The 111,937-nt window shown below is 68.1% G+C and carries 103 protein-coding genes, 1 tRNA gene, 1 other RNA gene, 2 pseudogenes and 1 riboswitch (2 of these 108 running past the window's edge); of the genes and pseudogenes, 56 read left to right on the plus strand and 51 right to left on the minus strand.

Annotation, left to right across the window (positions count from 1 at the left end):
• A protein-coding gene (locus ABIC50_RS21115) for a multicopper oxidase family protein (protein ID WP_354166667.1) crosses the window boundary here: on the plus strand, positions 1-1,452 show its 3' portion. 147 nt of this gene lie to the left of the window's left edge; 1,452 of the gene's 1,599 nt are visible here — the last part of the coding sequence; the start codon falls outside the window, past its left edge; it ends in the stop codon at positions 1,450-1,452.
• 176 nt (positions 1,453-1,628) lie between these two features.
• Here ABIC50_RS21115 and ABIC50_RS21120 read toward each other — a convergent pair whose 3' ends face one another.
• On the minus strand, positions 1,629-1,832 hold the full coding sequence (locus ABIC50_RS21120) for a cold-shock protein (protein ID WP_004196460.1): 204 nt from the start codon (positions 1,830-1,832) through the stop codon (positions 1,629-1,631).
• Positions 1,833-2,380: 548 nt separating this feature from the next.
• On the opposite strand from ABIC50_RS21120, the gene clpS reads away from it, so the two are divergent.
• From clpS to ABIC50_RS21135, 3 genes are all read left to right on the plus strand, one after another.
• The gene (gene clpS, locus ABIC50_RS21125) at positions 2,381-2,695 is read left to right on the plus strand and encodes an ATP-dependent Clp protease adapter ClpS (RefSeq protein ID WP_006398529.1); all 315 of its coding nucleotides are present in this window, start codon (positions 2,381-2,383) and stop codon (positions 2,693-2,695) included.
• Positions 2,692-4,992 (plus strand): ATP-dependent Clp protease ATP-binding subunit ClpA, encoded by a 2,301-nt coding sequence (gene clpA / locus ABIC50_RS21130; RefSeq protein WP_011657720.1) that lies wholly within the window; start codon positions 2,692-2,694, stop codon positions 4,990-4,992. Before clpS ends, clpA begins: the two co-directional genes overlap by 4 nt.
• Before the next feature lie 102 nt (positions 4,993-5,094).
• On the plus strand, positions 5,095-6,474 hold the full coding sequence (locus tag ABIC50_RS21135; RefSeq protein WP_105834857.1) for an amino acid permease: 1,380 nt from the start codon (positions 5,095-5,097) through the stop codon (positions 6,472-6,474).
• Positions 6,475-6,627: 153 nt separating this feature from the next.
• Here the strand turns inward: ABIC50_RS21135 and dut are convergent, their stop codons facing one another.
• The 5 genes from dut to ABIC50_RS21160 form a co-directional block, all read right to left on the minus strand.
• A complete protein-coding gene (gene dut, locus ABIC50_RS21140) occupies positions 6,628-7,074 on the minus strand; it encodes a dUTP diphosphatase (RefSeq protein ID WP_012364518.1) in 447 nt (148 codons plus the stop codon).
• A gap of 55 nt (positions 7,075-7,129) precedes the next feature.
• Positions 7,130-8,341 carry a bifunctional phosphopantothenoylcysteine decarboxylase/phosphopantothenate--cysteine ligase CoaBC gene (gene coaBC, locus ABIC50_RS21145; RefSeq protein ID WP_126228363.1) on the minus strand — a complete coding sequence of 404 codons (1,212 nt, stop codon included), beginning with the start codon at positions 8,339-8,341 and terminating at the stop codon, positions 7,130-7,132.
• Positions 8,342-8,408: 67 nt separating this feature from the next.
• A complete protein-coding gene (gene lspA, locus ABIC50_RS21150) occupies positions 8,409-8,909 on the minus strand; it encodes a signal peptidase II (protein ID WP_011657716.1) in 501 nt (166 codons plus the stop codon).
• Between the two features lie 2 nt (positions 8,910-8,911).
• A complete protein-coding gene (gene ileS, locus ABIC50_RS21155) occupies positions 8,912-11,749 on the minus strand; it encodes an isoleucine--tRNA ligase (RefSeq protein WP_175675141.1) in 2,838 nt (945 codons plus the stop codon).
• Positions 11,750-11,851: 102 nt separating this feature from the next.
• Positions 11,852-12,844 (minus strand): bifunctional riboflavin kinase/FAD synthetase, encoded by a 993-nt coding sequence (locus ABIC50_RS21160; protein WP_012364515.1) that lies wholly within the window; start codon positions 12,842-12,844, stop codon positions 11,852-11,854.
• A gap of 123 nt (positions 12,845-12,967) precedes the next feature.
• Here ABIC50_RS21160 and purN point away from each other — a divergent pair, with 123 nt between their 5' ends.
• The 6 genes and pseudogenes from purN (at position 12,968) to nadC (ending at position 20,169) form a co-directional block, all read left to right on the plus strand.
• Entirely contained in the window at positions 12,968-13,630 is a 663-nt protein-coding gene (purN, locus tag ABIC50_RS21165; protein ID WP_011657713.1) for a phosphoribosylglycinamide formyltransferase, read from the plus strand.
• Positions 13,627-14,889 (plus strand): RsmB/NOP family class I SAM-dependent RNA methyltransferase, encoded by a 1,263-nt coding sequence (locus ABIC50_RS21170; protein WP_006750059.1) that lies wholly within the window; start codon positions 13,627-13,629, stop codon positions 14,887-14,889. The genes purN and ABIC50_RS21170 overlap by 4 nt, the downstream gene beginning before the upstream one ends.
• Before the next feature lie 18 nt (positions 14,890-14,907).
• Positions 14,908-16,291, plus strand: a pseudogene (locus ABIC50_RS21175) (mechanosensitive ion channel family protein).
• Between the two features lie 243 nt (positions 16,292-16,534).
• Complete coding sequence (locus ABIC50_RS21180; protein ID WP_011657711.1) at positions 16,535-17,731, plus strand: DesA family fatty acid desaturase; 1,197 nt, start codon at positions 16,535-16,537, stop codon at positions 17,729-17,731.
• Positions 17,732-18,019: 288 nt separating this feature from the next.
• Positions 18,020-19,156, plus strand: coding sequence for a quinolinate synthase NadA (gene nadA, locus ABIC50_RS21185; protein ID WP_165751891.1), 1,137 nt, complete (start codon positions 18,020-18,022; stop codon positions 19,154-19,156).
• Positions 19,156-20,169 carry a carboxylating nicotinate-nucleotide diphosphorylase gene (gene nadC / locus ABIC50_RS21190; protein ID WP_354166669.1) on the plus strand — a complete coding sequence of 338 codons (1,014 nt, stop codon included), beginning with the start codon at positions 19,156-19,158 and terminating at the stop codon, positions 20,167-20,169. Before nadA ends, nadC begins: the two co-directional genes overlap by 1 nt.
• Before the next feature lie 94 nt (positions 20,170-20,263).
• Here nadC and nadB read toward each other — a convergent pair whose 3' ends face one another.
• From nadB to radC, 4 genes are all read right to left on the minus strand, one after another.
• Complete coding sequence (gene nadB, locus ABIC50_RS21195) at positions 20,264-21,850, minus strand: L-aspartate oxidase (RefSeq protein WP_011657708.1); 1,587 nt, start codon at positions 21,848-21,850, stop codon at positions 20,264-20,266.
• A gap of 160 nt (positions 21,851-22,010) precedes the next feature.
• Entirely contained in the window at positions 22,011-22,178 is a 168-nt protein-coding gene (gene rpmG, locus ABIC50_RS21200) for a 50S ribosomal protein L33 (protein ID WP_006478046.1), read from the minus strand.
• 17 nt (positions 22,179-22,195) lie between these two features.
• Positions 22,196-22,429, minus strand: coding sequence for a 50S ribosomal protein L28 (gene rpmB, locus ABIC50_RS21205; protein WP_004186391.1), 234 nt, complete (start codon positions 22,427-22,429; stop codon positions 22,196-22,198).
• A 237-nt stretch (positions 22,430-22,666) separates the two neighbouring features.
• Positions 22,667-23,443: a RadC family protein gene (gene radC / locus ABIC50_RS21210; protein ID WP_011657707.1), complete on the minus strand. Its 777-nt coding sequence runs from the start codon at positions 23,441-23,443 to the stop codon at positions 22,667-22,669.
• 135 nt (positions 23,444-23,578) lie between these two features.
• Between radC and ABIC50_RS21215 the strand changes: the two genes are divergently transcribed.
• The 8 genes from ABIC50_RS21215 to ABIC50_RS21250 all read left to right on the plus strand — a co-directional run bounded on the left by ABIC50_RS21215 (position 23,579) and on the right by ABIC50_RS21250 (position 30,914).
• The gene (locus ABIC50_RS21215; protein ID WP_011657706.1) at positions 23,579-24,034 is read left to right on the plus strand and encodes an FKBP-type peptidyl-prolyl cis-trans isomerase; all 456 of its coding nucleotides are present in this window, start codon (positions 23,579-23,581) and stop codon (positions 24,032-24,034) included.
• Between the two features lie 2 nt (positions 24,035-24,036).
• Entirely contained in the window at positions 24,037-25,017 is a 981-nt protein-coding gene (ispH, locus tag ABIC50_RS21220; RefSeq protein WP_006750051.1) for a 4-hydroxy-3-methylbut-2-enyl diphosphate reductase, read from the plus strand.
• Positions 25,018-25,288: 271 nt separating this feature from the next.
• Positions 25,289-26,125, plus strand: coding sequence for a branched-chain amino acid ABC transporter (locus tag ABIC50_RS21225; protein WP_354166876.1), 837 nt, complete (start codon positions 25,289-25,291; stop codon positions 26,123-26,125).
• A 211-nt stretch (positions 26,126-26,336) separates the two neighbouring features.
• Positions 26,337-27,287, plus strand: coding sequence for a branched-chain amino acid ABC transporter permease (locus ABIC50_RS21230; RefSeq protein WP_006757318.1), 951 nt, complete (start codon positions 26,337-26,339; stop codon positions 27,285-27,287).
• A gap of 19 nt (positions 27,288-27,306) precedes the next feature.
• Positions 27,307-28,476: an ABC transporter permease subunit gene (locus ABIC50_RS21235; RefSeq protein ID WP_175675145.1), complete on the plus strand. Its 1,170-nt coding sequence runs from the start codon at positions 27,307-27,309 to the stop codon at positions 28,474-28,476.
• 24 nt (positions 28,477-28,500) lie between these two features.
• Complete coding sequence (locus tag ABIC50_RS21240) at positions 28,501-29,277, plus strand: ABC transporter ATP-binding protein (RefSeq protein WP_006750047.1); 777 nt, start codon at positions 28,501-28,503, stop codon at positions 29,275-29,277.
• Positions 29,277-29,993, plus strand: a complete 717-nt coding sequence (locus tag ABIC50_RS21245) for an ABC transporter ATP-binding protein (protein WP_006750046.1) — start codon at positions 29,277-29,279, stop codon at positions 29,991-29,993. Before ABIC50_RS21240 ends, ABIC50_RS21245 begins: the two co-directional genes overlap by 1 nt.
• Before the next feature lie 249 nt (positions 29,994-30,242).
• A complete protein-coding gene (locus ABIC50_RS21250; RefSeq protein WP_011657702.1) occupies positions 30,243-30,914 on the plus strand; it encodes a DUF2278 family protein in 672 nt (223 codons plus the stop codon).
• Between the two features lie 21 nt (positions 30,915-30,935).
• Here ABIC50_RS21250 and ABIC50_RS21255 read toward each other — a convergent pair whose 3' ends face one another.
• From ABIC50_RS21255 to ABIC50_RS21265, 3 genes are all read right to left on the minus strand, one after another.
• A complete protein-coding gene (locus ABIC50_RS21255; RefSeq protein WP_011657701.1) occupies positions 30,936-31,403 on the minus strand; it encodes a GNAT family acetyltransferase in 468 nt (155 codons plus the stop codon).
• Between the two features lie 13 nt (positions 31,404-31,416).
• Entirely contained in the window at positions 31,417-32,601 is a 1,185-nt protein-coding gene (locus ABIC50_RS21260; protein WP_011657700.1) for an acetylornithine transaminase, read from the minus strand.
• Between the two features lie 294 nt (positions 32,602-32,895).
• The gene (locus ABIC50_RS21265) at positions 32,896-33,927 is read right to left on the minus strand and encodes a CDP-6-deoxy-delta-3,4-glucoseen reductase (protein ID WP_105787558.1); all 1,032 of its coding nucleotides are present in this window, start codon (positions 33,925-33,927) and stop codon (positions 32,896-32,898) included.
• Between the two features lie 106 nt (positions 33,928-34,033).
• Here ABIC50_RS21265 and ABIC50_RS21270 point away from each other — a divergent pair, with 106 nt between their 5' ends.
• Positions 34,034-35,071: an NAD-dependent epimerase/dehydratase family protein gene (locus tag ABIC50_RS21270; RefSeq protein WP_354166878.1), complete on the plus strand. Its 1,038-nt coding sequence runs from the start codon at positions 34,034-34,036 to the stop codon at positions 35,069-35,071.
• On the opposite strand, the gene ABIC50_RS21275 is transcribed toward ABIC50_RS21270, so the two are convergent.
• Positions 35,054-35,242: a hypothetical protein gene (locus ABIC50_RS21275; RefSeq protein ID WP_354166672.1), complete on the minus strand. Its 189-nt coding sequence runs from the start codon at positions 35,240-35,242 to the stop codon at positions 35,054-35,056. The genes ABIC50_RS21270 and ABIC50_RS21275 overlap by 18 nt on opposite strands.
• Before the next feature lie 108 nt (positions 35,243-35,350).
• Positions 35,351-36,067, minus strand: coding sequence for a pseudouridine synthase (locus tag ABIC50_RS21280; protein WP_354166674.1), 717 nt, complete (start codon positions 36,065-36,067; stop codon positions 35,351-35,353).
• Between the two features lie 315 nt (positions 36,068-36,382).
• On the opposite strand from ABIC50_RS21280, the gene ABIC50_RS21285 reads away from it, so the two are divergent.
• Positions 36,383-37,156, plus strand: coding sequence for an SDR family oxidoreductase (locus ABIC50_RS21285; RefSeq protein WP_011657695.1), 774 nt, complete (start codon positions 36,383-36,385; stop codon positions 37,154-37,156).
• Between the two features lie 175 nt (positions 37,157-37,331).
• Positions 37,332-38,261 carry a LysR family transcriptional regulator gene (locus ABIC50_RS21290; RefSeq protein WP_354166676.1) on the plus strand — a complete coding sequence of 310 codons (930 nt, stop codon included), beginning with the start codon at positions 37,332-37,334 and terminating at the stop codon, positions 38,259-38,261.
• Positions 38,262-38,345: 84 nt separating this feature from the next.
• Here ABIC50_RS21290 and ABIC50_RS21295 read toward each other — a convergent pair whose 3' ends face one another.
• Complete coding sequence (locus ABIC50_RS21295) at positions 38,346-39,242, minus strand: LysR family transcriptional regulator (protein WP_354166679.1); 897 nt, start codon at positions 39,240-39,242, stop codon at positions 38,346-38,348.
• Between the two features lie 104 nt (positions 39,243-39,346).
• On the opposite strand from ABIC50_RS21295, the gene ABIC50_RS21300 reads away from it, so the two are divergent.
• Entirely contained in the window at positions 39,347-40,237 is an 891-nt protein-coding gene (locus tag ABIC50_RS21300; RefSeq protein WP_354166681.1) for an alpha/beta fold hydrolase, read from the plus strand.
• 31 nt (positions 40,238-40,268) lie between these two features.
• On the opposite strand, the pseudogene ABIC50_RS21305 reads toward ABIC50_RS21300, so the two are convergent.
• Together ABIC50_RS21305 and ABIC50_RS21310 are read right to left on the minus strand one after the other, a co-directional pair.
• Positions 40,269-40,553: pseudogene (locus ABIC50_RS21305) on the minus strand (oxidoreductase); the annotation flags it as partial.
• A gap of 23 nt (positions 40,554-40,576) precedes the next feature.
• Positions 40,577-41,314 carry an SDR family oxidoreductase gene (locus ABIC50_RS21310; RefSeq protein WP_354166683.1) on the minus strand — a complete coding sequence of 246 codons (738 nt, stop codon included), beginning with the start codon at positions 41,312-41,314 and terminating at the stop codon, positions 40,577-40,579.
• Positions 41,315-41,431: 117 nt separating this feature from the next.
• Here ABIC50_RS21310 and ABIC50_RS21315 point away from each other — a divergent pair, with 117 nt between their 5' ends.
• Entirely contained in the window at positions 41,432-42,334 is a 903-nt protein-coding gene (locus ABIC50_RS21315; protein ID WP_354166685.1) for a LysR family transcriptional regulator, read from the plus strand.
• Between the two features lie 24 nt (positions 42,335-42,358).
• Here ABIC50_RS21315 and ABIC50_RS21320 read toward each other — a convergent pair whose 3' ends face one another.
• The 4 genes from ABIC50_RS21320 to ABIC50_RS21335 all read right to left on the minus strand — a co-directional run bounded on the left by ABIC50_RS21320 (position 42,359) and on the right by ABIC50_RS21335 (position 45,093).
• On the minus strand, positions 42,359-42,508 hold the full coding sequence (locus ABIC50_RS21320) for a hypothetical protein (RefSeq protein WP_354166687.1): 150 nt from the start codon (positions 42,506-42,508) through the stop codon (positions 42,359-42,361).
• Between the two features lie 152 nt (positions 42,509-42,660).
• Positions 42,661-42,745, minus strand: a tRNA-Leu gene (locus ABIC50_RS21325).
• Positions 42,746-42,841: 96 nt separating this feature from the next.
• Complete coding sequence (locus tag ABIC50_RS21330; protein ID WP_354166689.1) at positions 42,842-43,999, minus strand: ABC transporter substrate-binding protein; 1,158 nt, start codon at positions 43,997-43,999, stop codon at positions 42,842-42,844.
• 152 nt (positions 44,000-44,151) lie between these two features.
• Positions 44,152-45,093 (minus strand): CysB family HTH-type transcriptional regulator, encoded by a 942-nt coding sequence (locus tag ABIC50_RS21335; RefSeq protein ID WP_126228346.1) that lies wholly within the window; start codon positions 45,091-45,093, stop codon positions 44,152-44,154.
• A 219-nt stretch (positions 45,094-45,312) separates the two neighbouring features.
• Between ABIC50_RS21335 and ABIC50_RS21340 the strand changes: the two genes are divergently transcribed.
• From ABIC50_RS21340 to cobA, 6 genes are all read left to right on the plus strand, one after another.
• Positions 45,313-46,992: a nitrite/sulfite reductase gene (locus tag ABIC50_RS21340; protein ID WP_105833089.1), complete on the plus strand. Its 1,680-nt coding sequence runs from the start codon at positions 45,313-45,315 to the stop codon at positions 46,990-46,992.
• Between the two features lie 25 nt (positions 46,993-47,017).
• A complete protein-coding gene (locus ABIC50_RS21345; protein WP_354166691.1) occupies positions 47,018-47,581 on the plus strand; it encodes a DUF934 domain-containing protein in 564 nt (187 codons plus the stop codon).
• Positions 47,578-48,327 carry a phosphoadenylyl-sulfate reductase gene (locus tag ABIC50_RS21350; protein WP_105833087.1) on the plus strand — a complete coding sequence of 250 codons (750 nt, stop codon included), beginning with the start codon at positions 47,578-47,580 and terminating at the stop codon, positions 48,325-48,327. Before ABIC50_RS21345 ends, ABIC50_RS21350 begins: the two co-directional genes overlap by 4 nt.
• 75 nt (positions 48,328-48,402) lie before the next feature.
• Entirely contained in the window at positions 48,403-49,365 is a 963-nt protein-coding gene (cysD, locus tag ABIC50_RS21355) for a sulfate adenylyltransferase subunit CysD (RefSeq protein WP_126228343.1), read from the plus strand.
• A 22-nt stretch (positions 49,366-49,387) separates the two neighbouring features.
• The gene (locus ABIC50_RS21360) at positions 49,388-50,704 is read left to right on the plus strand and encodes a sulfate adenylyltransferase subunit 1 (RefSeq protein ID WP_166722908.1); all 1,317 of its coding nucleotides are present in this window, start codon (positions 49,388-49,390) and stop codon (positions 50,702-50,704) included.
• A 78-nt stretch (positions 50,705-50,782) separates the two neighbouring features.
• The gene (cobA, locus tag ABIC50_RS21365) at positions 50,783-51,532 is read left to right on the plus strand and encodes a uroporphyrinogen-III C-methyltransferase (protein WP_175678000.1); all 750 of its coding nucleotides are present in this window, start codon (positions 50,783-50,785) and stop codon (positions 51,530-51,532) included.
• 111 nt (positions 51,533-51,643) lie between these two features.
• Here cobA and ABIC50_RS21370 read toward each other — a convergent pair whose 3' ends face one another.
• From ABIC50_RS21370 to lptF, 3 genes are read right to left on the minus strand one after another with little or no spacing between them, the layout of a single operon-like run.
• Complete coding sequence (locus ABIC50_RS21370) at positions 51,644-52,027, minus strand: sirohydrochlorin chelatase (RefSeq protein ID WP_354166693.1); 384 nt, start codon at positions 52,025-52,027, stop codon at positions 51,644-51,646.
• 25 nt (positions 52,028-52,052) lie between these two features.
• Entirely contained in the window at positions 52,053-53,201 is a 1,149-nt protein-coding gene (gene lptG / locus ABIC50_RS21375) for an LPS export ABC transporter permease LptG (protein ID WP_011657681.1), read from the minus strand.
• Between the two features lie 3 nt (positions 53,202-53,204).
• The gene (gene lptF / locus ABIC50_RS21380; RefSeq protein WP_011657680.1) at positions 53,205-54,296 is read right to left on the minus strand and encodes an LPS export ABC transporter permease LptF; all 1,092 of its coding nucleotides are present in this window, start codon (positions 54,294-54,296) and stop codon (positions 53,205-53,207) included.
• 122 nt (positions 54,297-54,418) lie between these two features.
• On the opposite strand from lptF, the gene ABIC50_RS21385 reads away from it, so the two are divergent.
• From ABIC50_RS21385 to ABIC50_RS21395, 3 genes are read left to right on the plus strand one after another with little or no spacing between them, the layout of a single operon-like run.
• Entirely contained in the window at positions 54,419-55,930 is a 1,512-nt protein-coding gene (locus tag ABIC50_RS21385) for a leucyl aminopeptidase (protein WP_105833082.1), read from the plus strand.
• A gap of 34 nt (positions 55,931-55,964) precedes the next feature.
• On the plus strand, positions 55,965-56,381 hold the full coding sequence (locus ABIC50_RS21390; RefSeq protein ID WP_011657678.1) for a DNA polymerase III subunit chi: 417 nt from the start codon (positions 55,965-55,967) through the stop codon (positions 56,379-56,381).
• A 25-nt stretch (positions 56,382-56,406) separates the two neighbouring features.
• The gene (locus ABIC50_RS21395) at positions 56,407-57,096 is read left to right on the plus strand and encodes a DUF2486 family protein (protein WP_354166694.1); all 690 of its coding nucleotides are present in this window, start codon (positions 56,407-56,409) and stop codon (positions 57,094-57,096) included.
• A 110-nt stretch (positions 57,097-57,206) separates the two neighbouring features.
• Here ABIC50_RS21395 and ABIC50_RS21400 read toward each other — a convergent pair whose 3' ends face one another.
• Positions 57,207-57,536 carry a c-type cytochrome gene (locus tag ABIC50_RS21400; protein WP_354166696.1) on the minus strand — a complete coding sequence of 110 codons (330 nt, stop codon included), beginning with the start codon at positions 57,534-57,536 and terminating at the stop codon, positions 57,207-57,209.
• 125 nt (positions 57,537-57,661) lie between these two features.
• Complete coding sequence (gene ilvD, locus ABIC50_RS21405) at positions 57,662-59,335, minus strand: dihydroxy-acid dehydratase (RefSeq protein ID WP_354166699.1); 1,674 nt, start codon at positions 59,333-59,335, stop codon at positions 57,662-57,664.
• Between the two features lie 134 nt (positions 59,336-59,469).
• Between ilvD and ABIC50_RS21410 the strand changes: the two genes are divergently transcribed.
• Both ABIC50_RS21410 and lgt read left to right on the plus strand, forming a co-directional pair.
• Positions 59,470-60,387 carry a LysR family transcriptional regulator gene (locus ABIC50_RS21410; RefSeq protein WP_011657674.1) on the plus strand — a complete coding sequence of 306 codons (918 nt, stop codon included), beginning with the start codon at positions 59,470-59,472 and terminating at the stop codon, positions 60,385-60,387.
• A gap of 89 nt (positions 60,388-60,476) precedes the next feature.
• Positions 60,477-61,367, plus strand: a complete 891-nt coding sequence (gene lgt / locus ABIC50_RS21415) for a prolipoprotein diacylglyceryl transferase (RefSeq protein ID WP_105833078.1) — start codon at positions 60,477-60,479, stop codon at positions 61,365-61,367.
• Positions 61,368-61,546: 179 nt separating this feature from the next.
• Here lgt and ABIC50_RS21420 read toward each other — a convergent pair whose 3' ends face one another.
• The 5 genes from ABIC50_RS21420 to ABIC50_RS21440 all read right to left on the minus strand — a co-directional run bounded on the left by ABIC50_RS21420 (position 61,547) and on the right by ABIC50_RS21440 (position 64,004).
• Positions 61,547-62,287 (minus strand): SIMPL domain-containing protein, encoded by a 741-nt coding sequence (locus ABIC50_RS21420; protein ID WP_175714651.1) that lies wholly within the window; start codon positions 62,285-62,287, stop codon positions 61,547-61,549.
• 223 nt (positions 62,288-62,510) lie between these two features.
• On the minus strand, positions 62,511-62,972 hold the full coding sequence (locus tag ABIC50_RS21425) for an EVE domain-containing protein (protein ID WP_006750008.1): 462 nt from the start codon (positions 62,970-62,972) through the stop codon (positions 62,511-62,513).
• Positions 62,973-63,080: 108 nt separating this feature from the next.
• Positions 63,081-63,262: non-coding RNA, 6S RNA (gene ssrS / locus ABIC50_RS21430), on the minus strand.
• A gap of 80 nt (positions 63,263-63,342) precedes the next feature.
• Positions 63,343-63,657 carry a cell division protein ZapA gene (locus ABIC50_RS21435; protein WP_006478091.1) on the minus strand — a complete coding sequence of 105 codons (315 nt, stop codon included), beginning with the start codon at positions 63,655-63,657 and terminating at the stop codon, positions 63,343-63,345.
• A complete protein-coding gene (locus tag ABIC50_RS21440; RefSeq protein WP_006750007.1) occupies positions 63,654-64,004 on the minus strand; it encodes a hypothetical protein in 351 nt (116 codons plus the stop codon). The genes ABIC50_RS21435 and ABIC50_RS21440 overlap by 4 nt, the downstream gene beginning before the upstream one ends.
• Positions 64,005-64,169: 165 nt before the next feature.
• Positions 64,170-64,422: riboswitch (cobalamin riboswitch) on the plus strand.
• Between the two features lie 64 nt (positions 64,423-64,486).
• Here ABIC50_RS21440 and ABIC50_RS21445 point away from each other — a divergent pair.
• The 6 genes from ABIC50_RS21445 (at position 64,487) to cobC (ending at position 69,528) form a co-directional block, all read left to right on the plus strand.
• A complete protein-coding gene (locus ABIC50_RS21445) occupies positions 64,487-64,975 on the plus strand; it encodes a hypothetical protein (RefSeq protein ID WP_354166700.1) in 489 nt (162 codons plus the stop codon).
• A gap of 298 nt (positions 64,976-65,273) precedes the next feature.
• Entirely contained in the window at positions 65,274-66,272 is a 999-nt protein-coding gene (locus ABIC50_RS21450; RefSeq protein WP_006761136.1) for a FecCD family ABC transporter permease, read from the plus strand.
• Positions 66,269-67,081 carry an ABC transporter ATP-binding protein gene (locus tag ABIC50_RS21455; RefSeq protein WP_354166702.1) on the plus strand — a complete coding sequence of 271 codons (813 nt, stop codon included), beginning with the start codon at positions 66,269-66,271 and terminating at the stop codon, positions 67,079-67,081. The genes ABIC50_RS21450 and ABIC50_RS21455 overlap by 4 nt, the downstream gene beginning before the upstream one ends.
• 53 nt (positions 67,082-67,134) lie before the next feature.
• Positions 67,135-68,190, plus strand: coding sequence for a nicotinate-nucleotide--dimethylbenzimidazole phosphoribosyltransferase (cobT, locus tag ABIC50_RS21460; RefSeq protein ID WP_126228843.1), 1,056 nt, complete (start codon positions 67,135-67,137; stop codon positions 68,188-68,190).
• A complete protein-coding gene (locus ABIC50_RS21465; protein ID WP_354166704.1) occupies positions 68,180-68,959 on the plus strand; it encodes an adenosylcobinamide-GDP ribazoletransferase in 780 nt (259 codons plus the stop codon). Before cobT ends, ABIC50_RS21465 begins: the two co-directional genes overlap by 11 nt.
• A complete protein-coding gene (cobC, locus tag ABIC50_RS21470; RefSeq protein WP_354166706.1) occupies positions 68,944-69,528 on the plus strand; it encodes an alpha-ribazole phosphatase in 585 nt (194 codons plus the stop codon). Before ABIC50_RS21465 ends, cobC begins: the two co-directional genes overlap by 16 nt.
• A gap of 56 nt (positions 69,529-69,584) precedes the next feature.
• Here cobC and ABIC50_RS21475 read toward each other — a convergent pair whose 3' ends face one another.
• The 4 genes from ABIC50_RS21475 to cobU are packed head-to-tail and all read right to left on the minus strand — an operon-like array spanning position 69,585 to position 73,018.
• Positions 69,585-70,511: a cobalamin-binding protein gene (locus ABIC50_RS21475; RefSeq protein WP_354166708.1), complete on the minus strand. Its 927-nt coding sequence runs from the start codon at positions 70,509-70,511 to the stop codon at positions 69,585-69,587.
• A complete protein-coding gene (gene cobD / locus ABIC50_RS21480; RefSeq protein ID WP_354166711.1) occupies positions 70,508-71,527 on the minus strand; it encodes a threonine-phosphate decarboxylase CobD in 1,020 nt (339 codons plus the stop codon). The genes ABIC50_RS21475 and cobD overlap by 4 nt, the downstream gene beginning before the upstream one ends.
• On the minus strand, positions 71,520-72,464 hold the full coding sequence (cbiB, locus tag ABIC50_RS21485; protein WP_354166713.1) for an adenosylcobinamide-phosphate synthase CbiB: 945 nt from the start codon (positions 72,462-72,464) through the stop codon (positions 71,520-71,522). Before cbiB ends, cobD begins: the two co-directional genes overlap by 8 nt.
• Positions 72,458-73,018, minus strand: a complete 561-nt coding sequence (gene cobU / locus ABIC50_RS21490) for a bifunctional adenosylcobinamide kinase/adenosylcobinamide-phosphate guanylyltransferase (protein ID WP_354166715.1) — start codon at positions 73,016-73,018, stop codon at positions 72,458-72,460. The genes cbiB and cobU overlap by 7 nt, the downstream gene beginning before the upstream one ends.
• A 75-nt stretch (positions 73,019-73,093) precedes the next feature.
• Here cobU and ABIC50_RS21495 point away from each other — a divergent pair, with 75 nt between their 5' ends.
• The 4 genes from ABIC50_RS21495 to ABIC50_RS21510 all read left to right on the plus strand — a co-directional run bounded on the left by ABIC50_RS21495 (position 73,094) and on the right by ABIC50_RS21510 (position 76,186).
• Entirely contained in the window at positions 73,094-74,596 is a 1,503-nt protein-coding gene (locus ABIC50_RS21495) for a cobyric acid synthase (RefSeq protein ID WP_354166718.1), read from the plus strand.
• Between the two features lie 84 nt (positions 74,597-74,680).
• A complete protein-coding gene (locus ABIC50_RS21500; RefSeq protein WP_354166720.1) occupies positions 74,681-74,821 on the plus strand; it encodes a hypothetical protein in 141 nt (46 codons plus the stop codon).
• Positions 74,822-74,987: 166 nt separating this feature from the next.
• Positions 74,988-75,401 carry a DoxX family protein gene (locus tag ABIC50_RS21505; protein WP_354166722.1) on the plus strand — a complete coding sequence of 138 codons (414 nt, stop codon included), beginning with the start codon at positions 74,988-74,990 and terminating at the stop codon, positions 75,399-75,401.
• Between the two features lie 125 nt (positions 75,402-75,526).
• The gene (locus ABIC50_RS21510) at positions 75,527-76,186 is read left to right on the plus strand and encodes a ParA family protein (protein WP_012364463.1); all 660 of its coding nucleotides are present in this window, start codon (positions 75,527-75,529) and stop codon (positions 76,184-76,186) included.
• Between the two features lie 294 nt (positions 76,187-76,480).
• On the opposite strand, the gene panD is transcribed toward ABIC50_RS21510, so the two are convergent.
• The 4 genes from panD to ABIC50_RS21530 all read right to left on the minus strand — a co-directional run bounded on the left by panD (position 76,481) and on the right by ABIC50_RS21530 (position 79,083).
• On the minus strand, positions 76,481-76,867 hold the full coding sequence (panD, locus tag ABIC50_RS21515; protein WP_006754524.1) for an aspartate 1-decarboxylase: 387 nt from the start codon (positions 76,865-76,867) through the stop codon (positions 76,481-76,483).
• Between the two features lie 41 nt (positions 76,868-76,908).
• Positions 76,909-77,748: a pantoate--beta-alanine ligase gene (gene panC / locus ABIC50_RS21520; RefSeq protein WP_012364461.1), complete on the minus strand. Its 840-nt coding sequence runs from the start codon at positions 77,746-77,748 to the stop codon at positions 76,909-76,911.
• A 269-nt stretch (positions 77,749-78,017) separates the two neighbouring features.
• Entirely contained in the window at positions 78,018-78,890 is an 873-nt protein-coding gene (locus tag ABIC50_RS21525; protein ID WP_011657657.1) for a segregation and condensation protein A, read from the minus strand.
• A 4-nt stretch (positions 78,891-78,894) separates the two neighbouring features.
• Positions 78,895-79,083 carry a DUF3460 family protein gene (locus tag ABIC50_RS21530; RefSeq protein ID WP_006761252.1) on the minus strand — a complete coding sequence of 63 codons (189 nt, stop codon included), beginning with the start codon at positions 79,081-79,083 and terminating at the stop codon, positions 78,895-78,897.
• 264 nt (positions 79,084-79,347) lie between these two features.
• On the opposite strand from ABIC50_RS21530, the gene ABIC50_RS21535 reads away from it, so the two are divergent.
• Complete coding sequence (locus tag ABIC50_RS21535) at positions 79,348-81,183, plus strand: autotransporter assembly complex protein TamA (RefSeq protein ID WP_354166724.1); 1,836 nt, start codon at positions 79,348-79,350, stop codon at positions 81,181-81,183.
• A gap of 28 nt (positions 81,184-81,211) precedes the next feature.
• On the plus strand, positions 81,212-85,288 hold the full coding sequence (locus ABIC50_RS21540) for a translocation/assembly module TamB domain-containing protein (RefSeq protein WP_354166727.1): 4,077 nt from the start codon (positions 81,212-81,214) through the stop codon (positions 85,286-85,288).
• Positions 85,289-85,374: 86 nt separating this feature from the next.
• Here ABIC50_RS21540 and metG read toward each other — a convergent pair whose 3' ends face one another.
• Together metG and ABIC50_RS21550 are read right to left on the minus strand one after the other, a co-directional pair.
• Positions 85,375-87,546, minus strand: coding sequence for a methionine--tRNA ligase (gene metG / locus ABIC50_RS21545; protein ID WP_354166729.1), 2,172 nt, complete (start codon positions 87,544-87,546; stop codon positions 85,375-85,377).
• A gap of 375 nt (positions 87,547-87,921) precedes the next feature.
• The gene (locus tag ABIC50_RS21550; RefSeq protein WP_012364456.1) at positions 87,922-88,569 is read right to left on the minus strand and encodes a YiaD family glycine zipper/OmpA-like lipoprotein; all 648 of its coding nucleotides are present in this window, start codon (positions 88,567-88,569) and stop codon (positions 87,922-87,924) included.
• Between the two features lie 355 nt (positions 88,570-88,924).
• On the opposite strand from ABIC50_RS21550, the gene apbC reads away from it, so the two are divergent.
• From apbC to ABIC50_RS21575, 5 genes are all read left to right on the plus strand, one after another.
• Entirely contained in the window at positions 88,925-90,016 is a 1,092-nt protein-coding gene (gene apbC / locus ABIC50_RS21555; RefSeq protein ID WP_354166731.1) for an iron-sulfur cluster carrier protein ApbC, read from the plus strand.
• Between the two features lie 132 nt (positions 90,017-90,148).
• Positions 90,149-90,685 (plus strand): superoxide dismutase [Cu-Zn], encoded by a 537-nt coding sequence (sodC, locus tag ABIC50_RS21560; protein WP_011657651.1) that lies wholly within the window; start codon positions 90,149-90,151, stop codon positions 90,683-90,685.
• A gap of 195 nt (positions 90,686-90,880) precedes the next feature.
• Positions 90,881-91,450, plus strand: coding sequence for a dCTP deaminase (gene dcd, locus ABIC50_RS21565; protein ID WP_128842756.1), 570 nt, complete (start codon positions 90,881-90,883; stop codon positions 91,448-91,450).
• Between the two features lie 81 nt (positions 91,451-91,531).
• Positions 91,532-93,811: an arginine/lysine/ornithine decarboxylase gene (locus tag ABIC50_RS21570; RefSeq protein WP_175703116.1), complete on the plus strand. Its 2,280-nt coding sequence runs from the start codon at positions 91,532-91,534 to the stop codon at positions 93,809-93,811.
• Positions 93,811-94,641, plus strand: coding sequence for a lysozyme inhibitor LprI family protein (locus ABIC50_RS21575; RefSeq protein ID WP_354166734.1), 831 nt, complete (start codon positions 93,811-93,813; stop codon positions 94,639-94,641). The genes ABIC50_RS21570 and ABIC50_RS21575 overlap by 1 nt, the downstream gene beginning before the upstream one ends.
• A gap of 88 nt (positions 94,642-94,729) precedes the next feature.
• On the opposite strand, the gene ABIC50_RS21580 is transcribed toward ABIC50_RS21575, so the two are convergent.
• The 5 genes from ABIC50_RS21580 to ABIC50_RS21600 form a co-directional block, all read right to left on the minus strand.
• Positions 94,730-95,413: an HAD family hydrolase gene (locus tag ABIC50_RS21580; RefSeq protein WP_175741523.1), complete on the minus strand. Its 684-nt coding sequence runs from the start codon at positions 95,411-95,413 to the stop codon at positions 94,730-94,732.
• Between the two features lie 93 nt (positions 95,414-95,506).
• Positions 95,507-96,916 carry an argininosuccinate lyase gene (argH, locus tag ABIC50_RS21585; protein ID WP_354166736.1) on the minus strand — a complete coding sequence of 470 codons (1,410 nt, stop codon included), beginning with the start codon at positions 96,914-96,916 and terminating at the stop codon, positions 95,507-95,509.
• 99 nt (positions 96,917-97,015) lie between these two features.
• Positions 97,016-99,529 carry a fimbria/pilus outer membrane usher protein gene (locus ABIC50_RS21590; RefSeq protein ID WP_502913487.1) on the minus strand — a complete coding sequence of 838 codons (2,514 nt, stop codon included), beginning with the start codon at positions 99,527-99,529 and terminating at the stop codon, positions 97,016-97,018.
• 46 nt (positions 99,530-99,575) lie between these two features.
• Positions 99,576-100,289: a fimbrial biogenesis chaperone gene (locus ABIC50_RS21595; RefSeq protein ID WP_354166738.1), complete on the minus strand. Its 714-nt coding sequence runs from the start codon at positions 100,287-100,289 to the stop codon at positions 99,576-99,578.
• A gap of 6 nt (positions 100,290-100,295) precedes the next feature.
• Entirely contained in the window at positions 100,296-100,832 is a 537-nt protein-coding gene (locus ABIC50_RS21600; protein WP_212100210.1) for a Csu type fimbrial protein, read from the minus strand.
• 295 nt (positions 100,833-101,127) lie between these two features.
• On the opposite strand from ABIC50_RS21600, the gene ABIC50_RS21605 reads away from it, so the two are divergent.
• Positions 101,128-102,123: a Csu type fimbrial protein gene (locus tag ABIC50_RS21605; protein WP_354166740.1), complete on the plus strand. Its 996-nt coding sequence runs from the start codon at positions 101,128-101,130 to the stop codon at positions 102,121-102,123.
• A gap of 6 nt (positions 102,124-102,129) precedes the next feature.
• Here the strand turns inward: ABIC50_RS21605 and ABIC50_RS21610 are convergent, their stop codons facing one another.
• The gene (locus ABIC50_RS21610; protein WP_011657642.1) at positions 102,130-102,939 is read right to left on the minus strand and encodes a helix-turn-helix transcriptional regulator; all 810 of its coding nucleotides are present in this window, start codon (positions 102,937-102,939) and stop codon (positions 102,130-102,132) included.
• 183 nt (positions 102,940-103,122) lie between these two features.
• Between ABIC50_RS21610 and ABIC50_RS21615 the strand changes: the two genes are divergently transcribed.
• Entirely contained in the window at positions 103,123-103,875 is a 753-nt protein-coding gene (locus ABIC50_RS21615; RefSeq protein ID WP_126228316.1) for a class I SAM-dependent methyltransferase, read from the plus strand.
• Between the two features lie 142 nt (positions 103,876-104,017).
• Here ABIC50_RS21615 and ppc read toward each other — a convergent pair whose 3' ends face one another.
• Complete coding sequence (ppc, locus tag ABIC50_RS21620; protein WP_175660250.1) at positions 104,018-107,014, minus strand: phosphoenolpyruvate carboxylase; 2,997 nt, start codon at positions 107,012-107,014, stop codon at positions 104,018-104,020.
• 217 nt (positions 107,015-107,231) lie between these two features.
• Between ppc and hemC the strand changes: the two genes are divergently transcribed.
• Genes hemC through ABIC50_RS21635 form a run of 3 tightly spaced genes read left to right on the plus strand, consistent with a single transcriptional unit; the run spans position 107,232 to position 111,375 of the window.
• A complete protein-coding gene (hemC, locus tag ABIC50_RS21625) occupies positions 107,232-108,218 on the plus strand; it encodes a hydroxymethylbilane synthase (RefSeq protein WP_175665039.1) in 987 nt (328 codons plus the stop codon).
• On the plus strand, positions 108,218-110,185 hold the full coding sequence (gene hemDX / locus ABIC50_RS21630) for a fused uroporphyrinogen-III synthase HemD/membrane protein HemX (RefSeq protein WP_354166741.1): 1,968 nt from the start codon (positions 108,218-108,220) through the stop codon (positions 110,183-110,185). Before hemC ends, hemDX begins: the two co-directional genes overlap by 1 nt.
• A gap of 2 nt (positions 110,186-110,187) precedes the next feature.
• Positions 110,188-111,375, plus strand: coding sequence for a heme biosynthesis protein HemY (locus ABIC50_RS21635; protein ID WP_011657637.1), 1,188 nt, complete (start codon positions 110,188-110,190; stop codon positions 111,373-111,375).
• A gap of 65 nt (positions 111,376-111,440) precedes the next feature.
• Here ABIC50_RS21635 and ABIC50_RS21640 read toward each other — a convergent pair whose 3' ends face one another.
• Positions 111,441-111,578, minus strand: coding sequence for a hypothetical protein (locus ABIC50_RS21640; RefSeq protein WP_354166743.1), 138 nt, complete (start codon positions 111,576-111,578; stop codon positions 111,441-111,443).
• A 43-nt stretch (positions 111,579-111,621) separates the two neighbouring features.
• Positions 111,622-111,937, minus strand: the 3' end of a protein-coding gene (locus ABIC50_RS21645) for an MFS transporter (protein WP_354166744.1). It continues 989 nt past the right edge of the window; the window shows 316 of its 1,305 coding nt (coding positions 990-1,305); its start codon lies off the right edge, out of view — the gene reads right to left on this strand; it ends in the stop codon at positions 111,622-111,624.

Consider the following 111,937-nt stretch of genomic DNA (forward strand, 5'->3'; position numbering starts at 1 on the left):
GGCCACACGCAGCACGCGAAGCCGGCGCGGGCCGCGCTCGCGGCGGCCGATGCGCTGCCGGCCGGCGCGCCGCTCGCGTCGCTGCGCACGCTCGCGAACGAAAGTCGCGAGCCCGGCACGTTCCGCGCGACGCTGGTTGCGCAGCCGGTCGCGCGTCCGCTGCTGCACGGCGCGCGTCCGACGACGTTCTGGCAGTTCGGCGGGGGCACGCAGGGGCCGGTGGTCGGCCCGCTGATCGACGTACGCGAGGGCGATACGGTCGAAATCCGCTTCGTGAACAAGCTGCCGCAACCGTCGACGATCCACTGGCATGGCCTGCCGGTGCCGCCCGACCAGGACGGCAACCCGTCCGACCCGGTCGCGCCGGGTGCGTCGCACGTGTACCGCTTCACGCTGCCGAAGGGCAGTGCCGGCACCTACTGGTATCACCCGCATCCGCACATGATGACCGCCGAGCAGGTGTTCCGCGGGCTGGCTGGCCCGTTCGTCGTGCGTGCCGCCGACGACCCGCTCGCCGGCTGGCCCGAACGCAACCTGTTCGTGTCCGACCTGAAGCTTGCGCGCGACGGCACCATTGCGCCGAACGACATGATGGACTGGATGAACGGCCGCGAAGGCCAGTTCGTGCTGGTCAACGGTGCGCGCCGGCCGCGGATCGACGTTGCGAGCGACGAGCGCTGGCGCGTGTGGAACGCGTGCAGCGCACGCTACCTGCGCGTGGCGTTCGACGACGGCCGCGCGTTCGAGCATGCCGGCACGGACGGCGGGCTCTTCGATACGCCGCGCCGCGTGACGTCGCTGCTGCTCGCACCGGGCGAGCGCGCGGAACTGCTGGTGCGCGCGGGCGACCGCGCATCACGCGCGGTGCTGCAGGCGGCCGAATACGACCGCCGCAAGATGGCGATGTCGCACGACGACGGCCACGGCAGCCTGCCGCCCGATCCGGCGCTGCCGCTGGCGGACGTCGTGTTCGCACCGGCCGCCGCCCGTGCGCTGCCGGCGACGCTGCGCGCGGTGCCGGCGCTCGGCGAGCCGGTCGCGCACAAGGAAGTCGCGTTTGGCGAAGAGATGGACATGGACGCGATGATGAACGGCCCGACGCATGGCCGCCCGGCCGGGATGCGCTTCACGATCAACGGCGCGACCTATGCACCGCATCGCGCGACGTTGACGAGCCGCCGCGGCGACGTCGAGCGCTGGACGATCCGCAATGCAACCGACATGGATCACCCGTTCCATTTGCACGGCACGCAATTCCAGGTGATCGAGCGTGCATCGGACGGCACGCGCACGAGCGAACCGTTCCGCGCGTGGCGCGACACCGTGAACGTGCGCAGCGGCGAGACCGTGACGATTCTCGTTACGCAAGACATGCCCGGCGAGCGCATGTTCCACTGCCATATTCTCGAACACGAGGATCTCGGCATGATGGGCACGCTGAAGGTCGTGTAACGAGATCGATTATGTTTCACACGTATGACGGCATTCGATCTGCGTGTACGACAAGACAATACGTGTTCAATAATCGGGATTGAACGTAAAGGCCGGCCAATCGAATTAACGAATGGCCGGCCTGAAAAAAAGAAACCCGGCGCAATGCCGGGTTTCTTCGTCCAATATCCGGTGCCTTACGCGGCCTGGATGTTCGACGCTTGCTTGCCCTTCGGCCCTTGAACGACCTCGAAGCTCACCTTCTGGCCTTCCTTCAGGGTCTTGAAGCCCTGCATGTTGATGGCCGAGAAGTGCGCAAACAGATCCTCACCGCCCTCGTCGGGAGTGATGAAACCGAAGCCCTTCGCGTCGTTGAACCACTTAACGATACCAGTTGCCATTTTCCTACTTCCCCTGTCACACAGTCGCTGCTACTTACCACGAGCACGCTCGAAAAGCTAAACGACCGGAAAATACAGCCGTTCCCCCCTCACAAGCTCACCTTCGGCCTCATTCATTTCGCCAACCGGCAAATGAAAAAGAGTGCCAGCTTGATTGTTGGCGCTCTTTATTTGAGTGTCAAGGGGAATTTTTAGACGGTTAGAGGGCCGTTGTAAAGAACCCATTTTCAGGGTTTTTCCGGCTTTGCTTCGCAGCATGCCGCCAAGCGCGCGGACTTGAAAAGTCGCATAATCGGCTCATATACCAGGCTCGAGTGACACGCGATCGAGTCGTCCCGGCTTGTGGGATACTGGATGCGGATGCGACGGTCCGGTGCAGTCTCCACCTGACGGTTCGTGTTCCGCGCCACGCGTGAAAGCCGGCACCGCAGCCGGCTTTCGTATGGTGCGAAGACGATCGCATGTCGTCGGGAACCAGGGAGGGCGCCGGCCGGTCGGTCGGGTAATGGCAGGATTGCGGGCCTGTCCGAGTTGTTTAGAATGGGTGTATGGCGATTATCCCGGACAAGCAGGACAGCACCGTCCTGGAACGCAAGCAGCAGAAGCTCAAGCCGCCTTCGATGTACAAGGTGGTGCTGCTCAACGACGACTTCACGCCGATGGAGTTCGTCGTGATGGTCGTACAGGAGTATTTCAAGAAGGATCGCGAGACGGCCACGCAGATCATGCTGAAGGTCCATCGTGAAGGGCGAGGGGTATGTGGGGTCTATACGCGGGACATCGCGTCGACCAAGGTTGAGCAAGTCGTTACCCATGCGCGGCAGGCCGGGCATCCGCTGCAGTGCGTGATGGAGGAAGCATGATTGCCCAGGAATTGGAAGTCAGCCTGCACATGGCGTTCATGGAAGCACGCCAGGCGCGCCATGAGTTCATTACGGTCGAGCATCTGCTGCTGGCCCTGCTGGATAATCCGACGGCAGCCGAGGTGTTGCGCGCGTGTGCGGCCAACATCGAGGACTTGCGTCAGAACCTGCGCAATTTCATCCACGACAACACACCGACCGTCCCGGGTACCGACGATGTCGATACCCAGCCGACGCTCGGTTTCCAGCGCGTGATCCAGCGCGCGATCATGCACGTCCAGTCGACGTCGAACGGCAAGAAGGAAGTCACCGGCGCGAACGTGCTGGTCGCGATCTTCGGCGAGAAGGATTCGCACGCCGTCTACTACCTGCAGCAGCAGGGCGTCACGCGCCTGGACGTCGTGAACTTCATTTCGCACGGCATCGCGAAGACGAACGGCGGCGAAGCCGCGAAGTCGACCGACGCGAACGCGGAAAGCGAAGACGCGAACGCGCAGAAGGAAACGCCGCTCGCGCAGTTCACGCAGAACCTGAACCAGATGGCGAAGGACGGCCGCATCGATCCGCTGATCGGCCGCGAGCCGGAGGTCGAGCGCGTCGTGCAGGTGCTGTGCCGGCGCCGCAAGAACAATCCGCTGCTCGTGGGCGAAGCGGGCGTGGGCAAGACCGCGATCGCGGAAGGGCTCGCCTATCGCATCACGCGCGGCGAAGTGCCGGACATCCTCGCGAACGCGCAGGTGTATTCGCTCGACATGGGCGCGCTCCTCGCGGGCACCAAGTATCGCGGCGACTTCGAGCAGCGTCTGAAGACGGTGCTGAAGGAGCTGAAGGAGCGTCCGCACGCGATCCTGTTCATCGACGAGATCCACACGCTGATCGGCGCGGGCGCCGCATCGGGCGGCACGCTCGACGCGTCGAACCTGCTGAAGCCGGCGCTGTCGTCGGGCACGCTCAAGTGCATCGGCGCGACCACGTTCACCGAATATCGCGGCATCTTCGAGAAGGACGCGGCGCTGTCGCGGCGCTTCCAGAAGGTCGACGTGACGGAGCCGACCGTCGAGCAGACGGTCGCGATCCTGCGCGGGCTGAAGTCGCGCTTCGAGGAGCATCACGGCGTCAAGTATTCGTCGGGCGCACTGTCGGCCGCGGCCGAACTTTCGGCACGCTTCATCACCGATCGCCACCTGCCTGACAAGGCGATCGACGTGATCGACGAAGCGGGCGCCGCGCAGCGCATCCTGCCGAAGTCGAAGCAGAAGAAGACGATCGGCAAGAGCGAGATCGAGGAAATCATCTCGAAGATCGCGCGCGTGCCGGCGCAAAGCGTGTCGCAGGACGATCGCAGCAAGCTGCAGACGCTCGATCGCGACCTGAAGAGCGTCGTGTTCGGCCAGGATCCGGCGATCGACGCGCTCGCCGCATCGATCAAGATGGCGCGTGCGGGCCTCGGCAAGATGGACAAGCCGATCGGCTCGTTCCTGTTCTCCGGCCCGACGGGCGTCGGCAAGACCGAAGTGGCGCGCCAGCTCGCGTTCACGCTCGGCATCGAGCTGATCCGCTTCGACATGTCGGAATACATGGAGCGTCACGCGGTGAGCCGGCTGATCGGTGCGCCGCCGGGCTACGTCGGGTTCGACCAGGGCGGCCTCTTGACCGAAGCCGTCACGAAGAAGCCGCATTGCGTGCTGTTGCTCGACGAAATCGAGAAGGCGCATCCGGACATCTTCAACGTGCTGCTCCAGGTGATGGACCACGGCACGCTGACCGACAACAACGGCCGCAAGGCGGATTTCCGCAACGTCATCATCATCATGACGACGAACGCGGGCGCCGAGTCGATGCAGAAGGCGACGATCGGCTTCACGACGCGCCGCGAGACGGGCGACGAGATGACCGACATCAAGCGTCTGTTCACGCCGGAGTTCCGCAACCGCCTGGATTCGATCATCAGCTTCCGCTCGCTCGATGAGGAAATCATCATGCGCGTGGTCGACAAGTTCCTGATCCAGCTTGAGGAGCAGCTGCACGAGAAGAAGGTCGACGCGCTGTTCACCGACGCGTTGCGCAAGCATCTCGCGAAGCACGGCTTCGACCCGCTGATGGGCGCGCGGCCGATGCAGCGGCTGATCCAGGACACGATCCGTCGTGCGCTGGCCGACGAGCTGCTGTTCGGCAAGCTCGTCAACGGCGGGCACGTGACGGTCGACGTCGACGAAAACGACAAGGTGCAGTTGTCGTTCGACAAGCTGGCGAATCCGCCGCACAAGCCGAACGAAGAGACGGTCGAAGTCGAGTAAGCGATAATTCGTTGTTCATGCGAACGGCGCGGGAAGTTCTCCGCGCCGTTTCGTTTTATCTGGCGCCGGTGGCGCAATGGTGGGGCAGGGAGTAGCAACGCAGTGACACAACAACAACGGTCGTTCGACAACATCGTCGCGCGCGAACAAGGGTTGCGCCACGCGCTGACGTCGGGGCAGATGGCGATGATCGCGATCGGCGGCGCGATCGGCACGGGGCTGTTCCTCGGCAGCGGGTTCGCGATCGGGCTCGCCGGCCCGAGCGTGCTGGTCTCGTATGCGATCGGCGCGCTGATCGCGCTGCTGCTGATGGGCGCGCTCGCGGAAATGACGGTCGCGCATCCGACGGCCGGTTCGTTCGGCGCATACGCTGAGCACTACGTCGGCCCGCTCGCGGGCTTTCTCGTGCGCTATGCGTACTGGTTCGCGGTGGTGTTCGCGATCGGCACCGAGATCAGCGCGATCGCCGTGTTCATGAAGTACTGGTTCCCGGCCGTGCCCGGCTGGTACTGGGTGATCGGCTTCTCCGCGCTGCTGATCGCGGTGAACCTCGCGAGCGTCACGCTGTACGGGTCGGTCGAATACGCGTTTTCGTTGCTGAAGATCGCGGCGATCGTCGTGTTCATCGTGCTCGGCGCGTATCTCGTGTGGTCGGCGCCGGCGGCGTCGGGCATCGGCTTCGCGAACTACACCGCGCACGACGGCTTCATGCCGAAAGGGCCGTGGGGCACCTGGGTCGCGGTGATCGTCGCGATCTTCAGCTACATGAGCATCGAGGCGGTCGCGATCGCGGCCGGCGAGGCGCGCGATCCGCAGCATGCGGTCACGCGTGCGTTCCGTTCGACGGTGTTCCGGCTCGTGCTGTTCTACCTGCTGACGCTGTCGCTGATGCTCGCGATCGTGCCCTGGACGCAGGCCGGCACCGACGAGAGCCCGTTCGTGAAGGTGATGGCTGCCACGCACGTGCCGTATGCGGCCGGCGTGATCAACTTCGTGCTGCTGATCGCGGCGCTGTCGGCGATGAACAGCCAGCTCTACGTGACGACGCGGATGATGTTCAGCCTGTCGCGTGCGCGGCTCGCGCCGGCGGTGTTCGGCCGGCTCGGCAACAACGGCGTGCCGCGTGCGGCGCTGTGGATCTCGACGAGCGGCGTCGCGGTCGCGGCCGTGCTGGTCGCGCTGTCGCCCGACACCGCATTTACCGTGATGATGGCGATCGCGATGTTCGGCGCGCTGTTCACGTGGCTGATGATCTTCGTCACGCACCTGCGCTTTCGCGCGCGGTATCGCGGCCCGGCGCTCGCATTCCGGATGTGGGGCCACCCGTTCGGCAGTCTGCTCGGTGCGGGGCTCGTCGGCGCGGTCCTGCTCACGACCGCGTTCACGCGCGAATTCCGGATGACGATGGTGGTCGGCGTCGTGTTCGTCGTGCTGCTGACGCTCGCATACGCGATCCACTATCGGCACCAGCACGCGCGTTGAGGCGTGAGCGTACGCGGCGGGCGATGGCCTGCGCGGCGACGGTGAGGCGCGGCCGCCGGCTCGGGCCCGCGCGGATTGCACAGACGGCCGATCGGTGAATGGAAACGCAAAAAGCAAAGGGGGCCGCGAGGCCCCCGTTTCGCATCGCGCCGTTCAGTGACGGCCGGTGCTGCCGAAGCCGCCTTCGCCGCGCTCGCTTTGCGCGAAATCGTCGACGATGTTGAACTGCGCCTGCACGACCGGCACGATCACGAGCTGCGCGAGCCGCTCGAACGGGTTCAGCACGAATTCGGTCTGGCCGCGGTTCCACGTCGACACCATCAGCTGGCCCTGGTAGTCGGAATCGATCAGGCCGACGAGGTTGCCGAGCACGATCCCGTGCTTGTGGCCGAGGCCCGAGCGCGGCAGGATCAGCGCCGCATAGCCGGGATCCGCGAGATGAATCGCGAGGCCCGTCGGCACCAGCGTCGTTTCGCCCGGCTGCAGCGTGACGGGTGCGTCGAGGCACGCGCGCAGGTCGAGGCCCGCGCTGCCGGTGGTGGCGTAGGCGGGCATGTAGTCGCGCATGCGCGCGTCGAGAATCTTCAGGTCGAGTTTCATGCGGTCGTCGAATCGGTCGGGAAGGGCTCGGCGGCGCGTGCCGCCGGGCAATGGATCAGATCAGGTGATTGTCGGGCAGGCGCTTCGCGATTTCGGCGACGAGCGCGTGCGCGAGCTCGTCCTTCGGCGCGCGCGGCAGGCGCGTGAGCCCGGCTGCCTCGAACAGCACGACTTCGTTGTCGTCGCGGCCGAACGTCAGCGGGCCGAGGTTGCCGACCAGCAGCGGCACGTTCTTGCGCTTGCGCTTTTCGTCGCCATGCACGTCGAGGTCGCCGCTTTCGGCGGCGAACCCGACGCAGAACGGCGGATCGGGCAGCGCCGCGACCGACGCGAGGATGTCGGGGTTCTCGACGAACGCGAGCGCCGGCATCTTGCGATCGGCCGTCTTCTTCATCTTGTGCTCGGCCGGCTGGTCGACGCGCCAGTCGGCGACCGCGGCCACCGCGATGAAGATGTCCGCGTCGGTTACCGCCTGCATGACCGCGTCGTACATCTGCTGCGCGGTCTGCACGTCCTGGCGCGTCACGCCCCACGGCGTGTCGAGCGCGACCGGCCCCGCGACGAGATGCACGTCGGCGCCGGCCTGCTGCGCGGCGCGCGCGAGCGCGAAGCCCATCTTGCCGCTCGAGCGGTTCGTGAGGCCGCGCACCGGGTCGAGCGGCTCGAACGTCGGGCCGGCCGTGATCAGCACGCGACGGTGCGCGAGCACCTTCGGTGCGAAGTGCGCGACGATCGCTTCATAGATCGCGTCGGGCTCGAGCATGCGGCCGTCGCCGACTTCGCCGCAGGCCTGCGCGCCCGAATCGGGGCCGAGCACTGACACGCCGTCGGCGCGCAGTTGCGCGGCATTGCGTTGCGTGGCCGGGTTCTGCCACATCTGGCGGTTCATCGCGGGCACGACGAGCAGCGGACAGTCGCGCGCGACGCACAGCGTCGACAGCAGGTCGTCCGCGAATCCGTGCGCGAGCTTCGCGAGGAAATCCGTCGACGCGGGCGCGATCACGATCGCGTCGGCTTCGCGCGACAGGTCGATGTGCGCCATGTTGTTGTCGACGCGCGCATCCCACTGGCTCGTATAGACGGGCCGGCCGGACAGCGCCTGCATCGTGACGGGCGTGATGAACTGCGCGGCGGCTTCGGTCATCACGACCTGCACGGTCGCACCTGCCTTCGTCAGCAGCCGGGTGAGCTCGGCGATCTTGTAGCAGGCGATGCCGCCCGTCAGGCCGAGAACGAGATGTTTTCCAGCGAGTTCTGCGTGTGCCAACTCAGGCCTCCAAGGGTCAAACGGAACGGCCGGCGCGAAGCCGGCCGTCGACACCGAGTATGCGCGCTCAGCGCGAGCCGCGCACGCGACGCAGTTCGTCGTAGACCAGCAGCACCGCGCCGATCGTGATCGCGGAATCGGCGAGGTTGAACGCCGGGAAGTGCCAGCCGCCGACGTGGAAATCGAGAAAGTCGATCACGTGGCCGTAGACCAGCCGGTCGATCACGTTGCCGAGCGCGCCGCCGAGGATCAGCGCGAGCGACAGGCTGAACAGCCGCTGCTGGCCATGGCGGCGCAGCAGGAAGCAGATCACGAGCGTCGCGCCGATGCCGAGCGCGGTGAACGCCCAGCGCTGCCAGCCGCTCGCGGTCGACAGGAAGCCGAACGCGGCGCCGCGGTTGTACACCAGCACGAGGCTGAAGAACGACGTCAGCGCATGCTGCGCGCCGTACGCGAACGTTTTCAGGATCGCGATTTTCGACAGCTGGTCGAACAGGATCACGATCAGCGAAATGCCGAGCCAGGGCGCGAGCGCGCCGCTGGCCGGCTTCGACAGGGTTTTTGCCATGGTTAAGCCGCGCTCCGGATTTCGCCGTTTTCAAACAGGTTCGAGAAGCAGCGTCCGCACAGCGTCGGATGATCGGCGTGCGCGCCGACGTCCTCGCGGTAGTGCCAGCAGCGTTCGCACTTCTGGTACTTCGACGCCGCGACGTCGACGCTTTCCTGCGCCTCGTCGTCGACCTTCACGACCGTCGCCGCCGACGTGATCAGCACGAACTTGAGGTCGTCGCCGAGGCTCGTGAGCGCATCGTAGCGCGCGCCGCTCGCGTGCACGGCCACTTCGGCCTGCAGCGACGAACCGATGCGGTTCGCGGTGCGTGCTTCCTCGAGCGCCTTCGTCACGTTGCCGCGCACGTCGCGCAGCAGCGCCCACTTCTCGATCAGCGCGGCCGCGCCGGCCACTTCCGGATACGCGTAGTAGGTTTCGGTGAACACGGTGTCGCTGGCCGGCTGGAACACCTTCCACGCTTCTTCCGCGGTGAACGACAGGAACGGTGCGAGCACGCGCAGCAGCCCGTGCGTCAGGTGGTACAGCGCGGTCTGCGCGGAGCGGCGCGCGCGCGAATCGGCCGCGCTGGTGTACAGGCGGTCCTTCAGCACGTCGAGGTAGAAGCCGCCGAGATCTTCCGAGCAGTACGTCTGCAGCTTCGCGACGACCGGGTGGAACTCGTACTTCTCGTAGTGGCCGAGCAATTCCGTCTGCAGTTGCGCGGAGAACGCGACCGCATAACGGTCGATCTCGAGCCATTCGTCGACCGGCACCGCGTGCTGCGCGAAGTCGAAGTCCGACAGGTTCGCGAGCAGGAAGCGCAGCGTGTTGCGGATGCGGCGATAGCCTTCCGTCACACGCTTGAGGATTTCCTCGGAGATCGCGAGCTCGCCCGAATAGTCGGTCGACGCGATCCACAGGCGGATGATTTCCGCGCCGAGGCGGTTCGCGACTTCATGCGGGTCGACACCGTTGCCGAGCGACTTGCTCATCTTGCGGCCTTCGCCGTCGACCGTGAAGCCGTGCGTGAGCAGGCCCTTGTACGGCGCGCGGCCGTCGATCATCGACGCGGTCAGCAGCGACGAGTGGAACCAGCCGCGGTGCTGGTCCGAGCCTTCGAGGTATAGATCGGCCGGGAACTGCAGCTGATCCTTGTGCGAGCCGCGCAGCACGTGCCAGTGCGTCGTGCCCGAGTCGAACCACACGTCGAGCGTGTCGCGGTTCTTTTCGTACATGTTCGCGTCGTCGCCGATCAGCTCGCGCGGATCGAGCGACTGCCACGCCTCGATGCCCGACTGCTCGACGCGCTTCGCGACTTCCTCGAGCAGCTCGAGCGTGCGCGGGTGCAGCTCGCCGGTTTCCTTGTGCACGAAGAACGCCATCGGCACGCCCCACTGGCGCTGACGCGACAGTGTCCAGTCGGGACGGTTCGCGATCATGCTGAACAGGCGCTGCTTGCCCCACGACGGGTAGAACGCGGTTGCCTCGACGCCTTCGAGCGCCGCTTCGCGCAGCGTCTTGCCGTCGTCGCGCGGCGTCACGTCCATGCCGGCGAACCATTGCGACGTCGCGCGGTAGATGATCGGCGTCTTGTGGCGCCAGCAGTGCATGTAGCTGTGCGTGTACTTCTCGCTGCGCAGCAGCGAGCCGGCCGCGTTCAGCGCGTCGACGATCTTCGGGTTCGCGTCCCAGATCGACAGGCCGCCGAACAGCGGCAGCGATTCGATGTAGCGGCCGTCGCCCATCACCGGATTGATGAAGTCGGAATCGGTCATCCCGTGCGCCTTGCACGACATGAAGTCTTCGATGCCGTAGGCGGGCGACGAGTGCACGACGCCGGTACCCGTGTCGGTCGTCACGTAGTCGCCGAGGTAGACGGGCGCGGTGCGCTTGTAGCCCGGATGGGCCGACGCGAGCGGGTGGTGGAAGCGCAGGTTCGCGAGCTTCACGCCGGGCGCGGTCGCGACGACGCGGCCGGTCAGCTTGAAGTCGGCCATGCACGCGGCGACACGTTCTTCCGCGATGATCAGCAGCCCGCGCTCGGTGTCGACCAGCGCGTAGACGATTTCCGGATGGAGGTTCAGCGCCTGGTTGGCCGGGATCGTCCACGGCGTGGTGGTCCAGATCACGATGCCGCCCTCGGCGCGCGGCAGCGCCGGCAGGCCGAACGCCTGCGCGGTCTTTTCCGGCTCGGCGAACGCGAACATCACGTCGATCGTCGGGTCGGTGCGGTCCTTGTACTCGACTTCCGCCTCGGCGAGCGCCGAGCCGCAGTCGAAGCACCAGTTCACCGGCTTCAGCCCGCGGTACACGTAGCCCTTCTCGATGATCTTGCCGAGCGCGCGGATCTCTTCCGCCTCGTTCACGAAGTTCATCGTCTTGTACGGATTCGCCCAGTCGCCGAGCACGCCAAGGCGCTTGAAGCCGACCTTCTGCTTCTCGATCTGCTCGGTCGCATACGCGCGCGCCTTGCTCATCACTTCGGCCGCCGGCAGCGACTTGCCGAACTGCTTCTCGATCTGGATCTCGATCGGCATCCCGTGGCAATCCCAGCCCGGCACGTACGGTGCGTCGAAGCCGGCCATGTTGCGCGACTTGACGACGATGTCCTTCAGGATCTTGTTGACCGCGTGCCCGAGGTGGATGTCGCCGTTCGCATACGGCGGGCCGTCGTGCAGGATGAACTTCGGGCGGCCCTTGCTGGCCGCGCGGATCTTTTCGTAGATGCCGCGCTCTTCCCATTCCTTGACCCACTGCGGCTCGCGCTTGGGCAGGTCGCCGCGCATCGGGAACGGCGTGTCGAGCAGGTTGACCGGATACTTGGCCTGCGGTTTCGAATCGGCTTTCTTGTTGCTCATGATGGGATCGCTATCTAAATCGGTGGACGCTCGTGCGTCGTGAATCGGGGATGCGCGCGTGTGGGCGGCGCGAGGGCGCGGCGCATGGCGCCGCCGGCCGGATCAGCTAATTCGGTCGGTCGCCGACGTCGAGAAGCCGGTCGCGCGGCTGCCCGGCGCGCGGGCGCGCTCGACGAAGTACGCGCGCGCATTCGCGACGTCCAGGGCGATCGCGCGCGACAGCGCCTCGAGATCGTCGAACTTCGCCTCGTCGCGCAGCTTCTTCAGGAATTCGACGCGGATCAGCTTGCCGTACGCATCGCCGTGCCAGTCGAGCAGGTGGACTTCGAGCAGCACGCGGCCGGAATCGTCGACGGTCGGGCGCAGCCCGAGGCTCGCGACGCCCGGCAGCGGGGCAGGGCCCAGCCCGTGCACCTGCACGACGAAGATGCCCGCGAGCGCCGGCCGCTTGTGCGCGATCGGCAGGTTCAGGGTTGGGAAGCCGAGGTCGCGGCCGAGCTTCAGCCCGTGTGCGACGTGGCCGCTGATCGCGTAGCCATGGCCCAGCGCCTGCGCGGCCGCGTCGAGATCGCCCGCGGCGAGCGCGGCGCGCACGCCGGAGCTGGAGATGCGCGTGCCGTCGCTGCCGGAGACCGTGCCCATCTGCTCGACTTCGAAACCGTACTGTTCGCCGGCCGCCTTCAGCGTGTCGAAGGTGCCCGCGCGCTTCGCGCCGTAGCAGAAATCGTCGCCGACCATCATCCAGCGCGTGTGCAGCCCGCCGACCAGCGTGCGTTCGACGAACGCCTGCGGCGACTGGCTCGCGAACGTGTGGTTGAAGTGCTCGACGACGACGCGGTCGACCCCGTGCTCGCGCAGCGCTTCGAGCTTGTCGCGCAGCATCGCGATGCGAGGCGGCGCGCCGGCCGGATTGAAGAATTCGCGCGGGTGCGGCTCGAACGTCATCACGCACACGGGCAGGCCGCGCGCGTCCGCTGCCGCGCGCACGCGCGCGAGCAGGGCCTGGTGGCCGCGATGGACACCATCGAAGTTGCCGATCGTCAGCGCGCACGGCGCGCGGCTCTCGGCGTTGGGCAGGCCGCGGAAGACTTTCACGATAGCGGAAGCAGCGTCGGGGGAATGGGCGGTGGAATGCCGCAAAGCAGAAGATTATAAACGTTCGGGCGGCCCGGCGGCCGAGAAGGAGGGAAACGCGGGGGCGAATGGTAAAATTCGCGGATGAAAAAACTCGTGATCCTGATTTCCGGTCGCGGCAGCAACATGGAGGCCATCGTCCGCGCGTGCGCGCAGGAACGCTGGCCGGCCCAGGTCGCCGCCGTGATCGCCAACCGGCCTGACGCAGCCGGCCTGGTTTTTGCCGCGTCGCACGGGGTGGCGACCGCGGTGGTCGACCACCGGTCGTTCGACGGCCGCGACAGCTTCGACGCGGCGCTCGCCGCCGAGATCGACCGCTTCGCGCCCGATCTCGTCGTGCTCGCCGGCTTCATGCGTATCCTCACGCCCGATTTCGTCAGACGATATGAGGGCCGGCTGCTCAACATCCACCCGTCGCTGCTGCCGAGCTTCAAGGGTATCCACACGCACCAGCAGGCGCTGGATGCCGGCGTCGCGCTGCATGGCGCGAGCGTGCATTTCGTGATTCCCGAACTCGACAGCGGCGCCATCGTCGCGCAGGGCGCGGTGCCGGTGCGCGCGGGCGACGACGCGGCCGCGCTCGCGCGGCGCGTGCTGACGGTCGAGCACGTGCTGTATCCGCGTGCGGTGCGCTGGTTCGTCGAGGGGCGCCTGCGCCTCGAGAACGGCCGGGCAGTGGTGGCGCCAGAAGAGGCGCGCTGGATTTTCGCGGATCAACCGCATACCGAAACGAGCGAGGGCGTATGAAGCTGCACGGATTCCTGATTGGCCAGACCGAGACCTTGCTGGCGGAGGTGCTGAAGTTCACCGGCCCCGCCGACGCGACGACGAGCCGGTTCTTCCGCGCGCACCCGAAGCTGGGCCATGCCGAGCGCGGCGTGATCGCCGAGGCGGTGTTCGCGGTGCTGCGCCGCAAGATGGAGTTTTCGCACCTCGCCGAGAGCGGCACGGGCAGCCCCGCACGGCGCCTCACGCTGCTGGGCCTGATGCAGACGCTCGGCCGCAATGCGCTGAAGCCGTTCGTGTCCGACACCGAGGCCGCGTGGCTCGAGCACGTGTCGAAGATCGACCCGGCGAGCCTGCCGGTGCGCGTGCGCACGAACCTGCCGGACTGGATCTACCAGGCGCTGTCGGCCCGTTTCGACGCCGAGGAGCTCGCGCAGCTCGCCGCCGCGCTGAACTACCCGGCGCCGCTCGACCTGCGCGCCAACGCGCAGAAGGCGACGCGCGACCAGGTGATCGACGCGCTGCGCGCGGAGGGCATCGACGCGGGCGAGACGCCGTTCGCGCCGCAGGGCGTGCGCGTCGTCGGCAAGCCGGCGCTCACGCGCCTGCAGGTGTTCCAGGAAGGGCAGATCGAGGTGCAGGACGAGGGCAGCCAGCTGCTGTGCTCGCTGGTCGCGCCGCGCCGCGGTGAGATGATCGTCGATTTCTGCGCGGGCGCCGGCGGCAAGACGCTCGCGCTCGGCGCGATGATGCGCTCGACCGGGCGCCTTTACGCGTTCGACGTGTCGGAAAAGCGCCTGACCAAGCTCAAGCCGCGCCTCGCGCGCAGCGGGCTGTCGAACGTGAACCCGGTGCTGATCGACAGCGAGCACGATGCGAAGATCAAGCGGCTCGCCGGCAAGATCGACCGCGTGCTGGTCGACGCGCCGTGCAGCGGCCTCGGCACGCTGCGCCGCAATCCCGACCTGAAGTGGCGCCAGACGCGCACGTCGATCGAGGAGCTCACGCCGAAGCAGGCGTCGATCCTCGCGAGCGCCGCGCGTCTCGTGAAGAAGGGCGGCCGGCTCGTGTACGCGACCTGCAGCGTGCTCCACGCGGAGAACGAGGCGATCGTCGAGCAGTTCCTGGCCGACCATCCGGAGTTCGTGCTGGTGCCCGCGCAGCAGGTGCTGGCCGACCAGCGCATCGCGATCGAGACCGGCGACTACCTGTCGCTGTGGCCGCACCGCCACGCGACCGACGGCTTCTTCGCCGCGGTGCTCGAGCGGCGCGCGCAGTAACGGCGGCACGGACGGACGATGGAGAGTCTGCAAAGCCGCCTGCTGTCGCGCCGGCTGGCCTCGGTGATTCGCGATTTCCACCAGCCGGTGATGATCTGGCAGGCAGCGATCCTCGTCGGCGCGCTGTGTTTCGCGTGGCTGGCCGCGCGCTTCGTGCACGGCCGGATCGATGCGCGCCGCACGGCGTCCGGACGCGCGCCCGGCGCGGGCTCGGATAGCCTGAAGCGCGCGCTGTTCCCGTTGTTCGGCGGCATTTTCGTCGGCGTCGCGCAGCTCGCGTTCGAGCCGTTCATGTCGACGTCGCTGCTGTCGCTCGCGCTGGTGCCGCTGTTCGGCATCGGGCTGATCTACGTGCTGTTCTTCTTCGCGCGGCGCGTGTTCGCGCGCGACGGCCACACGCATGCGTGGCTGTCGATCGTCGAGAAGATCGTGTCGACACATCGTGTGGGCCGCGATGGTGCTGACCGTGCTCGGCATCCAGCGCGACGTGCTCGGCTGGCTCGACAGCGTGCAGTTCCGCGTGGCCAATGCGCATCTCACGCTGCTGTCGGTGATCTCCGGCGCGCTGTGGGTGTGCGTGACGCTGATGGTCGCGATGTGGCTCGGCTCGGTGCTCGAGGATCGCCTCGCGCGCGCGAGCACGCTCGATGCGAACCTGAAGGTCGTGCTGTCGCGGGTCGGCCGTGCGCTGCTGGTGTTCGCGGCGATCCTGATCGGGCTGTCGCTCGTCGGCATCGACGTGACGGTGCTCGGCGTGTTCGGCGGCGCGTTGGGCGTCGGCCTCGGCTTCGGCCTGCAGAAGGTCGCCAGCAATTACGTGTCGGGCTTCATCATCCTGCTCGATCGCTCGCTGCGGCTCGGCGACGCGATCAGCGTCGGCGGGCTGCAGGGCGTCGTCACGCAGATCCGCACGCGCTATACGGTCGTGCGCGGCCTCGACGGCAACGAGACGCTGATCCCGAACGAGAAGCTGATCACCGACGTCGTGCAGAACCAGTCGTCGTACCTGACGCGCGGCTACGCGAAGGTCGCCGTGCAGATCGCCTATACGAACGACGTCGAGCAGGCACTGGCGGTGCTGGCGGAAGCCGCGAAGGGCGTGCCGCGCGTGCTCGCGGAGCCGGCGCCGGCCCCGTACCTGGTCGGCTTCGGCGCGGACGGGATCGATCTGGAGCTCGGTTTCTGGATCGAGGATGCGGCGACGGGCACGTCGGGCGTGCGTTCGGCCGTGAACCGCAATATCTGGCGGCTGTTCGGCGAGCACGGGATCTCGATCCCGTTCCCGCAGCGCGAAGTGCGCGTGGTCGGCCTGCCGGACGGTCTAGCGGCGAGCGGCGTGGTGGCGAAGGGCTTGCCCGTGGCGGGCGTCGGGACGGTGGACGGGCAGGCGTCGGCGGCCTAAGTGGCCTCAGGCGGCCCAGGCGCGGCGCGTCGCCCCGAATCGGGTAAATCTGACCGGCCAGAACGGGATCGCGGGGCTTTCCGGGTCCGGAGATGGACTGTCCGCCTTGCGTCAACACAAGAAAATATTCATTTTTTACAAAGACTTGGAACGGTTGAAGTAAAATTCCAGTCTACACGCGGTATGCTTTCATTTTTATGACGTTGGCCGGCGCCGGCGTCGCTCTCACCACAGGTAACTGCCTTGTTGAATTCCCTGCTCGATTTTCTTTCCCACGGGCTCCTGCGTTTTTCGTGGTGGCAGGTCGCGCTGTTCGCGCTCGCCGTCACGCACGTCACGATCATCGGCGTGACGGTCTACCTGCATCGCTGCCAGGCGCACCGCGCGCTGGAGCTGCATCCGATCGCGAGCCACTTCTTCCGCATGTGGCTGTGGATGACGACCGGCATGCTGACCGGCCAGTGGGCCGCGATCCATCGCAAGCACCACGCGAAGTGCGAGACCGAGGAAGATCCGCACAGCCCGCAGACGCGCGGGATCTGGAAGGTGTTCCTCGAAGGCGCCGAGCTGTATCGCGCGGAAGCGAAGAACGAAGAAACGATGCGCAAGTTCAGCCACGGCACGCCGAACGACTGGATCGAGCGCAATCTGTACTCGAAGTACCCGATCCTCGGCGTGAGCCTGATGATGGTGCTCGACGTCGCGCTGTTCGGCGTGCTCGGCCTGACCGTGTGGGCCGTGCAGATGGTCTGGATTCCGTTCTGGGCCGCCGGTGTCGTGAACGGCTTCGGCCACTTCTGGGGCTACCGCAACTTCAACTCGGCCGATGCGAGCACGAACCTGTTCCCGTGGGGCATCGTGATCGGCGGCGAAGAACTGCACAACAACCACCACACGTTCGCGACGTCGGCGAAGCTGTCGAACAAGTGGTACGAGTTCGACATCGGCTGGATGTACATCCGCATCATGTCGGCATTCGGTCTCGCGAAGGTGAAGAAGGTTGCACCGACGCCGCGCCTGAACAAGCCGAAGACGGTGCTCGACCAGGAAACGCTGCAGGCCGTGTTGTCGAACCGCTACGAAGTGATGGCGAGCTACGGCAAGGCCGTCAAGCGTGCATACCGCCAGGAGCTCGCGCACCTGAAGGAGCTTGGTGCGAGCGACAAGTACCAGCTGATGCGCAGCGCGCGCAAGTGGTTCCACAAGGACGCCGACGGCCTCGACGAGCCGCAGAAGAAGCTGCTGCCGGAAATCTTCGCGAACAGCCAGAAGCTGCAGACGTACTTCCAGCTGCGCCAGGATCTGGCCGCGATCTGGGATCGCTCGACCGCGTCGCGCGAACAGCTGCTCGCGCAATTGCAGGATTGGTGCCATCGCGCAGAACAAAGCGGCATCAAGGCGCTGCAGGAATTCGCGACACGTCTGCGTCGCTACGCCTGATTCGAAATCGATTAGAATCTAAGGACGTCACAAACCCCGCGTTGGCGGGGTTTTTTCATTTGGGCCGCCGGTTTTTGATGGCCGATCGGCAGGGTGGATTGGTATGAGGCTTGGGGCAGTGGATTCGATGCCCCATGGGGCCATGAGTAAGCGCTAAAGCGCCAACTCTGGTCGACCGCGAAGCATGGGACCAGAGTAAGTGCTAAAGCACCAACTCTGGGTCGACCGCGAAGCATGGGACCAGAGTAAGTGCTAAAGCACTAACTCTGGTCGACAGGAGATATGGAGATGCAATCGACGATCAAACCCGTCGAGTACGACCGGCCCGTCGCAGCAGGGACCGTGTGCGGCGTGGGACAAGCATGGGCCAAGGTGCCCGACGCGCCGTCCCCCGAGGAGCGCGCTGCACTGAAGGCGCGCATCAAGGCGCTGCTCGCGCGGGAAAAGGCCGTGCTCGTCGCCCACTACTACGTGGATGCCGAGCTGCAGGAGCTGGCCGACGAAACAGGCGGCTGCGTCGCCGATTCGCTCGAAATGGCCCGCTTCGGCCGTGACCACGACGCGCAGACGCTCGTCGTCGCCGGCGTGCGCTTCATGGGCGAAACCGCGAAGATCCTGAGCCCCGGCAAACGCGTGCTGATGCCCGATCTCGATGCGACCTGCTCGCTCGATCTCGGCTGCCCGGCCGACGAATTCTCCGCGTTCTGCGACGCACATCCCGATCGCACAGTCGTCGTCTACGCGAACACCAGCGCCGCCGTTAAGGCGCGCGCAGACTGGATGGTCACGTCGTCGATCGGCCTCGAGATCGTCGCCGACCTGCACGCGCGGGGCGAGAAGATCATCTGGGCACCCGATCGCCATCTCGGCAGCTACATCCAGAAGAAAACCGGCGCGGACATGCTGCTGTGGCAGGGTTCGTGCCTCGTCCACGACGAATTCAAGGGCATCGAGCTCGACCTGCTGCGCGCCGAATATCCGGACGCCAAGGTGCTCGTGCACCCCGAGTCGCCGGAAAACGTCGTCGCGCAGGCGGACGTCGTCGGCTCGACCACGCAACTGATCGACGCAGCGGTGAAGCTCGACGCGACGCACTTCATCGTCGCGACCGATCTCGGCATCCTTCACAAGATGCAGCTCGCGGCGCCCGGCAAGACTTTCATTGCCGCGCCGACGGCCGGCAACAGCGCGACCTGCAAGAGCTGCGCGCATTGCCCGTGGATGGCGATGAACGGCCTCGCGAATCTCGCCGACGTGCTCGAGCGCGGTCACAACGAGATCTTCGTCGATCCCGCGATCGGCGTGCGTGCGCGTCTGCCGATCGACCGGATGCTCGATTTCGCAGCGGCGCACAAGAAGCGCGTGCAGGCGAGCGGCGATCTGCAGCGCGACCAGCAACTGTTCGCGAACGTGGGGGCTGCGTAATGAGCGACTCCCTAGCCCACATTCGTTCGCTGTCACCCGAAACTGGCGCTGCGGCGCTTACTCTGGTCCCAGGCGCGGCGCCTTCCGAGGGGAAGGCCGCGGTGCTTGAGAACGGCGCGCCGGAAGGCGCCGTTGCGACCGCAGTCTCCCCGCTGTTCGACGCCGTCCGCGCACAATACGGCGCGGCATTCGACGAAGCGATCGCGCGTAACGTGGCCGATGCGATCGCCGAAGACGTCGGCACCGGCGACCAGACCGGGCGGCTCGTGCCGGCCGGCGAGCGGCGCCGTGCGCGCATCATCGTGCGCGAGGAAGCGGTGCTGTGCGGCGTGCCATGGTTCGAGGCCGTCATCGCGCGGATCGATCCGTCGATCGTCGTGCATTGGCGCTATCGCGAAGGCGACCGGATGACGCCGGATTCGACCGTCTGCGAGCTCGAAGGGCCGGCGCGCGCACTGTTGACCGCCGAGCGCAACGGGCTGAATTTCCTGCAACTGCTGTCGGGCGTCGCGAGCGCGACGCGTCGTTACGTCGATCGCGTCGAAGGCACGCGCGCGAGGATCCTCGATACGCGCAAGACGCTGCCGGGCCTGCGGCTCGCGCAGAAGTACGCAGTGCGGGTCGGCGGCGGTGAGAACCAGCGTCTCGCGCTGTACGACGGCATCCTGATCAAGGAGAATCACATCGCCGCAGCCGGCGGCGTCGGCGAAGCCCTCGATGCGGCGTTCGCGCTCGATTCGGGCGTGCCGGTGCAGATCGAAGTCGAGACGCTCGCGCAGCTCGACACGGCGCTCGCGCATGGCGCGCAATCGGTGCTGCTCGACAACTTTACGCTCGACATGATGCGCGAAGCGGTGCGCGTCGCGGCCGGCAAGGCCGTGCTCGAAGTGTCGGGCGGCGTCAATTTCGATACGGTGCGCACGTTCGCGGAAACGGGCGTCGACCGCATCTCGATCGGCGCGCTGACGAAGGACGTGCGCGCGACCGACTATTCGATGCGGATCGTCGACTGACCTCGCGGCATGTCGTCTGACGAAAAAGGCCGTTGGCGTGCAAGCGCCAACGGCCTTTTTCTGTATGGCGACAGCTCCCGGAAGGGCGTAGCGGTCAGCGGCGCGAGCGCGGCGTGAGCACGCTCGGCAGTGCCTTCGGCAACGTGTGCGGCCAGTCGCGGCTGTAGTGCAGCCCGCGGCTTTCGCGGCGCGAGTAGGCGCTCTTCACAATCAGCGTCGCGACGTCGACGAGATTGCGCAGTTCGAGCAGGTCGCGCGTCACGCGGAAATTCGCGTAGTACTCGTGGATCTCGTCGCGCAGCAGCGACAAGCGGTGCTTCGCGCGTTCGAGACGCTTGTCGGTACGCACGATGCCGACGTAGTTCCACATCAGCCTGCGCAGCTCGTCCCAGTTGTGCGCCACGACGACTTCCTCGTCCGCATCCGACACGCGGCTTTCGTCCCATGCGGGCAGCGTGGCCGGCGTTTGGGCGTCGAAGCCGGCCGCCTCGATTGCCTCGGCCGCCGCGCGGCCGATCACGAGGCATTCGAGCAGCGAATTGCTCGCGAGCCGGTTCGCGCCGTGCAGCCCCGTGTACGACGTTTCGCCGACCGCATACAGGCCCGCGAGATCGGTGCGCCCCGCGAGGTCGGTGACGACGCCGCCGCACGTGTAGTGCGCGGCCGGCACGACCGGAATCGGCTGCCGGGCGATGTCGATGCCGAATTCGAGGCAGCGCGCGTGGATCGTCGGGAAGTGTTCGCGCAGGAACGCTTCCGGCTGATGGCTGATGTCGAGATACACGCAGTCGATGCCGCGCTTCTTGATCTCGAAGTCGATCGCGCGCGCGACGATGTCGCGCGGCGCGAGTTCCGCGCGCGGATCGTGCGCGGGCATGAAGCGCGTGCCGTCCGGCAGCTTCAGCAAGCCGCCTTCGCCGCGCACGGCTTCCGAGATCAGGAACGATTTCGCATACGGATGGAACAGGCAAGTCGGGTGGAACTGGATGAATTCCATGTTCGACACGCGGCAGCCCGCGCGCCACGCCATCGCGATGCCGTCGCCGGTCGCGGTGTCGGGGTTCGTGGTGTACAGGTAGACCTTGCCGGCGCCGCCGGTCGCGAGCACCGTGTGCGGCGCCTCGATCGTGATCGTGCGGTCGTTGTCGACGTCGAGCGCATACAGCCCGTGACAGCGGCGGCCGGGCAGGCCGAGCCGGTCCGACGTGATCAGGTCGATCGCATGGTGGTTTTCGAAGAACGTGATGTTCGGATGCTGGCGCGCGCGGTCGGACAGCGTCGCGAGCACCGCATGGCCGGTCGCGTCCGCCGCATGGATGATCCGGCGATGGCTGTGGCCGCCTTCGCGCGTCAGATGAAAGCCGAGTTCGGCCGCATCGTCCTTCGTGAACGGCACGCCTTGCGAGATCAGCCATTCGATCGCTTCGCGGCCGTGCTCGACGATGTAGCGCGTCGCGCCTTCGTCGCACAGCCCGCCGCCGGCGACCAGCGTGTCGTCGACGTGGTTCTGGATGCTGTCCGCCGAGTCGAGGACGGCCGCGATGCCGCCTTGCGCGTTATCGCTCGCCCCCTCCATCATCGAACGTTTCGCGATCAGCGCGACACGTCGCGTGCTGGCCAGGTTGAGTGCGACCGACAGCCCTGCCAGGCCGCTGCCGACGATCGCCACGTCGAATTTCATGCTGCATCTCCATCGTTACGCTTTAGACTTGTGCGTTCCGTCGGCTGTGGCCGCGGAAAGGGGAGAGCATACCGCGTCGGGCCCGCGCGCGTATGCGCAAAACAAAAAGCCCCGCATGTGCGGGGCTTTTTGGTCGCCGTCAGGCTACAGAAACCGGAGATTACTTGATCTTGGTTTCTTTGTATTCCACATGCTTGCGGACGACGGGATCGAACTTCTTGATCGCCATCTTTTCCGGCATGTTGCGCTTGTTCTTCGTGGTCGTGTAGAAGTGACCCGTACCAGCGGTCGACTCGAGCTTGATCTTGTCGCGTGCGCCTTTTGCCATGATTGTGCTCCTTGGGCTTAGGCTTCGCCGCGTGCGCGCAGGTCAGCGAGCACGGAATCGATGCCGTTCTTGTCGATCAGGCGCAGGCCGGCGTTCGAGACGCGCAGGCGCACCCAGCGGTTTTCGCTCTCTACCCAGAACCGGCGGTTTTGCAGGTTCGGCAGGAAGCGACGCTTGGTCTTGTTGTTGGCGTGGGAAACGTTGTTGCCGCTCATCGGCGCTTTCCCAGTTACTTGGCATACGCGTGCCATGAGAGCACTCCTAATACGCTAAATTCGGGGTTCGATCGCCGATGAAGGTTCCATCGTACCGCCACGTGATCCATGGCTGCACTCAGAACGCCGAAGCCCTTACAGACAAGGCCCTTCGATGGCTAGAACTGGTTGGAAAAAAGACAGACGATGATTCTAGCAGAAAAAGTTCAGAAAAATCAAACCCAATTTCGCTTCATCGTCGCGGCGCCCCAGGGCGGGTCGCCGGGCCACAGTCTACAGCCAACCGGCACGCGCGAACGAAAATGTATCGGCGGTGCCGACGACCACGTGATCGAGCAGCTTCGCGTCGATGAGCGCGAGCGCCTCGTGAAGCACGCGCGTCAGGCGCCGGTCTTCGGCGCTCGGCTGCACCGCGCCGGACGGGTGGTTGTGCGCGATGATCAGCGCCGCGGCATTCAGCACGAGCGCGCGCCGCACGATCTCGCGTGGATAGACGGCCATGCGCGTGAGCGAGCCGCGGGCGCTTTCTTCCACGTCGATGAGGCCGTGGCGGGCGTCGAGGTACAGCGTGACGAACACCTCGTGCGGACGCGTGCCGATCCTGAGCCGCAGATAATCCTCCACGGCGCCCGGCGAGTCGATCTGCAGCCGCTCGCGCGCTTTTTCGACCAGCGCGCGCCGCACGATCTCGGTCACGGCGATCAGCACCGCCGAGCGCGCCGTGCCGATGCCCGGGTGCGTGGCGAACACGTCCGGCTCCGCATCGAGCATGTCGCGCAGCGAGTCGCCGAACCGGGCGAGCAGCGCGCGGGCGCTGGCGAATACGTCGCGGCCGCCGCCGCCGGTGCCGAGCAGCAGCGCGATCAGCTCCGCGTCGGTCAGCGCGGCCGGCCCGCGTTCCAGCAACCGCTCGCGCGGCAGATGCGGCTTCCAGTTTCGCGGACGGCGCTTGCGCGGCCGGGCCGGCCCCGTGTGGCGGGCCGGAGCGGCCGGCGCATCGGCGGGGTCGCGACATTCGGTCGCCGGGGCGGCGAGACAAGGTGACAACATGAGCGAAACTCCATTGGCGGCGGGCGTGGATGCGACGTCGTCGCACTTTCAGCCTTGCGCGCTCAGGTGACTTACAATATTGGCTTTGCGCCGGGCCTTTCGGCCAGTTCGGGCGCCGACGAACACGAGTAATCCATGAGCCTCATCGATCTATCCGAAGTGAAGCCCGGTTCCCATGTCACGCTGCATTACCGGCTTGCACTTGCCGACGGCGCCGACATCGTCAATACCTTCTCCGACAAGCCCGCCACGCTGCTGCTCGGCGCGGGCCAACTGGCGCCCTCGCTGGAACAGATTCTGCTCGGGCTCCGGGTCGGCGACCATTCGACTTATCAGCTAACGCCCGAGCAGGCGTTCGGTCCCCGCAATCCCGACATGCTCCAGCGCGTGACGCTGTCGACGCTGCGTGAGAACGGGATGGTCGGCGACGATTTCACGCCGGGCGAGCTGATCGAGTTCAACGCGCCGGACGGCGGCCGCTATGCAGGGGTGCTGAAGGAAGTCAGCGAAACCTCGGCGCTGTTCGACTTCAATCATCCGCTCGCGGGCCAGGCGCTCACGTTCGAAGTGAAAATCATCGGAATCCTGTAATCATGAGTACCACCGATACGCTGTCCGGGCAGACCGTCGCCGCCGATGCCGAAATCCTGCTGGCCCAGCCGCGCGGCTTCTGCGCAGGGGTCGACCGCGCCATCGAGATCGTCGAGCGCGCGATCGCGATGCACGGTGCGCCCATCTATGTCCGTCACGAGATCGTCCACAACAAGTACGTGGTCGAGGATCTGAAGAAGAAAGGCGCGATCTTCGTCGAGGAACTCGAGGAAGTGCCGGCCGGCAACACCGTGATCTTCAGCGCGCACGGCGTGTCGAAGGCCGTGCGCGACGAGGCGGACGTGCGCGGGCTGCGCATTTACGACGCAACCTGCCCGCTCGTCACGAAGGTGCACGTCGAAGTGGCGAAGATGCGCCAGGACGGCGTCGACATCGTGATGATCGGCCACAAGGGCCATCCGGAAGTCGAGGGCACGATGGGGCAGGTCGAGCGCGGCATGCATCTCGTCGAAAGCGTGGAAGACGTCCAGAAGCTCGAGCTCGCCGATCCCGAGCGCATCGCGCTCGTCACGCAGACGACGCTATCCGTCGACGATGCGGCCGAGATCATCGGCGCGCTGAAGTCGAAGTACCCGAAGATCCGCGAGCCGAAGAAGCAGGACATCTGCTACGCGACGCAGAATCGTCAGGATGCGGTGAAGTTCATGGCGCCGCAGTGCGACGTCGTGATCGTCGTCGGCAGCCCGAACAGCTCGAATTCGAGCCGCCTGCGCGAAGTGGCCGAGAAGCGCGGCGTGGCCGCGTACATGGTCGACGCACCCGACCAGATCGATCCCGCGTGGGTCGCGGGCAAGCGCCGCATCGGCGTGACGGCCGGCGCATCGGCGCCCGAAGTGCTCGCCCAGGCCGTGATCGCGCGGTTGCGCGAGCTCGGCGTGCGCAACGTGCGCGCGCTCGACGGCATCGAGGAAAACGTGTCGTTTCCGCTGCCGCGCGGCCTGAATCTGCCGCCCGCCGTCTGATTGCCGCATCGCACCCGCGGTACTCCAAAAGCGCGCCTCCGGGCGCGCTTTTTTTGCGTCGTGAAAAACGACATCGCAACCATTATTCACATTAATAGTGCAACCCGGTTGCTATCCCCGCGCTTAACCGTCTCTCAAAATTGGTTGCAATGCAGGAAAACCCCATCGAATCAGGAATATTGGCGTCCTGTAAATGGAGTTACAATGCGCCCGTTTTCAAGCCGGAATGGCTTTGAAATCGGGTTTTGGGAAGGCGCGGGAGACCTATTCGATGCATGTGAAGTTGGCTTACGCCAGGTTCGTCGCCGCACCGGTTGCAATGCTTGCCGGTCGCAGCAAAAAGAGCGACGACAGGGCGGGTGGGGAGGCTGCGGCAGGCGCAGTACCGGCGGGCAGCGACGTGCACGCTGCCGGAACCGGTCGTGCGACGCCGGCGGCGTGCCGCATCGCGCAATCGGACGGTGACAAGGATAACGGGGCACGTTTGGCGATCGAGGATTTCAACGCGCAGGGCCCGAAGATCGGCATGCATTCGGCACGGCGGGCAGCATTCGCCGGCAGCGCTGCGGCCAACCGGGCGACGGGCACGCGGGTCGCCCGACAACGAGCCGCCGACCGTGATGCGGCGGCAGCAGGGCGCGTCATCCGACGGACGCCCGGGTTTCGGGGCAACACAGGCAGCGTGCAGATGTCGGTGATCCCCTTTCATTTCGATTCGACGAAACGGCATGTCGCCGCGACCCGCGGCGCGGCGGGCGGCGTGCTTCGTTTCACGAATTCCGATGCAGTCCTGACGAAAGTCGGGCACCACCTTCGCGAGGCCCGTTCTGGCGCCGCGCGGGCGGCAGCGGACGGCCGGCTTGCCAGACAGGCGCCGGCGTCCTGCATCGGAGCGCAAATCCCTGGCGGCAATGGCATGTGCGCCGTCAAGGTGGTCGAGCACGCGGGCGACGCGGCGCGGAACCTGATCTGCCCGGACGCGGGGTTCGCCCCGGCCCGGACGGAAAAAGGCGTGGACTTCGGGAAACCGGAGGCCGGCCGTTTCGGCACGCTGCCCTACGACTTCAAGGAGGCCAAGTACACCGTCCTCGATGTCGTGACGATTTAGCGACAGGACCCTCGATGGCACCGGAACAGTGCGGTGCCGTTTTTGTATCCGCTCCGGCGGCAGGTCCGGCCGTACAGGCTGGGCGGCGCGCGCCGGGACGATCCACCCTTACCGGTATCGACTAGTACCCGCAGTGTCGCCGAGAAGGCGCGATTCCTCGCTTACCCGCGGGGCGCAACGTCCTCCGGCAGCATGGGCCAAGGAGCTTTAAATGGATATTTTCGTCCAGCAGGTTCTCAACGGGCTGGTGCTCGGCAGTGTGTACGCCATCATCGCGTTGGGCTACACGATGGTGTACGGCATTCTCGGCATCATCAACTTCGCGCACGGCGACGTGCTGATGATCGGCGCGATGGTTGCGCTGTCGGCCATCACCGTGCTGCAGAACCACTTCCCCGGACTCGGCAACGTCGCGACGCTGACGATCGGCCTGGGCATTGCGGCGGTTGTCTGTGCGTTCGTCGGTTTCGCGATCGAGCGCGTCGCGTACCGGCCGCTGCGCCGCGCGCCGCGCCTCGCGCCGCTGATCACCGCGATCGGCGTGTCGATCCTGCTGCAGACGGCCGCGATGATAATCTGGTCGCGCAACCCGCTGCCGTTCCCGCAATTGCTGCCGACCGATCCGATCAACGTGATCAAGGCGACCGACACGACGCCCGGCGCCGTGATCTCGGTCACTGAAATCGTGATCATCGCGGTGGCGTTCATCGTGATGGGCGGCCTGCTGCTGCTCGTGCACAAGACCAAGCTCGGCCGCGCGATGCGCGCGATCGCCGAAAGCCCGAACACGGCCAGCCTGATGGGCGTGAACCCGAACTTCGTGATTTCCGCGACGTTCATGATCGGCTCTGCGCTCGCCGCGCTGGCCGGCGTGATGATCGCGTCCGAATACGGCAACGTGCACTTCTACATGGGCTTCATCCCCGGCATGAAGGCGTTCACGGCGGCGGTGCTCGGCGGTATCGGCAACCTCGGCGGCGCGATGGTGGGCGGCGTGCTGCTCGGCCTGATCGAGCAGCTCGGTGCCGGCTACATCGGCAACCTCACGGGCGGCGTATTCGGCAGTAACTACCAGGACGTGTTCGCCTTCATCGTGCTGATCATCGTGCTGGTGTTCCGTCCGTCGGGCCTGCTGGGCGAACGTGTCGCGGATCGCGCGTAACGGAAGGGGAGCAAACAACATGACATCCATTCAACCGATCGAATCCTCGACGTCGCTCGTCGAAGAACGCAACATCACCAAGACGGTCATCATCGGCCTCCTGACCGCGGTCTTCGTGATCGCGGCGCCGATCATCATCGGCTCGGCCGGCGGCAACTACTGGGTCCGCGTGCTCGACTTCGCGATGCTGTACGTGATGCTCGCGCTGGGTCTGAACGTGGTGGTCGGCTTCGCCGGCCTGCTCGACCTCGGCTACATCGCGTTCTACGCGGTGGGCGCGTACACGGCGGCATTGCTGAGCTCGCCGCACCTGACCTCGCAGTTCGAGTGGATCGCGGCGCTCGCGCCGAACGGGCTGCACATCCCGTTCCTGCTGATCGTGCCGATCGCGATGGCGCTGGCGGCCACCTTCGGGATCCTGCTCGGTGCGCCGACGCTGCGCCTGCGCGGCGACTACCTGGCGATCGTGACGCTCGGCTTCGGTGAAATCGTCCGGATCTTCATGAACAACCTCGACCGTCCGGTGAACATCACCAACGGCCCGAAGGGGATCACGGGCATCGATCCGGTGCACGTCGCCGGCTTCAACCTGTCGCAGACGCACTCGCTGTTCGGCTTCCAGCTGCCGTCGGTGTACATGTACTACTACCTGTTCGTGCTGTGCTCGCTGCTGGTGATCTGGATCTGTACGCGCCTGCAGCACTCGCGTATCGGCCGCGCGTGGGCGGCAATCCGCGAAGACGAGATCGCGGCGAAGGCGATGGGCATCAACACCCGTAACGTGAAACTGCTCGCGTTCGCGATGGGCGCATCGTTCGGCGGCCTGTCGGGCGCGATGTTCGGTTCGTTCCAGGGCTTCGTGTCGCCGGAATCGTTCACGTTCTGGGAGTCGATCGTCGTGCTGGCCTGCGTGGTGCTCGGCGGCATGGGCCACATCCCGGGCGTGATCCTGGGCGCAGTGCTGCTCGCGATCTTCCCGGAATTCCTGCGCTCGACGATGAGCCCGCTGCAGCACGCGCTGTTCGGTCATGACATCGTCGATACGGAAGTGATCCGTCAGGCGCTGTACGGCCTCGCGATGGTGATCATCATGCTGTACCGCTCGGAAGGCCTGTGGCCCGCGCCGAAGCATGAGGACAAGATCGCGAAACTGGCGAAGCGCGCCAGCAAGAAGCCGGTGCGCGCTTAATCGACGGACACAGGGGATACACACATGAGCGACAAGCAAATCCGACTGTCCGTGCAGGGCGTGAACAAGCGCTTCGGCGGGCTGCAGGCACTGTCCGACGTCGGCCTCGAGATCAAGGAAGGCGAGATCTACGGGCTGATCGGCCCGAACGGCGCCGGCAAGACGACGTTCTTCAACGTGATCACGGGCCTCTACACGCCGGACTCCGGCGAGTTCAAGCTCGATGGCACGGAATACAAGCCGACCGCGGTGCACCAGGTCGCGAAGACGGGCATCGCGCGCACGTTCCAGAACATCCGCCTGTTCGGCGGGATGACCGCACTCGAGAACGTGATGGTGGGCCGCCACGTGCGCACCAAGCACGGCCTGCTGGGCGCGGTGTTCCAGACGCCGGCCGAGCGCAAGGAAGAGCGCGAGATCAAGGAGCGTGCGATCGAGCTGCTCGAATACGTCGGCGTGCTGCAGTACGCCGACTACACGTCGCGCAACCTGTCGTACGGCCACCAGCGCCGTCTCGAGATCGCGCGCGCCCTTGCCACCGACCCGAAGCTGCTCGCGCTCGACGAGCCGGCGGCCGGGATGAATGCGACCGAGAAGGTCGAACTCACGCGCCTGCTCGACAAGATCCGTTCGGACGGCCGCACGATCCTGCTGATCGAGCACGACGTGAAGCTCGTGATGGGTCTGTGCAACCGGATGACGGTGCTCGATTACGGCAAGGTGATCGCCGAGGGTCTGCCGCAGGACGTGCAGAAGAATCCGAAGGTGATTGAGGCATATCTCGGCGCAGGGGTGCACTGATGGCAGCGGCAATGTTGAAAATCAAGGGCTTGCAGGTCAACTACGGCGGCATCCAGGCCGTCAAGGGTGTTGACATGGAAGTCCGTCAGGGCGAGCTCGTGACGCTGATCGGCGCGAACGGTGCAGGCAAGACCACGACGATGAAGGCGATCACGGGTCTGAAGCCGTATTCGGCGGGCGACATCGAGTACGACGGCAAGTCGATCAAGGGCGTGCCGTCGCATGAGCTCCTGAAGCGCGGCCTCGCGATGGTGCCGGAAGGCCGCGGGATCTTCGCGCGGATGTCGATCATCGAGAACATGCAGATGGGCGCGTACCTGCGCAACGACAACGAGCAGATCAAGAAGGACGTCGACCGGATGTTCGGCTTCTTTCCGCGTCTGAAGGAGCGTGCGACGCAGCTCGCGGGCACGCTGTCGGGCGGCGAGCAGCAGATGCTGGCGATGTCGCGCGCGATTCTGTCGAAGCCGAAGCTGCTGCTGCTCGACGAGCCGTCGATGGGCCTGTCGCCGATCATGGTCGAGAAGATCTTCGAAGTGGTGCGCGAGATCTCGAAGGAGGGCATCACGGTGCTGCTGGTCGAGCAGAACGCGCGCCTCGCGCTGCAGGCGGCCGACCGCGGCTACGTGATGGACTCGGGCACGGTCACGATGGAAGGCGATGCAAAGCAGATGCTCGACGATCCGAAGGTGCGGGCCGCGTATCTGGGTGAATGAGCGGGCCCGGGGCGGCGCGGCGGCGGATGCCGGCGTGTCGCGCCAGGGCTTTCGAAAGGCTGTCACGGGATCCCGTGACAGCCTTTTTTTCGTGCGGCGCGCCCGACGGCGAACTGTGCGCGCGGATGCGACTCCATTGATTCGATAGTGACACGGGCCATCTGCTACCGGCCGTCCGCTACCGCCCGTCGGCAAACCGACACGCGGGCCGCGTAGCATGGTCGATCCACCGGGACACGGAGAGCACGCATGAGTCTGGACTACGGTTTCGTGAAGGCGAAGGTGACGTCGGTGGCGAAGCTCAAGGGCTCGCCGCACGGCAGCGAGATCCAGTATCACATTCACCTGACGCTCGCGTTGCCGACGGGCGACTGGGACGTCGCGATCAACGTCGGCACCAACGACGCGGACGACCTTTTGAACTACAAGCTCGTCTACGATTTCCATCATCCGGTCACGGCGACGCTCGCGGCCGCGGCCGAAGGCTATACGGATCTCACCGGGCAAACGGCGCTGCCGGCGCTCGACTATCTGCGCAGCGACATCCTGAACGAGACGGGCGCATGGCGTGCGAGCGCCGTGATGGACGGCACCGAGAGCGCTGAGCCGATTCCGTCGCTGCTGCGGCTCGTCAACGCCGCGCAGTCGCAGGAGCTCGACGTCGTCGTGTTCGGCCGCACGTATGCGCAAGGCAACGGCATCCATGACACGCACATGAACCAGGGTTCGACGGGCTCGAACTACCTGCACCGCGCGGGCAACGACCACAACGATCACAACGACGTGTGGCAGGACGGCGCGTTGATCGTGCGCGTGAGCGACACGCAATGGGCCGCGTATTTCGCGGCGTTCGAGAAGCAGGCAGTGCCGACCGACGCGCTCGGCAATCCGCTGCCGGACGCGGGGCCGATCACGCGCTGACGACGGCGACTGCCGGCGTCGTCAGGCGGCCGGCAGCGTCTTGCCGAACGAGATGCGTTCCTCGACGCGATAGCCGAGCGCCGCATAAAAGCGGCACGCGTCGTCGTTGCCGGGCAGCACCTGCAGATTGATCTTCAGGCAGCCGCGCGCGGCGAGCGCGCGTTCCGCATGCGCGATCAGCGCGCGGCCGATGCCGAGTCGCCGCGCGTCGTTCGACACACCGAACGAGTAGAGCCAGCCGCGATGTCCGTCGAAACCCGCCATCAGCGTGCCGACCACCCGCGCGCCGCAGGTCGCGACGAAGAACAGCTCCGGCTGCGTCGCGAGCTTCAGCTCGATCGATCGCAGCGGATCGCGGTGCGGCGGCGCGCCGGCTTCGTCGTATTGCGGGAATGCGTCGCGCCAGACTGCCAGCACGGCATCGGTGTCGGCGCGTTCGAACGGGCGGATGGCAATAGCATCGGCGACAGTATCGGCGGCGGCATCCATCGCGGCAGTCTCCTTAGAGCGTGTCGAGGATCGACCGCAGCATCGCCATCATCTGGTCGATTTCCTCGGTCGTCACGGTCAGCGCGGGCATGAAGCGCAGCAGGTTCGGGCGCGCCGCGTTCAGCAGCAGGCCGTCGGGCTGCATGTCGCGCGCCTTCTCGACGATCTGCGGGCCGATGTCCTTGCCGAGCAGCAGCGCGCGCAGCAGCCCTTCGCCGCGTTCGCCCTCGAAGCCGCGCTCCTCCGACAGCTCGAGCAGCTTGCGCTTCAGGTATTCGCCGCGCGCCCGCACGCCTTCGAGGAAGCCGGGTGCGACGAGTTGCGAGATCACCGAATAGCCGGCCGCCGTCATCAGCGGGTTGCCGTTGTACGTGCCGCCCTGGTCGCCGGCCTCGAATACCGCGACGTCGGCCTTCGACAGCAGCGCCGCGAGCGGCACGCCGCTGCCGATACCCTTGCCGAGCGTCATGATGTCCGGCTCGATGTCGGACAGCTCGTACGCGAACAGCGTGCCCGCGCGGCCGCAGCCGCTCTGCACTTCGTCGACGATCAGCAGCAGGTTGTGCTGCTTCGTCAGCGCGCGCAGCTCGCGCATGAACTCGGGCGTCGCCGGAATCACGCCGCCTTCGCCCTGGATCGGCTCGAGCATCACCGCGACGGTCTTGTCGGTGATCAGCTTCTCGACCGAGTTGATGTTGTTCAGTTCGGCCTTCGGGAAGCCCGGCACCTGCGGCGCGTAGATGGTGTCCCAGCCCGGCTTGCCGCTGGCCGACATCGTCGCGAGCGTGCGGCCGTGGAAGCTGTGGTCGAACGTGATGATCTCGTACGCGCCGTTCCGGAACTTGCGGCCCCACTTGCGCGCGAGCTTGATCGCGCCTTCGTTGGCCTCGGCGCCGCTGTTCGTGAAGAACACCTTGTCGAATACGCTGTGCTGCGTGAGCAGCCCCGCGAGCTTCGCCATCGGCTCGTTGTAGAACGCCGGCGACGGGTTCAGCAGCTTTTCCGCCTGGGTCTTCAGCGCTTCGACGACGCCATCGTTGCAGTGCCCGAGGCTGTTGACGGCCCAACCCTGGATGAAGTCCAGATAGCGCTTGCCCGTGTGATCGTAGAGCCACGAACCCTTGCCGTGCGTAAACACGATGTCGGGGCGGTTCGTGATGTACATCAGCGAGTCGATCGGGTAATCGTTCAGGGGCATGGCAGCAGACTCCAGCGGGCGTTGAAAGGGAAACGGGCAATAAAAAAGCCACGGAAGGCCGTGGCTGGTGGATCGAACAGCTTGTGCGTAACCGGTGAAGCGGAGGAGGGTTACGCGCGAGTCCGTGACGAGCCGGCGGCATCCGGGCGGAGCGGCGAGCGGCGACGTCGGAGAGCGGACAGGAAGCGGTTCATGTGCGCAAGCATAAGGCATCCCGCGCCCCACTGTAAACCGCCGCGATGCCACGGATGTGACACGGCGGCGCGCAGCGGCAGGCGCGGGCGCGCCCGGTGCTCAGACCGGATGCGCGAGATCGGCGGCGCTCGTGAACGAGTCCGCGTAGAACTCGTCGGCCGGCAGCGCGTGGTGTTGCGTGAAGTCGCGCTGCGCGGATTCGACCATCACCGGCGCGCCGCATGCGTACACCTGGTAGCCCGACAGATCGGGCAGATCCTCGATCACCGCGCGGTGGACGAAGCCGGTGCGGCCGGTCCACTGGTCGGCGTCGTCCGGCTCGGACAGCACCGGCACGTACTTGAAGTTCGGGATCTCGCGCGCCCATTGCTCGGCGAGCTCGCCGAGGTAGATATCCTTCTTGCGGCGCGCGCCCCAGTAGAGCGTCATCGGGCGCGTGATGCCCGTGTGCTTCACGTGCTCGATGATCGCCTTGATCGGCGCGAAGCCGGTGCCCGACGCGAGCAGCACGATCGGCTTGTCGGAATCCTCGCGCAGGAAGAACGTGCCGAGCGGGCCTTCGAAGCGCAGGATGTCGCGCTCCTTCATCGCGCCGAACACGTGATCGGTGAACTTCCCGCCCGGCATGTGGCGGATGTGCAGCTCGACCGGGCCTTCCTCGTGCGGCGCGTTCGCCATCGAGTAGCTGCGGCGCGAGCCGTCCTTCAGGATGAACTCGACGTACTGGCCCGCGAGGTATTGCAGGCGCTCGTTGGCGGGCAACTGCAGCTTCACGACCATCACGTCATCCGCACGGCGCTCGAGCGCGGCGATCCGGCACGGCAGCTTCTTCACCTGCACGCCGTCGACGCCGGCGATTTCACGCACGTCGATCTCGAGGTCGCATTGCGCCTTCGAGCAGCACAGCAGCGCGAGGCCGCGCGTGCGCTCGTCGTTGGACAGCGCGGACGCGGCGTGCGGGCCCTGTTCGATCTGGCCCGACACGATCTGGCCCTTGCAGGAGCCGCACGCGCCATTCTTGCACCCGTACGGCAGATGGACGTTCTGGCGCAGCGCCGCCGCCAGCACGGTTTCGTCCGACTCGACCTGGAACTGCCGGCCGCTTTGCTTGAGAGTAACGTTGAATGCCATAGAACCAAATAGAACAAAATGTGGGGACCGTGCATGTCGCGCACGGCAGCTACAATGCAAACCCGTTGCGCGCCGCGCAACGGTGGCTACTGATTTCGCAACCAACATGATCGCGACTCGAATCCTGCGCCGCCCGCGCGCACTGATCGTCGGCTGCGGCGACGTCGGCCTGCGCTGCGTCGCGCAATGGCGCGCCGCGCGCCGCGACCTGCGCATCGTCGCGCTGACGAGCCATCCGGGCCGCTGCGACGAATTGCGCGCGGCAGGCGCGACGCCGATCGTCGGCGATCTCGATCGCCGCGCGACGCTCCGACGGATCGCCGGGCTCGCCCGCACGATCCTGCATCTGGCGCCGCCGCAGTCCGACGGCAGCGACGATCGCCGCACCCGTGCGCTGATCGCCGCATTGTCCGTGCCTGCGCGGCGACCAGCCGCACCGTCGGTGTCCGCGGTCGGCCGGCTTCGCACACTGCGCGCCGCGACCCGACAGGCCGGCGCGCCCGGTCGGGCAGCGCGTATTGTACCCGACGCCCTTCGCGCGCCGACGCTCGTCTACGCCAGCACGACGGGCGTCTACGGCGATTGCGGCGGGGCGCGAATCGACGAAACGCAGCCGCTGCGCCCCGCGAATCCGCGCGCGTTCCGGCGCGTGTCGGCCGAGCGTCAGTTGCGGGCGGCGACGGTACGCGGCGCGCTGTCCGCGCGCATCGTGCGCATTCCCGGCATCTACGCGGCGAACCGGCTGCCGCTCGCGCGGCTCGAGCGCGGCACGCCGGCGCTGGATGCGGCCGACGACGTCTACACGAATCACATCCACGCGGACGATCTCGCGACGATCCTGCGCCGCGCGGCCGTGCGCGGCAAGCCGGCGCGCGCCGTGCACGCGTCTGACGACAGCGAACTGCGAATGGGAGAGTATTTCGACCGGGTCGCGCGAGTGTTCGGCCTGCCGCCGCCGCCGCGCATCAGCCGCGCGAACGCCGAGCATCAGCTCGAGCCGACGCTGCTGTCATTCATGCGCGAATCCCGGCGCCTGTCCAATGCCCGGCTCAAGACCGAATTGTGCGTGACGTTGCGCTACCCGACCGTAGACGAATTCCTTCAAACGCTCGCGCCGCGCGGCGCGTCAGGTCAGCGCCGGTAGCGCCTCGATCAGCAGGAAGCACAGCAACGCGCCGATCAGCGCGCCGATCAGGTTCGGACTGTATTTGTGCTTCCTGTGCATCATGGCCAGCAGTCCGCCGATCACGATGGCGCCCACGATCGCGAACGCGATCATCACGTACGACAGTTCCAACGAATGATTGATGTTCATGATGTGTCTCCCCCTGCATCGCTGCTCGTACAGCTTGTGATTTCAGTATAGCGGGGGATCGTGCGGCCGAGATGCGGCCGGACACCGAACGGTCGTGCGGATTTTCCCTTAGAGGGTTTTGACGGGATCGCGCAGCGCTGACAGGTCGCTTTCCCCGAGCCAGCGCCACGCGCCGGGCGCGAGGTCCTCCGGCAGCGTGAAGCCGCCGATGCTTTCGCGGTGCAGCGCCTCGACGCGGTTGCTGGCCGCCGCGACCATGCGTTTCACCTGATGATATTTGCCTTCGAGGACGGTCAGCGCGAGCGCGTGCGTGTCGCGTGCGTGGGCGGCGACCGCCGCGATCGGCTTCGGCTCGCCGTGGAGCTGCACGCCGGCGCGCAGCGCGTTCAGCTGGGTGTCGTCGAGCGGGTGGCGCACGGTCGCGACGTAGGTCTTCGGCACCTTGCGCTTGGGCGACGTATAGGCGTGCACGAACTGGCCGTCGTCGGACAGCAGCAGCAGGCCCGTCGTGTCCTGGTCCAGACGGCCGACGCACTGCACGCCGCGTGCGACGAGCGGCGCGGGCAGCAGGCTGAACACGCTCGCGTGGTGTTGCGGGTCGCGCGAACACTCGTAGCCGGCCGGCTTGTTGAGCGCCAGATACGCGCGGGCGTGAAACGGCCAGGCGGTGTCGTCGACCGTGAATACGAGGCCGTCGGTGTCGAACGACGCGTCGGGGTCGGTCGCGCTCGCGCCCGCGACGGTGACGCGGCCCGATTCGATCAGGCCGCGGCACTGGCGGCGCGAGCCGAAGCCCTGCGTGTAGAGAATGCTTTCGAGATCCATAGCGCGCGCATTCTATCAAGCGGCGGGGCGGCACCGGCACGAAGGCGTTCGCACCGGGAAGCTCCCGGTGCTCTGTGCGCGGTCATTCTTCACGGAAAGTCATGCCATTCGATTCGCTGCTGTTGAGCCGGCAGGCCGGCGCCGCTAGCGTGTCGCGTCGGACAGATCGACCGGACGCCGTCAGTGCGGCAGCCCACCATTCCGGCCGAATGATTGGATCGTTTTTCTGGATAATTCATCCAGCCGTGCCCGGCTGACCGTCGCGTCGTGCGTGCCTACACTCGTAGCTTCATTCAACGCTGAAAGGAGTCAACCGTGGCCACTCACACGCTCGCAGACAAGGTCGTCCTGATCGCAGGCGGCGCCAAGAATCTCGGTGGCCTGATCGCCCGGGACCTGGCCGGCCACGGCGCGAAGGCGGTGGCGATTCACTACAACAGCGCGGCGTCGCAGGCGCAGGCCGAAGAGACGGCTGCCGCCGTGCGCGCGGCCGGCGCGCAAGCCGCGACGTTCCAGGCCGACCTGACGACGGCCGCCGCGGTAGAGAAGCTGTTCGACGACGCGAAGCAGCGCTTCGGCAAGATCGACATCGCGATCAATACCGTCGGCAAGGTGCTGAAGAAGCCGTTCACCGACATCTCCGAGGCCGAATACGACGAGATGTTCGCGGTGAACAGCAAGTCGGCGTTCTTCTTCATCAAGGAGGCGGGGCGGCACCTCGAGGATCACGGCAAGCTCGTCACGCTCGTGACGTCGCTGCTCGGCGCGTTCACGCCGTTCTACGCGGCCTACGAAGGGTCGAAGGCGCCGGTCGAGCACTTCACGCGCGCCGCGTCGAAGGAGTACGGCGCGCGCGGCATCTCGGTGACGGCGGTCGGGCCGGGGCCGATGGACACGCCGTTCTTCTATCCGGCCGAAGGCGCCGACGCGGTCGCGTATCACAAGACGGCGGCCGCGCTGTCGCCGTTCAGCAAGACGGGCCTCACCGACATCGAGGACGTCGTGCCGTTCATCCGTCATCTCGTGACCGACGGCTGGTGGATCACCGGCCAGACGATCCTGATCAACGGCGGCTATACGACCAAGTAACGGGCCGTGCCGGCGGGCGCCGCGTGCGCGCGGCGACCCGCAATGGACCGTTTGCATGGACAATGGACGGGCGCGCGGGCACGAAGCCGCGCGCCCGCTTTTCCTGTGCCGCCGGGCTCGGCCGCGCCATGCGGCGGGTGCCGGCGACGGTCGTCCGAACCTACGTTTTGCTCCGATGGACAAGCTGGACCAGGTCAGAATCTTCCTTCAGGTTGCCGAGATGGGCAGCTTCATCAAGGCCGCGCATGCGCTCGACGTGCCGCGCGCGACCGTGTCGGCCGCTGTCCAGCAACTCGAGGCGGCGCTCGGCACGCGCCTGTTGCACCGCACGACGCGGCAAGTCCAGCTGACTGCCGACGGCGCGCTGCTGCTCGAGCGCGGCCGGCGCCTGCTCGCGGAAGCCGACGAACTCGACCGGCTGTTCCGGCGTCGCGATCGCGACGTGGTCGGGCGGCTGAACGTCGATGCGCCGAGCCGGATCGCGCGCCGCGTGATCGCGCCGGCACTGCCGTCGCTGTTTCGCCGCCACCCGAAGCTACAGCTGTCGCTCGGCTCGACGGACCGCACGATCGATCTCGTGCAGGAGGGCGTCGACTGCGCGATCCGGGTCGGACGGCTCGCGGACAGCAGCCTCGTCGTGCGGCCGCTCGGGCAGTTCGTGCTGATCAACTGCGCGAGCCCCGACTACCTGCGCGAATGCGGCGTGCCCGAGCATCCCGATGCGCTCGCGCACGGACACTGGGCGATCGGCTATGCGTCGCCGACGACCGGACGCGAACTCGGCTGGGAATACTGCGCGGATGGCGCGCAGCACACGCTGGCGCTGCCGAGCCGCGTGATCGTCAACAACGCCGAAACCTATATCGCGAGCTGCATCGCCGGGATGGGGCTGATCCAGATTCCGCGCTTCGACGTCGCGCACCTGCTCGACAGCGGCGCGCTGGTCGACGTGATGCCCGGCCATCGCGCCGCGCCGATGGACGTATCGGCCGTGTATCCGCATCGCCGGCACCGGTCGCGGCGGCTCAATGCGTTCATCGAGTGGTTCGGGGAGTTGATGGCGGATGCGCTCAACGACACGGGCGCGCTCGCGCGCGGCGACTGAAAAGGGCGCCACGCTCGCGTGCGCCGACCGCGAGCGGCAGGTGTGAGCGGCCGTCGGCGGGTGTCGCGGCCGTGGCGTGCGGGTTCAGCCGGACCGCGCGGCGAACTGCCGGCTGCGCCCGGTGGCCCGCACCGCGTCGATCAGCGCGGCTGCCGCACCGTCGGGCTTCGACGCGAACGCATGAAAGCGCGCGGCCGGCAGCGTCGGCAGGCCGTCGTCGGGCCCGCATGCGCGCAGGCCGTCGCGCAGCTGGCTGCGCGCGAGCGCCGTGACCGCGAAGCCGGCGAGCGCGGCCGATACGCACCCGGCCATGCTGCCGCTTTCGAACAGCACGCGAAACGGCCGCAGCGCGGCGGCGAGCGCGGACACCGCGGCTTCCCGATACACGCACGGCTCCGGAAACAGCGCGAGCGGCACGTCGCCTTCGGCGTTAAGCGCCGTATCCGACGCGAACGCCCATATGAGCGGTTCTTCCCACAGCAGTTCGCCCGGTGCGTCGACCTGCCGGCATTGCTTGCCGAACACGACGTCGAGCCGGCCCAGCGCCTGCTCGCGCAACAGCGACGCGGTGATCCCGACCTTCAGCTCGATCGACGTGCGCGGATGGTGGTCGCGGAACGTGCGCAACACCTGCGGCAGCCACGTGCCCGCGAAGTCCTCCGATGCGCCGACGCGCAGCCGGCCGTGCGCGGGCGCGCCGCGCAGCCGGGCACGCACTTCGCGCTCCATGTCGACGATGTTGCGCGCGTACGCGTACAGCGTGTCGCCGGCCGGCGTGAGCGCGATACGGCGCGTGGTGCGCGCGAGCAGCACCGTGCCGGCCGCTTGCTCGAGCCGCTTGATGTGGCCGCTGACCGCGGACGGCGTCAGCGCGAGGCGCTCCGCAGCGGGCGCGAAGCCGCGGCTGTCGACGACTTCGAGGAAGGTGCGCAACAGCGCGATGTCGAGCGCGGTCGATGCGCGATCGATTGGCGGTTCCATGGGTCGATTCAACGCGATATTCAAAGAATGGATCATGATACGCCGCGAATCATGATGAGCGGCGGGTCTACCATCGACCTTCAGACGACCCACCGGAGTGCACGATGACCGCTTATCGATTCGCGACGACCGCGTCGCTCGAACTCGCCTATCTCGAATGGAATCCGCGCGCCGAACGCGTGGCCGTGTTGCTGCACGGCTGGCCGGACAGCCCGGTCGGCTGGGAGACGGTCGCGCAGGCGCTGGCTGTCCGCGGCTACCGCGTGCTCGCGCCCGCGCTGCGCGGTTTCGCGCCGACCCGTTTTCGCGATACGACGGTGCCGCGCAGCGGCCAGCTCGCGGCGCTCGGGCGCGACCTGCTGGAATTCGTCGACGTGCTCGGCCTCGAGCGGCCCGTGCTGGTTGGACACGACTGGGGCGCCCGCGCGGTCGCGAACGCGTGCGGGCTGCGCGACGGCGTCGCGTCGCACCTGGTGATGCTGGCGGTCGGTTATGGCACCAACGATCCCGCGCAGCCGCTGTCGCTGCAGCAGGCGCGCAATTACTGGTATCACTGGTTCATGGCGACGCCGCGCGGCGAGCAGGCGTTGCGCGACGACCGGCGCGCATTCGCGCGCCTGATGTGGGATACGTGGTCGCCGTCGGGCTGGTATCGCGATGCGGAATTCGACGCGGCTGCCACCGCGTTCGACGGGCCCGACTGGATCGACGTCGTGCTGCATTCGTACCGGCAGCGGTGGGGCTTCGCGCCCGGCACGCCAGCCTATGCGGACGACGACGCGCGACTGAACCCGGCGCCGCGGCTGTCGGTGCCGACGCTGGTGCTGCATGGCGGCGCGGATGCGTGCAACCACCCGGACAGCTCGGCCGGGCGCGAGCGGTTCTTCACGGGGCGCTACGCGCGACAGGTGCTGGACGGCGTGGGGCACTTTCCGCAGCGGGAGGCGCCGGCGGCGGTCGCGGAGGCAATCCTCGGGTTCTGCGAGCGAGACTGACGCGCGCCGGCCGGCCCGGCGCGCGGCGCGATCAGTTGCCGACGCGCGGTGTGAGCAGGTCGGCGAGTCCGATGTTGCGGAACATCTCGCGGCGAATGCGATCGCCAACACGGAACACTTCCTCCGCGCCGTCCTGCGACGGATCGACGAATACGCGGTACGGGCGCTTGCCTGACGGCGCGGCGACGATGTCGACGATCGCCGTCGCGACGGTGGCGGCATCGGCGTCCGCGGGCTCGAGTGCGGCGAGGCCTTGCAACGCCTGCTCGGCGACCCTCGCGTAGGGGCCGTTGTCGTACGCGGCCTGCACCGCCGTGGTGTGCGCGGTTCCTTCGGCGGTCAGCACATGCCGCCATTGGCGCGCAGGATCTGGCCGTTGACCCACGCGCCGTCGGGGCCGGCGAGGAACGCGACGACGCCGGCGATGTCCGCGGGCTGGCCCAGCCGCTCGAGCGGGTTCATCTTCGCCAGGCGATCGACCTGCTCGGGGCTCTTGCCCTCCAGGAACAGCTCGGTCGCGACCGGCCCCGGCGCGACGGCGTTCACGCTGATGCCGCGGCCGCGCATTTCCTGCGCGAGGACCTGCGTCAATCCCTCGACAGCGGCCTTGGTCGCGACGTACACGCCGTAGGTGGGCAGACGCACGCCCACCATCGTCGACGACAGGTTGACGATGCGGCCGCCGCTGCGCACGCGCTTTGCCGCCTCGCGGCTGACGTTGAAGGTGCCTTTGAGGTTGATCGCGACGGTCTGGTCGAACGTCGTGTCGTCGTAGTCGGCGATCGCCCCGAGCTTCATCACACCCGCGCTGTTGACGACCACGTCGATGCGCCCAAATGCCTGCTCGGCCGTATCGAACAGCGCGGCCACCGCCGCCGGGTCGGCGATGTCCGCCTGTACCGCGATGGCCTCGCCGCCGTCGGCGGCGATCGCGTCGACCACTTCGCGCGCGGGGCCGGCGCCGCCGGCGTAGTTCACGACGACCCGGAAGCCGTCCCGGGCGAGACGGCGAGCGATTTCCGCGCCGATGCCGCGCGACGAGCCCGTGACGAGGGCGACCTGTTTCGATGCGTTCATGTCCTGCTCCTTGGTTCGTGAGTGCCGGGCGATCCGGCGACAGGACTAATGTAGGCTTCCTCGGTCAATAAAAATAATGAATAATGATCAGATCAAGAATGACTAAAAGTATGTCTCATGGCATTCGACAGCAGGCTCCTCAGCGGCATCGGTGTGCTCTCGGCGGTGATCGAGGCCGGCACTTTTGCGCGCGCGGGCGAGGCGATGGGGTTGACGCAGTCGGCGGTGAGCCGTGCGGTCGCGCGGCTGGAAGAGCGCGTCGGCATCCGGATCTTCAACCGGACGGCGCGCGCGATCACGTTGACCGAGGAGGGGCGGCGCTTCTACGAGGCGGTCGCGCCGCTGCTGGCCGGCATCGAGGAGGCGGCGGTCGACGCCGGGCGTTCCCGGGCGCGCGTCAGGGGACGTCTGCGGGTCAACGTGGACGGCACCTTCGGCCACTACGTGCTGGCGCCGAGGATGGCCGAATTCCTCGACCGCTTCCCCGAGCTGTCCGTCGAGATCAGCGTGCGCGACCGAATGGGCGACCTCGTCGCCGACGGGTTCGACGTGGCGGTGCGTTTCGGCATTCCGGAGCCGTCGTCATACCGTGCGCGCCTGCTGCTGGAGACGCATGTGCTGACCTGCGCGTCGCCGGCTTATGTTGCGCGTCACGGCGAGCCGCGGCACCCGCGGGATCTCGCGGACGGGCACCGCTGCGTGCTGATTCGCGATCCGGTGACGGGCCGTCCGTACGGATGGGAATTCCATCGCGGCGACGAAGTGGTGCCGTTCGATGCCACCGGGCGGCTGACGGTCAACGATACGGGGACGCTGCTCGGCGCATGCGTTGGCGGTGAGGGCGTTGCGCAACTGCTGGAGCTCTATGCGAGGGACATCCTTGCGGAAGGGCGGCTGGTGCAGTTGCTGCCGGAATGGGCGGACGAGACATTCCCGCTCTACGCGTATCACCATGCGTCGAATCTCGTTTCCGCGAAGGTGCGCGTGTTTCTCGATTTCGTGCGGGAGCTGACGGGCTGAACGTGTACCGCGCAAGGCGGCCGGTCATTCGGTGCGATGCGGGATAGGGCGCCCCGCATGCGGCCCCGGCTCGTCTGGCACGGGTGGTGCGGTCAGCACGTCGCATCCGCCCAGCGCGAGGGCGAGCACCACCGTGAGCGCGCCGCGGCACAGCGCGGATGACATCGTGCGCATCGACATGGCCTGCCTCCGTGCCGCGCATTCATCACGATGCTTGGGCCTCGGAAACGGCGGCACACGTTGCGGCGCACGGCCGAAAAACAAAAAACCCGCGAAGCAGCGAGCTTGCGCGGGTTTCGAGTGCAGCGCATGACGCTGCGAAATGCTGGTGCCCAGGGCCGGAATCGAACCGGCACGCCTTGCGGCGGGGGATTTTGAGTCCCCTGCGTCTACCAATTTCACCACCTGGGCTTTTTGATTCTGGCCGCGCTGCAGTCGCGCGCGGCGAACGGCAGATTATGGCGGAAAACGGCTCGCCGGGCAAGCCGCCGGCGAACCGTTCGCGCGTTACTGGCTGAGATAGACGAACCGGCCCTGCTTGACGATTCCCATCACGCTTGCGCGCTGATCGAGCCCGACGTGATCCTTGTCGCTGGTATTGACCACGCCGTTCGGCACGACGAGCTCGTTCGCGCGTTCGAGTTCGCGTCGCAGCGCCGCGCGGAAGGCCGGCGTGCCGGGCTGCGCGGTTTTCAGCGCGCGGCCGACCGCGTCCGCCAGGCGCGGGTACACGCCGGCCGCGTCGCCCGCGAACTGCGTGACGGTGCCGGCGCCGTACTTCGCTTCGTACGCGTCGACGAACGCGAGCGCCGCCTTGCGCGCCGGATGATCGGCCGGCAGCGTGCGCGCGACGACCACCGGCTGCGTCGGGAACAGCGTCCCGTCGACGTCCTTGCCGCCGAGCTTGATGAACTCCGGCGTCGCGATCCCGTGCGTCTGATAGATCGCGCCCTTGTAGCCGCGCTCGATCAGCGTGCGTTGCGGCAGCACGGCCGGCGTGCCCGAGCCGGCGACCAGGATCGCATCGGGCTTCGCCGCGATTAGCTTCAGCGCCTGGCCGGTGACGCTCGCGTCGGTGCGGTTGAAGCGCTCGGTCGCGATCATGCGAATCTTGCGCACTTGCGCGAAGCGCGTGAATTCGTTCAGCCAGCTGTCGCCGTAGCTGTCCGCGAAGCCGATGAAGCCGACCGTCTTCACGCCGTGATTGGCCATGTAGCGCGTCATCACGTCGGCCATCGCTCTGTCGCTCTGTGCCATCTTGAACGCCCAGGTCCGCGCGCCTTCCTGCGGCTCGACGATCGCGCCGGAGCCGACCAGCGTGATCATCGGCGTCTGGGCGGCCGCCACCGCGTCGAGCGCCGCGAGCGCGGCCGGCGTGATGTTCGGCCCGACCACGACGTCGACGTGATCCTCGTCGACCAGCTTGCGGATGTTGCGCACGGCGGTGCCCGGGTCCGACGCGTCGTCGAGCACCGTCACCTGCACCGGCTGCCCGGCGATCGTCTTCGGCCACATCAGGATCGCGTTCTTGCTGGTGATGCCGATCGCGGCGGCCGGGCCGGTGGACGACAGGTCGACGCCGACCTTCAGGTCGGCATGCGCGGCCGTGCACGCGAGCGCGAGGGCGGCGCCGGCGGCGCGGCGCAACAGGGCGGGAAGCGTCATGCGGGAATCTCCGTCGGGCAACGAAAAGGGGCGCGATATGCGCCCCTGTGGTTATACACGTACACGTCGCTTCAAGAAAACGCCGGCCGCCCCAAGGTGTTCCTGATCCCCGCGGGGCGCAAGGCGCGAAGCGACCGGCCTTAGGGCGCTGATCAAAGCTCGTACGATTCGGCTTCGCCCTTGAGCGCCTGCTCGATCAGCTTGCGGTTCAGCGTCGGCGACAGCAGCTCGACGAGCGTATACACATAGCTGCGCAGATAGGCGCCCTGCTTGAGCGCGACGCGCGTCACGTTGCTGCCGAACAGGTGGCCGACCGGAATCAGCCGGAGGTTGCGGTCGCGCTCCGGGTTGAACGCGATGTCGGCCATGATCCCGACGCCGAGGCCGAGCTCGACATAGGTCTTGATCACGTCGGCGTCGATCGCCTCGAGCACGATGTCCGGCGCCAGCCCGCGCAGCGCGAACGCATGGTTGATCTTCTTGCGGCCCGCGAACGCATCGTCGTACGTGATCAGCGGGTATTGCGCGAGATCGTCCAGCGTGACCGGCTTGCGCTCGAGCAGCGGGTGGTCGGCCGGCACCACGGCCGCGTGATGCCACTGGAAGCAGGGCAGCGACACGAGTTCCTTGTAGTCGGCGATCGCCTCGGTCGCGATCGCGAGATCGGCCTGGTCGTGGATCACCATCTCGGCGACCTGCGTCGGGCTGCCCTGCAGGATCGACAGGTGCACCTTCGGGAAGCGCTTCTTGAACTCGGCGATCGCGGCCGGCAGCGAGTAGCGGGCCTGCGTGTGGGTGGCGGCGATCGTCAGGTTGCCCTGGTCCTGCGCCGCATAATCTTTTCCGACCCTTTTAAGGCTTTCGACTTCCTGCAGGATCCGCTCGACCGACGCGAGGATAATCCTGCCGGGCTCGGTGAGCGAGCGCACGCGCTTGCCGTGCCGCGTGAAGATTTCGACCCCGAGCTCGTCCTCGAGCTCGATGATCGCCTTCGAAACCCCGGGCTGCGACGTGTAGAGCGCCTTGGCGGCCTCGGTGAGGTTGAAATTCTGCCGGACGGCCTCGCGCACGAAGCGAAATTGGTGCAGGTTCATTTATAACCCTTCCGCATATCAACAGAATTTTTTAGTCGTTTGAAATATAAGGCGAGTTTATTACGATTCACCGGAGTTTTTCAAATATGGATATCTGTTTTCGTCATTAGCAATCCAGCCGGGCAGCGGAAGGCCGCCGGCGGTGGCGGCGGAACGGAGATCCGGGCGCGACGTGGCTAGGACGTCGCGCGGTCACCACGAAAACCCTGGGGTCCCCGAATGTATCAGTACGACCAGTACGACCAGACGATCGTCGACGAACGCGTCGCACAGTACCGCGATCAGGTGCGCCGCCGCCTGTCGGGCGAGCTGAGCGAAGACGAGTTCCGTCCGCTGCGCTTGCAGAACGGCCTGTACATGCAGCGCCACGCGTACATGCACCGCATCGCGATTCCGTACGGCAACCTGCGCAGCGACCAGCTCCGCATGCTGGCGCGCATCGCCCGCGAACACGACCGCGGCTACGGCCACTTCTCGACCCGCTCGAACATCCAGTTCAACTGGGTCGAGCTGGAAGACACGCCGGAGATCCTCGCGAAGCTGGCATCGGTGCAGATGCACGCGATCCAGACGTCGGGCAACTGCATCCGCAACATCACGGCCGACCAGTTCGCCGGCGTCGCGCAGGACGAGGAGATCGATCCGCGTCCGTGGGCCGAGATCCTGCGCCAGTGGTCGACGTTCCATCCCGAATTCGCATGGCTGCCGCGCAAGTTCAAGATCGCGGTGTCCGGCTCGAAGGACGACCGCGCGGCCGTGCAGATCCACGACCTCGGCGTGTACCTGAAGAAGAACGCGCAGGGCGAAGTGGTCGCGAGCATCCTCGCGGGCGGCGGCCTCGGCCGTACGCCGATCGTCGGCGCGGTGATCAAGGAAGACCTGCCGTGGCAGCACCTGCTCACCTACTGCGAAGCCGTGCTGCGCGTATACAACCGCTACGGCCGCCGCGACAACCTGTACAAGGCGCGGATCAAGATCCTCGTGAAGGCGCTGTCGCCCGCGAAGTTCGCGCAGCAGGTCGAGGAAGAGTGGCAGCACCTGAAGGACGGCCCGTCGACGCTCACGCAGGCCGAGCTCGACCGCGTGTCGCAGTCCTTCCTGCCGCCCGTCTACGAGAAGCTCGCCGACACCGACGCATCGTTCGAACAGCACCTGCTCGAGAACAAGGCGTTCGCGCGTTGGGTCGAGCGCAACGTCGCGCCGCACAAGGTGCCGGGCTATGCCGCCGTGACGCTGTCGCTGAAGGACCACCGCGTGGCCCCGGGCGACGCGACCGACGCGCAGATGGATCTGGTGGCCGACTGGGCCGACGCGTACTCGTTCGGCGAACTGCGCGTGTCGCACGAGCAGAACCTGATTCTCGCGAACGTGAAGAAGCGCGACCTGTTCGCGCTGTGGGAAAAGGCGAAGGCGGCCGGTTTCGCGACGCCGAACGTCGGCCTGCTGACCGACATCATCGCGTGCCCGGGCGGCGACTTCTGCTCGCTCGCGAACGCGAAGTCGATCCCGATCGCGCTGGCGATCCAGCAGCGTTTCGACGATCTGGACTACGTGTACGACCTCGGCGACCTGTCGCTGAATATTTCCGGTTGCATGAACTCGTGCGGTCATCATCACGTGGGCAACATCGGCATCCTCGGCGTCGACAAGGACGGTGCCGAGTGGTACCAGGTGTCGCTCGGCGGCGAGCAGGGCACGGGCCGCAACGGCGCGCGCCTCGGCCGCGTGATCGGGCCGTCGTTCTCGGCGGAAGAAGTGCCGGGCGTGATCGCGAAGCTGATCGACACGTTCGTCGAGGCGCGCATCGACGGCGAGCGCTTCATCGACACGTACGACCGCATCGGCATCGCGCCGTTCAAGGAGCGCGTGTATGCGGCGCGCCAGGCAGTGAACGCGTAACCAACCGGCTAGAAGGAATTTGCAGATGGCTTCGATTATCAAGAACCGCGCAGTGATCGACGACGCATGGCAGGTCGTGCGCGCGGCGGAAGACGGTGCGCTGCCCGCGGTCGACGCGTTGCCGGCTGGCAAGGTGCTGGTGCCGTTCACCCTGTGGCAGGCCGAGCGCGCGGCGCTCGTCGCCGCGAAGACGAAGGACGAACTCGGCGTGTGGCTCGCGCCCGACAGCGAGCCGGCCGATCTCGTGGCCGACTTCGGCGCGATCTCGCTGATCGCCGTCGAATTCCCGCGCTTCGCCGACGGCCGCGGCTACAGCATCGGCCGCCTGCTGCGCGAGCGCCACGGCTGGACCGGCGAGCTGCGCGCGATCGGTGACGTGCTGCGCGACCAGCTGCTGTACATGTCGCGCTGCGGCTTCGATGCGTTCGCGGTGCGTGCCGACAAGGACATCCACGACGCGCTGAACGCATTCGCCGAATTCACGCAGCGTTACCAGGGCGCGTTCGACGAGCCGGCGCCGCTGTTCCGCCGCCGCGCCGACGCAGCAACGCCCGACGTAGCGACGCCCGACACGAAGGTGAGCGCATGAGCACCGCGACCGCCGCCGCACTGACGCCGGAACTCGCCGCGAAGGTCGAGCGCCTCGATGCGCTGCTCGCGCAGATCGGCGCCCGGCACGAGAAGGTGAAGTTCGCGAGCAGCCTCGCCGCGGAAGACATGCTGCTCACGCACGCGATCCTGTCGAAGGGCGTGTCGATCGGAATTTTCTCGCTGAACACCGGCCGCCTGCATGCGGAAACGCTGGGCATGATCGACCGCGTGCGCGAGCGCTACGGCTACGAGATCGAGCAGTTTCACCCGCAGCAGGACGCGGTCGACCAGTACGTCGCCGAGCACGGCCTGAACGCGTTCTACGAAAGCGTCGAGCTGCGCAAGTCGTGCTGCCACATCCGCAAGGTCGAGCCGCTGAACCGTGCGCTGGCCGACGTCGGCGCGTGGGTCACGGGCCAGCGTCGCGAGCAGTCGGTCACGCGTGCGGAGCTGCACGAGGAAGAACAGGACGAAGCGCGCGGGATCGCGAAGTACAACCCGCTCGCCGACTGGACGGAAGCCGACGTGTGGGCGTACCTGAAGGCGTTCGACGTGCCGGTCAACCCGCTGCATGCGCGCGGCTACCCGAGCATCGGCTGCGAGCCGTGTACCCGCGCGATCCGTCCCGGCGAGGACAGCCGGGCGGGCCGCTGGTGGTGGGAGTCGCGCGACACGAAGGAATGCGGGCTGCACATCACGATCACGCCGATTCCCGCGAACGCCGAAGCCGGCGCCGCGCACTGACAGCCGACCAGAAACCGAATATTGCGCCGCCTGCGACAGCGGGCGGCACGAACCCAGAAGAGAAGGACTGAAATCATGAGCACGACGCTCGAGCAATCCGCCTTTGCCCCGCCCACCGGTGCCGACAACCGCATGGGCCACCTCGACTGGCTCGAAGCCGAGTCGATCCACATCCTGCGCGAGCTGGTCGCCGAGTGCAGCAAGCCGGCGCTGTTGTTCTCGGGCGGCAAGGATTCGGTCGTCGTGCTGCACCTCGCGCTGAAGGCCTTCGGCCTCGGCGCGAACCGCAAGACGACGCTGCCGTTCCCGCTCGTGCATATCGACACGGGCCACAACTACGAGGAAGTGATCGACTTCCGCGACCGCCGTGCGCAAGAGCTGGGCGCCGAGCTGGTGGTCGGCCACGTCGAGGATTCGATCAAGCGCGGCACGGTCGTGCTGCGCCGCGAAACCGATTCGCGCAACGCCGCGCAGGCCGTCACGCTGCTCGAGACGATCGAACAGCACGGCTACACCGCGCTGATCGGCGGCGCGCGCCGCGACGAAGAGAAGGCGCGTGCGAAGGAGCGGATCTTCTCGTTCCGCGACGAATTCGGCCAGTGGGATCCGAAGGCGCAGCGCCCGGAACTGTGGAGCCTGTACAACGCCCGCCTGCACAAGGGCGAGCACCTGCGCGTGTTCCCGATCTCCAACTGGACCGAACTCGACGTGTGGCAGTACATCGCCCGCGAGAACCTCGAACTGCCGTCGATCTACTACGCGCACGAGCGCGAGATCGTGCGCCGCAACGGGCTGCTCGTGCCTGTCACGCCGCTCACGCCGATGCGTGACGGCGAGACGAGCGAGATCGCGCAGGTGCGCTTCCGCACGGTCGGCGACATCAGCTGCACGTGCCCGGTGGCGAGCGATGCGGACGACGTCGAGAAGATCATCGCCGAGACGGCCGTGACCGAGATCACCGAACGCGGCGCGACCCGGATGGACGATCAGGCGTCCGAAGCCGCGATGGAACAGCGCAAGAAGCAAGGTTATTTCTGAAGCACACGAGGACATTCAAATCATGAGCATCATCGAGAACACCGAAGACCTCGGCGTGCTGCGCTTCATCACCGCAGGCAGCGTCGACGACGGCAAGAGCACGCTGATCGGCCGCCTGCTGTACGACAGCAAGGCCGTGCTGTCCGACCAGCTGTCCGCGCTGTCGCGCGCGAAGAACAAGCGCACCGTCGGCGACGAGCTCGACCTCGCGCTGCTGACGGACGGGCTCGAGGCCGAGCGCGAGCAGGGCATCACGATCGACGTCGCGTACCGCTATTTCGCGACCGCGAAGCGCAAGTTCATCATCGCCGACACGCCGGGCCACGAGCAGTACACGCGCAACATGGTGACGGGCGCATCGACCGCGCATGCGGCGATCATCCTGGTCGACGCGACGCGCGTGACGCTCGAGAACGGCGTCGCGCAACTGCTGCCGCAAACGAAGCGCCACAGCGCGATCGTGAAGCTGCTCGCGCTGCAGCACGTGATCGTCGCGATCAACAAGATGGACCTGGTCGACTACAGCGAAGCACGCTTCAACGAGATCCGCGACGCGTACGTCACGCTCGCGAAGCAGCTCGGCCTGACCGACGTGCGCTTCGTGCCGGTGTCGGCGCTGAAGGGCGACAACATCGTCGGCGCGAGCGAACGCATGCCGTGGTACGCGGGCGAGCCGCTGCTCGACGTGCTCGAGTCGCTGCCGGTCGAGACGCAGGCGCATGACGCGCTGCGCTTCCCGGTGCAGTGGGTCGCACGCCAGGACGGCAGCTCGGCCGACGATTTCCGCGGCTACATGGGCCGGATCGAATCGGGCGAGGTGAAGGTCGGCGACGAAATCGTCGTGCTGCCGTCGAACCGCACCGCGACGGTCGCCGAGATCGTTGCACCGGTGCCGGGCGGCACCGCATCCGTCGCGCACGCATTCGCGGGCCAGACGGTGACGATTCGTCTCGAGGAGGATGTCGACGTGTCGCGCGGCGACATGTTCGTCACGACCGCCGAGCCGGTCGAGCCGGCGAAGAAGCTCGAGGCCGACCTGTGCTGGTTCGACGAGACGCCGTTGTCGCCGCAGCGCAAGTACCTGCTGAAGCAGACCACGAGCACGGTGTTCGCGAAGATCGGCGCGGTCAAGGAGGTGCTCGACGTGCACACGCTGTCGCAAGCGACCGACCGCCAGGAACTGAAGATGAACGACATCGGCCGCGTCGCGCTGACGCTGCAGAAGCCGATCGTCTGCGACACGTACGATGCACATCCGGGCACGGGCGCATTCGTGCTCATCGACGAGGCGACGCACCACACGGTGGCCGCCGGCATGATCCGGGCGTTCTCGGCGTAACCGGCGTTGCGCGCCGCCCTCGTGGCGGCGCGGGCCGGCCGCCGTCCGCACGGGCAGAACCGAAGCGAAGCGACAAACATGGGCAAGGTGTATCTGATCGGAGCAGGGCCGGGCGCGGCGGACCTCATCACGGTGCGCGGCGCGCGGCTGCTCGAGCAAGCCGACGTCGTGCTGCACGACGCGCTCGTCGAGCCGGCGATGCTCGACTACGCGCCGAACGCGCGCAAGATCGCGGTCGGCAAGCGCTGCGGGCAGCGTTCGACCGCGCAGCACTTCATCAACAAGCAGATCGTCGACGCGGCGCGCGAGCATGCATGCGTCGTGCGGCTGAAGGGCGGCGACCCGATGCTGTTCGGTCGCGCCGAAGAGGAAATGCGTGCGCTCGAGGCGGCCGGCATCGACTACGAGGTCGTGCCGGGCATCACCGCGGCGCTGGCCGGCGCGGCGACGCTGAAGCGCTCGCTGACGTTGCGCGGCGTGTCGCGCAGCGTCGCGTTCGCGACGCACAGCCGCGCACCCGGCAGCGATGAGATTCGCGAGGCGGCGCGCGCCGATTCGATCGTCTACTACATGGGCCGCGACAGCGCGCCGGGAATCGCGCAGGAGCTGATCGACGCGGGCCGTGCGCCCGCGACGCCGGTGGCGATCGTCGAGGCGTGCAGCACCGCGCGCGAACGCACGCTGACGCTGACACTCGCGCAGATGGCGGCGGGCGACGCGCAGGCGTGGCTCGATCCGGCGGAGCCGAGCCTGTTGATGATCGGCGATGCATTCGCCGAACGCGTGCGACCCGCGAAAGCGGGCGATGCGTTGCGCAATGCGGCTTGAGTCGACGTAGCGGTTCCCAAGCGGCAGCCGCTCGGTTTCGCGGTGGGTGATTCGAATGAGCGCTGGCGGAAGCCGGCGCTTTTTCATTGGTGCCGTGGATCCGACTAGGGGCTACGCGTTGCGGTCGAGCTGGTCGATGCAGTAGCGTGCGATGGCATCGAGCACGCCGTCGTCTTCGCCGACCGCCGTCGCGCAACGGATCTCGACATTCGGATGGGCGGCCCGGCAGGCGTCGACGAGCTGCGGCAGGTCGCGACGGACATGGCCGCCCTGGCCGAAGAACACGGGCACCACGGTGATGCGCGTGCAGCCGGCCGCGACCTGCGCGGCGACGGCCGTGTCGAGCGAAGGCATCATCAGTTCGAGGAACGCGAGCGACACGCGCGGCGCCGGTGCGCCGCTGCCGCGCAGCCGCGCGGCCAGCCGCTCGAACGGCTCGGCCCAGCGCGGATCGCGTGCGCCGTGGCCGAACAGGACGATGCCGTGCGAACTCATGTCGAAGCCTCCGTCGTGACGGCGCTCAGTGCCGGTCGACCCACTTGAGCGCGAACAGGCCGAGCGCGAGATAGATGAGGCCCGGCGTCGCCGCGGTGAGCGGCGCGGGCCACGTGTTCAGCGTGCCGATGTGCGAGAACAGCGTGTTGAGCAGCTGGAAGCTCATGCCGAGCATGATGCCGCCGAACACCTTCACGCCGACCACGCCGGCGCGCGTATGCAGGTACGCGAACGGCAGCGACAGCACGAGCATCACGAACACCGCGAACGGGTAGAGCAGCTTGCGCCACAGCGCGATGTCGTAGCGCTGCGTGTCCTGCTGATTCTCGCGCAAGTGCTGGATGTACCGGAACAGGTTGATGAGCGACATCCGCTCCGGCGACACCAGCAGCACCGACAGGATCTGCGGGGTCAGATCCGAGCGCAGCCGGTATTCCGGCAGCGTGACCTGCTGCGACCGGTACACGGGGTTCAGCGCGTCGGCCGGTGCGCCGCTGATCGGCTTGATCGGCGTCAGTTCGGTTTCCGTCACGCCGGTGAGCAGCCAGTGGCCGGGCGGCTCGTAGCGGCCCGTCTGCGCGATCCGCACGTTCTGCAGCTGGAATTTCGAGTCGAACTCGTAGATGCGCACGTTGCTGATCGTCGAATCGGGCGAGAGGTTGCCGACGTTGACGAAGCGCGTGACCTGCTCGCCGTTCTCGCGGGCCGCGAGCGTGTCCTTCACCCACACGCCCGACTGGAAGTTCGACGACACCGACGCGCCGAGCGCCTGCAGCCGCACGCGTTCGGACAACTGGTCGGCGTACGGGCCGACGAATTCACCGATCAGGTAGGTGATGATCACGAGCGGAATGCCGATCTTCAGCAGCGAGCGCAGCGCCTGGTTGGTCGCGAGGCCCGACACGCGGAAGATCGTGAATTCCGAGTTCGCGGCCATTTGCGCGAACACGTAGATCGCGCTGATCAACGCGGCGACCGGGATGATCTCGTAGAAGCGCGACGGGGTTTGCAGCGCGACGCGCAGCACCGCGTAGCCGAACTTGTAGTTGCCGTGCCCGACCGAGTTCAGTTCGCTGATCAGGTCGAAGAAGAAGAACAGGCCCGAGAACGCGAACAGGATGAAGATGAACGTGACGTAGATCTGCCGCGCGAAGTATTTTTCATAGAGCCGCATCGATCATGCTCCCGAGCGGCCGAACAGCGCGCGTGTCAACAGCGGACGATTGCGCACGCGCAACCAGAAAATGAGCGCGACGATCGCCGCGACAACCACATGCAGGCCGACCAGGCCGACGCCGAACGACATCTTGCCCTGCTCGATCTGCGCCTGCACGACGTTCAGCAGGTTCGAGTAAGTCAGGTAGATCAGCACGGCCATCACGAGGTTGATCGTGCGGCTGCGGCGCGGGTTCTGGTACGACAGCGGGATGCCGAGCACCATCAGGTTGATCGCGATCAGCGGCAAGCCCGCGCGCCATGCGAATTCCGCGAGGTTGTCGCGCGTCGGGTTGCGCAGCAGGTCGGGCGTGGGCGTGCTGTTGGTGGTCGGCACGTTGGTGACCGGGGTGCTCGTGATCTTCACGCCGTAGCGCTGGAACTCCATGATCTTGAAGTTCGGCTGGCCGGGCGTGCCGTCGTAGCGGCGGCCATCCTCCAGCACGACGAAACGATCGCCGTCCTTCGTTTCCGTATGGCCCGTGTGCGATACGACGATATTGACCTTGCCGTTCTCGGTCGACGTGACGAACACGTTCTGCACCTTGCTCTGGTCAGGCGACATCTTCTCGATGAAGAACACGCGATGGTTCGACGCCGATTCGCGGAACTGGCCGGGCGCGAGCAGCGAGATCTCGTCGCGCTGCTGGAAGCGCGCCTTGATCATCTTGCTCTGCTGGTTCGACCACGGCCAGCCGACGAACGCGAAGAACGCGATCAGCAGGATGAGCGGCGTGGCGAACACGCCGATCGGCTTGATCAGGCGCGTGAGGCTGACGCCGGACGCGAGCCAGACCACCATTTCGGAGTCCCGGTACCACCGGGTCAGCACGAACAGGATCGACACGAACAGCGTGACGACGAGCATCACGGCGAGATAGCCGATCACGGTCAGGCCGATCAGCACGAGCACGTCCCGCGGATCGATTTCGCCGGACGCGGCATAGCCGACGATGCGGATCATCATCGTCGTGAGCATGATCGTGAGCAGCACCATGAACACGGCGCCAGCCGTATACGCAAGCTCGCGCTGGAGGGAGCGTTCGAAGATCATTCTTGATGAGAAGAGGGCGGGAGGCTGCGCACGCGTGGTGGAGCGCTCGCGCCGCCACGGGAAAAATAGCGGATAATTGCGGCTTTCATCCTTAGCCCAGATTTTATCCGAGGACAAGCGCGATGGACTTTAGCATAAAAGGCTGTGATTGGAGCAAAGGCGAGGCCAAGGGGTTCCTGACGGGGAAGTCCGATTGCATCGTGCTGGGCATCTTCGAGGCGCAAACCCTTTCGGGCGCGGCGCTCGACATCGACACGGCCACCAAGGGGCTGATCTCGCGCGTGGTGAAGGCCGGCGACATGGACGGCAAGCGCGGCAAGACGCTGTTCCTGCATGAAGTATCGGGCATCGGTGCGTCGCGCGTGCTGCTCGTCGGCCTCGGCAAGCAGGATGCTTTCAATCAGAAAGCCTACACCGACGCGGTGACGGCCGCATGGCGCGCGCTGCTGTCGACCAAGATCGTCCAGGTCACGTTCACGCTCGCGCAGCTGCCGGTCGACGAGCGCAGCTCCGACTGGGGCGTGCGCGCGGCGATTCTCGCGCTGCGCAACGAGACCTACCGCTTCACGCAGATGAAGAGCAAGCCGGAACCGGCGTCGCACACGCTCAAGCGCGTCGTGTTCAGCGTCGATCCGGTCGATGAAAAGGCGGCGAAGCTGGCGGTCAAGCAGGCCGTCGCGCTGGCGAACGGGATGGATCTCACGCGCGACCTGGGGAACCTGCCCGGCAACGTGTGCACGCCGACCTATCTCGGCAACACCGCGAAGAAGATCGCGAAGGATTGGGGTCTGAAGGCCGAGGTGCTCGGCCTGAAGCAGATCCAGGCGCTCAACATGGGGTCGTTCCTGTCGGTCGCGCGCGCGTCGGTCGAGCCGCCGCAGTTCATCGTGCTGCACTACCAGGGCGCCGCCGCGAAGGCCGCGCCGGTCGTGCTGGTCGGCAAAGGCATCACGTTCGACACGGGCGGCATCTCGCTGAAGCCGGGCGAGGCCATGGACGAGATGAAGTACGACATGTGCGGCGCCGGTTCGGTGCTCGGCACGATGCGTGCGGTCGCCGAAATGGGCCTGAAGATCAACGTCGTCGCGATCGTGCCGACCTGCGAGAACATGCCGGGCGGCAACGCGACGAAGCCGGGCGACATCGTCACCAGCATGAAGGGGCTGACGATCGAGGTGCTGAACACCGACGCCGAGGGCCGCCTGATCCTGTGCGACGCGCTGACCTATGCGGAGCGCTTCAAGCCGGCCGCGGTGATCGACGTGGCGACGCTGACGGGCGCGTGCGTGATCGCGCTCGGCGCCCACAACAGCGGCCTGTTCTCGAAGGACGACGCGCTGGCGGGCGAACTGCTCGACGCATCGCGCGAAGCGAACGATCCGGCGTGGCGCATGCCGCTCGACGACGAGTACCAGGATCAACTGAAGTCGAATTTCGCGGACATCGCGAACATCGGCGGGCGTCCGGCCGGTGCCGTGACGGCGGCGTGCTTCCTGTCGCGCTTCACCGACAGCTATCCGTGGGCGCACCTGGACATCGCCGGCACCGCCTGGAAGGGCGGCGCGGCGAAGGGCGCGACCGGCCGTCCGGTGCCGCTGCTCGCGCAGTTCCTGATCGACCGCGCCGGCCAGTGATGGCAGGTCTCACGACGATGCGGGTGCGCGGGCAATGACGCGAATCGATTTCCATTCGAACGTCGGCGATTCGCTCGCGTATGCATGCCGGCTGCTGCGCAAGGCCTATCAGGCCGGGCAGCCGGTCGTCGTGGTCGCGGAACCCGCGCGCCTGCGCGCGCTCGACGAGCGGCTCTGGACGTTCTCGCCGCTCGATTTCATCCCGCATTGCGGCGTCGACAGCGCGCACGCGGCCGGCACGCCGATCGTGCTGGCCGCCGATCTCGACCAGGCGCCGCATTATCATGTGCTGCTGAACCTCGGCGCGGCCGTGCCCGCGCAGTTCGCCCGCTTCGAGCGCCTGCTCGAGGTGGTCGGCAACGCGCCGGACGAGCTGGCCGCGGGCCGCGACCGCTATCGCTTCTACCGCGATCGCGGCTACGCGCTGAACAATTACAAGCAGGGCAGTTAGCCGCAACCGTCGACGGAGCCTTCCCGTGACACAAGCCGAATCCTCTTCGATCCCGACACTGACCGACGTGCTGGTGCCGGGCAAGCCGGTGCCGGCGCGTTCTGCCGTGGCCGATGTGCCGCCGCGCGACGATGCCGCCGTGCCGGAACACGCCGGAACCGACCCCGAAACCGTGGTGGTTGAGCCCGTGCCGACGCCGCATGTCCCGACCGTCGAACTGCCGGGCGACAGCGACGCACCGGCGCTACCGGGTGCCGCCGGGCGCGTCGTTGCGGAGGAAGCGGCCGGGATGCAGGCGCCGCTGCGCTCCGCGCTGGCCGCCGACGATGCGCAGCAGCCCGGCTTTGCCGCGGTGCCGGCGCAGGCCGACGAAGGGACGCTGCCGCACGGGGTCGCGCCGGCTGCCGACGGGCTGGCTACCGATCATCTCGCCGGCGCGGCGCAGCCGGACACGCATGCGGCCGCCGCGCTGACGCCTGAGGACGCGCACCATATCGCCGAGCGTCTGCGCAATCGGCTGACGAATTATCTGACCGGGGAAGGGCGCGAGGCCATCGAGGCCCGCTGCCGCGACGCGCTGCACGACCATACGGCGTGGCTGGTTGGCCAGATCACGCGCGAGGTGGCGCTGGCGCTCGAAACCGAAGTGATGGAGTGGGTCCGCGACGCGGTCGACGAAGAGATCGCCCGCCGCCGGACCGGTCGTTCAGGCTGAGTGCACGGTCGTTTCGTGCACGGGAACGCGAGTGCAGGTTCGCTCCCCGGCGATGACGATCTACGAGCCGGTCATGTCGATGAGAGCCGGGCGGTGCCCGTTCATCCGGATCAACGCAGCGACATCACCCACTGCGCGAGCGTGTGCGCCTCGGCGCTCGTCAGCTGCGTATTGGCGGGCATCGGCACGCTGCCCCATACCCCGATACTGCCCTTTACGATCGATTGCGCGAGGTAATCGACCGCGTCGGCGCGCGCCGCGTACTTGCCGGCGATGTCATGGAACGGCGGGCCCATCAGCGGCTTGTTGATCGCATGGCAGGCCACGCAGTTCTTGCGCTGCGCGAGCGCGAGCCCGTCGCCGGCCAGGTCGGCGTGCGCGGCCGCCGCGCTGCCGGTCAGCAGCGCCGCGAGCAGCGCGCGCAATATCGTCTGTTTCATGCGGTTCTCCGCCGGCGGGGACGGCCGGCTTCACGGTCCGCGCATTATAAAAGCAAAGGGGAAACGCGTTTTGCGCGTTTCCCGGGCGGCCGCTTGAAGTGGGGTCGCATGCCCCGTGCGCCGCATCAACCAGTGACGGCGCCCTCGTTCGCCGGGCGGGCGAGGGCCGCATACTTGGCCAGCACGCCGCGCGTGTAGCGCGGCGCCGGCTGCTTCCACGCGGCGCGGCGGCGCGCGAGCTCCGCGTCGTCGACGTTCAGCTGCAGCACCAGCCGGTGCGCATCGATCGTGATCGAATCGCCTTCCTGCACGAGTGCGATCGTGCCGCCGACGAACGCCTCGGGCGCGACGTGGCCGACAACCATCCCCCACGTGCCGCCCGAGAAGCGGCCGTCCGTGATGAAGCCGACCGATTCGCCGAGCCCCTTGCCGATGATCGCCGACGTCGGCGCGAGCATTTCCGGCATGCCGGGGCCGCCCTGCGGGCCGAGATAGCGCAGCACCAGCACGTCGCCCGCGCGGATCCGGTCGCCGAGGATCGCGTCCATCGCGCTTTGCTCGTCGTCGAACACGCGCGCCGGGCCCGTGATCACCGGGTTCTTCAGGCCCGTGATCTTCGCGACCGCGCCGTGTTCCGCGAGGTTGCCCTTCAGGATCGCGAGATGCCCTTCCTTGTACAGCGCGCGATCGATCGGGAAGATCACCTTCTGGTCCGCGCGCGGCACGCCCGGCACGTCCTTCAGTTCCTCGGCGATCGTGCGGCCGGTGATCGTCATGCAGTCGCCGTGCAGCAGCCCCGCATCGAGCAGGATGCGCAGCACCTGCGGGATGCCGCCTGCCTGGTGAAGATCGGTCGCGACGTACTGACCCGACGGCTTGAGGTCGCAGAGCACCGGCACGCGCTTGCGGATGCGCTCGAAGTCGTCGATCGTCCAGTCGATCTCGGCCGCGTGCGCGATCGCGAGATAGTGCAGCACCGCGTTGGTCGAGCCGCCGGTGGCCATGATCAGCGACACCGCGTTCTCGATCGATGCCTTCGTGATGATGTCGCGCGGCTTCAGGTCGCGCTTCACGGCCTCGACCAGCACGCGCGCCGATTCGGCGGCCGAATCGACCTTCTCCTGGTCGGGGTTCGCCATCGTCGACGAGTACAGCAGCGACATGCCGAGCGCCTCGAACGACGAACTCATCGTGTTCGCCGTGTACATCCCGCCGCACGACCCCGAGGTCGGGCACGCGTTCTTCTCGACCCCTTCGAAATCCTCCTGCGACATCCGGCCGGCGGTGAACTCGCCGACCGCCTCGAACGACGACACGATCGTCAGGTCGCGGCCTTTCCAGTGGCCGGGGCGGATCGTGCCGCCGTACACGTAGATACCCGGCACGTTCAGGCGCGCGAGCGCGATCATCCCGCCCGGCATGTTCTTGTCGCAGCCGCCGACCACCACCACGCCGTCCATCCACTGGCCCTGTACGCAGGTCTCGATGCAGTCGGCGATCACTTCGCGCGACACCAGCGAGTACTTCATCCCCTCGGTGCCCATCGACATGCCGTCCGAGATCGTCGGCGTGCCGAAGATCTGCGGGTTCGCATCGGCCGCCTTGATCGCCGCGACGGCCGCGTCCGACAGCCGCTGCAGGCCCGAGTTGCACGGCGTGATCGTCGAGTGGCCGTTCGCGATGCCGATCATCGGCTTGTCGAAATCGTCCTTCTGGTAGCCGAGGGCGTAATACATCGAGCGGTTCGGCGAACGGGCCACGCCTTGCGTGATGTGCTTCGAGCGACGGTTGTACGGCATGGGGGACTCCATCGTTGTGTGGCGGCGCTCGCGAACAGCGCGCCGGTTTGGATCGATCAAGAATGGAGTGTCCGGTTTGGGATGTCCAATATATTATTTGTCGCTTATTAAGTCGTTTTGCGAATGAGTGAAGCATGGCTGAGCCCACGCCCGACCTGCGCCAGTGGCGCTATTTCGTGACCGTTGCCGACGAGCGCCATTTCGGCCGCGCGGCCGAGCGCCTGTCGATGACGCAGCCGCCGCTGTCGCAGGCGATCCGGGCGCTCGAGGAGGCGCTCGGCGTCGCGCTGTTCGTGCGTACCAAGCGCTCGGTCGCGCTGACGGCGGTCGGCGCGGCGCTGCTGCCCGACGTGCGCCGGCTGCTCGCGTCGGCCGACGCGCTGCCGCCGCTCGCGCGGCGCCTCGCGCGCGGCGAAGCCGGCTCGCTGTCGCTCGCGTTCGTGTCGACCGCCGATTACGGGCTGCTGCCGTCGCTGCTGCGCGCGTTCGGCGCGCGCTATCCCCAGGTGCGGCTGCAGCTCGCGGAGGCGACGAGCGACGTGCAGATCGACGAACTCGTCGCGGGACGCATCGACGCGGGGCTCGTGATTCCGCCGGTGCCGCCGCGCCACGCGGCCGGGCTGTCGTACCTGCCGGTCGTGCGCGAACCGCTGGTGGTCGCGATGCCGGCGGCCGCGGCGCCCGATGGGCCCGAGGACGAGCCCGTGCATCTGGCCGACCTGGCCGCGCTGCCGCTCGTGATCTTCCCGCGTCGTTTGGCGCCCGGCTTTTATGACATCATTACGGGCTGCTACGGCGCGGCGGGGGAAACTCCGCACATCGGCCAGGAGGCGATCCAGATGCAGACGATCGTCAGCCTCGTGTCGGCCGGCATGGGCGTCGCACTGGTGCCGCAATCGCTGCGTAACCTGCGGCGCACCGGCGTGGTCTACCGGCCGCTCGCCGGCGATGCGCCGGTCGTCGAGACGGGCCTCGTGTGGCGCACGGGCGATGTCAGTCCCGTGCTCGCCGGCTTCATCGACGTCGTGCGCGCGCACGGTCTCGCCACGTGATGCGAACGATGGCGCGCCGGCGCCGTCCAATGCGCGGAGCGGCGCCGGTGCGAGCGCCGTACCGCATTCGAAAACTTCATCGCTAATCCATGATCATTCACCCGAATTTCGACCCCGTAGCGATCCATCTCGGGCCGCTGGCCGTGCGCTGGTACGGCCTCATGTATCTCGTCGGCTTCATCGCGGCGATCGTCGTCGGGCGGATCCGCCTGAAGCTGCCGCACGTCGCGGCGCAGGGCTGGACCGCGAAGGACATCGACGACATGATGTTCTACGGCGTGCTCGGCACCGTGCTCGGCGGCCGGCTCGGCTACGTGCTGTTCTACAAGGCCGACTTCTACTTCTCGCATCCGCTCGACGTGTTCAAGGTGTGGGAGGGCGGGATGTCGTTCCACGGCGGCTTCCTCGGCGTGACGCTCGCGATGGTGCTGTTCGCGTGGCAGCGCAAGCGCCACTGGCTGCAGGTCACCGATTTCGTCGCGCCGATGGTGCCGGCGGGGCTCGCGGCCGGGCGGCTCGGCAACTTCATCAACGGCGAGCTGTGGGGCCGCGTGACCGATCCGAATGCGCCGTGGGCGATGCTGTTCCCGGGCGCGATGCGCGACGACGCGGCGTGGCTGTCGAAGCATCCGGCGCTCGTCGAGAAGTGGCATCTCGCCGACGTGTTCATGCAGTACCAGATGCTGCCGCGCCATCCTTCGCAGCTCTACGAAATCGCGCTCGAAGGCATTGCGCTGTTCTTCGTGCTGTTCTTCTTCGCGCGCAAGCCGCGGCCGTTGGGTGCGGTGTCCGCGCTGTTCCTGATCGGCTACGGGCTCGCGCGCTTCACGGTCGAATTCGCGCGCGAACCGGACGACTTCCTCGGCCTGCTCGCGCTCGGCCTGTCGATGGGGCAGTGGCTGTCGCTGCCGATGATCCTCGCGGGCATCGCGCTGCTGGTGTGGGGCTACCGCCGACGCCCGGTGAATGCGGCTGCGTGATGGGGTTGCGTGATGTGATTGCGCCGTGCGCGTGCAGTGTGACGCGTGATGCTTGATGCGATGCCGATGCCGATGCCGATGCAGACGATCGGCATGCGCATCGATCGCAGGAGCGCAAACGAAAAAACGCCGGCCCCAGGGCCGGCGTTTTCGCATCGCCGAGTGTGGCGCGATGTGCGTTACTTCATCTGCACCGAGCCGTTGACCGTGACCGACACGGTCGCCTTGCCGCCTTCGACCGCGATCGGTGCGCTCATCTTCGCGTTGTCCATCGGCGCCGCGGCCATCGCCATCATGCGCGGATACGGCTGCACGTTGCGCCCGCCGCCGACGTTCACGTCGCGGATCGAGTAGCTGCCGTAGCCGAACGCCTTCGCGGCTTCGTCCGCGCGCGCCCGGAACGACTTGATCGCTTCGGTCGTGAGCTTCTGCTCGGCCGCGCGCTGCGCTTCGGGCGACAGCGAGAACTCGACGTTCGCGATCTGCATCTGGTTCGACAGCTGGCCCGCGAGCTTCGACGCCGCCGCGAAATCGCGCGATTCGAGCACGACTTCGGTACGGCCGCGCCATGCGGAGATCTTGCCGTCGCGATCGGTGCTCGGATACACCGAGAACGCACCGGTGTGTGCGGTGACGCCCGACACGCCCTTCGCCTGCGCGAGCGCGGCATCGGCGCGCTGGTTCAGCGCGGACGTGAGGCTGCCCGGGTCCTTCGCCTGCTGTTCGTAGAACAGCGTGATGTGGATGATGTCCTGCGGCACGTCGGCGCTGGCCTGCGACGACAGCGACAGCACGCCCGCCGGCTCCGGAAAGTGCGGGTTCGCGGTTTGCGCATGCGCGGCCGGCGACGCGAGCGTCAGCGCGACGGGCACGGCGGCGGCGAGGGCGAGCGACAGCGCGAGTGCGGTTTTCTTGGTCATTGTTGGACTCCTTGTGCGAGGGCGCGCACGCGGATCACGCGTGCGCGACGCGGGCGTGCCGCGCGACGAAAATACGGCCGTCGGCCAGATCGGGCGACAGCGGTTGCTTAGGCCGCGCGAACGCGCCGCGAGTTCCGTCGCGGTGGCGCGTGTTGACGGGATTTGACGTTTGGCTTGCGCGTGCCTGCTGCGCGCGCCTACTGCGTGCGCCTGCTGCGCGGGCCTACTTCATCAGCTTTTCGGTGATGAAGCGCCATTCGGCGCGCGTGACGGGCGTGATCGACAGCCGGTTGCCGCGTGCGAGCACGCGCATGTCGGCGAGTTCGTCGTGTTCGCGCAGCGCGGCGAGCGGCACGAGCGGCGACTTTTTCACGAAGCGCACGTCGACGAGCAGCCAGCGCGGTGCTTCCTGCGTCGACTTCGGATCGTAATACGGGCTTTTCGGATCGAACTGGGTGGGATCGGGGTAGGGCGTCGACGACACTTCGGCGAGGCCCGCGATGCCCGGCTCGGGGCAGCTCGAGTGATAGAACAGCACACCGTCGCCGATCTTCATCGTGTCGCGCATGAAATTGCGCGCCTGATAGTTGCGCACGCCGGTCCATGGCAGCGAGTGCTGCGGCGCGTGGGCGAGATCGTCGATGCTTGCTTCGTCCGGTTCGGACTTCATCAGCCAGTATTGCATGGATCGTGATCGATGCAGAAAGGGCGTGACGGTCTGGCTGCATACGCGTTCGGCATGCAGACAGACCTTGAAAAGGAAACGGCATCGGGAAGCCCCGATGCCGTTGAATAGGTCCCCACCTTGGCCGCTAGGCCGGCATCCTGAACCTGAGGTTCAGAATTGGTCGCAGTTAGCAGCACTTCGGGTACATCAGACAGAGTGACGCGCGCGCCCGTGCTACAAATTTCCGCAACCGTGCACATGGCATTGGTTCAAGGAATATATGACCTTGGCGAACCAGGCAGGGAAGCTGATTGAACTGTGTTTCGTTGCGCCAATTTGACCACCGTTGATCGCCGAGATCAAGGGGAATCGACGCATCGATCAAACGTTACTGCGTCTCGTGCTGTGCGAGCACCGCGCCGAGCTGTTCGTTCATCTGGTGCATTGTACGACGGATTTCTTCCGCCGGAAATGCTTCACCGTGCCGCACGCTCGTTTGCAGTCGCAGCAATTCGGATGCGAGTGACAGGGCGGCCATCACCGCGATGCGATCGGTGCCGCGCACCGAGCTGTTCGAGCGGATTTTCGACATTTCGGCATCGACGCGCGCGACGGCCTCGAGCAGCGCCGCTTCGGTCTCGGCCGAGCAGGCGAGCCGATAGGGCTGACCGAGAATCGAGACTTCGATCTGCTTGGTGCTCATGCATGTTCTCCGTGGCTGGCCGCGTCGTCGCTATCCGGGCGCGCCTGCGCATCCAGCAGATCGAGCTGGTTGTCGGCCTGCTCGGCGCTCTTCGTGCGCGGCAGCTTTTCGAGAATCGCGTTCAGTTTGACCTGAGCGTCGTCGATCTTTGCCGACAGCGTGTCGCGCTCCGCCGCGAGTGCATTGCGTTCGTCGCGCAGCTGCGCGAGTTCCGCGCGGACGGTGTCCGCTTCCGCGCGCATTTGCGCGACCTGCTCCTCGAGCGCGAGCCGTTCCGAGTGATAGCGCTTGTTCAGCGAGATCAGACGGCCAATATTTTGAGATAAAGTTTCGAGTTCGTTGAGCATCTGCTGCGTCCTCTAAAGACCCAGCATTTTAGCGCGGAATAACGCGCATTCCGACATCTGTAACGTTTCCAGTCGTAACACCCCCGCTTCTTGCCGCGAATATGCGCGTCCGACACGCTCCCCGCATGCGTCCGGGCGCTTTCTTGACGCTCGTGCGGCCCGCTCCTAAACTGGCGCCGCCTCGGTGCTCGCGCGTGCGTCGCGCGGTTAAACGGGAAGCAGGGCGCGTGCTCCGCACGGAGATCGCCAACCTGCGCTGCCCCCGCAACGGTAAGCGGCCGCGTCGCATGACGCAGGCCGGCTCGGGCGCGTTTCGCGTGCAGGTCGCACGCGGGCGCGGGCCACTGCGCGTGAAACGCGCGGGAAGGCGAGCCGGTACGCCGCCAGCCCGGATACCGGCCGAGGCGAGGAGCCTGCACGGCTTCATGACGCGCGGCCTGCGGGGAAGCGGGGCGCGCAGTGCTTCACGGGACTTGTCTTCGATGCTGACCCCAATCGTTCGCCGGGCGTTCGATGCGTGCCGCGGTGTGCCGCTTGCCGCCGTCGCGCGGGCTGCGGCGTACGCCGATCCGTCCGGAGCGGCGACGTCGCACGTCGCGCGTCACGCGGTGCCGCGATCCGTCGCGCGGCGTGCTGACGCACCGTTGTCGTCGGAAGTCGCCGTTGCCGAGCCGATCGTGCTCGACGGTGACGCGAGCGCCACGCCGGTCGACCCGATGGGGCGGCTTCCACTATATTGCGCAGAACGTCGGCCGCGCGAACGTGCGGCTCGACGGATCGCGGTCGTGTGCGCGGCCATCTGCGCGGTGGTGTCGCGGCGGCTCGACCGACGTGCGCCCAGCCGCCACGTCGCGCGTCGCGCGCGGCGAAACGCGGAATCGGGGGGCCGATCGCCGCACGCGGTATCGTGCGTCGATGGCGGTGAATTGCGTGTTCGGCGGCGCGTGGCGCCTGAGCCGTGCGCACAATGACTCGGGTGACACGCGGCGCCGCGACGAGGGTGTCGTCAATCTTGCCGCGCGCGATGACGACGCCTCGTGCACCGTATGAGCGCCGCGCGTGCCGCGTCGATCTGGGCCGCGCTCGTGGCCGTGGTCGCGCTGCTGTTCGGGGTCACCGGTCGTCCGTGCACGCATCAACAACCTGCTCAACAAGGATGACGAGCTTGCGTATGCCTACAACACGCCGCGGCGCGACGCCCGTACCGCGCATGGCCGGCAGCGGCGACAAGCGAAGGCTTCGTGCGTCGTGCACGATGGCGTGCCCCGCATGAGCGCCGCGCGTGCCGCGTCGATCTGGGCCGCGCTCGCGGCCGTGGTCGCGCTGCTATTCGTCGCGTCGCTGTCGATCGGCAGCGTGCCGATGTCGCCGTGGCAGGCGCTCGCGTCGCTCGTGCCGCACGGCGGCGACGCGCTGTTCGCCGACATCGTGCGCACGCTGCGGCTGCCGCGTGCGCTCGCGGGCTTCGCATGCGGCGCGCTGCTCGCGCTGGCCGGTGCGCTGCTGCAGGTGCTGCTGCGCAATCCGCTCGCGGAGCCATACGTGCTCGGCGTATCCGGCGGGGCGGCCGGTTTCGCGCTCGTCGCGATGATCGCGGGCGCCGCGTGGTGGCTCGTCGATGCGTCCGCGTTCGCCGGCGCGCTCGTGTCGGTCGCGCTCGTGCTGGGGCTGGCTCGCCGCGAGCTGGGGCGCGGCGATTCGCGTGATGCGTCGCCGCGGCTGCTGCTCACGGGTGTCGTGATCGCGGCCGGGTGGGGCGCGCTCGTCACGCTGCTGCTGTCGCTCGCGCCCGATGCGCGGCTGCGCGGCATCATCTTCTGGCTGACGGGCGATCTGAACGGCGTGACGGCGCCCTGGTTCGCATGGGGCGCGCTGCTGCTGGCCGCATGCGTCGCGCTGCCGGCCGCGCCCCAACTCAACGTGCTGTTGCGCGGCGACGCGACCGCGCTCGCGCTCGGCGTGCCGGTCGCGCGGCTGCGCATGCGGATCTACCTCGTCGCGTCGCTGGCCGCCGCGGCCGCGGTGACGACGGCCGGCACGATCGGTTTCGTCGGCCTCGTCGTGCCGCACGCGCTGCGGCTCGCATTCGGCAACGACCAGCGCATGCTGCTGCCCGCCGCGATGCTCGCGGGCGGTGGCGGCGTGATGGCGGCCGACCTGCTCGCGCGCACCGCGATCGCACCGGCGCAATTGCCGGTCGGCGTGATGACCGCGTTGATCGGCGTGCCGGTGTTCCTGTGGATGTTGCTGAGGAGACCGATGCGATGACGCACGCCGCACCGCACGCCGCCGGCGACATGACCTGCGCGGCGGTCGACCTGACGCTGAAGGCCGGCGAACGCACGCTGCTCGACGGCTTCACGCAGGCGTTCCGGCCCGGCGAGATCTGGTGCGTCGCGGGGCCGAACGGCGCAGGCAAGACGACGCTGCTCGCGACGCTCGCGGGCCTGCGGCAGCCGGCCGGCGGCCACGTCGAGATCGACCGCGTGCCACTCGCCGCGTGGCCGCCCGAACAGCTCGCACGGCGCCGCGCGCTGATGCCGCAGCAACTGCACGACGCGTTCAGCGCGACGGTATTCGACACGGTGCTGCTCAACCGCTTTCCGTATCTCGGTGGCTGGGGCTGGGAGCGCGACGGCGATCGCGCGGCCGCGCGCGATGCGCTCGCGACGTTCGGGCTGGGCGCGCTCGCGTCGCGCGATGTGCTGTCGCTGTCGGGCGGCGAGCGCCAGCGCGTCGCGCTGGCCGCGACGCTGTGCCAGGACGCGCCGCTGATGCTGCTCGACGAGCCGCTCGCCCATCTCGACCTGCATCACCAGATCGATGGCCTCACCGCGCTGTGCACATGGCTCGACGCGGGCCCGCGCACGGTGCTGTTCTCGTGTCACGACCTGAATCTCGCGCGGCGTTTCGCGACGCACGCGCTGTTGCTCGACGGCCGCGGCCATGCGTGGGCGGGCCCCGTGCACGACGTGCTGACGCCGGCGCGCGCGAGCGACGCGTTCGGCTACCCGCTCGTGCTGATTCGCGAGAACGGCCGCGACGCGCTGCTGCCCGCGTGGCCCGAGCGGCGATGAACTCCCTTCTTTCGATGCGCGGCGCCGGCCGTGCCAACGAGGCAAACCTTCCGATGACGAATCCGACCGACTTCCCGCCCGCGATCGCGCCGCTCGACGACGCGCTGCGCAAGCGCCTGCAGCATGTGATCGATCACAAGACCAAGCCGCCCGGCAGTCTCGGCCAGCTCGAGGCGATCGCGTTGCAGATCGGCCTGATCCAGCGCACCGAGCGGCCGCACGTGCAGCGTCCCGTGACGATCGTGTTCGCCGGCGACCACGGGATCGCGGCCGAGGGCGTGAGCCCGTATCCGCAGGCGGTCACCGCGCAGATGGTCGCGAACTTCCTGGCCGGCGGCGCGGCGATCAATGCGTTCTCGGGTGCCGCGCAGTGCGTGCTCGAAATCGTCGATGCGGGCGTCGCGTCGCCGCTGCCGGTATCCGACCGGCTCGTGTCGCTGCCGGTTGCGCGCGGCACGCGCAACTTCGCGGCCGAACCCGCGATGACGCGCGACGAGGCGGCGACGGCACTCGCGGCCGGTGCCGCGCGCGTGCGCCTGCACGCGTCGCTCGGCACGAACGTGATCGGCTTCGGTGAAATGGGAATCGCGAACACGTCGTCGGCCGCGTGCCTGATGAGCCGCCTGCTCGACGTGCCGATCGACGCGTGCGTGGGGCGCGGCACGGGCCTCGACGACCAGGGGCTCGCGCACAAGCGCGCGGTGCTCGGCCGCGCGCTCGTCCGGCATTCGCACGCGATCGCGCCGCTCGACGTGCTCGCGACGTTCGGCGGCTTCGAGATCGCGATGATGACGGGCGCGTATCTCGCGGCAGCGAGCGAGCGGATGACGATCCTCGTCGACGGCTTCATCGCGACGGCCGCGCTGCTCGTCGCCGAGCGCATCGCGCCCGGCGTGCGCGATTACTGCGTGTTCTCGCATGCGTCGCACGAGGCCGGCCACCGGCGCATGCTCGAGCATTTCGGCGCGAAGCCGCTGCTCGCGCTCGACCTGCGGCTCGGCGAAGGCACGGGCGCCGCGCTCGCGCTGCCGCTGGTGCGCGCGGCGGCCGCGTTCCTCACCGAGATGGCGAGCTTCGAATCCGCGGGCGTCGACAATCGTGACGCCTGAGCGCGCGCGCGGCGGCGTACGCGCCGAACTGCGCTACTTCTTCGTCGCGCTCGGCTATTTCACGCGCGTGCCGGTGCCGCGCGCGATCGGCTATGCGGCCGGCGATCTCGACCAGGCCGCGCGTTACTTCCCGCTGGTCGGCGCATGCGTCGGCGCGTGGGGCGCGCTCGTCTATCTCGCGGCGCTGCGCGTGCTGCCCGCGTCGATCGCGGTCGGCCTGTCGATGGCCGCGACGCTGCTCGCGACCGGCGCGTTCCACGAGGATGGCCTGGCCGACAGCTGCGATGCGTTCGGCGGCGGCTATACGCGCGAAGACGTGCTGCGGATCATGCACGACTCGCGCATCGGCACGTTCGGCGCGGCCGCGCTCGTGATCACGCTCGGCCTGAAATGGCAGGCGCTCGCGGCCATGCCGCCGCTGCGCGCCGCGTGGACGATGGTCGCCGCGCATGCGGCGAGCCGGGCGGCGGCCGTGAGCCTGCTGATGTCGCTCGACTACGTTCGGCCGGAGGGCAAGGCGAAGCCGGTCGCGCAGCGCATGGGCGCGCGCGCGGCATGGGTCGCGGCCGCATTCGGGCTGCCGTGGCTGTTGTGGCCGGACTGGCGCGCGGGCGTCGCAGCCTTCGTCGCGCTCGTGCTCGTGCGGGCATGGGTGGCCCGCTATTTCGTGAAGCGGATCGGCGGTTATACCGGCGACTGTCTCGGCCTCGCGCAGCAACTGGGTGAACTCGCGATCTATCTGGTGGTGCTCGGATGGATCTCGTCCTGATTCGCCATCCGGCCGTCGATGTCGAGCCGGGCGTTTGCTACGGACGCAGCGACGTGCCGCTCGCCGCGTCGGCCGACGCGGGCGCGCGGGCCGTGCGCGCGCGCCTGGCGGCGCTCGGGGCGCCGTTGCCAGAGCAGCTCTGGACGAGCCCGCTGATACGCTGCGCGTCGGTCGCCGAACGGCTCGCGCAGGCGTTGGGCGTGCCGCTGCGGCGCGACGCGGGCTGGCAGGAAATGGACTTCGGCGCGTGGGAACTGCAGCGTTGGGACGATATCGACCGCGCCGCGCTCGATGCGTGGGCGGCCGACCTGATGCATGCGTGCGCGCATGGCGGCGAAAGCGTTGCACGGTTCGCCGCGCGTGTCGCATGGACCGCGGACGCGGTCGCGCAGATCGACGCGCCGCAATGGGTAGTCACGCATGCAGGCGTGATTCGCGTGTTCGCCGCGCACGCGTTGCGCGTGCCGCTCGATACGCTGCTGTCGCGACCGGTGCCGACGGCCGGTGTCGTATGGTTGCGCGTGGATGATGCCGCGCGCACGTGGGAACTCGTCCACTGGGACGCGTAGGCGAAGCGCATGCTCGCGCTGAAGCGCACACGCGCAAGCGCTTCGAAGCTTGGAAATCAGCGCGCCGGCCGCCGCGCCCGCGCCGCGTCGAGATCCTCGCACAGCGCGGCCGCGCCTTGCGCGATTCGCGGTGACGGCCGGGTCAGCAGATCGCCGTCGATCGCGAACAGGTTGTTGCGTGCCACGGCCGTCAGCGCGGGCCATGCGCGCCAGCGCGCGAGGCTCGGCAGCGGCGCGTCCGAGCGCGTCGCGCCGGCGCTCGTCGTCACGATCGCTTCCGGATTGGCCGCCAGCACGGCCTCGTCGGTGACGCTCGGCGCGAGCGGCTTCAGCGCCGCAAACACGTTGCGTCCGCCGCACAGCGCAATGACTTCGTTGAACAGGTGCGCGCCGTTGAGCGTCGTCAGCGGCCGGTCCCATACCTGGAAGAACATCGTGACGGGTGCGCGCGCCGCGTAGCGTGCGCGCAGCGCCGCGATGTCGCGCGAGAACGATGCCGCGGCCGCGTCGGCGACTGGCGCCGTGCCGAGCAGCGTACCGAGCTGGCGCAGGGACGTCGCCACGTCGTCGAGATGTTTCGGTTCACTGAAGAACAGCGGGATGTGCAGTGCCCGCAGCGCATCGGTCTGCCGTTCCGCATTGCCGTGGCGCCAGACGACGATCAGGTCGGGCTTCAGCGCGGCGATCCGCTCGAGGTCGAGCGCCTTGTTGTCGCCGACGCGCGGCACGGCCTGCGCGGCGGGCGGATAGTCGCTGTACGTGACCGTGCCGACCAGCTTCGCGCCGCCGCCGGCCGCGTAGACCAGTTCGGTCGCATGCGGCGCGAGACTGATCACGCGCTGCGCCGGGGCGGGCAGCGTGACGGTATTGCCGGCATCGTCGCGGGCCGTGACGTCGGCGTGCGCGACCGGCGCGTGCGCGAGCGCGACCAGCGTCGCGAGCGGCGGCAGTCGGCGCAACAGGCCCAACAGACGAGCGTTCATGCGGATACCTGTTGCAGCATCGGGACGCACTCCGCAAGCGCGCCGGCGACGCGCCGCCATTCGGCTTCGCAGCCCGGCAGGCCGATGCGCACGCTCGACGGTTGCGCGAAGTACCGCGTCCAGATTCCGCGCGCGGCGAGCGCCGCATGCAGCGTGGCGGCGCGCGGGTCGTCGGTCCAGCTGAAGAGCGGTGTCGCGTGCACCGCGAAGCCGTGCGTGCGCAACAGCGTGGCGAGTCGTTCGCCGTCGGTCGCAAGCCGTTCGCGCGCGGCCGCCTGCCATGCGCGATCGGCGAACGCGGCGGTCACTGCATGACGCGCGGGGCCGCTGACGGTCCATGCGCCGAGCACGTCGCGCAGCGCGACGATCAGGTCGGGATGCGCGAGCACGAAGCCCGCGCGAATGCCGGCGAGCCCGAAGAACTTGCCGACCGAGCGCAGCACGACGAGACCCTGGCGATCGGTGTACTGCGCGAGCGAGGGCGTAGCGCCCGTATCCGCGAAGGCCTCGTCGACGATCAGCGTGCCGCCGCGTGCCGACAACTGCGCATGCCAGCCGAGCAGCCGCTCGACCGGCACGCATTCGGCGGTCGGATTATTCGGATTCCCGACGATGACGTGACGCACAGTTGCAGGCAACACGTTCGCGTCGATGTCGAGCGGCACGACGCGATGGCCGTGGCGCGCGAAGGCAGGCGCGTATTCGCCATACGCGAGTGCCGCGACGCCGGCGTCGCCGGTGGGCAACAGCGCGGGCAACGCGCGGATCGCGGCCTGGCTGCCGGCGACCGGCAGCACGTGCGCGGCATCGGGCGCGTGATAGTAGCCGGCCGCGCACGCGGCGAGCGCATCGCCGTCGTCGGGCAGCCGGCGCCAGGCGTCGGCCGGGACCGGCGGCACCGGATACCCGATCGGATTGATGCCGGTCGACAGGTCGAGCCAGTCGTCGTGCGGAATGCCGTGGCGGCGCGCGGCTTCGTGCAGGTTGCCGCCGTGCGGGATGCGTGCGTCAGACATGATGGGTAGCGAGGATGAGTGCGCCGCTCGCGACGAGCAGCGCGAGCCACAGCGCGAGCGTGCGCGTGACGAGCGACAGCGCGGCGACGACGTGCACGGCCGTCGCGGGCGCGCCGGTGCCGAGCGCGGGACGGTCTTCGATTTCGCCGTGATAGACGGCCGGGCCGCCGAGCTGCACGTTCAGGCTGCCGGCGCCGGCAGCCATCACGGGGCCCGCGTTCGGGCTGTCCCAGTGGCGTGCCTGCGTGCGCCAGCAGCGCCACGCGGCGGCCGTGTCGCCGAGCAACGCATAGCTCGCGGCGGTGAGGCGTGCGGGAACCCAGTTGAGCGCGTCGTCGAGGCGCGCGGCGGCCCAGCCGAAGGTCAGGAAGCGCGGCGTGCGGTACCCCCACATCGCGTCGAGCGTGTTCGCGAGCCGGAACAGCAGCGCGCCGGGGCCGCCCGCGACCACGAACCAGAACAGCGCGCCGAAGATCGCGTCGTTGCCGTTCTCGAGCGCCGATTCGACGGCCGCGCGCGACAGCGCGCCTTCGTCGGCTTCGCTGGTGTCGCGCGACACGATGCGCGCGGTCAGCGCGCGTGCGGCGTCGAGATCGTGCCGCAGCAGCGCGGCGGCGATCGGTGCGACGTGGTCGGCGAGGCTCTTCGCGCCGAGCGCGAACCACAGCAGCGCGACGTGCAGCGCGGCCGCGAGCGGCCAGGGCAGCACGGCCACGAGCCACGCGGCCACGGCCACCGGCGGCACCACCGCCGCGGCCCATGCGGCGACGCCGATCACGCGGCCGCGCCGGCCCGTGTTCAGCGCGGCTTCGATGCGGCCGGCGAGCCGGCCGAACGCGACGAGCGGATGCCAGCCGGCCGGTTCGCCGACGATGCGATCGACGATCGCGGCCGCGACCGCGAGCATCGCGACGACGGGCAGCGACAGCATCAGCATGACGGCGCTCCGGCCTTGAGCTCGAGCGGCAGCCCGGCCACCAACAGCGTCACGCGGGTCGCGAGCGCGGCGATGCGCTGGTTCAGGCGCCCGAGCTCGTCGACGTAGCGGCGCGTGACCGACCCGAGCGGCACGACGCCGAGCCCGATTTCATTGCTGACGACGATCACCTTCGCGCGTGCGTTGCGCAACGCGTGTTCGAGCCGCTCGACCTGCGCCGCGTACTGCGCGTCGTCGAGCGGTTCGCCGTCGAGCGGGCACAGCAGGTTCGTGAGCCACAGCGTCAGGCAGTCGACGAGCAGGCACGCGCGCGGATCGTCGAGCCGCGCGAGCGTGTCGGGAAGGTCGACGGGCGCGTCGGCGAAGCCCCAGTCGGCCGGCCGGCGCGCGCGGTGATGCGCGATGCGTTGTTCGAACTCTGCATCGGCGGTGCTCGCCGTCGCGGTCGCGATATAGGTGACGGAGCGGCCGCTGTCGGCGGCGAGACGCTCGGCGTGCGCGCTCTTGCCCGAACGCGCGCCGCCGAGGACGAAGGTGAGGTCGTGCGGAATCATCGCGTGATTGTAACGGCGCGCGCGCGGCGGCGCGGGCGATAATGCGGCCTTTGCTTCGCCACGACCTTGCACACGATGAACGCACCCGAAGCGCCGCCGCGCGGCACGTTGATGATCCAGGGCACGACGTCCGACGCGGGCAAGAGCACGCTCGTCGCGGGCCTGTGCCGCCTCGCGCGCCGCGCGGGCGCGCGCGTCGCGCCGTTCAAGCCGCAGAACATGGCGCTGAACAGCGCGGTGACGGCCGACGGCGGCGAGATCGGCCGCGCGCAGGCGCTGCAGGCGCTCGCCGCGGGCGTCGCGCCCCATACCGATTTCAATCCGGTGCTGCTGAAGCCGACGAGCGATCGCGGCGCGCAGGTGATCATTCACGGCAAGGCGCGCATGAACCTCGATGCGCGTGCGTACCACGACTACAAGCCGGTCGCGTTCGACGCGGTGCTCGAATCGTACGCGCGGCTGCGCGCCGGCTACGACACGGTGCTCGTCGAAGGCGCGGGCAGCCCGGCCGAGATCAACCTGCGCGAAGGCGACATCGCGAACATGGGCTTCGCCGAACGCGTGGATTGCCCGGTCGTGCTCGTGGCCGACATCGATCGCGGCGGCGTATTCGCGCACCTGGTCGGCACGCTCGCGTGCCTGTCGGACAGCGAGCGCGCGCGCGTGCGCGGTTTCGTCATCAACCGCTTTCGCGGCGACATCAAGCTGCTCGAACCGGGCCTCGACTGGCTGCGCGCGCAGACGGGCAAGCCGGTGTTCGGCGTGCTGCCGTACCTGCACGGGCTGCTGCTCGACGCCGAGGACATGCTGCCGTCGCAGGCGCGCAGCGCCGCCGCGCGCGGCGACGCCGGCGTGCTGCGCGTGGTGGTGCCCGCGCTGCCGCGGATCAGCAACCACACCGATTTCGATCCGCTGCGCGCGCATCCGCAGGTCGAGTTCACGTACTGGAAGAGCGGCCCGGTGCCGGACGCCGACCTGCTGATCCTGCCCGGCTCGAAGAGCGTGCAGCGCGATCTCGCGTGGCTGCGCGATGCGGGCTGGGACGCGGTGATCCGCCGGCACCTGCGCTATGGCGGCAAGGTGATCGGCATCTGCGGCGGGATGCAGATGCTCGGCCGCACGCTGGACGATCCGCTGGGCCTCGAGGGCGCGCCGGGCAGCGTGCCGGGGCTCGGGCTGCTCGACTTCGACACGACGCTGCAGCCGGACAAGACGCTGAAGAACGTGACCGGGCATCTCGCACTGCCCGGCGCGGCCGCCGTGCACGGCTACGAGATCCACATGGGCGACACGCGCGGGCCCGCGCTCGCGGCGCCCGCACTGGAACTGGCGGCGGGCGACGCACCGGGCGGCGTGCGCACGGACGGCGCGGTGTCGGCCGACGGGCAGATCCTCGCGACCTACGTGCACGGGCTATTCGACGCGCCTGACGCGTGCGCGGCACTGCTCGCGTGGGCCGGGCTCGACGGCGCGGAACGCATCGACTATCCGGCGCTGCGCGAAGCGTCGCTGGAGCGGCTGGCCGATTCGTTCGCCGAGCATCTCGACCTGCGCGCGCTGTACGCCGAATTCCGCTGACGCGCGGCGCGGTCGGCCTGGCATTTTGCGCAGGATCGCGTACAACTCACAGGTGGGCGGAGGTCCGCCCGAAGGAGCGCGACGATGAAGGCTCGATGGTGGTTGAGCGTGCTGCTCGCGGCGCTGCTGGGCTCGTCGGCGCTTGCGCACGCGTGCGACTCGTACACACCGGGCGGCGGTCCGACCGGCTCTGGCGACGCCGCACAAGGCAAGAGCGGCGGCTGACAGGCGTAGCCGAGACAGGACGACGCAGGGCATGATCGGTCATGCCCTTTTTTACGGTCCAATTCGTTCTCAGTGGGAATCAATTAAAGCGTTGGCGTGTGTTTATCGGCCGAATCGATTCGAATAGAGTGCAAGCCATTCTCAGCCACTTACGAAGGAATTCGCCATGAACCCCAATCGCCTCAACGATCTCGGCGCGACGCTGCTGCGTGTCGCACTCGGCGTGCTGTACCTCGCGCACGTCGCGCAGAAGGTGTTCGTCTTCACGCTGCCCGGCACCGCGCAGTTCTTCGCGTCGATCGGCCTGCCGGGCTGGCTCGCCTACGTGACGACGTTCGTCGAACTGGCTGGCGGCCTTGCGCTGCTGGCGGGCTTCCGCGTGCGCGTCGTCGCGCTCGTGCTGCTGCCGTTCATGCTCGGCGCGGTGTCCGCGCATCTGCCGAACGGCTGGAGCTTCGGGTCGCCGCACGGCGGCTGGGAATACCCGGCGTTCTGGGCCGTCACGCTGGCCGTGCAGGCGTTGCTGGGCGGCGGCGCGTTCGCGCTCGGCGCACCGCGCACCGCGACGCGCGCCGCATAAACGGGGCGGGCATCGGCGCGACCCGTTCCGGTGACCCCCCGTTTGCCGATATCATCGCTCCCTGTATCCGCAATCGAGCGGCGCCTGCGAGGCGGCAGGCGCCGCGCGGCTTTTTGGGGGAATTCATGACGGTCATCGTGGTGGCGAATCCGAAGGGCGGCGTGGGGAAAAGCACGCTGTCCACCAATCTTGCCGGCTATTTCGCGGCGCAGGGCGCATGGGTCGCGCTCGCCGATCTCGATCGGCAGCAGTCCGCGCATGCGTGGCTCGACCTGCGGCCGGCCGGCCTGCCGGCGATCGAGGCGTGGGCGCTCGATCCGGACGCGCCGTCGAAGCCGCCGCGCGGCCTCGAATATGCGGTGATCGACACGCCGGCCGGCCTGCACGGCAACCGGCTCAGCGTCGCGCTGCAGCTCGCCGACAAGGTGATCGTGCCGCTGCAGCCGTCGATGTTCGATATCCTCGCGACCCAGCAGTTTCTGGAGCGCCTCGCCGGCGAGAAGGCCGTGCGCAAGGGCAGCGTGGAGGTCGGGATCGTCGGGATGCGGGTCGACGCGCGCACGCGCTCGTCCGACCAGCTGCATCGTTTCGTCGAAGGGCTCGGGCTGCCGGTGCTCGGCTACGTGCGCGACACGCAGAACTACGTGCAGATCGCTGCGCACGGGCTGACGCTGTGGGACGTCGCGAAGAGCCGCGTCGAGAAGGATCTCGAGCAGTGGCGGCCGATCGTCGAATGGGCCGAGCGCCGCGCGCCGAAAGCGGAGAAGGTCGGCAAGGCGTCCTGACCGGGCTGGGCGAACCCGGGCGAACCCGGCCAACCCGGCCCAACCCGGCCCAACCCGGCCCAACCCGGCCCAACCCGGCCCAACCCGGCCCAACCCGGCCCAACCCGGCCCAACCCGGCCCAACCCCGCGGCGGCGAAGCGGCGAACCCGGTCGAATGAAGAAGGGCCTGATCCGGCATCGCGCCGGATCAGGCCCTTCGTACGTCTACGGCTGCACGATACCGGCAGCAACGGCGCGCGGGGCGCCGCGATACAACAAGCCAGCGTGCCGCGACACGCCGACCTCCGCCTGCCTCAGGTCCAGTTCTGCGTCGGCACGTGATCGCGGTGGCCCTTGATCTTGTTGCCTTCGTCGATGAACACCAGCTTCGGCTTCCAGCCGGCCTGCAGCTCGGCTTCGTCGACCATCGCGAACGCCGCGATGATCACGAGGTCGCCGAGTTGGGCGCGGCGCGCGGCCGAGCCGTTCAGCGAGATCATCCCGCTGCCGCGCTCGCCCTTGATCGCATACGTCGAGAAGCGCTCGCCGTTGTTGATGTTCCAGATGTCGATCCGTTCGTTTTCGACGAGGTTCGCCGCTTCGAGCAGGTCTTCGTCGATCGCGCACGAGCCTTCGTAATGCAGCTCGCAGTGCGTGACGGCCGCGCGGTGGATCTTCGATTTGAGCATGTGGCGCTGCATGGTATCTCCGTGATGCGTGAGAGGCGAGGGCGGGCGGCCCGTCAGATTTCCAGGTTGTCGATCAGGCGCGTCGCGCCGAGCTTCGCGGCCGCGAGCACGACGAGCGGCTCGCCGGCTTCGAGCTCGGCGGCGCTCGGCGCGATCAGGTTCGCGCGGCGGCGGATCGAGATGTAGTCGGGCGCCCAGCCGCGCTCGGCCAGGTGCGTGCGCGCGGTCTGCTCGAGCTTGCCGAGGTCGCGTTCGCCGCCGAGCACGCCGTCGCGCACGCGCTGCAGTGTTTTCGCGAGTTCGGGCGCCTCCTTGCGCTCGTCGGTCGTCAGATAGCGGTTGCGCGACGACAGCGCGAGGCCGTCCTCGTCGCGCACGGTCTCGGCCGCGATGATGTCGACCGGCAGCGCGAGCTGCTGGCACATCCGGCGCACGATCATCAGCTGCTGGTAGTCCTTCTTGCCGAACACGGCGACGCGCGGCTGCACGCAGGACATCAGCTTCGTGACGACTGTGCACACGCCGGCGAAGAAGCCGGGGCGGAACTCGCCCTCGAGGATCCCGCCGAGGTCGTCCGGCGGCAGCACGCGGTACTCCTGCGGCTCCGGATACATGTCGCGCTCGGTCGGCGCGAACAGCACGTAGACGTTTTCCTTCTGCAGCTTCTCGATGTCGTCCTGCAGCGTGCGCGGATATTTGTCGAAATCCTCGTTCGGGCCGAACTGCAGCCGGTTGACGAAGATGCTCGCCACGACCGGGTCGCCGTGCTGGCGCGCGAGGCGCATCAGCGACAGGTGACCTTCGTGCAGGTTGCCCATCGTCGGCACGAACGCCGTGCGGTTCTGGCCGCGCAACTGGTCGCGCAGTTCCTGGATCGAGCTGATGACTTTCATGATCGGGTAGCGGGTTCCTCGCGCATGCGCGCGTTGGCGCCGCAACAGCGGCGTCGGGGTCGAAGCGGAGAACGCCGGCGCGCGGGCGGCGCATCGGGCGTCGGCGGATTGTAGAGGATTTGGCCGCCGGGCGCATCGAAAAAAGTACGGTCGTTCACTTTTTAATCGGGCGTGCCGCGGGCCGGCCGCGCGGGCGGGCCCGGCGGCGCAATGCGGTGCGTGCAAGGATGTGGCGGTGCGCGCGGACGACCCGGGCGCGGCGGCCCGCGTTATGCGGGCAGGTAGGCGAGGCGCACGTAGATCGGCGCGAACGGTTCGGCCTGCGTGATCTCGAGCAGCGATTCGCGCGCGAGCTCGAGCATCGCGATGAAGTTCACGACGACGACCGGCACGCCGCGCGACGTGTCGAACAGGTCGGCGAACTCCATGAAGCGCGCATTCTGCAGCCGGCGCAGGATCAGGCTCATGTGTTCGCGCACCGACAGCTCCTCGCGGGAGATCTTGTGGTGCTGGACGAGCTTCGCGCGCTTGAGCACGTCGGCCCACGCGGCGCGCAGGTCGTTCGAATCGACGTCCGGGAAGCGCGGCGTGGTGCTCTGCTCGATGTAGACCTCGGCGCGCAGGAAGTCGCGGCCGAGCTGCGGCAGCTGGTCGAGGCGCTGCGCGGCAAGTTTCATCTGCTCGTACTCGAGCAGGCGGCGCACGAGCTCCGCGCGCGGATCCTCGGCTTCCTCGCCGGTGTCGGCCTTCTTGACCGGCAGCAGCATCCGCGACTTGATTTCGATCAGCATCGCGGCCATCAGCAGGTATTCGGCGGCCAGCTCGAGGTTCGACGTGCGGATCTGGTCGACATAACCGAGATATTGCGCGGTGACTTGCGCCATCGGGATGTCGAGCACGTTGAAGTTCTGCTTGCGGATCAGGTACAGCAGCAGGTCGAGCGGGCCTTCGAACGTCTCGAGGAAGATCTCGAGCGCATCGGGCGGGATGTAGAGATCCTGCGGCAGCTTGAAGAGCGGCTCGCCGTACAGGCGTGCGAACGCCGCGACGCCGTCGACCGTGTCGGGCGTCGAATCGGCGCCCGCGGGCGCGGCGATCGCGTCGTCCTGCCGGGCGGCGCTGGCCTCGTCGGCGGCGCTCACGTGCTTAGAAGTTCTGGTAGTAGACGTAGGACGTTTGCTTCACGCGCGATTCCTGCTGCTCGGCGCGCTCGTCGAGGTCGATCGGCTGCTTGTCCCACAGCAGGGAGCGGCCCTTGCGTTGCTCGGCTTCGAGCGTCGGCTTCTGTTGCTTGAGCTGATTCAGGAATTGCGTGACGTCGGACTGATACGGCATGGCTTGGCTTTCCGTTTCGGGGGGCGCACGATGCGCCGGATTCTCGATGGCGGGATTTTACCGCATCGCGGGGAACAGCCGGCGGCAATCGCGCGTCGAATCCGCTGGCCGGCGCGTGCGGCGTGACTGCCCACGCGTGACCGGCCGGTCACGCGCGTCGTTGCGCGCAAGCGTCAAAGCGGCGCCGGCGCGGGCACGGATGCCGCCCTGTGGTCAAATACGGGGCTTTCCACGAAACCATGACAACCGAGGGCGAGGTCATATTTGGCGGGTCAGGCGAACCAGCAAGCATATCCGGCGCATGAGGCGGCGCCGCGCGAACCGCGCGCGGCCCGGCACGCGGGTGATCGCGCGCGGCGCGGCGTCGGGGCTGCGGCCCGGGCCGCCGTCGTGGGCTGTCTCGCCGCGTGCGTCGTATTGCCGGCCTACGCGAAGTACGACGTCGACATCGACGCGCCGCGCTCGATCCGCAAGCTCCTGAAGGCCCATCTCGATATTGCGCGCTTCGCGAAGCGCGACGACATCAGCGACGACCAGTTCGACTTCCTCGTGACCGCCACGCCGCAGCAGGTTCGCGACCTGGCCGCGACGGCCGGCTATTTTTCGCCGGTCGTGCGCACCGACGTGCGCACGCGCGACGGCAAGCGCGACGTGCGCGTCGCCGTCGATCCGGGGCCGCAGACCGTCGTGTCGACGGTCGACCTGACGTTCAAGGGGCCCGTCGACACCGAGGATCCGAAGCAGGAGACCGCGACCCGCTTCGCGTTCTCGCTGAAGCCCGGCGATCCGTTCACGCAGTCCGGCTGGGACACCGCAAAGGGCGAGGCGCTCAAGCAATTGCAGTCGCGCCGCTACCTGGGCGCGAAGATCACGTCGTCGGAGGCGCGCATCGATCCGCGCACGCAGCGCGCGACGCTGGCCGTCGCGTTCGACAGCGGCCCGACATTTACGATTGGCAAGGTTGATGTCGACGGCGTGCGCCGCTATCCGGAGAAGATCGTCACGAACGTGAACCCGCTGTCCGAAGGCGAGATCTACGACGCGCGGCGGATCACCGAGCTGCAGCGGCAACTGCAGAACACGCCGTACTACGCGAGCGTCGCGATCGACGTCGGCGACGATACGTCGAAGCCCGCGCTCACGCCCGTGCACGTGAAGGTCAGCGAGTTCCCGTACAACAACATTCGCGGCGGCGTCGGCTATGCGACCGACACGGGCCCGCACGTGCAGGGCTCGTACACGTACCTCGACACGTTCGGCGCCGCGTGGCCGTTCACCGTGTCGGGCCGGGTCGACCAGATCCAGCAGTACGGCCAGGTGCAGCTGTCGATGCCGCCCGGCGAGAAAGGGTGGACCAACAGCGTGCTCGCGTCGTACACGAACACCAACGTGTCGGACACGCGCATCTACAGTGCGCGGATCGGTGCGCAGCGCACGCGCACCGGCCAGTTCATCGACTACGCGTACTCGCTGATGTACTACCAGGACCGGCTCGACCAGAACGGCGCGGGCCCGACCACGAGCCGCGCGCTGGTGCCGCAGTGGTCGTGGACGCGCCGCAACGTCGACGATCCGCTGTTCCCGCGCTCGGGCAACCTGATCCATGCGGAGGCCGGCTTCGCGATCAAGGGCGTGCTGACCGACCAGACCTTCATCCGCGGTTACGCGCGCGGCCAGCAGTACGTGCCGATCGGCAAGCGCGACCTGTTCGTGTTCCGCGCGGAGCTCGGCGGCGTGTTCACGAGCGGCAGCTCGACCGGCGTGCCGGCGTCGCTGCTGTTCCGCGCGGGCGGCTCGAACTCGGTGCGTGGCTACGGCTACCAGAGCATCGGCAACAGCGTCGCCGGCTCCGTGCTGCCGACCAAGTACCTGATGACGGGCACCGCCGAATACCAGCACTGGTTCAACCGCGACTGGGGCGCCGCGACGTTCTTCGACATCGGCACCGCGACCGATGCGTGGGGCGAGAAGGTGTTCTACCCGGGTGTCGGCGTCGGCGCGCGCTGGCGCAGCCCGGTCGGCCCGATCAACGTCGACGTCGCGTACGGGCTGCGCAACCACAGCGTGCGCCCGTACCTGACGCTCGGCATCGCTTTCTGACCTTATTGCCCGATCCACGACGAACCGCATGACGAAGGACCCGAACGACACGCCGCCGCCTCACGATCCGGATTCGCCCGAGCGCGCGCCCGACGCGCCGCCGCGCGCACCGCGCCGCGGGCGGGCGGTCCGGGTCGTCGCGTGGACGCTCGCGACGGTCGTGCTGCTCGTCGTGCTGGCGGTTGGGCTCGTGCTGGCCGCGGCGACGACCGAGCGCGGCACGCGGCTCGCCTGGCAGACGGCCGTGCGCGTGCTGGGCGCTCGGCTGACGGGCACGCTGGACGGCGGCGCGCTCGCGACCGGCGTGCGGCTGCGCGGCTTCGCGTGGACGAGCCCCGGCGGCGCCGGCACCGAAGTGCGGATCGACCGGCTCGAGGGCCGCTGGGCGCTGACCCGCGTGCCGTGGCGGCTGTCGGTCGCGTACCTGCGCGCGGGCACGATCGACGTGCGGATCGTGCCGGGGCCGTCGAAACCGGCCACGACACCGCAGGATCTGAGCCTGCCGCTGCAGGTGCGGATCGACGACCTGCGCGTCGATCACCTGGCGATCCACGAAGGCACCTCGACGACGCAGCTCGACCATCTCGCGCTGAACGGCCGCAGCGACGGCCGTCACCATGAACTCGCGCTCGACGGCGTCGACACGCCGTACGGCGCGCTCACCGCGCGCGCGAAGCTCGACGGCGTGAAGCCGTTCGCGCTGACGGGCAACGCGACCTACGTGGGCAAGCTCGCCGACGAAGCGGTCAACGCGAGCGCGAACGTATCGGGTTCGCTCGAGGCACTAGTTGCCGACGTCGCCGCGAGCGGGATGAAGCTGCACGGGCGCGCGCACGTCGAGGCCGCGCCGTTCGGCGCGGTGCCGCTCACACGGGCGTCGATCGCGTTCGAGCACGTGAACCCGCAGGCGATTTCGCCGGGCGCGCCGGCCGCCGATCTCGCGGTGCGCGCTGAGCTGGCGCCCGTGACCGCGCCGGCCGGCGCCGCACCGGCGAAGGGCTTCGCGGTCACGGGCCCCGTATCGATCGTCAACGCGAAGCCCGGCCTGCTCGGCGAGCATCTGCTGCCGGTCGTCGACGCACATGCGACCGTGAATCTCGACGCGCATGCGCAGCGGATCGACGGCCTCGCGCTGAAGCTGATCCGCGACGGCAGCGTGACCGGCGGCGGCACGCTGACGGGCGGCAAGGGCCGCTTCGACCTGCAGGTCGCGAATCTCGACCTCAATGCATTCATCGCGCAATTGCGGCCGATGCGCCTCGGCGGCCCGCTCGGCGTGACGCTCGCGGGCGACGTGACGACCGTCGACTTCAACCTGAACGATCCGAAGCTGGCGCTCGGCGCGCGTGCGAAGGTCGCGCTGACGGCGCAGCAGACGGTGCTGACCGATGCGCGCGTGACGGCTGGCAAGGGCCGGATCGACCTGACGGGCGTGTTCCGCCACGACGCGCATTCGAGCTACGACGCGAAGGCGACGCTGACGGCGTTCGATCCGCTGCTGCTCGCCGCGATGAATGCGCCGAGTGCGGCTGGCGGCAAGCCGGGTGCAAAAACGGCTGCAAAGCCGGCGAACGCGGCCAAAGCGACAACCAAGGCGCCGGTCAAGCACGGCGAGACGCGCGTCTCGGGCACGCTGACGGCCTCCGGCGCGTTTGCGCCGCAGGTGTCGACGAAGGCGACCTTCAAGCTCGGCGACAGCCTGTACGACGGCGTGCCGCTGACCGGCGCCGGCGTGGTGCAGCTGGCCGGCGCGCGGATCCTGCCGAGCAACGCGACCCTGTCGATCGCGGGCAACCACGTCGACCTGCGCGGCAGCTTCGGCGCCCCGGGCGACCGGCTGCGCTTCGTCGTCGATGCGCCGCAGCTCGACCGGCTCGGCTTCGGCATGCAGGGGCTCGTGCAGGCGCAGGGCGAGCTGACCGGAAGCTTCGCGCATCCGAACGTGATGGGCACCTACAAGGCCCAGCACGTCGTGGTCGGCTCGAACCGGATCGGCGCCGCGCAGGGCCGCGCCGACATCCGCGACGGCGCGCACGGCGCGCTCGTGTTCACGGCTGATGCGACCGACCTCGCGCTCGGCTCGCTGCAATTGAAATCGCTGCGCGCGAACCTCGACGGCACGCGCGCGAAGCACACGCTCGATGCGTCGGCGATGGGGATTGCCGACGGCCGCGTGATCAACCTGACGCTCGCGGCGAACGGCGGCGTGGTCGAGAACCGCGACGGGATGCGCTGGGACGGCACCGTCACGCGCCTCGCGAACCGCGGCACGCCGGCGCTCGCGCTGCAGGCGCCGCTCACCATATCGGCCGGTGCCGGCCGCGTGACGCTTGGCGCGACGCGGCTCACGCTCGAAGGCGCGTCGATCGACCTGAAGTCGTTCGTGTTCGATCGCGGCCAGATGCGCTCGGCAGGCTCCGTGCGCGATGCATCGGTCGCGCGTTTCTTCGAAGTCCGCCAGGCGCTGACGGGCCAGCGGCCGCCGGTGCGTACCGACGTCGTGCTCGATGCCGACTGGGACTTCTCGCTCGGCGCGAATGCGAGCGGCCACGTGCAGATGAAACGGCGCGGCGGCGACGTGACGATCGAGAGCGGCCGCGGCATCGCGTCGCTCGGGCTGACCGACCTGTCCGCGCGCGCGACCTTCGCACCCGGCAACCGGCTCAACGTGGTGGCGCTCGCGAAGGCGAACCGGATCGGCACGCTCGCCGCGAACGTCACCGTCCCGTTCGCGCTGCGCGACGGCGTGTTCGGCGTCGTCGACGATGGTCCGCTGTCGGGCCGCATCGACGCTGACATCCCGTCGCTGAAGGCGACCGGCAACCTGTTCGGGCCGAGCTACCTGCTCGGCGGGCGCGCGGCGCTGCACCTGACGGTCGCGGGCACGCCGGTGAAGCCGAACGTGTCGGGGAGCCTCACGGGCGACGACCTGTCCGCGACGCTGGTCGACCAGGGCGTGCAGCTGAAGGACGGCATCGTGCGCGTGAAGCTCGCGGAGAACCTCGTCGAATTCCAGCAGGTCGAGTTCCACGGCGGCGACGGCACGCTGCGCGCGATCGGCCGCGTGCGTCTCGACGGCGCGGCGCCCGATCTGACCGCGAGCATCGTCGCGGACAAGCTCGAGCTGTTCGCCGCGCCCGACCGCAAGCTGTCGCTGTCGGGCAAGGCGACCGTCGCGAACGACGGGCCGCGCGGCGCGCTGGCGATCAACGGCAAGTTCGTCGTCGACCGCGCGCTGTTCGACTTGCCGGAGGACGGCGCGCCGCATCTGTCCGACGACGTCGTGATCGTGCGCCCGGACGGCACGGTGCGCGGCGACGTGCAGACGGGCACCGCGGTCGCGAAGCCGCAGAAGGTCGACGAAAAGCCGGCGCCGTCGCTCGCGCCGCGCGCCAACATCGACATCGGCCTCGGCAACAACTTCCGCTTCCGGGGCCACGGCGCGGACCTCGGGCTGCGCGGCACGATCACCGTGATGAGCGCGCCGGGCGTGCCGCTGCGCGCGGTCGGCAACGTGCGCGTGACGGAGGGGTCGACCTATACGTCGTTCGGCCGGAAGCTCGCGGTCGAGAACGGTTTCTTCACGTTCAACGGCCCGGTGTCGAATCCGGGCATCAACATCCTCGCGATGCGGCGCAACCAGGAGGTCGAGGCCGGCGTGCAGGTCATCGGCACGATCCAGTCGCCGACGGTCAAGCTCGTGTCCGAGCCGAACGTCACCGACAACGAGAAGCTGTCGTGGCTGCTGTTCGGTCACGGCACCGACCAGGGCAACAACGTCGGCCAGCAGAACGCGATGACCGCCGCGCTTGCGCTGCTCGGCAGCGCGACCGGCAAGCGGGTCGCGCAGAGCATCGGTCTCGACGAATTCTCGATCGGCCGCAGCGATGTCGGCCTGACCGATGCGCAGGTCGTGCAGATCTCGAAGGCGATCAACGAGCGCTTCGTGCTCGGTTACGAGCAGGGGCTGCAATCGGCGAGCAACGCGTTCAAGGCGACCATCAACCTGACGCGCTTCTGGTCGGTGTCCGCGTATGGCGGCACGTTCCAGGGCGTCGACCTGAACTACACGCGGCGCTTCGATCGCTGGTTCAGCCAGCGGTGATCAAGGGGCGCAGTCCGGCCGCGCCATAAAAAAAGCCCCGCACATCTCGTGCGAGGCTTCCTTGCTCAGCCAGCGGCGTGTGCTGCTTACTTCACGCGCATGCCGGGCTTCGCGCCGCTGTGCGGCTCGAGGATGTAGAGGCCCGGTTCGGCCTTCTCGTCGGCCGCCGACGCGGCGAGCACCATCCCTTCGGACAGCCCGAACTTCATCTTGCGCGGCGCGAGGTTCGCGACCATCACCGTCAGCTTGCCGACGAGCTGCTCGGGCTGGTAAGCCGACTTGATGCCCGAGAACACGTTGCGGGTCTTTTCCTCGCCGATGTCGAGCGTGAGCTGCAGCAGCTTGTCCGAGCCTTCGACGGCCTGGCACGCGACGATCTTCGCGATGCGCAGGTCGACCTTCGCGAAATCGTCGATCGAGATCGGAGCGTCGTCGGCACCGTTCGCGGCAACCGCCTTCGCGTTCGCCTTGGCGTCCTTCGCATCCTTCGCGGCGTTGGCGGCGTTGGCGGCGGTCGCGCCCGCGGCAGCGGCGCCCGCCGCGTCGGCCTGCAGCGAATCGCGGTTCGCGGCGAGCAGCGCGTCGATCTGCTTCGGATCGACACGCGTCATCAGGTGCTGGTACGCCTTGATCGGCTGCGCCGACGACAGCGGCTTCGCGGCATCGGCCCACGCGAGCGGCGCGACGCCGAAGAACGCCTCGACCGCTTCGGCCACGCGCGGCATCACCGGCTTCAGCGCGAGCGACAGCAGGCGGAACGCCTCGAGGCTCACGCTGCAGGTTTCGTGCAGCGCGACCGCGTTGGCCGGATCCTTCGCGAGTTCCCACGGCTTCGCACCGTCGACGTACGCGTTCACTTCATCCGCGAGTTCCATCGTCTGGCGCAGCGCGCGGCTGTATTCGCGTCCTTCGTAGTGCGCGGCGATCGATGCAATCGCATCGCGCAGCTTCGCGACGAGCGGATGGTTCATCGCGCTGTCCTGCACGCGGCCGTCGAAACGCTTGATCAGGAAGCCGGCCGCGCGGCTCGCGATGTTCACGTACTTGCCGACGAGGTCGCTGTTCACGCGCGCCTGGAAGTCGTCGAGGTTCAGGTCAATGTCTTCCATCGTCGCGTTCAGCTTCGCGGCGAAGTAGTAGCGCAGCCATTCGGGGTTCAGGCCGGTGTCGATGTAGCTCTGCGCGGTGATGAAGGTGCCGCGCGACTTCGACATCTTCGCGCCGTCGACCGTCAGGAAGCCGTGCGCGAACACGTTGGTCGGCGTGCGATGGCCCGAGAACTCGAGCATCGCCGGCCAGAACAGCGTGTGGAAATACAGGATGTCCTTGCCGATGAAGTGATACTGCTCGGCCGTCGAACCCGCGCGGATCCACGCGTCGAAGTCGATGCCCTCGCGGTCGCACAGGTTCTTGAAGCTCGCGTAGTAACCGACCGGCGCGTCGAGCCACACGTAGAAGTACTTGCCGGGCGCGCCCGGGATCTCGAAGCCGAAGTACGGCGCGTCGCGCGAGATGTCCCAGTCGGCGAGCTTGGCTTCACCGGCGTCGCCGAGCCATTCGCGCATCTTGTTGGTGGCTTCGGGCTGCGCGAGGCCGCTGACCCATTCGCGCAGGAACGACTCGCAGCGCGGGTCGGACAGGCGGAAGAAGTAGTGCGTCGACGTCTTGCGCACCGGCGTCGCACCCGACACCACCGAATACGGGTTCAGCAGTTCGGTCGGCAGGTAGGTCGAGCCGCATACTTCGCAGTTGTCGCCGTACTGGTCCTTCGCGTGGCACTTCGGGCACTCGCCCTTGATGAAGCGGTCCGGCAGGAACATTTCCTTGACCGGGTCGTACGCCTGCTCGATCGCGCGCTCGGCGATCAGGCCGTTTTCCTTCAGCGCGAGATAAATGCTCTCGCTCAGCACGCGGTTCTCGTCCGAGTCGGTCGAGTAGAAGTTGTCGAACGACACGCCGAAGCTGTCGAAGTCGCGCTTGTGCTCGGTCCACACGCGGTCGATCAGCTGCTTCGGCGTGAGGCCTTCCTTCTCGGCGCGCAGCATGACCGGCGTGCCGTGCGTGTCGTCGGCGCCGATGTAGTAGACCTCGTGGCCGTGCATTCGCAGCGTCCGCACCCAGATGTCGGTCTGGATGTACTCGACCAGGTGGCCGATGTGGATCTGGCCGTTGGCATAGGGCAGTGCGGACGTAACGAGGATCTGGCGGCGGCCTTGCGGCGCCGTAGCCTGCACGGAAGTCAGGTCGGATGCGGACATAGGGTCTGTAGAAGAACGGCGAAAACGACGGAAACTGCGATTCTAGCAGGGGCGCGCGCCGGTCAGCCGGGGCGGGTGTTCGACAGGGGGCGCCGCGACGGGCGAGCGGGCGGGGGACGCGTGCCCGGCAGTGAAATGCTGCGGCGCAGCACACGATTTTCGGGCAAAAAAAACCGGGGCGGATACGGCCCCGGAGCAACAACGACAAGAGGAGAATGGTGACGGGCCGGCAGCGCCAGCCGCGTACCGTAAAGACAGACCGCAGGCCGCGACGGAAGTTCGAAATTTTTTTCGATTTGTTACGGATCCTGCTGGAAGCCTTGTGCGGCGGGGCTGTGCGCGTGGCGCGCGGCCCCGTCCCTCTCGTGGCGATGCTTACTGATGCTGCTGCGGCGCGCGCAGGTAGATCTCGACGCGGCGGTTTTGCGCACGGCCGGCTTCGGTCGCGTTGTCCGCGATCGGGTTCGACGGGCCCATGCCCTGGGCCGACAGACGGCCGCCCGCGACGCCGCGCTGCGCCAGCGCGTTCACGACGCTCTGCGCACGGTTCTGCGACAGCGTCTGGTTCAGCTGTGCCGAACCCGTGCTGTCCGTGTAGCCGATGACCGATCCCGTCAGTTGCGGGTTCTGGTTCAGCGTCGTCGCCAGGTCGTTCAGCAGCGGCGTGAAGGCCGGCGTGATCGCGTACTGGTTCGTCGCGAACGTCACCGAGCTCGGCACGTTCAGCTTCAGCGAGCCGTCCGGCTGCTCGGTCACTTGCGTGCCGGTCTGCGCTGCCGACGGTGCGAGCTTGTTCTTGATCGCCTGCCAGTTGTAGCCGGTCACGCCGCCGACCAGTGCGCCGACGCCTGCGCCGATCGCCGCGCCCTTGCCGCCACCGGCCAGCGCGCCGATGCCCGCGCCCAGCGCCGCACCGGTGCCGGTGCCGACGGCCGCGTTATTGCCTTGCTGCGTGGCGCAGCCTGCCAGCAATGCGCCGGCCAATGCGAAGACGGACAAGCGGGTCGCGATTTTCATGTTCATCTTGGATTCCTCTCTTTCTTGGTTGAACGAGTCGACAACGACGACAAACAACAGTGACGGCTCCCACCACGGGCGCCCGACAAAGGCGGGCGGGCCCGGGCTCGCGGCAGCCGCCGAGGCGGCTGCATGCCCTGTTCGCCAGCGTGGCTGTTCCGGACAGGTGATGCGTCAGCCTCTACAATATAGGCGGTTGGCGGCCGATTTGGCCCCATAGCATGCCGCACGCGAAGATTGCGCCGCCGCGCGCGTTCGCGCAATGGCGTGCAACAGATTCTTTCACTTTTCCCGATTTTCGCAGCGTAATTTGATATTTTTTGACGTTTGCGCGGGAGAAAAACGTTTTCACGGAGTTTCGATGAGCATTGACCGGGCACAAGTCGACGCCGCGCTGGCGGCGGTCGTCGACCCCAATACCGACCGTCCGTACGCGGCACACAAGGGCGTGCGCAACGTCGCGATCGACGGCGACGCCGTGGCGGTCGACGTGGTGCTCGGCTATCCCGCGCGCAGCCAGCACGATGACGTGCGCGCGCGCATCGCCGCTGCGCTGAAGGCCGTGCCGGGCGTGCGCGACGCCCGTGTCGCCGTGTCGCAGGAGATCGTCGCGCACACGGTGCAGCGTGGCGTGAAACTGCTGCCGAATGTGAAGAACATCGTCGCGGTCGCGTCGGGCAAGGGCGGCGTCGGCAAGAGCACGACGGCCGTCAACCTCGCGCTCGCGCTCGCCGCGGAAGGCGCATCGGTCGGCATCCTCGACGCCGACATCTACGGGCCGTCGCTGCCGACGATGCTCGGCATTCACGGCCAGCGCCCCGAGTCGCCGGACAACCAGTCGATGAACCCGCCCATCGGCCACGGGCTGCAGGCGAACTCGATCGGCTTCCTGATCGAGGAAGACAATCCGATGGTGTGGCGCGGCCCGATGGCGACGTCGGCGCTCGAGCAACTGCTGCGCCAGACCAACTGGCGCGAGCTCGACTACCTGATCGTCGACATGCCACCGGGCACCGGCGACATCCAGCTCACGCTCGCGCAGCGCGTGCCGGTGACGGGCGCCGTGATCGTGACGACGCCGCAGGACATCGCGCTGCTCGACGCGAAGAAGGGCCTCAAGATGTTCGAGAAGGTCGGCATTCCGATCCTCGGCATCGTCGAGAACATGAGCATCCACATCTGCTCGAACTGCGGCCACGAGGAGCACATCTTCGGCGCGGGCGGCGCCGAGCGGATGGCGCAGGAATACGGCGTGAACGTGCTCGGCAGCCTGCCGCTCGACATCGCGATCCGCGAGCGCGCCGACAGCGGCACGCCGACGGTTGCGGCCGAGCCGGACGGCGCGCTGGCGCGGCGCTACCGCGATATCGCGCGCGGCGTCGCGCTGGCGATCGCCGAGCGCGCGCGCGACATGACGTCGAAGTTCCCGTCGATCGTTGTTCAAAATACGTAAAACCCTTGCGGGGCGGGGGCTCACGCTGTTTACGGCGCCGCGAGGCGCGGTATCATGGCGACTTTTCCCGGGTCCCTTTACCCACCCGGCACGGCGGCCGCATCAACAGCCGCCAGCCGGCATGAGGATCGAATGAACCAACGACATCACGGCGTGCGCGCCGGCCGCGCGCGGCGCGCGCTGCTGGCCGCCGCCGCGCTGGGCCTGCTGGCCGGCTGTACCTCCTTTTCCTCGTCGCACGAAAAACGCGCCGACGCGCAGTTGCAGCCGACGGTCGGCTCGCAGGCGCGCGGCGCGGTGACGTTCGTCGAACGCCCGGACGGCGTCCAGGTCACGTACAACCTGGTCGGCCTGCCGCCGAACAGCGATCACGCGCTGCAGGTGCACGAGCGCGGCGACTGCAACGCGGGCGACGGCTCGAGCGCCGGCCCGGTGTTCGCGCCGGCCGCCGAGCGGCTGCGCGCGGGCGCGCGGGTCGCCGGCGATCTCGGCAATATCCATGCGGACGCGAACGGTGTCGCGGCCGGTTTTATCGTCGCGCCCGATCTGGCCCTCGATGGCGTGCGCTCCGCGATGAACCGCGCGGCGCTGGTGCACCGCGACCCGAGCGATCCGATCTTTTCGCAGCATGGCGCGGGCGCCGCGCTCGCGTGCGGCGTGATCCGTTGACGGCCGCCGCGTGCGCGAGCCGATGATCGCGTAAAATGTGCGCCTTTCCCGGCCGCCGCCTCGCGGGTACGGCCGTCACCGACTGTCACGCAGCGTTTCCAGGCGCCCCGATATGAAACGACCCCAACGCTCACTTTGTTCGCTGCCCTCCGACGGGGCGGTCAGCCTCTTTGGGACAGCCCGGCGGAGGCTCGCATGAGCATCAAGGCCGACAAGTGGATTCGGCGCATGGCCGAAGAACACAAGATGATCGAGCCGTTCGTGCCCGATCAGGTTCGCGCGTCCGAGGATGGCCGCCGGATCGTCAGCTACGGCACGTCGAGCTACGGCTACGACATCCGCTGCGCGGACGAATTCAAGATCTTCACCAACATCAATTCGACGATCGTCGATCCGAAGAACTTCGACGAGGGCTCGTTTGTCGATTTCAAGGGCGACGTGTGCATCATCCCGCCGAACTCGTTCGCGCTGGCCCGCACCGTCGAATATTTCCGCATCCCGCGCACCGTGCTGACGGTCTGCCTCGGCAAGTCGACGTACGCGCGCTGCGGGATCATCGTCAACGTGACGCCGTTCGAACCCGAGTGGGAAGGCTACGTCACGCTGGAATTCTCGAATACCACGCCGCTGCCGGCGAAGATCTACGCGAACGAAGGCGTCGCGCAGGTGCTGTTCTTCGAAAGCGACGAGGTGTGCGACGTGTCGTACGCCGATCGCGGCGGCAAGTATCAGGGTCAGCGTGGTGTCACGCTGCCGAAAACCTGATCTGGTTGCATATCGTCTCACCGGTTTCCGGGTGACCGCTGCGCGTGACGCGCCGCGGTCGTTCTTTTTGGAGAATCGCCCATGAAGTTTCGTTTTCCCGTCGTCATCATCGACGAAGATTTCCGCTCCGAGAACATCTCGGGCTCCGGCATCCGGGCGTTGGCCGAAGCGATCGAGAAGGAGGGCGTCGAAGTCCTCGGCCTCACGAGCTACGGCGATCTGACGTCGTTCGCGCAGCAGTCGAGCCGCGCGTCGTGCTTCATCCTGTCGATCGACGACGACGAACTCATGCTCGGCGAAACGGGCTCGGACGGCGAACTGCCCGAGCTGGCGACCGCGATCATCGAGCTGCGCGCGTTCGTCACCGAAGTGCGCCGCCGCAACGCGGACATTCCGATCTTCCTGTATGGCGAGACGCGCACGTCGCGCCATCTGCCGAACGACATCCTGCGCGAGCTGCACGGCTTCATCCACATGTTCGAGGACACGCCGGAGTTCGTCGCGCGCCACATCATCCGCGAGGCGAAGGTCTATCTCGACTCGCTCGCGCCGCCGTTCTTCAAGGAGCTGGTCAAGTACGCGGACGAAGGCTCGTACTCGTGGCACTGCCCGGGCCACTCGGGCGGCGTCGCGTTCCTGAAGAACCCGCTCGGCCAGATGTTCCACCAGTTCTTCGGCGAGAACATGCTGCGCGCGGACGTCTGCAATGCAGTCGACGAACTCGGCCAGCTGCTCGACCACACGGGCCCGGTCGCGGCGTCCGAGCGCAACGCGGCGCGCATCTTCAGCGCGGATCACCTGTTCTTCGTGACCAACGGCACGTCGACGTCGAACAAGATCGTCTGGCACGCGACGGTCGCGCCGGGCGACATCGTGCTGGTCGACCGCAACTGCCACAAGTCGATCCTGCACGCGATCACGATGACGGGCGCGATTCCGGTGTTCCTCACGCCGACGCGCAACCACTTCGGCATCATCGGGCCGATTCCGCGCGACGAATTCAAGCCGGAGAACATTCGCAAGAAGATCGAGGCGAACCCGTTCGCACGCGAAGCGCTGCGCGAGAACCCCGACCTCAAGCCGCGCATCCTGACGATCACGCAGAGCACGTACGACGGCGTCGTCTACAACGTCGAGATGATCAAGGATCTGCTCGGCGACCTGCTCGACACGCTGCACTTCGACGAAGCGTGGCTGCCGCACGCGACGTTCCACGACTTCTACCGCGACATGCACGCGATCGGCGACGGCCGTCCGCGCACGGGCGCGCTCGTGTTCGCGACGCACTCGACGCACAAGCTGCTCGCGGGCATCTCGCAGGCGTCGCAGATCGTCGTGCAGGATTCCGAGAACCGCACGTTCGACAAGCACCGCTTCAACGAGGCGTACCTGATGCACACGTCGACGAGCCCGCAGTACGCGATCATCGCGTCGTGCGACGTCGCGGCCGCGATGATGGAGCCGCCGGGCGGCACCGCGCTCGTCGAGGAATCGATCGCCGAGGCGATCGACTTCCGCCGCGCGATGCGCAAGGTCGACGCCGAATACGGCGACGACTGGTTCTTCAGCGTGTGGGGCCCGGACGACCTGTCGGAAGAAGGCATCGGTTCGCGCGAGGACTGGATGCTGAAGCCGAACGACCACTGGCACGGCTTCGGCCCGCTGGCGGAAGGCTTCAACATGCTCGACCCGATCAAGGCGACGATCATCACGCCGGGGCTCGACGTCGACGGCGAGTTCGGCGAGACGGGCATTCCGGCCGCGATCGTCACGAAGTACCTGGCCGAGCACGGGATCATCGTCGAGAAGACCGGCCTGTACTCGTTCTTCATCATGTTCACGATCGGCATCACGAAGGGCCGCTGGAACTCGATGGTGACCGAGCTGCAGCAGTTCAAGGACGACTACGACAACAACCAGCCGCTGTGGCGCGTGCTGCCGGAATTCGTCGCGCAGCATCCGCGCTACGAGCGCGTCGGCCTGCGCGACCTGTGCACGCAGATCCACGACGTGTACCGTGCGAACGACATCGCGCGCCTGACGACGGAGATGTACCTGTCGGACATGGAGCCGGCGCTGAAGCCGTCGGACGCGTTCGCGAAGCTCGCGCACCGCAAGATCGACCGCGTGCCGCTCGACGAGCTCGAAGGCCGCGTGACGAGCATCCTGCTGACGCCGTACCCGCCGGGCATTCCGCTGCTGATCCCGGGCGAGCGCTTCAACAAGACGATCGTGAACTACCTGCGGTTCGCGCGCGACTTCAACGAACGCTTCCCGGGGTTCCATACCGACATCCACGGCCTCGTCGCGGAAGAAATGAACGGTCGCGTCGAGTACTTCGTCGACTGCGTGCGCGACTGATGGCGGCGCAGGGACGAATCCGGACGATGCGTGCGGCGCTGGCCGCGCTCGTCGTCTGGGCCGCGTGGTCGGCAGGGCCGGCGGGGTTGAATGTCGCGCAGGCGGAAGTGGCGGCGGCCGACCCGATCGACGTCGCAATGCGGCAGTGTCTCGCGCGGCGCGACCGGTCGTCGACGGCCGGCCAGATCCAGTGCATGGGCGAGGCGCAGCAGCAGTGGCAGACGGTGATGGACCGCGCGTACCAGCGCCTGTCGGACGATGCGCCGGCCGACGTGAAGCGCGGCTGGCAGGACAGCCAGCGCCACTGGGTCACGTGGCGCAAGGATGAAATTCAGCTGCTGAAGGCCGTGTACGACACGACGCGCGGCACCGCATACGCGATGTCGAGCGCCGACATGCAGCTGCAGCCGGTGCGCGATCGCGCGCTCGCGCTGCGCGCGGCGGCCGACCGCTATGCGCCGCCGCCCGCCGCCGTGCCGGTGGCCGCGACGAGCGGTGCGCAGGGCGGCGTGAGCGCGGCGCCGGGCGCCGCCGCGGCAGCCGGCGCGAAGCCTGTGAACGTGCCGCGCGATCCGGCGATCGGCCGCGTGCGGCCGTGCGTGCAGGATGCCGCGTGCGAGCATGCGCTGTTCGATCTGAACCGCTATTACCAGAAGCTGCGTCGCAAGATGCCCGCGCATTCGGCCGCGACGCTCGTGCGCGCGCAACGCGCATGGGTCATGTTCCGCGATGCGACGGCGCCGCTCGTCGGCGAGGACGGGCGCGTCGACCTGATCGGCGCGCGCATCGCGACGATGAAGCGGCTGTCGGAGACGGCCGGCAACAAGTAGGCATCGCCGCGACGCCGGCATCCGGCGCGGCAACGCAAAACGGGCACCCGAGGGTGCCCGTTTGCATGTGGGGTGCCGCGTGCGGCGCTTACGCGGATTGCTGCGTGTCGAGGCCGCCGAACCACGACGGCACGAGCGCGAGCGCATCGTCGAGCGACGTGAGCACGTGCAGGCTCAGCGCGACGATCTCGGGTGTGGGCGCCTTCAGATCGGGCACGGTGACGACCGCTGCGCCGGCGCCGGCGGCCGACAGCGCGCCGAAGTCGCTGTCCTCGAACGCGACGCACGCGTGCGCCGGCACGCCGAGGCGCTCGGCCGCGAGCCGGTATACGGCCGGATCGGGCTTGCCGCGCGCGACTTCGTCGCCGCCCGCGATCGCGTGGAAGAACGGCAGCACGCCGACCGCGTCCAGCCGTGCACGGATCACGTCGCGCGCGGACGATGACGCGACCGCGCACGGAATGCCGGCCTGCGCGAGCGCCTCGAGCAGCGCGAGCGCGCCCGCTTTCAGCGGAAACTTCGGATGGGGTTCGGGTGCGGCGAGCTGTTCGCGCACGAGCAGGCGCACGGCGTCGAACGTGTTGGTGTCGCCGATCAGCCGCGCGAGGATTACCTGGCCTTCGGCGAACGAGCGCCCGACGATCTGCAGGTAGTCGATCTCGGTCAACGTGACGCCGTGCGCGGTCGACACGTCGATCCACGTGTTCATGATGGTCCGCTCGGAATCGACGAGCAGGCCGTCCATGTCGAAGAGCGCGGCGGAGAAGGTCATCGGCGGTATCCGGGAAGCGGGGCAGGCAACGGGCGGCGCGGCGGCCGCCCGAATGAAGGACGGACGCCGCAGGCGCCGTCAGTGGCGACGAGCTTACGTGCCGAGCGCGGCGCGGGCAGCCTTGACCGCCGCACGCACCTGGTCCGGCGCGGTGCCGCCCGCGTGGTCGCGGCTTGCGACCGAACCCTCGAGCGTCAGGTAGCCGAACACGTCGTCGCCGATCAGGTGCGCGACGTTCGGCAGTTCCTGCTTCATTTCGTCGAGCGTCAGGTCGGCGAGGTCGATCCCGCGGTCGTCGCAGATCCGCACCGCGTGCGCGACGGCTTCGTGCGCGTCGCGGAACGGCAGCCCGCGCTTCACGAGGTAGTCGGCGAGGTCGGTGGCGGTCGAGAAGCCCTGCAGCGCGGCCGCGCGCATCGCGTCCGGCTTCACGGTGATGCCCGCGACCATCTCGGCGAAGATCCGCAGCGTGTCGGCGACGGTGTCGACCGTGTCGAACAGCGGTTCCTTGTCTTCCTGGTTGTCCTTGTTGTACGCGAGCGGCTGGCCCTTCATCAGCGTGAGGAGCGCCATCAGGTGGCCGTTCACGCGGCCCGTCTTGCCGCGCGCGAGCTCGGGCACGTCCGGGTTCTTCTTCTGCGGCATGATCGAGCTGCCGGTGCAGAAGCGATCGGCGATGTCGATGAAGCCGACGCGCGGGCTCATCCACAGCACGAGTTCCTCGGAGAAACGCGACACGTGCGTCATCACGAGCGCGGATGCCGCCGTGAATTCGATCGCGAAGTCGCGATCCGACACCGCGTCGAGCGAGTTCGCGCAGATGCCGTCGAAGCCGAGCGTCTTCGCGACGGCGTGACGGTCGATCGGGTAGCTGGTGCCCGCGAGCGCGGCCGCGCCGAGCGGCAGGCGGTTCACGCGGGTGCGGCAATCGCACATGCGTTCCGCGTCGCGCGTGAACATCTCGACGTACGCGAGCAGGTGATGGCCGAACGTGACCGGCTGGGCGACCTGCAGGTGCGTGAAGCCCGGCATGATCGTGTCGGCGTTCTTTTCCGCGAGGTCGATCAGCGCGCCGCGCAGGTCGTTCAGCAGGCCGCCGATGCGGTCGATCTCGCCGCGCAGCCACAGACGGATGTCGGTCGCGACCTGATCGTTGCGCGAGCGGCCCGTGTGCAGGCGTTTGCCCGCGTCGCCGATCAGCGCGGTGAGGCGCGCCTCGATGTTCAGGTGGACGTCCTCGAGATCCAGCTGCCATTCGAATTCGCCGCGCTCGATCTCGCCCTTGATCTGCGTCATCCCGCGCTCGATCGCGGCGAGGTCGTCGGCGCTGATGATCTTCTGCGCCGCGAGCATGCTCGCGTGCGCGAGCGAGCCGGCGATGTCGACGAGCGCGAGGCGCTTGTCGAAAAACACCGACGACGTGTAGCGCTTGACCAGCTCCGACATCGGTTCCGAGAAGCGGGCCGACCAGGCCTCGCCCTTTTTGTGCAGTTGGGACGTCATGGCGATTCTTCGAAGGGGAGTTGGGCGGCGTGCGCCGCCGAGGGAATCCCGCAATTCTAACATTCGCGGGGCTGACGGCCGGCGCGCGCCGGCCGCGGATCACCGCGGGCCGCAGGTCAGCGGGCCGATCCGCGGCAGCGTGCCGTCGTCCGGGCGCCGGTACGCGAACGCGACCGCGCAATCGCGGCCGCCGCCGGTGATTTCCAGATGGTTGTTCGCGACGAGGCCGTCGACGAAGGTCAGGCCGTCGTAGCCGACGATCGTGCGCTGACCGGTTTCGACGTGGCGCACCTCGAGCCCGGGCGGCAGCGGCGTGCCGTCCGGCGCGCGCAGCGCGATCGACGCGGCGCTGTAGCGTGTCACCGCGAAGTGCGCGAGGACGCCGGAGCGCGCCTGCGGCACGACATCGAGCGTCGTGTCGGCGATCCGGGCGTCGGCGGGCAGCGCGGTGCCGTCGATCGCGACGCGATTGCTCTGGTACGCATTCAGGTCGGGCACGAGCAGATAGCCGGCCCGGTTCGTCTCGCCGATCATCCGGTTCTGGTGCAGCACGGGCACGCGCCCGGTGTCGGTCGAGACGAGCGCGAAGCCGTCGTCGACGCGGCGTGCCGTCATCAGCTGGCCGTTCATCAGCACGATCGCGCCCGTGACGTCGACCGACGCGTTGCGGTGCCCGTCGAACGACTGCGCGAGCAGCGTGACCTCGCCCGCGCGGCCGAGGTACTGCAGTTGCCCCTGCGCGTAGCGCATGCCTGCGTTGGCGCCGGCCTGCACGTTCCAGCCGAAGCCGCCGCCATAGTCGGGCGGCCGTGTCGCGCTCAGCGTGTAGGTCGAGTCGCCGTTCTGCCGCCCGGCGTTCAACGACACGGACGTGTTGCCGCCGAGCCCGATGCTCAGGCTCACGAAGAAGCCGCGCGTGTCGCGCTGCCGGAAGTCCTGGAAGCCGCTGAACGTGATCGAGGTCAGCCCGCCGAGATTGACCAGGTAGGCGACTGAGCCGATGCGCGACGCGGCGACGCCCGGATACTTGAGGCCGAGATAGCTGAACGACAGCGTCTGCCTGCGCAGGAACGGGAATGACACCGTGACGCGGTCGGTGGCGCGCGACACCGGCACGCCTTCGCGGCTGCCGAGGTCGCTGTAGTCGCCGAAGGCGCGCAGCGTCTGCGCATCGATGGAGAAGCGCGGCGTCACGTACTGGTAGCCGATGCCGGCCTGCACGCCCGTGCGGCCCGGCGCGCTGAGCGCCAGCGATGCGTTCGCCACGCCGCGTTCGCCCAGACGTGCGAGCGCGCCGGCGCCCGCGTTGTAGACGCCGGCCGTCGCTTCCGCGTGCGCCTCGACGGTCAGCCGCTCGCTGATGCCGTAGCGCAGCGAGCCGCTCGCGGCCGGCGTGCGCGCATAGTCGAACGAATCGATGCCATAGGCGCGGCGCAGGAACCCGGCTTCCGCCGAATAGCTGGCGAGGCCGGGGGCGAGCAGGCGCGTGTCGACGTACAGCGGAATGGACGTCGCGATCGAGCGGCCGAGCGCGTCGCGCGTGATGACGGTTGCGCTGCCCGCGCCGGTGATGCCGGGCACGCTGTTGATCACGAACGGCCCGCTCGCCACGTTGCCGCTGAACTGGCGCACGTTGTTCACGTACAGGTCGACGGAGGTCGGCACGACCGCGCTGCCGGACAGCGCGGGCACCGGAAACGTGACCAGATCGGGACGCAGGCCGAAATTGCTGCGCCACTGCACGCCGCCGATGCGCAGCGAGCGGGTCCACGACAACGACGACGAAATCGTGTCGCCGATCTGGGTCGTCGTGAGCGTGCCGGGGTTCGAATGACTCCACGACGTGTCGTAGCGCACGTAGCGGCGGCGGTCGTCGTACAGATACGCGACGCCGGTGCTGCTGAACACGCCGTACGGATCGAAATAGCGCGCCTCGCTCCAGACCGCGAGCGGCGCATGGGCGATGGTCTGTGCGTAGGCGTCGTAGTTCAGCACGAAGCCGCGGCCGGACGTGGCGGGCGGCGCGGCCGCGAGTGCGCGCGTATCGAACGTGTGCGGGATGCGCAGCGCGTCGGGCACGCGCAGGTCGAGCGTCTGCCGGCCCGCGTCGTAGTCGTAGCGCAGCCCGGCGAGCGTGTCGAGCGCGACGAGCGCGTTCGACGGCTCCTGCATGCGGTCGTTCGTCCGGTCGTTCGTCGCGATACCCAGGTCGTTCAGGTCGGCGGAGGCCGCGTACAGGCGTCCGTCGATTTGCTGGAACCGTGCGATCCGGTGCGTCGGTTCGCCATTGACCGATACGTCGAGAAACAGTGCGTCGGATGCGGGCGCGGGCGCCGGCGTGGGCATGGGCGCAGGCACCGGCACCGGCACCGGCATCGGCATCGGCATCGGCATCGGCATCGGCATCGGCATCGGCACCGGCGCAGGCACGGGCGCAGGCACGGACGTACGCACGGACGCAGGCACGGGCACCAGCGCCGGCGCAGCTGCAACCTGCGCCGGCGCCGGCGCCGTTTGCGCGCAGCCGGGGCCTGCATGCAGCGCCAGCGCCAATGCAAGCACCGCCGCAGCGGGCCGCGCGTATCGTGCGGGGCCGGCAGCCTGGAGGGCCATGCGCGTCGTCGGAACGGGCAACGTCGTGCGATCCTTCCGAGCCGGATCAGGGCGGTGTCAGCCGCGCTTCGACCGGCTGCGCGTTGACGGTCGCCTGGATCCTGACGAATGTCGCCGGGCCCGCATCCAGCTTGAGCGGCCAGCGCCGCGTGCTGCCCGCGAGCGCATAGCCGAGCAGGCCGCGCGTGACGTCATGCACAGTGCCGCGCGCGTCGATGAGCCGAACCGCGGAAATCTGCGCGCGTCGTCCACCGCGGTTGTCGACCGCAAGCCGTGTGCCCGCGCCGTCACGCTCGACGCGCCAGTCAAGTTTTGGCGACGCCGGTGCGCCATCGGGCTCGACGAATACGGGCACGGAATAGCGCAGCCGGATCGTGACGCCGTTCGCGACCGGCGTGCCGGGCGCGGGCAGTTCATCGATCAGCACGCGATAGCTTTCCTCGGCGGGCGCCGCGCCGCGGCCCGTGCGCACGAGCCGGATCAGCTGCTCGGCGTTCGCGCCGATCTGCAGCAGCGGCGGCGACGCGGCGAGCATGTCGGTCGGCGTCATCACGTCGTCACCGTTTTGCTGAGTCCAGCGATAGGTGCGGACCTGGCCGTAGATCGGCTGTCCGCCAGGATTGCTGAGCGTCATGCTCGCGGCGGCCGCCGACGGCGCCAGCTCGATCGTCACGGGCGTGATCTGCAGCGTGGCGGCGGATGCGGCCGCGCACGCCGACGCGACGCACAGCGCGGCCAATGCGCGCGGGAGCCATGCCATGGCGCGTCAGAAGTACACGGTGGCGGTGACGGAGGCCTGATAGGTGTCGGGCGTCGGCGTCGCTTGCGCGGGCACCTGGCCGTACACGTTCAGCACTTGCGCGGAACCCGTGCCGGTGCCGCCGACCGTGTCGGTGCCCTGCGTGTTGCCCCAGATCGTCGTGTGGCCGGAGTCCTGGTAGAGCTGATAGCCGACCGTCGTGCTGGTATTGCCGGTCGTCGTGCCACCCATCAGCCGGCTGGCGACCGTCGAGCCGGTTACCGTGCCGCCGTCGAGTCCGACGTTGTACGGCGTCGAGTTCGTGCAGGTGACGGAGACCGTGGTCTGCTGGTTGACTGCCGATGCGAGCACGCCGGCCGTGCCGAACGCGAGCGGGTTCGCGGCGATCGTGCAGTTGGCCTGGATCGTGAGCGTGACGGTGAATTGCGCGGTAGCGGTGCCGTTCGAATAGACTGCCGCAATGGCGACGGGTTGCAGCGCGGGCGCGAATGCGACGCTGGCCGCGAGCATGGCCGAAAGAACACGACGTCGGGAATCGTTCATTATGATTGTCTCCTGCCGTTCAAGGGGTCGTCCGGACGCGGAGTGCCTGCCGCGTGGTCTGTTGCCGGTCGCCGTAACCGCTCTGTCGTTGTTGGAAGACTACTCCACGGATTCAGGCGCGCGCAATCGAGAAAACGCCGACCGGAACACATTGTTTTGGGTTGCGAACCGATTGGCAGCGGCCGATTTGACATGGATCAAAACAGTGCGAACGATTGATGCGCAGCCGGATACGATGGGGCGCCGAACGGGCCGCAAGCCCGGTCGAGCGGACGAGCATGTTCGGGGGGAGCGCATGGCGGATGACGAATTCGACACGACGCGACGCTGGATCCGCGCGCTAGCGTGCGTGCTGCTGGCCGCGCTGCTCGGCATGCCGTGGATGCCGGCCCGGGCCGACACGTGTTCCGTGACGCCGCCGGCGCCGAGCTTCGGCTCGGTCAGCCCGATCACGCTGCAGGCTTATACGACGAACAGCACGATGACGGTCAGTTGCACGTGGGACGCACTGAGTCTGAACACCGGCGTGCTCGTTTGCGTGAACCTCGGCGGCACGAGCCCGCGCTACCTGACCAACGGGACGAACCAGATGCAGTACGACCTGTATCAGGACGCCGGCTATTTGCAGCCCTGGGGCGCCGTCAGTGCCGGCACGACGCCGATCTCCGTGTCGTTGACGAAACCTGTGCTCGGCACGACCGCGAGTACCAACGTGACCGTCTATGGCCGCATCGCGTCGAACCAGCCGACCGTGCCGACCGTGAACAATGCCAGCACCGTCTATACGCAAAGTTTCGCCGGCAACCAGGCCGCCTACAGCTTCAGTTTTTCGCTGCTCGGCGTGCAGCCCACGCCGTGCGTGTCGCAGTCGACGGCCGGCACGATGAGCTTTGCCGCCACTGCCACCGTCATCAACAACTGCATCATCAGCGCGACCGGCGTGGCGTTTCCGGCGGCGGGCGTGCTGACGTCGGCGCTGAGCGCGAGCGGCTCGATCAGTGCGCGGTGCACGAACGGCGATGCGTTCCAGATCGCGTTGAACGGCGGGGTCAGCGGCAGTGTCGTCGCACGCACGATGCAGCGCACGGGCGGCGGCTCGGTCAGCTATCAGCTCTATCAGGACAGCGGCCACACGCAGCCGTGGGGCGACGGCACCGGCGGCACGTCGATGGCGACGGGCACCGGCAGCGGGTTCGCGCAGGCGATCACCGTGTACGGCCGCGTCCCCGCGCAGGCGACGCCGGCGCCCGGCAACTACAGCGACACCATTACCGCGACGATCAGCTTCTGAGTCACTTCAATCGCGCACCAGCACGACGAGCTTCAGGTCCTCGCGGTGCGCGGGCTTCAGCGTGATCTGCTGGTACACGAGCCGGCCGTCGGCCGGATGGTCGAACTCGCGCAGGCCGCCTTCGCGCTCGAACACGTCCTGCGACGCCCAGTACTGTGCGAACGCGTCGCTGCCGGCCATCAGCGCGTCGATCAGCGCGCGGGTCGGCGCGTCGGCGAGGTGGCGGATCGAGTCGGCGCGGAATTCGGCCGCGAGCCGGCGCGCGCGGGTTTCCCAGTCGACGATCAGCGTGCGCGCGGCCGGCGCCATGAACGTGAAGCGCAGCAGGTTGCGGTCGTGCTCGCCGTCGAGCCAGCCCGTGAACAGCGCGGCGGCCGGCGCGTTCCACGCGAGGGCGTTCCATTGCCGGTCGAGCACGTAGGCGGGCGTGGCGATCGCGGCGACGGTCGCCGCGAGCGTCGGCGGCAGGTCGCCGGCCGCGACGTCGGGCTCGGCCGGATCGCGCTGCGCGGCCAGCTCGAACAGGTACGCGCGTTCGGCCTTCGACAACTGCAGCGCGACGGCGATCCGCGCGAGCGCGTCGGCCGACGCCGACACCGGGCGCCCCTGCTCGATCCACGTGTACCAGGTCGGACTGACGCCGCACAGCTGCGCGACTTCCTCGCGCCGCAGCCCCGGTGTGCGGCGGCGCGGGCCCGGCGGCAGGCCGACGGCCTGCGGCGACAGCCGTTCGCGGTGCGCGCGGATGAATTCGCCGAGCGCGCGGGCGGGCGTCGCGTCGAGCGGCGGGGTGGGGGCGGAGGACGGCTGGTTCATGCGGAAAACGGCTGAAACGACAAAAAAGGGCGCGGGATGCGCGGCGAAGATCGGGCCGGAAATCAGGCAGGTGTAACAAATACCAGAATAACCGCTTAACTTGTACTGGTACAAGCGCGGCCCTATTGTAGCGATTCGCGCGCTGACAGGCAGCGGGCGCCCCACCCAACGAAGGAGCGAACGATGAAACACCACGACCAGGTCGCCGACGCATTCGGCACGACGGCCGCCGCCTACCTGACGAGCACGGTCCACGCGACGGGCGCCGATCTGCAGGCGCTGGCGGACGCCGTGCGCGCGACGCCCGACGGCGCGGTGCTCGATCTCGGCTGCGGCGCGGGCCACGCGAGCTTCGCGGTCGCGCCGCACGTGCGCGACGTGGTCGCCTACGATCTCGCTGCGCCGATGCTCGCGACGGTCGACGCCGCCGCGCGCGAGCGCGGGCTCGCGAACATCCGCACGCAGCAGGGGCCGGCCGAGCGGCTGCCGTTCGACGCGGGCACCTTCGACTGGGTGGTCAGCCGGATGAGTGCGCACCACTGGCACGACGTGCGTGCGGCGCTCGCCGAGGTGCGCCGTGTGCTGAAGCCGGGCGGCCGCGTGCTGATGATCGACATCGCGGGCAACGACCATCCGCTGCTCGACACGTATCTGCAGGCGGCGGAAGTGCTGCGCGACGCATCGCACGTGCGCGACTACCGTGCCGACGAATGGGTCGCGATGTTCCGCGGCGCCGGTTTCGATGCACAGGTGCAAAGCCGCTGGCGCCTGCCGATCGATTTCGACACGTGGGTCGAGCGGATTCGCACGCCGGCCGACAGCGTCGCGGGCATCCGCGCGCTGTGGGCGCATGCGCCCGACGAGGTGCGCGGCTACTACGCGGTGCAGCCGGACGGATCGTTCGAGCACGATGCGTTGCTGATCGACGCGCGATGAATCGGCGGCACGGCGGCCGCGTCGTCGCCATCGTGCCGTAGCGCCGTCCGATGAAAAAAGCCGCGATACGCGTGACGCGCGTATCGCGGCTTTCGTATCGCGATGCCTGCGCGGCGCGGGGCGGACCCGCGCCGCGCGCGGATCAGCCCGTGTTGCGCAGGCCGGCCGCGATCCCGTTGATGGTCAGGTGAATCCCGCGGCGCAGCCGCGCGTTCGTGTCGCCCGCGCGGTGACGCTTGATCAGCTCGACTTGCAGGTGGTTCAGCGGATCGAGATACGGGAAGCGGTTCTTGATCGAGCGCGCGAGCAGCGGGTTGGTCGCGAGGCGGCCTTCGTGCCCGGTGATTTCCGCGAGCGCCTGCGACGTGCGCTCCCATTCCGCGACGATCCGCTCGAACACGTGCTTGCGCAGCTTGCGGTCGGCGACCAGCTGCGCATAGCGCGACGCAACCGCGAGATCGGTCTTCGCGAGCACCATGTCCATGTTCGACAGCAGGTTCGCGAAGAACGGCCAGGTCTTGTTCATCTTCTTGAGCAGCGTCAGGCGCTTGGTGCGTTCGGCCGCGTCCGGTGCGCCGTCGAGATACGCGCTCACCGCGCTGCCGAAGCCGTACCAGCCCGTCAGCAGCAGCCGGCACTGACCCCACGAGAAGCCCCACGGAATCGCGCGGAGATCCTCGATCTTGCGGTTCTTCGGATCCTGCAGCTTGCGCGAGGCCGGGCGGCTGCCGATGTTCAGCTCCGCGATCTCGGTGATCGGCGTCGACGAGAAGAAGTAGTCGGTGAAGCCGGGCGTTTCATAGACGAGCGCGCGGTACGACGCCATCGCGGCGTCCGACAGCGTCTGCATCGCGGCTTCGAACGCGGGCAGTTGCGCGGGCGCGTTCGACTGCGGCAGCAGCGATGCCTCGAGCGTCGCGGCGACCACCGTCTCGAGGTTGCGCCGGCCGATTTCGGGGTTCGCGAACTTGCTCGCGATCACCTCGCCCTGTTCGGTCAGGCGGATCTGGCCGTTCACGGTACCCGGCGGCTGCGACAGGATCGCCTGGTAGGTCGGGCCGCCCCCGCGGCCGACCGTGCCGCCGCGGCCATGGAACAGCCGCAGCGTGATCTTGCGTTCGCGGAACACGTCGACGAGCGCGAGTTCGGCGCGATACAGCTCCCAGTTCGACGTCAGGAAGCCGCCGTCCTTGTTGCTGTCCGAGTAGCCGAGCATCACCTCCTGCTCGGCGCCCTGATGCGCGATCAGCGCGTCGATGCCCGGCAGCGCGAAGTACTCGCGCATGATCCGCGCGGCGTCGCGCAGGTCGGGGATCGTCTCGAACAGCGGGATCACCATCAGGCCGTTCTTCGCATGGCTGCCGAGCGGGCCTTCGAGCAGCCCCGTTTCCTTCTGCAGCAGCAGCACCTCGACGAGGTCGCTGACGGTTTCCGTATGCGAGATGATGTAGTTGCGCACCGCGCGCGCGCCGAACTGCGCGCGCACCTCGCGGGCCTTCTCGAACACGCCGAGCTCGCTCTGCGCGAGCGCCGAGTATTCGAGGTACGGCGAGCGCAGCGGGCGCGGATCGGCGAGCGCGGCCAGCAGCACGCGCAGCTTGTCTTCCTCGGCGAGCGCCGCGTAGTCGGCTTCGACGCCGGCACGCGCGAACAGCTCGGCGACCACGGCTTCGTGGATGTCGGAGCTCTGGCGCAGGTCGATGCTCGCGAGATGGAAGCCGAACACTTCGGCCGCGCGCACCAGCGGCGTCAGGCGCGGCGCGGCAAGCGACGCGCCGTGGTGTTCTTCGAGCGAGGCGGTCAGCACCTTCAGGTCGGCGACGAACGCTTCGGAATCCGCGTACGGAATCGCGCGCACCGGCGGCGCGCCGCGGCCCGCGCTGCGCACCGGCACCGTGCCTTCGCCAAGCCGCACGCGCGCGCTGGCGGCGAGCCGCGTGTAGATGCCGATCAGCGCACGGCGATACGGTTCGTCGACGCGGTGCGGCGACTGGTCGGGGGAGGCTGCCGCGAGCGCCTTCACCGCGTCGTTCGCGCCGACCAGCAGATTTGACACCGACAGCTCGGCGCCGAGCTTGTGCACCTGCTCCAGATAATGTTCGAGGATCACCGCGGCCTGGCGGTTGATCGCTTCGTCGAGCGTCGGGCCGGTGACGTTCGGGTTGCCGTCGCGATCGCCGCCGATCCAGCTGCCCATCTGGAAGAACGCGGGCACGCGCGCCGGCAGGCCGTGCTCGGCGAGCGCGGCCTCGATGTCGCCGTACAGCGCGGGCAGCTCGTCGAGGAACGTCGCGCGGTAGTACGACAGCGCGTTCTCGATCTCGTCGCCGACCGTCAGGCGCGAGTCGCGCAGCATGCGGGTCTGCCACAGCGCGGTCACGCGCGCGCGCAGCATCGATTCGTTGTACGAGCGTTCGCGCGCGGTGAGCGGCTGGTCGCGTTCGGCGAGCAGCCGCGCGATATCGTGCTGCGCGTCGAGGATGCTCTTGCGCTGTACTTCGGTCGGGTGCGCGGTCAGCACCGGCACGATCAGCGCATCGTCGAAGAAGCGCTGCAGCAGGCGCTTCGACGCGTTGCCGGTCGTTTTCAGCTGTTCGAGCGCGTACGCGACCGTGCCGGGCTGCGGCGCGGAGCCGGCCAGCGCGTGGATGCGGCGGCGGCGGTTATGGTGGCGGTCTTCCGCGATGTTCGCGAGGTGCGAGAAATAGCTGAACGCGCGCACGACGCTCACCGTCTGCTCCGGCGTCAGCTTGCGCAGCTTCTTTTCCAGGGTTTGCGCGGCTTCGCTGTCGTCTTCGCGACGGAACTTCACCGCGGTCTGGCGGATCGTTTCGACGACGTCGAACACGGTGTCGCCTTCCTGTTCGCGCACCACGTCGCCGAGCAGGCGGCCGAGGAAGCGGATGTCCTCGAACAGCGGGCCGTCCTTGTCCTCGCGGGTGCGCACGCCGGGCTTCGCCGTGCGGGCGGCCGGGCCGGAAGCCTTGATTGCGCGTTTTGTCCGAGGTATCGGGTCTTTCGGTTTCGTTGCCGTTTTCGCACGGCCGTTCGCGGCGGTGGCGATGGTACCCGTCTGGGCATCGGAGGAGGGCAGGGCAGCATTGCGGCGCGTCGTACGCGCCGATCCGGAAGACTTCACGATGGGTTTCCTTGGGAAAGCTCGAGTCAAAAGGGACTGCGGGGACTGCGGAAACTACGGGAACTGCGGTCAAGCAACCAGCTACGTGCGGCACATCCGCGCATCGGTGTCGCCGCCCGCGCCGAAGCGCGGCGGGCGTGGGCTCCGGGCCCGGGCGGGCCGAAGCGTGCGTGCTACCATTGTTCGATCTTCCATCCCGTCCTTCGATGTTCCAGCAATGAATTCCGAGACTATTTCGGCACAAGCCCCTGCGACGCTGACGATTGCTTCGCGCGAGAGCCGCCTGGCGATGTGGCAAGCCGAACATGTGCGTGATGCGCTGCGCAAATTATATCCAGCTTGCGACGTGAAAATCCTCGGGATGACGACCCGTGGCGACCAGATTCTCGATCGTACGCTGTCGAAGGTCGGCGGCAAGGGCCTGTTCGTGAAGGAGCTGGAGAATGCGCTCGCCGACGGTCGCGCCGATCTGGCCGTGCATTCGCTGAAGGACGTGCCGATGGCGCTGCCCGACGGCTTCGCGCTCACCGCGATCATGGAGCGCGAGGATCCGCGCGATGCGTTCGTGTCGAACGACTACGCGTCGCTCGACGCGCTGCCGGCCGGCGCCGTCGTCGGCACGTCGAGCCTGCGTCGTGAAGCGATGCTGCGTGCGCGCTATCCGCACCTCGACGTGCTGCCGCTGCGCGGCAACCTCGACACGCGCCTGGCGAAGCTCGATCGCGGCGACTATGCGGCGATCATTCTCGCGGCCGCGGGCCTGAAGCGCCTCGGCCTCGAAGCGCGAATCCGTACACTGATCGACGTCGAGGACAGCCCGCCCGCCGCCGGCCAGGGCGCGCTCGGCATCGAAATCGCCGCGCACCGCACGGACGTCGCCGCATGGCTCGCGCCGCTGCACGACCCGCAGACCGCGCTCGCGGTCGAGGCCGAGCGGATGGTGTCGCGCGCACTCGGCGGCAGCTGCGAGGTGCCGCTCGCCGCGCACGCGGTGTGGCGCGCCGGCGAGCTGTACCTGACGGGCCGCGTGTCGACGACCGACGGCCAGCGCGTGCTGACGGCCGAGGAGTGCGGCGCGGTCATGACCGTGGCCGATGCGCTCGCGCTCGGCCGCGCGGTGTCCGACGAGCTCGAGGCGCAGGGCGCGCTCGACATCGTCAACGCACTGCTGGCCGCGTCGCAGGCCGGCAAGGGCGACGCCTGATGGCGGGCGGCGCGCGCGCGTTCACCGCCGTCCTGACACGTCCGGACGGCCAGTCGGCCGGACTCTCGGCCCAGCTGGCCGAGGCCGGCTGCGACGTGCTCGAATTCCCGCTGATCGACATCGCGCCGGTGGACGATCCGGCGCCGCTCGACGCCGCGTTCGCGGCGCTCAATCGTTACGCGCTGGTGATCTTCGTGTCGCCGAACGCGATCGACCGCGCGCTCGCGCAATACGGCGCGATCTGGCCGAATGCGCTGCCGGTCGGCGTCGTCGGCCCGGGCAGCGTCGCGGCGCTCGAGCGCCACGGGATCGCCACGCCCGCGCATCGCGTGATCGCGCCGCAGGCGCCCGCCGACGGCGGCGTGCCGCATTACGATTCGGAAAACCTGTTCGCGAGCATCGAGGCCGCGTTCGGCGGCGCGCAGGCGCTCGCCGGCAAGCACGTGCTGATCGTGCGCGGCGACGGCGGGCGCGAATGGCTCGCCGAGCGGCTGCGCGAAGCCGGCGCGAACGTCACGCTGGTCGCCGCGTACCGGCGCGTCGTGCCCGAGCCGCGCGTCGGCGCGTGGGAACGCGTGCATGCGCTGCTCGCCGGCGCACCGCACGCGTGGCTCGTCACGAGCTCCGAAGGCGTGCGCAACCTGCACGAACTCGCGCGCACCCATCTGAACGACGTCGAGATCGAAGCGCTGAAGCATGCGCCGCTCGTGACGCCGCACCCGCGCATCGAGCAGACCGCCCGCGCACTGGGTTTTGATAGGATTACGCTGACCGGCGCGGGCGATGAGCGCATCGTCCGCGCGTTTCGAACGATGGCCGACGAGGCCGTCCAACCGGCGACAGCCGCACCGGTGACTAAACGCATGACAGATACCAACGATTCCAAAAGCGTCGCTTCCCAGCCGGCCGCTGCATCCGCGCCGCCGTCCAGTCCCCCTTATCTCGCGCAATCGCCCGCGCGCCGCGGCAGCAGCGCGGCGCTGTGGTTCGTCGTCGTCGTGCTCGGCTGCGCCGCGGGCGTGGGCGCCTACGCGCTGAACCGCAAGGTCGACCGGCTCGACGCGACGTTCGTCGCGCGCCAGAAGGCGCTCGACGCGCAAACGGCCGAGACCCGCATGAAGACCGAGCAGGCGCTCGCGGGCACGCACCAGGTCGACACGCAGCTCGCGCAGCTCGACGGCAAGCTCGCCGATGCGCAGAGCGCACAGCAGGCGTTGCAGCAGCAGTACCAGGACCTGTCGCGCAACCGCGACGCGTGGATGCTGGAAGAAGTCGACCAGATGCTGTCGAGCGCGAGCCAGCAACTGCAGCTCACCGGCAACACGCAGCTCGCGCTGATCGCGCTGCAGAATGCCGACGCGCGCCTCGCGACGTCGCAGAGCGCGCAGGCCGTCACGGTGCGCAAGGCGCTCGCGCAGGACATCGAGAAGCTGAAGGCCGCACCGTCGGCCGACCTCACGGGCCTCGCGATCAAGCTCGACGACGCGATCGCGAAGATCGACGCGCTGCCGCTGTCGGGCGAGGCGATCGTTCAGCACGCGGCGCCGAAGGCCGCGCCGGCCGATGCCGCATCGTCGGTCGCGGCCGACACGCCGCGCTGGAAGGTGTGGTGGCATGACTTCTCGGCGGGCCTCGGCGAGCAACTGAAGGGCCTCGTGCAGGTGCGCCGGATCGACAATGCGGACGCGATGCTCGCGTCGCCCGACCAGGGCTACTTCGTGCGCGAGAACGTGAAGCTGCGCCTGCTCACCGCGCGGCTGTCGCTGCTCTCGCGCAACGACACCGCGATGAAGGCCGACCTGCATGCGGCGCAGGCGTCGCTCGGCAAGTATTTCGACCCGGCATCGAAGGACACGCAAACCGTCCAGGATCTGCTCCGGCAGGTCGACGGCGCATCGCTGACGGTCGCGGTGCCGAACCTGAACACGAGCCTGAACGCCGTTCAGCAGTTCAAGAGCCGGGGGTAACGATGACGCTTCGAGGAATCGTCTGGCTCGCGATCCTGTTCGGGATCGCCGCGGCCCTCGCCACCGTCGGCCGTTTCGACGCGGGGCAGGTGCTGCTCGTCTATCCGCCGTACCGGATCGACGTGTCGCTGAACCTGTTCGTGATCGGCATCGTCGTGCTGTTCATCGTCGTGTACGCGCTGCTGCGCATCGTGCGCAACATCTGGCGCATGCCGCAGCGGGTCGCCGCGTATCGTGCGCGTTCGCGTAACGAGAAGGCGCAGGCGTCGCTGCGCGATGCGATCGCGAACCTGTATGCGGGCCGCTTCTCGCGCGCCGAGAAGGCCGCGCGCGACGCGCTCGCGGTCGATGCGAACCAGGGCGCCGCGAGTCTCGTCGCGGCGACCGCCGCGCACCGGATGCACGAGTACACGCGCCGCGACGACTGGCTGTCGAAGGTCGACGCGCCCGAATGGCAGGACGCGAGGCTGCTCGCCGCGGCCGACATGCGCGCGGATGCACGCGATGCCGACGGCGCGCTCGCCGCGCTGGCCGACCTGCAGGCGGGCGGCAAGCGCATCCATGCGCAGCAGGTCGCGCTGCGCGCGCAGCAGCAGTTGAAGAACTGGGCCGAGGTGCTGAAGCTCGCGAAGGCGCTCGAGAAGCGCGAGGCGCTGCATCCGGCCGCGGCCGTGCGGCTGCGCCAGCAGGCGGCGGAGAACCTGCTGCGCGAACGCCGGCACGACCCGGACGCGCTGCTCGAGGTGTGGCAGTCGCTGTCGCCGCTTGAGCGTCAGTCGCCGCGCCTCGCCGATCTCGCGGCCGAACTGCTGGTGCCGCTCGAGCGTCGCCCCGAAGCGCGCCGTATCGTCGAGGAAGCGCTCGCGCACAACTGGGATGCGCGGCTGCTGCGTCGCTATCCGGATACGGCCGGCGCCGATGCGCTGCCGCTGATCCAGAAGGCCGAAGGGTGGAAGAAGGATCACCCGGACGATGCCGACCTGCTGTTCGCGCTCGGCCGTCTCTGCCAGCAGCAGCAGCTGTGGGGCAAGGCGCAGTCGTTCCTCGAGGCCGCGCTGAAGCAGGCCGACAACGAGGCGCTGAAAGTGCGTGCGCACCGCGCGCTCGCACGCCTGTTCGAGCATCTCGGCGAAACCGACAAGGCGGCGAAGCACTACCGCGAAAGCGCGCTCGCGATCACCGTGGTCTGACGCGGCGGCGGTCTTCTGCCGCGCGTGGAAATGCCCCGAACGCCGATTGGCCTTCGGGGCATTTTTTATTCGGCGCCGCGTTGCAGGGCGGCCCGGATGCCGTGGTTCGCGCGCTTTTGCGGCACGGCGGCCGCGAGCCCGCCGTGGAGCCGGTAGACGTCGTCGTACGGCGGACCGGCGCGGGGCGACCCGGTCGGCTTCATGCTCGCGTGCGAATGCGAGTGCGACGAGGTCACGCCCACCGCATCACTTGTCGACGAGCCGCTTCGGCACCGACAGCGCGAGCAACCCGCCGAGCACGAGGAACCCGGCGAGCATGTACATGCCCGCGTCGTTGGCGCCCGTCGCCTGCTTGAGCCAGCCCATCAGGTACGGGCTCAGGAAACCCGCGAGGTTGCCGATCGAGTTGATCATCGCGATGCCGGCCGCGGCCGCCGCGCCGCCGAGGAACGCCGTCGGCAGGCTCCAGAACAGCGGCAGCGTCGTCAGGATGCCCATCGTCGCGAGCGTGAGGCCGAGCATCGCGAGCGCCGTCTGGTGCGCCCAGATCACCGACAACACG

The organism is Burkholderia sp. 567, from assembly GCF_040545115.1.
In the GTDB taxonomy this organism is placed as follows: domain Bacteria; phylum Pseudomonadota; class Gammaproteobacteria; order Burkholderiales; family Burkholderiaceae; genus Burkholderia; species Burkholderia ambifaria.

What these genes read in the sequence shown, in the direction of transcription:
- ABIC50_RS21120 (WP_004196460.1), bottom strand. Translation starts at nt 1,832, where the DNA reads ATGGCAACTGGTATCGTTAAGTGGTTCAACGACGCGAAGGGCTTCGGT.
- clpS (WP_006398529.1), top strand. Translation starts at nt 2,381, where the DNA reads ATGGCGATTATCCCGGACAAGCAGGACAGCACCGTCCTGGAACGCAAG.
- clpA (WP_011657720.1), top strand. Translation starts at nt 2,692, where the DNA reads ATGATTGCCCAGGAATTGGAAGTCAGCCTGCACATGGCGTTCATGGAA.
- dut (WP_012364518.1), bottom strand. Translation starts at nt 7,074, where the DNA reads ATGAAACTCGACCTGAAGATTCTCGACGCGCGCATGCGCGACTACATG.
- lspA (WP_011657716.1), bottom strand. Translation starts at nt 8,909, where the DNA reads ATGGCAAAAACCCTGTCGAAGCCGGCCAGCGGCGCGCTCGCGCCCTGG.
- ileS (WP_175675141.1), bottom strand. Translation starts at nt 11,749, where the DNA reads ATGAGCAACAAGAAAGCCGATTCGAAACCGCAGGCCAAGTATCCGGTC.
- purN (WP_011657713.1), top strand. Translation starts at nt 12,968, where the DNA reads ATGAAAAAACTCGTGATCCTGATTTCCGGTCGCGGCAGCAACATGGAG.
- ABIC50_RS21170 (WP_006750059.1), top strand. Translation starts at nt 13,627, where the DNA reads ATGAAGCTGCACGGATTCCTGATTGGCCAGACCGAGACCTTGCTGGCG.
- nadA (WP_165751891.1), top strand. Translation starts at nt 18,020, where the DNA reads ATGCAATCGACGATCAAACCCGTCGAGTACGACCGGCCCGTCGCAGCA.
- nadC (WP_354166669.1), top strand. Translation starts at nt 19,156, where the DNA reads ATGAGCGACTCCCTAGCCCACATTCGTTCGCTGTCACCCGAAACTGGC.
- nadB (WP_011657708.1), bottom strand. Translation starts at nt 21,850, where the DNA reads ATGAAATTCGACGTGGCGATCGTCGGCAGCGGCCTGGCAGGGCTGTCG.
- rpmG (WP_006478046.1), bottom strand. Translation starts at nt 22,178, where the DNA reads ATGGCAAAAGGCGCACGCGACAAGATCAAGCTCGAGTCGACCGCTGGT.
- rpmB (WP_004186391.1), bottom strand. Translation starts at nt 22,429, where the DNA reads ATGGCACGCGTATGCCAAGTAACTGGGAAAGCGCCGATGAGCGGCAAC.
- radC (WP_011657707.1), bottom strand. Translation starts at nt 23,443, where the DNA reads ATGTTGTCACCTTGTCTCGCCGCCCCGGCGACCGAATGTCGCGACCCC.
- ABIC50_RS21215 (WP_011657706.1), top strand. Translation starts at nt 23,579, where the DNA reads ATGAGCCTCATCGATCTATCCGAAGTGAAGCCCGGTTCCCATGTCACG.
- ispH (WP_006750051.1), top strand. Translation starts at nt 24,037, where the DNA reads ATGAGTACCACCGATACGCTGTCCGGGCAGACCGTCGCCGCCGATGCC.
- ABIC50_RS21225 (WP_354166876.1), top strand. Translation starts at nt 25,289, where the DNA reads ATGCATGTGAAGTTGGCTTACGCCAGGTTCGTCGCCGCACCGGTTGCA.
- ABIC50_RS21230 (WP_006757318.1), top strand. Translation starts at nt 26,337, where the DNA reads ATGGATATTTTCGTCCAGCAGGTTCTCAACGGGCTGGTGCTCGGCAGT.
- ABIC50_RS21235 (WP_175675145.1), top strand. Translation starts at nt 27,307, where the DNA reads ATGACATCCATTCAACCGATCGAATCCTCGACGTCGCTCGTCGAAGAA.
- ABIC50_RS21240 (WP_006750047.1), top strand. Translation starts at nt 28,501, where the DNA reads ATGAGCGACAAGCAAATCCGACTGTCCGTGCAGGGCGTGAACAAGCGC.
- ABIC50_RS21245 (WP_006750046.1), top strand. Translation starts at nt 29,277, where the DNA reads ATGGCAGCGGCAATGTTGAAAATCAAGGGCTTGCAGGTCAACTACGGC.
- ABIC50_RS21250 (WP_011657702.1), top strand. Translation starts at nt 30,243, where the DNA reads ATGAGTCTGGACTACGGTTTCGTGAAGGCGAAGGTGACGTCGGTGGCG.
- ABIC50_RS21255 (WP_011657701.1), bottom strand. Translation starts at nt 31,403, where the DNA reads ATGGATGCCGCCGCCGATACTGTCGCCGATGCTATTGCCATCCGCCCG.
- ABIC50_RS21260 (WP_011657700.1), bottom strand. Translation starts at nt 32,601, where the DNA reads ATGCCCCTGAACGATTACCCGATCGACTCGCTGATGTACATCACGAAC.
- ABIC50_RS21265 (WP_105787558.1), bottom strand. Translation starts at nt 33,927, where the DNA reads ATGGCATTCAACGTTACTCTCAAGCAAAGCGGCCGGCAGTTCCAGGTC.
- ABIC50_RS21270 (WP_354166878.1), top strand. Translation starts at nt 34,034, where the DNA reads ATGATCGCGACTCGAATCCTGCGCCGCCCGCGCGCACTGATCGTCGGC.
- ABIC50_RS21275 (WP_354166672.1), bottom strand. Translation starts at nt 35,242, where the DNA reads ATGAACATCAATCATTCGTTGGAACTGTCGTACGTGATGATCGCGTTC.
- ABIC50_RS21280 (WP_354166674.1), bottom strand. Translation starts at nt 36,067, where the DNA reads ATGGATCTCGAAAGCATTCTCTACACGCAGGGCTTCGGCTCGCGCCGC.
- ABIC50_RS21290 (WP_354166676.1), top strand. Translation starts at nt 37,332, where the DNA reads ATGGACAAGCTGGACCAGGTCAGAATCTTCCTTCAGGTTGCCGAGATG.
- ABIC50_RS21295 (WP_354166679.1), bottom strand. Translation starts at nt 39,242, where the DNA reads ATGGAACCGCCAATCGATCGCGCATCGACCGCGCTCGACATCGCGCTG.
- ABIC50_RS21300 (WP_354166681.1), top strand. Translation starts at nt 39,347, where the DNA reads ATGACCGCTTATCGATTCGCGACGACCGCGTCGCTCGAACTCGCCTAT.
- ABIC50_RS21310 (WP_354166683.1), bottom strand. Translation starts at nt 41,314, where the DNA reads ATGAACGCATCGAAACAGGTCGCCCTCGTCACGGGCTCGTCGCGCGGC.
- ABIC50_RS21315 (WP_354166685.1), top strand. Translation starts at nt 41,432, where the DNA reads ATGGCATTCGACAGCAGGCTCCTCAGCGGCATCGGTGTGCTCTCGGCG.
- ABIC50_RS21320 (WP_354166687.1), bottom strand. Translation starts at nt 42,508, where the DNA reads ATGCGCACGATGTCATCCGCGCTGTGCCGCGGCGCGCTCACGGTGGTG.
- ABIC50_RS21330 (WP_354166689.1), bottom strand. Translation starts at nt 43,999, where the DNA reads ATGACGCTTCCCGCCCTGTTGCGCCGCGCCGCCGGCGCCGCCCTCGCG.
- ABIC50_RS21335 (WP_126228346.1), bottom strand. Translation starts at nt 45,093, where the DNA reads ATGAACCTGCACCAATTTCGCTTCGTGCGCGAGGCCGTCCGGCAGAAT.
- ABIC50_RS21340 (WP_105833089.1), top strand. Translation starts at nt 45,313, where the DNA reads ATGTATCAGTACGACCAGTACGACCAGACGATCGTCGACGAACGCGTC.
- ABIC50_RS21345 (WP_354166691.1), top strand. Translation starts at nt 47,018, where the DNA reads ATGGCTTCGATTATCAAGAACCGCGCAGTGATCGACGACGCATGGCAG.
- ABIC50_RS21350 (WP_105833087.1), top strand. Translation starts at nt 47,578, where the DNA reads ATGAGCACCGCGACCGCCGCCGCACTGACGCCGGAACTCGCCGCGAAG.
- cysD (WP_126228343.1), top strand. Translation starts at nt 48,403, where the DNA reads ATGAGCACGACGCTCGAGCAATCCGCCTTTGCCCCGCCCACCGGTGCC.
- ABIC50_RS21360 (WP_166722908.1), top strand. Translation starts at nt 49,388, where the DNA reads ATGAGCATCATCGAGAACACCGAAGACCTCGGCGTGCTGCGCTTCATC.
- cobA (WP_175678000.1), top strand. Translation starts at nt 50,783, where the DNA reads ATGGGCAAGGTGTATCTGATCGGAGCAGGGCCGGGCGCGGCGGACCTC.
- ABIC50_RS21370 (WP_354166693.1), bottom strand. Translation starts at nt 52,027, where the DNA reads ATGAGTTCGCACGGCATCGTCCTGTTCGGCCACGGCGCACGCGATCCG.
- lptG (WP_011657681.1), bottom strand. Translation starts at nt 53,201, where the DNA reads ATGCGGCTCTATGAAAAATACTTCGCGCGGCAGATCTACGTCACGTTC.
- lptF (WP_011657680.1), bottom strand. Translation starts at nt 54,296, where the DNA reads ATGATCTTCGAACGCTCCCTCCAGCGCGAGCTTGCGTATACGGCTGGC.
- ABIC50_RS21385 (WP_105833082.1), top strand. Translation starts at nt 54,419, where the DNA reads ATGGACTTTAGCATAAAAGGCTGTGATTGGAGCAAAGGCGAGGCCAAG.
- ABIC50_RS21390 (WP_011657678.1), top strand. Translation starts at nt 55,965, where the DNA reads ATGACGCGAATCGATTTCCATTCGAACGTCGGCGATTCGCTCGCGTAT.
- ABIC50_RS21400 (WP_354166696.1), bottom strand. Translation starts at nt 57,536, where the DNA reads ATGAAACAGACGATATTGCGCGCGCTGCTCGCGGCGCTGCTGACCGGC.
- ilvD (WP_354166699.1), bottom strand. Translation starts at nt 59,335, where the DNA reads ATGCCGTACAACCGTCGCTCGAAGCACATCACGCAAGGCGTGGCCCGT.
- ABIC50_RS21410 (WP_011657674.1), top strand. Translation starts at nt 59,470, where the DNA reads ATGGCTGAGCCCACGCCCGACCTGCGCCAGTGGCGCTATTTCGTGACC.
- lgt (WP_105833078.1), top strand. Translation starts at nt 60,477, where the DNA reads ATGATCATTCACCCGAATTTCGACCCCGTAGCGATCCATCTCGGGCCG.
- ABIC50_RS21420 (WP_175714651.1), bottom strand. Translation starts at nt 62,287, where the DNA reads ATGACCAAGAAAACCGCACTCGCGCTGTCGCTCGCCCTCGCCGCCGCC.
- ABIC50_RS21425 (WP_006750008.1), bottom strand. Translation starts at nt 62,972, where the DNA reads ATGCAATACTGGCTGATGAAGTCCGAACCGGACGAAGCAAGCATCGAC.
- ABIC50_RS21435 (WP_006478091.1), bottom strand. Translation starts at nt 63,657, where the DNA reads ATGAGCACCAAGCAGATCGAAGTCTCGATTCTCGGTCAGCCCTATCGG.
- ABIC50_RS21440 (WP_006750007.1), bottom strand. Translation starts at nt 64,004, where the DNA reads ATGCTCAACGAACTCGAAACTTTATCTCAAAATATTGGCCGTCTGATC.
- ABIC50_RS21445 (WP_354166700.1), top strand. Translation starts at nt 64,487, where the DNA reads ATGCTGACCCCAATCGTTCGCCGGGCGTTCGATGCGTGCCGCGGTGTG.
- ABIC50_RS21450 (WP_006761136.1), top strand. Translation starts at nt 65,274, where the DNA reads ATGAGCGCCGCGCGTGCCGCGTCGATCTGGGCCGCGCTCGCGGCCGTG.
- ABIC50_RS21455 (WP_354166702.1), top strand. Translation starts at nt 66,269, where the DNA reads ATGACGCACGCCGCACCGCACGCCGCCGGCGACATGACCTGCGCGGCG.
- cobT (WP_126228843.1), top strand. Translation starts at nt 67,135, where the DNA reads ATGACGAATCCGACCGACTTCCCGCCCGCGATCGCGCCGCTCGACGAC.
- cobC (WP_354166706.1), top strand. Translation starts at nt 68,944, where the DNA reads ATGGATCTCGTCCTGATTCGCCATCCGGCCGTCGATGTCGAGCCGGGC.
- ABIC50_RS21475 (WP_354166708.1), bottom strand. Translation starts at nt 70,511, where the DNA reads ATGAACGCTCGTCTGTTGGGCCTGTTGCGCCGACTGCCGCCGCTCGCG.
- cobD (WP_354166711.1), bottom strand. Translation starts at nt 71,527, where the DNA reads ATGTCTGACGCACGCATCCCGCACGGCGGCAACCTGCACGAAGCCGCG.
- cbiB (WP_354166713.1), bottom strand. Translation starts at nt 72,464, where the DNA reads ATGCTGATGCTGTCGCTGCCCGTCGTCGCGATGCTCGCGGTCGCGGCC.
- cobU (WP_354166715.1), bottom strand. Translation starts at nt 73,018, where the DNA reads ATGATTCCGCACGACCTCACCTTCGTCCTCGGCGGCGCGCGTTCGGGC.
- ABIC50_RS21495 (WP_354166718.1), top strand. Translation starts at nt 73,094, where the DNA reads ATGAACGCACCCGAAGCGCCGCCGCGCGGCACGTTGATGATCCAGGGC.
- ABIC50_RS21500 (WP_354166720.1), top strand. Translation starts at nt 74,681, where the DNA reads ATGAAGGCTCGATGGTGGTTGAGCGTGCTGCTCGCGGCGCTGCTGGGC.
- ABIC50_RS21505 (WP_354166722.1), top strand. Translation starts at nt 74,988, where the DNA reads ATGAACCCCAATCGCCTCAACGATCTCGGCGCGACGCTGCTGCGTGTC.
- ABIC50_RS21510 (WP_012364463.1), top strand. Translation starts at nt 75,527, where the DNA reads ATGACGGTCATCGTGGTGGCGAATCCGAAGGGCGGCGTGGGGAAAAGC.
- panD (WP_006754524.1), bottom strand. Translation starts at nt 76,867, where the DNA reads ATGCAGCGCCACATGCTCAAATCGAAGATCCACCGCGCGGCCGTCACG.
- panC (WP_012364461.1), bottom strand. Translation starts at nt 77,748, where the DNA reads ATGAAAGTCATCAGCTCGATCCAGGAACTGCGCGACCAGTTGCGCGGC.
- ABIC50_RS21530 (WP_006761252.1), bottom strand. Translation starts at nt 79,083, where the DNA reads ATGCCGTATCAGTCCGACGTCACGCAATTCCTGAATCAGCTCAAGCAA.
- ABIC50_RS21540 (WP_354166727.1), top strand. Translation starts at nt 81,212, where the DNA reads ATGACGAAGGACCCGAACGACACGCCGCCGCCTCACGATCCGGATTCG.
- metG (WP_354166729.1), bottom strand. Translation starts at nt 87,546, where the DNA reads ATGTCCGCATCCGACCTGACTTCCGTGCAGGCTACGGCGCCGCAAGGC.
- ABIC50_RS21550 (WP_012364456.1), bottom strand. Translation starts at nt 88,569, where the DNA reads ATGAACATGAAAATCGCGACCCGCTTGTCCGTCTTCGCATTGGCCGGC.
- apbC (WP_354166731.1), top strand. Translation starts at nt 88,925, where the DNA reads ATGAGCATTGACCGGGCACAAGTCGACGCCGCGCTGGCGGCGGTCGTC.
- sodC (WP_011657651.1), top strand. Translation starts at nt 90,149, where the DNA reads ATGAACCAACGACATCACGGCGTGCGCGCCGGCCGCGCGCGGCGCGCG.
- dcd (WP_128842756.1), top strand. Translation starts at nt 90,881, where the DNA reads ATGAGCATCAAGGCCGACAAGTGGATTCGGCGCATGGCCGAAGAACAC.
- ABIC50_RS21570 (WP_175703116.1), top strand. Translation starts at nt 91,532, where the DNA reads ATGAAGTTTCGTTTTCCCGTCGTCATCATCGACGAAGATTTCCGCTCC.
- ABIC50_RS21575 (WP_354166734.1), top strand. Translation starts at nt 93,811, where the DNA reads ATGGCGGCGCAGGGACGAATCCGGACGATGCGTGCGGCGCTGGCCGCG.
- ABIC50_RS21580 (WP_175741523.1), bottom strand. Translation starts at nt 95,413, where the DNA reads ATGACCTTCTCCGCCGCGCTCTTCGACATGGACGGCCTGCTCGTCGAT.
- argH (WP_354166736.1), bottom strand. Translation starts at nt 96,916, where the DNA reads ATGACGTCCCAACTGCACAAAAAGGGCGAGGCCTGGTCGGCCCGCTTC.
- ABIC50_RS21590 (WP_502913487.1), bottom strand. Translation starts at nt 99,529, where the DNA reads ATGGCCCTCCAGGCTGCCGGCCCCGCACGATACGCGCGGCCCGCTGCG.
- ABIC50_RS21595 (WP_354166738.1), bottom strand. Translation starts at nt 100,289, where the DNA reads ATGGCATGGCTCCCGCGCGCATTGGCCGCGCTGTGCGTCGCGTCGGCG.
- ABIC50_RS21600 (WP_212100210.1), bottom strand. Translation starts at nt 100,832, where the DNA reads ATGAACGATTCCCGACGTCGTGTTCTTTCGGCCATGCTCGCGGCCAGC.
- ABIC50_RS21605 (WP_354166740.1), top strand. Translation starts at nt 101,128, where the DNA reads ATGGCGGATGACGAATTCGACACGACGCGACGCTGGATCCGCGCGCTA.
- ABIC50_RS21610 (WP_011657642.1), bottom strand. Translation starts at nt 102,939, where the DNA reads ATGAACCAGCCGTCCTCCGCCCCCACCCCGCCGCTCGACGCGACGCCC.
- ABIC50_RS21615 (WP_126228316.1), top strand. Translation starts at nt 103,123, where the DNA reads ATGAAACACCACGACCAGGTCGCCGACGCATTCGGCACGACGGCCGCC.
- hemC (WP_175665039.1), top strand. Translation starts at nt 107,232, where the DNA reads ATGAATTCCGAGACTATTTCGGCACAAGCCCCTGCGACGCTGACGATT.
- hemDX (WP_354166741.1), top strand. Translation starts at nt 108,218, where the DNA reads ATGGCGGGCGGCGCGCGCGCGTTCACCGCCGTCCTGACACGTCCGGAC.
- ABIC50_RS21635 (WP_011657637.1), top strand. Translation starts at nt 110,188, where the DNA reads ATGACGCTTCGAGGAATCGTCTGGCTCGCGATCCTGTTCGGGATCGCC.
- ABIC50_RS21640 (WP_354166743.1), bottom strand. Translation starts at nt 111,578, where the DNA reads ATGAAGCCGACCGGGTCGCCCCGCGCCGGTCCGCCGTACGACGACGTC.